Below are 115343 nucleotides of genomic sequence, written 5' to 3'. Positions count from 1 at the left end.
ATCCAGGAACAGCAGGCAGAAATCGAGCAACTGAAAGCGGCCCTCTCCGTTTCCAAAGCCGATAATGCCGCATTGAAAGCGGATGTTTCCAAAATCTCCGCGCTTGCGGAAAGAATGCAGCGTCTCGAAGCATCGCTGAACACTTCGACTGCCGATAACACAGCCGTATCCAAATAGTCATTCATACTGATTGTTCACCTTTAAAAACAAATGGTATGAAAAAAAGACTGATAGCCCTGGCATTGCCCTTGTGGGTAATGCAGGCACACGGACAAACATTTACCACCTACGGCCCACCCGATCCGGTGAGCATTAACGCGGGCTATTTAAGCGACTACTCACCCAACGGTACCGTCGTACAAGCGGGCGGGAGCGTAACACTGGCCAACGCGTCTACCTACGAGCACGGTAACCTGAGCTTTCAGAATAATGGTACCTGGCTCGGACAGACGAACAGCCTCGACCTGTTCAACGCGGCGGGTGCATTGACGATCAGCGGATCATCAGCGCCCGGTTTCCACAGCCTGCAATTTCAAAACGGCGGAACGGTCGCAATCACGAATACAGCCGGCGCCAACGTGGCCGGAACGCTGTCTTTCGGCACGAGCGGGATCATAAGTACTACACGCAATACGCACACTATCAGTTCGCTTCGCTTAGCCGACGGAGCGGGCTATGCCGGCGGAAATACGGATGCGCAGCACGTAAACGGTTATGTAACCAAGTCAGGTGATGATGCATTTGTATTTCCCGTGGGCAGCGGTACCGACCTGCGTACGGTGTCCATTTCAGCCCCCGCCGCCGCCGCGACCATCAGCACCGCCTGGTTCGTGGGCAGCCCGGCCACGGTTACCGACCCGTCCGACGGCGCTACGCACAGCCTGACGGCCCTGGCCGCGCCCATTGAAGCGATAAGCCCCGTCGGCTTTTGGGACTGGATCAATCCGGCCGGAAGCGACGACAATGTGGCGGTTACGGTTTCTATTCCCGACGTGACGGGCTTTGCCCTGCCGGCCGATCTTCGCCTGGTAGGCTGGAACGGCACCCAGTGGGTAGCGCTAGGCACAACCGGTGCCAGTGCAGCGGCCGAAAACAATGCGTTGAGCGGCACCATCCCGGCCGGAACGTCCATTACCGCGCTCGCCATCGGCAGCGTTGAGCCTCCCCTGCCTGTCACATTAGTCAGTTTCACGGGTAAGGCCGTCGAAAATACCGTTGCGCTCAATTGGGCAACGACCGAGGAGATCAATGCGTCGCATTTTGAGGTACAAAGAAGCAGCGACGCCAGAAACTTTGAGCCGATCGGTCAGGTGGACGCAAAGGGCGACAGTAAGGTTATTGTGAATTACGCGTTTGCCGATCAGATGCCTCTGGCCGAAACAAACTATTACCGGCTGAAACAGGTCGACCGCGACGGCACATTTGCCTTCTCCAAAACCATCTCAATCCGGTTTGAGGCAGCTATCGGCATCAAAGTTTATCCAAACCCGGTTACGGACATACTCCGCATCGAATCCGGTGCTGCGTTGCAATCGGTGGAGATATTCAGGGCCGACGGTTCGAAGGTAACGCGCATAGCCGCTCCGGTGGATCATGCGGCGGCCTCGCTCCAAAATCTCCGCGAGATTGATCTCCGAGGCCAGAAGCCTGGCATTTACATTGTCATTGTCAACGGCAAAAGTTTCAAAGTGCTGAAAGACTAGGTTAGTAAGTTCAGGTAAAAATCAATCAGCCCGCATTCGGAACCTGCTCCCAACAAGTTCTGAATGGGGCTGATTTTTTCTCTAAAACTCATGCGCATACTATTATAACCCTGATCGCGCTATTTCTACATTCATACCTAAACAAGTTTACTCGTTTTCAAGTCATTTTCGGGTGTTTTCCATTTTTGCATGACATTTTGAGGAGAAGTGCCGTATTGAGGAAAATTTAATTGAATTATACATATTTCATGATGTAAATTCCGGTAACTAGTTACTCAATTCCTTCTCTATCAAAATGTTATGAAAATTTTTTCTACATTCAGCCACGCGTCCAGGTCTTTTAAATTCTACCGGACCGCCCTAATTAGTTCTGGTCTACTTTTTGCCGCCTGGCAGCAGTCGGTTGCCCAGGGAAACAAGACCCCATTGACCATTCCGGACGAATATCTGTCCTCCGGCTTTGTCGGGACAGGTAATTTCAACGCGATCATTTTCGGGAATTTTCAGAGCAATTCCGGCGACGTGGAAGGGCGGCTGGCCGTAGCCGGTGATTTCACCCTTACCACGGCGGGGTACAGCGTGGGTATGGGCGTAATGGGTGTTAATGCACCGAACAATACGGATAACCTTGTCGTCAACGGGTCATTCAACAACATTGGTAACTGGGGCCTGCGGGGTAGCCTGGTTTACAATACCGCCCCCAACGGCACGGTGTTCCCCAGCCTGACCGCCCCGGCCGTGAGCAGTATTACAGGCGGAAAATTCGACCACATCAAGTTCTCGGACAATAAGCTTCTGGACTATTACCGCACGCTGAGCGGCACACTGAATGCATTGCCCAACACCGGTACCACGGCCTGGGACAACTATCATCAATATACGCTCACCGGTACCAGCCTGGGCTTAAACGTTTTCGACATCACACTGCCCCCGAACATGAGCAGCGATGAAATCAGGGTGGATATACCGGAGGGCGCCTCGGCGATCATCAATGTCCTCAATTCATCACTTTCGATCAATGGCGGCAGCATGAAAATGAACGGCGCCGACAAAGAGAATAACAAAGTACTGTTTAACTTCCCGAACGCCACTTCGATCTCGCTCGCGCATTTCAAATTTTTGGGTAGCTTCCTGGCACCGAAAGCCAGCCTGAACGGCAATGGAGGCTCCATTAACGGACAGTCGATCATCGGCGGGCATTTTGACCAGCAGGGCGGATTCGAATTTCACAACTTCTATTTCGAAGAAAATACGATCGTCCTGCCCGTGACGCTGGCGAAATTCTCCGCCACCGGTGAAAATGCGTCTGTCGCCCTCCGCTGGACCACCACTTCGGAAACAAACAGCGACCGTTTCGAAATCGAGCACAGCCTCAACGGGAAGTCATGGAACCGGATCGGAACGGTGCTATCCCACGGAGAAAGCGCTCAATCGGTCCATTACACCTTCACCGACCAGTCCCCCGCCAATGGTGAAAACCTTTACCGCCTCAAAATGATAGACCTGGATGAAACCTTTGCATATAGCAGCATTCAAAACGTGCGCATTGAAGCAGGTTCGTCCATTACCCTCTTCCCCAATCCGGCTTCTGACAAGATTTTAATCCGCAGCAACACGAATGTGGCATTGCTCACGATAACCGACTTGTCGGGACGCAAAGTATATCAGGCGCAAGAAATCCCCGCCGCAGGTATCGATTGCAAAAACCTGCCGTCAGGCATGTACGTCGTCACGATGACCCGGGTGAATGGCGCTGTTGAATCGGATAAGATTTTGATTCGCAGATAGTTGTTACAGCAAAGAGCCCGGTGTTTGCCGGGCCCTTTGCTGACCAGTAGAACCATAAGCGCCCACATTTTGTACTTTCGAAGACTTTTCAACTCGGAAGTAGCCCCATGGAGCCTGTTACCCTTACCAAAACGCAAGCAAGAAAGATCATCCTTAACGCTGCCGGGCTCGCGCGGAAATCGCAGTTCGGGACGGGGATCGAAGCTGTTTACCGCCTGATCGACCACCTGGGTTTTGTACAGCTGGATACCAACTACGTCGTCGAGCGTGCCCATCACCACGTCATGGCCGCCCGCATTCCCGGCTATCAAACCGAGTGGCTGGGCCAGCTTTGCGAGGACGGCAGTATTTTCGAATACTTTTCTTCGGATGCGGGTTACCTCCCCATGTACGATTTCCGGTTTTCGTTGCCTGTAAAAAATGCATTCAAAATGCAGCGCCCGCCGCTTACCCCGGCGGAAATTGGTTTAATGAAAGAGGTACTCGACCGGGCGGAGCGGGAAGAATCGCTCATGGTGGGCGATTTTGACAACGACCGCGTGGAAGCGAGCACCGGTTGGTGGGACTGGCGACCGGCCAAAGTAGCGCTCGAAAGGCTTTACCTGGATGGCGCGCTGATGATCACCCGCACGAAAGGCTTTCAGAAAGTTTATGTACTGCCGCTGAACACCGTGCCGCCGGAAACGGACCTTACTATGCCCACTGACGAGGAATATGCCCGTTTCGTGATCCGGCGGACATTGGGCGCGCTCGGGATTGCATATGCGAAAGAAATCGCCTGGCGCGCCCGCCACGTGAAAGGTAATCTGGTCAAAAAGGAGTTGGAGAAAATGGCGCGGACCGGCGAAGTAAAAACGGTGGTCGTAGAAGAGCTGAAAGGTCCGCTTTACATGCTTCCCGATCAGGAAATTAACCCCGAAATATCCGGCGACGTCTTCATCCTTTCTCCGTTCGACATATTGAATGTCTTCCGCCACCGGTTGAAAGACTTCTTCCATTTCGACTACCAGATCGAATGCTTCGTACCCGCCCCAAAACGGCAATATGGCTATTTTTCACTGCCGGTACTTGCAGGCGAGACATTTATTGCAAGGATGGACGCCAAAGCAGACCGCAAACGAAAAGTACTGATCGTCCATAACCTGCATTTTGAACCCGTCGATCTGGATAACATTACGATTGAAAGATTCATCAAAACGCTTCAAGGCTTCGTCAAATTCAACCAATGCAGGGATATTGTTTTCAAAAAGTCTAACAATGAAACTTATCTCGAAACGATTCTCGAGGGGATTAATGTAGATTCTCTTTGACAAATTCTTCCACGTATCCCTTAATCTGCTCACGAACAGCCCGGAATTCATTCATTACCTCAGCCTCCGTGCCGGTAGCCTTCGCCTTCGCCGGGTCGGGGAAATTGTAGTGGAATTTCCTGGCATTGGTTGGAAAGTAAGGGCAACGCTCCCTGGCATTATCGCAAACCGTAATGACGAAATCGAAGTCAATGTTGCCGTATTCATCTATGTTGTTCGATGTATGACGGGAAATATCGATTCCGTCTTCTGCCATAATGGTGATGGCCTTAGGGTTCACGCCATGTGTTTCGACCCCTGCACTATATACGACAGCGACATCTCCGGCAAAATGCCTCAGATACCCTTCCGCAATCTGGCTCCGGCAACTGTTACCGGTGCATAGTACCAGCACTTTTTTCATTTTGGTATAATTTGTGTCAATGAATGGTCAAGCGCAGCAGGATGATCCGGCCGACGGCGTTCCACAGCTCTGATTCCGTACCTGCGCCTTGCATTGCGTAAAGTCCGGAACCAGGTTCACGGTAAATGTTTCCCCTTCCGAAACAAAAGTGCCCGGGTACATCTGGCGCGTATCGAATTTCGAATTACCGAATTCGATTTTAACGACCGCTTTCGGGTTCAATGGCAGTGATTTTTCGACAAGATCGACGATTTTAAGCGCCTTGCCTACTTTCATCGACCGGTCGGCCTCTTTGATAGCAGGTTCCCACAATTGCACGATCACCTCCGTCCAGCTATTCATCTGCCCACCGCAATCTACCGAAACGATGGGGGCTTGTTTGATTTCGGTGATATGAAAAGAGCTATCCACAAACTTCCCCGATTCATATTCGAATTGCAGGTGCAGATCAGGATTTTGTTCGAGCGTACTTTTGAAGTCGCCCCAGGTAACGGGATTCAGTTGGTTCACCATAGCTTTATTGTTATATTGTAATATTACGATTAATTAACTCAAAAAAATACCCGCCTAGTTGCAGCAGGATACTTGATCAAAGGATTCCAGCAGCGAGCCGAATGCTTGCCGTGCTTCTTCCCAAACCGGCGGGTTAATGCAGTAGCAAACGCGCGGCGGGTTGATTTCCCCCTGGATAATGCCTATCCGTTTCAGCTCTTTCAAATGCTGCGAAACGGTCGCCTGGGCGAGTTCCAGCTCGCCTACCAGGTCACCGCAAACGCACGCCTTGCGGGCAATCAGCAATTGCAAAATGGCCACCCGCGCCGGGTGCGCAAATGCCTTTGCCAGGTCCGCGATCCGGTTCTGCTGCCCGGTGAATATTTCCGTTTTCGTTACTCCCATGCTTCAAACATAATATAAAAATTTTATATCGCAATATTACGATGAAATTTTATTAAGTTAACGGTATTGCCACTCGTCTCCGCAACCGTGCCGTCTGTCGCCGGAAGTTGCCCGGTCGCGGGCGAACCGGTAAACTTGCCGATATTTTTAAAAGGCACCTGCCGCGCATCCCGCTCGTTCGTAATTCAATCCAATTTTACCAGCCATGAAAACCGTGCACGAACGCGCGCTCACCGCCTTATTGTGGGCAATGCTTTTTTTCCTGACCGCTTGTTCCAAAGATAAATCGCCGGGTCCCGAACCGGAACCGGCTCCGGATGAAACGGCATCGAAACCCCGCCATCTGATCCGCGAGATCGATTGGGAAAGTTTCGAATACAAAGCCGCCGTCCATTACCGCCCCGACAGCAGCATCGATCACATCCGGTACTCGGGTTCCCGCGGCCAGACCGAGCTCAAAACGTATGAATACGAGGGCAAAACGCTTTCCGGAATTAATGTCGCGGGCTCGATTTCGAGAAAATTTTATGAGTTTGACGAGAAAGGCAGGCTTACGGCCATGCGGCTGGTCAAGAAAAATGCCGGGCCGTACGACAATGCGCAGAAGCTCGTGTTCCTGTACGACGATCATGGCATCGTACAGAAGCTGGAACGCTACCAGATCACACCCGCGGGCACGCGCATGGATATCGTGCACCATTACGAGTACGACAAAGCGGGCGAGCTCACCCGCGTGCGCACGGAACAATCCGATGGCTATCAGACCATTACAAGCCTCAAAGGCTTTTCCCCCGGGTTCGACCACGATCCCTGGCTCTTTATCGAAGATTTCGGTAACCCGGATTACGCCATTTACAATCTCCCCGTACTCCGCGCCATGAAGGGCCGGTTACCACTGCAAATCACTTATGAGATACCCGACAAAAATGGCGCATTCAAAACCGAACGCATAACCACGCAGCAATTTCAGGTGGAGGGCAAAAAGATACAAAAACTGAAAACCACCGTCCGCTATCCCGAGTTTCCCCAAGCGGGTGACGAGTCGGAGGTCAGTTTCAAATATTGAGCAGGACAGCCTCATTCAAACAACAATACCTGCCCGAAAACGATTATCCTGAGTTTTTCGAGTAGGTTTGTTGCGAAGCATTGTTATGTCTGTCAATGGATTATCAAATCTTTCCCCCGCACGCGGATCTCAGGTCGCTTGTCAAATGTTACTGGACATTGCAGGTTCCCGCCGACAGCAGCACGCCGAAGCAGCGGATACTGCCGGACGGGTGTATCGAGCTGTTTTTTATCCTTGGCGACGATGTAAAACGGTTCACGTCCGAAGAAGACTTCATTATCCAGCCCCGGGAAATGGTACTTGGCCAGATCACGGAACCTTACTTTATTCAGCCTACCGGCTATGTAAATTCCTTCGCGGTGCGCTTTTATCCCTATGGTTTTGCCCATTTTGTCGACGTCCCCATCGATAGTCTGGCCAACACCGAAACGCCCGTCGAAAACCTGTTCGGCGCAGAGGCGGCCAGCCACCTGAAAAGTAAAATAACCGGTGCCGGAGACACGGTGCAAAGAATACAGGTCATAGAAGGTTTTTTGCTGGAAAGAATGAAAAGCAAAGCCACCATCGATAAAATCGTGAAAGCCGCCGTTGAAACGCTCCTTGCCGCGAAAGGAAGCATTTCCATTCATTCGATCCTGAAAGACGATTTATCCAAAAGACGGCAATTGGAGCGGAAATTTTCCCGGCAGATCGGCGTGAGTCCCAAGCAACTCGGCAAGATCATCCGGTTGCAGGCGGTTTTAAAAATGCTCATCGGCCGGGACTCCCAGGGCCTGACGAACATCGCCTACGAAAGCGACTACCACGATCAGGCGCATTTTATCAAAGATTTCAGGGAGTTTACGGGCGCTAGCCCCAAACATTTTCTCAGGGACAGTTCCATGGCCCTTTCCGCGCTGCTGTATTCACGGGAGTAGTGTCGCAATTTTACAATTCTGGGCCGAAAGTCCTCGATAGTTTTGCATCGTACATGTAAAACAACGCGGCATGAAACAAGCTTCCATTATCGCGATAATCGCCGTCGCCCATTTATTTTCTGCTTGCTCGGACCGAAACGATTCGGGCTCAAAGGCGATGAAAGCTCAATCAATTCCCACCAAAACTTCCGGCAAAATGAAAAACCTGGTTTCAATCGTGGAAATCCCCACCGACTCATTTCAAAGGGCGACCCGATTTTATCAAGCCATTCTCGATGTTAGCATAGAAGAAATCGACATGCAGGGTACCCGGATGGGCCTGTTTCCCGGCGATGAAGGCGCTGTCAATGTAGCCATCATTCATGGAGCCGGTTACAAACCATCCAGTCAGGGCACGCTTGCCTATCTGAACGGAGGAAAAGATCTTCAAAATGTATTGAACAAAATTGAACCCAACGGCGGAAAAGTGATCGTCCCCAAAACCGGGATCTCGCCCGAAGCCGGCTTTTTTGCGATGTTTATGGACAGTGAAGGAAACAAAATCGGGCTGCATTCCTATCAATAGAACATTTCCCGTCCTCCCGGGCATCGGTCGCCTGCCCGCTCTATCCGGCCGATGCCCGTTTTTGGATTAAAAACCCATTTAAATGGAATTAAAAGGTGATTAACTCTCGCCCGACGCGCCTCGGCGTAATATTGGCGTAACATGCGCTGGTGATATTTACGGAAGTTTTGTTCCGTACAAATTAGCTAGCTACATGTTATGAAGCATTTTGTTTCTCTACTTTTTACATGCCTCCTCTTCGCTTCGGTGGCTTCCGCGCAGATCACCACCAGCGGGATCAGCGGGACTGTCACCGACACTAAAAATGAAGCCCTGATCGGTGCCACGGTGCAGGCCACTTACCTGCCTACCGGTACCAAATATGCGACCGTCACAGAATCCGATGGGCGCTACCGCATCAACAGCATGAATGCCGGAGGGCCTTACCAGATCGACGTCACTTATATTGGTTTTAAAACTACTACTCTCTCGGACATAGTCCTCCAACTCGGCGAAACGACCAATTTGAATGTGTCGATGAAAGACGAAAGCCAGACCCTTAGCGAGGTGACGGTGAAAGCCGAACGCGGCGGAGAGCGGGAAGGCGCGGGTTCCAATATCAATGCGGAAACCATCCGGCGTTTGCCGACCATTTCGAGGAGTATGACGGATATTACCCGCACTTCCCCGCAGGTTAACAACAACAACTCCTTTGCCGGTACCAACTTCCGGTACAATAATGTGACCGTCGACGGGGCCGTGAACAACGACGCCATTGGTTTCAGCCCGTCGCTTGGCGGTTCGACGGGTACCACCGGTCAGCCGGGATCCAGTACGCGTACCAACCCGATCAGCCTCGATGCGATCCAGGACATTCAGGTGGCTGTTGCGCCGTTCGATGTACGCCTGGGCAACTTTCTGGGCGGATCGGTGAATGCGGTGACCCGCAGCGGGACCAACAAAGTGACCGGTTCGGTGTACGGCTTCGGCCGGAATGCGGCGCTGGTGACCAAGTGGAACGGTGCTTCGGATGCCAAGGAAAAACTGCCCGGCACATTTTACGAGTACCAGACCGGTGCGCGCGTGGGATTGCCGCTGATCAAGGACAAGCTGTTTTTCTTTACCAATGAAGAAGTTACCCGCCGCCAGGACCCGGTTCAGTTCCAGGCCGGTACGGCGTCATCGCTGATCAACGACGCGTCGGTGGCGCAGAAGGTCAGTGATTTTGTCAAAACCAATTACGGCCTCGATGCCGGTTCGTTTGGTAACTATTCCATTTATTCCAAAAGCACCAAGTTTTTCAACCGCATCGACTGGAATATCAATGCGAAACACCAGCTCTCGATCCGCAACAACACGGTATTCTCCGAAGCGACGAACCTGGAACGCGACTCGCAGAACTTTCGCTTCGGAAGCATTGATTTCAAGCAGCATAACAACCAGAGCAGCACGGTTGCCGAGCTCAAAAGCCAGTTTGGCGGACGTTCTTCCAACAGCCTGATCGTCGGGTATTCGGCCATTCACGATTACCGCAATACGCTGGCCAATGTGCGGACGTTCCCGCAGGTAGAGATCGGCTATAATGGCGGAACTATTTTCCTGGGCAACGACCGCGAGGCTTCCATTTTTAACCTGAAACAAAAAACTTTCGAGCTGACCGACAACTTTACTTTCTATGTCGGCAAGAACACCTTCACCGTCGGAACGCACAACGAGTTTTACACCATCGACTATGGCTTCGTGAACTCGCCGAACGGACGGATCTCGTACAGCAACCTCGACCAGTTTCTCGGCACCGGCACGCCCGACGGCAAGACATTACCCAACCGCGTGCGGGGCTCCTACCCTTTCGACGATCCGACCAACAACCTGGATAACCAGTTCAACAACCCGTACGCGCATTTCAACGTGAACCTGCTGAGCGCTTACATTCAGGATGATATCGAACTGACCGATCGTTTCAAAATTACGCCCGGCATCCGCCTCGATTATTCGGGATTGCCTAAAAAGCCCACTTTAAGCCCGTTGGTGAATGCCGCGGCCTCCGATCCGGGTTATGGAACTACCTACACCTATACACCACTCAATCAGATCAATAACAAATACCTGAACAATGTGCAGGTATCGCCGCGTCTGGGTTTCAAATATGATGTCAAGGGCGACAAGAGCATTATTGTCCGCGGCGGGACGGGGCTATTTACCGGACGCATTCCTTTCGCGTGGCTCGGTTATGCATTCTACAACAACGGCGTGGGATATGGTGCTTACGATTTCAACAACAATGCGACTGCCGCAACCAAGCTCGTAGGCGACCCGCTGGTACCGAACGGCGGCGTGCTGATCAACAACAATCCGGCCAACGGAGGCGTGAAACGTACCCAGGCCGATTTAATCGACAACAATTTCAAAATGCCGCAGATGTTCCGCAGCAACCTTGCAGTGGATTACACGGTGGATGGCTACAAGTTTACATTGGAAGGTTTGTATACCAAAGTAATCCAGGACCTGAAATTCCAGCAGGTGAACACGAAAGATGTTGTGCGCTATTACAGCTACGACACGCAGCATCAGCAACCCATTTATGTGGCCGCCAACGGCTCGGCGGGTGCCCAGCGCATCGATAACAACTTCGCGAATGCATATATGCTGTCGAATACAAACCAAGGTCACCGTTATAGCATTACCGCCCAGGTGCAGAAGACTTTCCCGATGGGTTTCGGCTTCTCGGCGGCCTATACCTACGGCAAGTCGTACGACATTACCAATGGTATCCGCAACTCGATGGAATCCAACTGGCAGCTGAACCAGTCGCTCAATCCGAACGACCCGAAACTGGCCTATTCCAACTTCGACATCCGCAACCGCATTGTGGGCAGCCTCAACTACCGGGCGCACTGGAACCCGAAAAATGCCACGACCGTGACGCTGTTCTACGCATTGCAATCGGGCACACCATACTCGTGGGGATATGTGAACACTACGATCGACGGTACCGGACAGGCCAACAGCCTTGCCTACATTCCGAAAGACCTTGCCGAAGCGCAGAAGCTGATCCCAACCGGTACGCAAGCCGCTGATTTTATGGCCTATGTGGATTCGGATTCGTATCTCAAAACCCGGAAAGGTACTTTTACCGAGCGTAACGGCGGCCGTACGCCGTGGAACAACACCGTCGACCTGCGCTTTATGCATGAGTTTAAGCTCAAAGGGGAGCAGTCGATCCAGATCACGTACGATATTCTCAACTTCCTGAACCTGGTCGACAAAAAACTGGGGTACGTATATTTTTCACCGAACACATTCAACTCCACGGCGTCCATCGGCCTGACCCGCGCCACCAACCCGACTGCCGGAGACCCGACATTCACCTGGACCAGACCAGGCAAACCGTATTCAATCGACCCGCTCGCTTCGCGCTGCCAGATGCAGATCGGCGCACGCTATACCTTCTGATGGACTGTTAAGAACTTTATAATTGGTGTCATATTTGAAAAGGCCGGAGGCATTTGCCACCGGCCTTTTTTGCTGTCCGCTTCGAATGGCAGCTACCTGTCCCGCATGTATACACTACCGTGCGCGTCGGCGCGTCCGCGAACCTTCTCGTAAAACCCGGTCGTATATCCTGTAAAAGGGCAATAGCTCGTTCCTGACAAGGTTTTGTAGTAAAAATTCAGACCGCACCGAAGGCGTTTGATGGCCCTGAATGATGTCCCCAGGAAGCGGGCGTTACACCCCTGAAATGGGTCGTTGTCACCCCAAAAAACAAAATAGACCGGACGGAAAGGGCTATACTTGCGAAGTAATACTAAGGATACTATTGAAATAAAAACCCCATCCGGAAGCTCTTTTCCGGACAGAACTACTTTGCATTTACAGTAACCAAACACCCTCATATCCGCTATGCGATTAGAATCTACCTTTGAACAGTCCACCCAACACTCCCCCAGACGAAGGTCCGGGTTGCGGAGTATTCTCATCCTCGCCATCGCCGTATTTTGCGGTTTAAGTTCTGCTTTCGGTGAAGGTTCCGGCGCCTGGGGCGTCACCGCCAACCGCCAGGCCAACCTGTATGTACCCACTACAAGCAACTCCGGTGGCGGCAATACGGGTTACAAGACCAGGGGCTTTATGATGCTCCCTTCCAACACCTCCTCGTACAATCCCGCACACCGTATGTACGTGTGGGTGAAAGCCAACGAAACAGTGTTTTACGGTTTCAGATCCAGCGCAAACTCCGAAATCAATGTGCACTGGTATTACGACAACTCTTCCACTGGCTTTTATCCAACGGCAACTTCCTCTCCCAACAGAATTCTGATAAAGTCTGATGACATTTCACAGGGATCGGGCGGAGCCACCGGTCGCCCGTCAAATGCCTCTGCCGCCGCCACGGGCCCAAACCAGGTAACCGGAAACGGATACACGGCCTATTCGTTTAAAAACACCACGGGTTCGGACAGAGCATTCTGGATCGAAATTGAACAAACCGGCGCGGAGTTCAATTTTTGGGATGTGACGGTCGCATCGGGTTCGTCGGGCAACTACACCCGGAAAAACGGTCGCTTGTACTGCAAATACTGGAGTATCGTGAACGACCTGCCTACTAACGCGGGTGTGGCTGGTGCTACTTCCTCCCCTTCCGACTTCGGCTTTTACATCCCGATCGACAATACCTATACGCCAGCCAACGATTTCTATGTAAAGTATGCCAATTTCGGCGGCAGCGGCTCGGGCTATGCTATATTCTTTGCCAACCTGGACGGACCATTGAGCGACCAGGGTTTCGCAAAAAACCGTCGTTCCATGACCGGTTCCTCCTCCAATGCACATTTTCCGCTTTTCCTGGGTAACCCCGATGCCTCCGTCTGGCCTTCCCCACCCCTTCCGATAGCGGATTTCCAGGCGGTATTTTCAAGAAGGCCGGGCTCCGTCCCTGCTGCGGGCCAGGCTTCGTTCACAGTCAACATCGATAACCCGTCTATCGTCGATATCCTGATCGACCTGAACGGCAACGGCTACTATGATGGAAAAGATGTGATCATTTCAAATGAATACAATGCGGCAGGCACGTACCAGATCTACTGGAACGGCAAGGACAATACCGGAACGGATGTGCCCACAGGTACCGCCATCCACTTTGTGTCTTCACTGCTATTCTACCCCGTGCATTTCCCGATTTACGACATGGAGCAAAGCCTGGGTGTTACCATCAAGCACGTAAGGCCGCTCAGGTCCGGTACCCAGCCGATCAACGACAAGCTTTACTGGGATGATACCGACATTGCGAGGGAGAATCTTAGCGGCGGCACATTAAGTCCCCGAAGCGTAAAAGTGAACGTAACAGGCGTGCTTGGTCCGGAACATATATGGTGGGCCAACGGCGACAATGGTTTCAGCCAAAACAACACCATCAATACCTGGACGGGTGCCTACAACGACGAGATCGTTCGCGAGCTGCTTTTCAACTATACTTCCGACGTAGACCTGGCCGTGACCAAATCGGTATCGCCGGACGTGGCCAAGGTTGGCGAGACGGTTACCTTTACGATTCAGGCTACCAATGTGCCGCTCCCGGCAAATGCCGGAAACCCGATTACCGCCACGGGCGTGATCGTGACCGATGAAATTCCGGATGGTTATGATGTCACCAATGTAGACGTTTCCAAAGGTTCGTGGAGCGCCGGAACCAATACCTGGCTAATCGGTACCCTGGCCGAGAACGAAGTCGTTACCATGACGGTAACCGCCAAAGTGAATGCAACGGGTCCCTATCTGAACACAGCCGTTGTGCAGGGCAACGAAAACGATGAAAATCAGACCAACAACACGGACGACGCAACCCCGACCGTGAAATTCCCGCAGCCGCCAGACTCGTACGACCGCACGACTTCCATCGCCAGGCCGACAGTCGATCAGGTAATTGCGCTCAATGGAATCGGTGACAATCCTCCTTTATTTGCAGGTATTGACGAGGAAGATGGCACGTACACGGGCAAAACAGGCTCCATTACCAACCCTCAGGGTGTGATCATCACTTCGCTTCCTACTAATGGAGAGCTTTATTATGGCGGATCGCTGGTAACTCAAAATGAAGTAGATACAAAACGGGTATTCCCCGACCCTGCCGAGTTCACAATCAAATTTACCGGCAGCGGCTATGTGAACACATCTTTTGAATACGCATACGTCGATTCCGAAGGCATGACCGATCCGAGCCCCGCGACCTACTTGCTCACATGGGAGGGCGCATTGCCCGTAACCCTGGCCGGTTTTGAGGCAGTTTTGGAGGAAAACCGCGTTCGCCTGTCGTGGAAAACGGCCGAAGAAACCAATGCTTCCCATTTCGACGTAGAGCGCAGTACTGACGCCAAAACCTGGAACAAAATCGCGGAAACCGCAGCCATCGGCGACAGCCGGGAGTTGAGCAGCTACACGGCAATCGACGGAACCCCGCTTTCAGGGATCAGTTATTATCGTCTCAAAACCGTCGACCGCGACGATACATTTGCCTACTCGCGCACGGTGAGCGTAAACCTGGGAAAAACCGGGGCCGGTATTCGGGTGTATCCCAATCCAGCCGCGCATGTACTCCATATCAATGGGGTCGATGCTAAATCGGTCAGCTATGTATCGCTGGTCAATATGAACGGGCAAATCGTTGCGCAATTCGGCTCCCTGCCTGAAAACGGCATCGATCTGAGCCGCTACGCCAACGGAATATACCTGATCAAAATCATCACAAAAGATGGTTTACAGACAGCCCGAAAAATCGCAATCAACAAGTAACCCTCCGCATCTATGCAGAACGCCGCCCTCCATGTCATGGAAGGGCGGCGTTTCTGTTTTTTGCGCCTTATTACTAAGACTTTTATTTGATAGAAACCGCCTTCACCGTATTGTGGAAGAAGGTAGGGATATACAACACTTTGGCTTTCGGATTATAGGCCAGATCCGCCGAGTTTATTTTTTGCGGCGAAGTGTCGCTTTTGAGTTCCGTGGTTCCGTCGGCTTTAACATGCCACACTTTTCCGGCCCATTCTGTCACTACATAAGTCTTTTTGCCCAGGCCAACGATCCCGTCGATACCACCCGACACCTTGGCGATGGTGGTGAGCTTCTTCGTCGCTGGGTCCAGGCTTAGCAACGTGCCGTCGCCATTGCCGATCAGCAGTTGGTTGTTTTCAAACAAAAGGCCGTTGGTACCTTTCAGCGGATCGCCTTCCAGGAGGAGACCTATCTTCCCGCCGTTAAGCGCCCATACTTTACCATGGCCGGAATCCGTGATGTAAACGGTCTGCTTTTTGCTATCGACGGCAATATCGTTAAGGAACTTGGCGCCCTCCACGGGATAGCGGTTAAGGATCTTGCCCGAGGCCAAATCGATCTCCGCTACGTTCGTCATTTCGGTAACATACAATTTGCCGCCCAGCACACCCATGCCTTTGGTCGAATTGAGATTTTCCGCAAACTTCAATTTAATCACCTTGCCGTCCAGGCCCACTTTGGCAATGAAGCTGTTTTTGTTTTCCAGGCTCGGACCACCATTGATACAAGCGACATACAGGACATTCTGGCCGGGTTCATACAAAACACTTTCCGGTGTACGCAATGTCGTATCGCTTTCCCAAACCGGGGCTAATTCGATTGTTTGAGCCTGACTAGCGGATAATGTGCCAGCAACCAGCCCGGCAAGCATGAACAGTAAGGATTTTGACATGAGTTTTAAATTAAGAGTTAACGATCGTTACGCCGGTTGATCTGATAATAAGCCAAACGGGCACATCGCAAATGTAGGCAGTTTCTACCAAACCGGTAACGTCGAAGCATTTATTCCGGCTTTTTATAGGGAATGTTACCGGCTGTCCACTACCGCTTTTAAATTGATAACAAAAGAAAAATTTTACCGTTTTATTCTAAATTCAAACCCATCTGCCTGTGCAATCCAAATCTACGGTGTTTCTTTTCTGTCAGTCGCAACTAATTCCCTGCATTTTCGCGGCGCTCTTTCTTTTGATGGTGGCTTGCGAAAAGTCCGGCGAACGACCTGACAACCCTCCCTATTTCCCTGTAACGGCTGGTTCTTACCGCATTTACGCAGTCGAAGAAGCAATTTATTCGTCAGGCACAAAAGAGCCGAAATCTGCCAAATGGTTTGAAAAAGAAGAAATAATACGCACAAAAACGGATTCAGGCGGTGTAACGGAATGCCTTATTGCTTACTCGGTCCGGGACAAACCAACGGATTACTGGCAAAAAACAAAAGAATACAAAGCCTTTGTTTATGCAGACAAAATAGTATTGAACCGCGATAATGGGCCCATTACTTCGCTGGTATTTCCGTACAGTCCCGTTGTTAAATGGGATGGATTTCGATATTTCGAATTGGATGACGATGATCCCCGCTACGGTCATTTATTTCATTATGAAGATCTTGATAAACCCTTACAAATCGATTCTCTGCATTTCCCTACGACATTAAAAGTCACCGAACGCAGTGATACAGCGGGTAAGGTGCTTTATCGTTTGGGATACAAATGCTACGCTGCCGGAACAGGACTGGTCATGGATGTGCAAACCGATTACGACTACCTTCAAATCAACGGAGACCTGATCGGCTACCGCGTGATAGACAAAGGCGTCCGCAGGGTCCGGAAGATCATCGGCTACGGTGAGCGGTGATACCTTTAACTAAAAGCCGGAACCCGACGCCCCGTTAACTAAGTTCCGGCTCGGATCGCTTATTTAACGGTTGTTCCTGCCCCCAAAATGCGATACTTTTAACCCTCGTTTCTCGCATTGTACCCATCACGTGTAGGTTTGCCCCTGATATGCCAGGCTTTACTACCCGACTTATGAAAAAAGTGGCCTTGCTTTTCGCACTGGCATCGAGCCTGAATGCAATGGCCCAAAAACCGGATTCGCCGCTCGCAAAGATCTGGCAGCAGAGCCTTCCGTTCATTACCAACTATTCCACCAACGAATACAAAGCCGCTTTTCAGAACTGGGCACTGGTGCAGGGAGATAACGGCATTATGTATGCGGCCAACAACTCGGGCGTGCTTGAACACGACGGCATATCGTGGCAGCTCATCCCTACCACCGAGGGCAACCCCGTGCGGTCGCTGGCGAAGGATTCGAAAGGGCGCATTTATGTCGGCGGATCGGGCGAAGTGGGTTATCTGGCGGCTAACAGCCAGAATAAAATGGTTTTCCATTCCCTGAAAAACAAGCTCAGCCGCAGCGACTGGAACTTCGGAAATATCTGGTTCACGTTTGCCGACAAGGGCTCCGTCTATTTCGTTTGCGATCTGCACATCCTCGAATTCGTCAACGGAAAGTTTAAAGTTTGGAAAAGTGACATCGGCGCACTCGGTTTCGCGTGGTTGATCAACGGCACCCTGTACGTGAGCGTGAGCGACAGGGGTTTGTATAAGAAAGGGCCTAACTCGCTGGAACTCGTGAAAGGCGGCGAGGCGTTCAAAGGCATGGGACTCACCACCTTGCTGCCCTTCGACGGAGGGAAACTACTAGCGGCGGGCCTTAGCAAGGAATTTTATATTTACGACGGTGCTACACTGGCACCGTTTATGAACGGTGGTCAAAGAGTGCAGATCAGGGACGCCGTGTACCACAGCGCGCAGCTCGGCAATGGCAATTATGCCCTGGCTACCACCGGTTCGGGCTTCTATTTAATGGACCGCACAGGCAACATTCGAAACAATATCCGCCGCAAGGACGGGCTGTCGAGCGATGCGGTGTACGCGGTTTTTGAAGATGCCGAAAAGGATTTATGGCTCGCTACCGACAACGGGATAAGCCGCCTGGAAATCAGCTCGCCGCTCCGGGTATTGAATGAAAATCACGGCCTCGACGAAAATCCGATGGATATCGAGGTATTCAACAACAAGCTGTACACTACCAACAGTAAAGGGCTTTTTGAACTGAACACCCTCTCTTCACAAGGAATACCCCAACCCTATTTCAAAAAAATCGAAGGCATCGATAACCTGACAATGCATTGCCAGACATTTGGAAATGAACTGATTGTATCGAATTACGACGGTGTTTTCATATTGGACCAAAACGGTCGGCGATCGCAGATAGCCAAGGAAAATGTGGTGCGTGTGGAAGAAATGCGTTCCGCGCAGCTGCCGCAGCATTTGCTGGTAGGGCTCGAAGGGAATGGGCTCACGGAGCTGCTCCTGAAAGACGGCAAATGGGTGCAGGGCGGTCGGCGTGAGGACATGAAGTTCTATTCCGAAAGCTTCACCCGCGCGGCCGACGGCACCATTTTTCTCAACAGCCGGCGAAACGGTATCTACGAAATCGCCTGGCAAACGCCGGGATCCATGCATACACTGGCCGACCCGTTCAAACTCATTCACCATGGGCCTGAGAACGGGCTGTCGTCCAACAAAATCCGCTGGGTCGAAAAGGTCGGCAACACGGTGTACGCTTCTACCGACGAGGCTATGCACCGGTTCAACCCCGAAAAACGGGCTTTTGAAGTCGATACAATGCTTACCGCGGGCGTAGCGCCTTACAGGGGCGGGTGGATCAACGAAATCGTCGCGGGGCGGGATGGCACCATGTGGTTTACGCTCTACCACAATTACCAGAGCCAGGTTTTCGAATATACCCAAAACCGCTTGCGCCGGTTACCGGTTTCGGGAAGGCTCTCCGATGCGCTCATTTCCAAAGTGCACGACAATGGCGACGGGTTCATGGTTTTCGGCTCGAACAAATGGCTGGTACTTTTTGACAGAAACCTCCAAACCGCTGCCGGCAAGCCGTTTAAAACACTGATCCGCCAGATTTCGGTCGATCAGGACTCGCTGGTCAGCTTCCGGGACGCGGAATCGCCGGACATTGCCTATGGTCACCGGCTGCGGTTCCAGTTTACATTGCCGAGCTACGACCTTTCCACCAAAAATCAATTCCAATACTTCCTCGAAGGCTTTCATGACCAGTGGTCTGCCTGGTCGGGTGAGTCATTCGTCGATTTTACCAATTTGCCGGAAGGGAATTACGTGTTCCGCGTGCGCGGGAAGAACGTATATGGCGACACGGGAGGAGAAGCCACGCTGGCATTGACCATTCTCCCGCCGTGGTACCGCACCTGGTGGGCATTTGCCATTTATGCGTTGCTCCTGGGCGGGATGGCGGTAATGCTGGTGCGCTTCCGGGAAAGAAAGCTGCAAAGCGAAAAGCTGGTGCTGGAAAACACCGTCCGCGAACGCACCGAGAAAATCATGCTGCAAACCGAGGAACTGAAAGAAATGGACCGCATGAAATCGCGGTTTTTTGCCAATATCTCCCACGAATTCCGGACACCGCTGACATTGATCCTCGCCCCGCTCGAAGAAGAGCTGAGTAAAAAGCCGCCTGCGGAACAGGATAAGCTACTCATTATGAAGCGCTACGCCAACCGCCTGCTCGAACTCGTGAACCAGTTGCTGAACCTCTCGAAGCTCGAAGCCGGTAAAATGGAACTGCAAGTGCGAAAAGGTGAGCTACGCCATTTTCTGAGCGTGCTTTCGTCTTCCTTCGATTCGCTCGCGCAGCATAAGGGCATTTCGTTTGAAAAAACGGTCGAAATACCGGACGGGCCATTCTGGTTCGATCCTGACAAACTCGAAAAGGTAGTTATCAACCTGCTTTCCAATGCATTCAAATTCACGCCATCGGGCGGCTCCGTGGCATTTGCGGCGCATATCGAAAAGCCGGCAGACGGGCCGATGCTACGTGTCGCTGTCTCGGACACGGGCCGTGGCATCGCGCCGGAAGAGCAAAAGCAGGTATTCGAATCGTTTTACCAGGCCAGGCAAACGGTTGAAAACCAGGACGGCGGCACAGGCCTGGGGCTGGCATTCGCCAAAGAACTCGTGAAGCTGCATAAAGGGAATATTGCGCTTCAAAGCGAGGTAGGTAAAGGTTCGGTTTTCACTGTTGAAATTCCTCTGGATAAGGAAGCTTACGAAGCGATACAAATCGTTGAAAATGATTTCAGTGAATATAAATTATCGACTGAGCAACCGGTAACCGGGCTGCCGGACAGATCGGTATCTACTAAAAAGCGGGGTGCGGCGTCCGGGTCGCCGACCGCCGCAAATCAGGAAACGGTACTGATCGTGGAAGACAACGCCGAACTCCGCGAGTACATGGCGTCGCTGCTGGAAGGCCAGTATACCATTTTCAAAGCACCCGACGGCTCGGAAGCGCTCGCATGCGCACGCAAAGTGCTGCCCAGCCTGATCATCAGCGACCTCATGATGCCCCGCATGGACGGTATCGAGCTCACGGCCCATATTAAATCCGATGAACGGACGAGCCACATTCCGGTGATATTGCTTACGGCCAAAAGCGGACAGGAATCGCGGATCGATGGTTTGAAAACCGGTGCGGACGATTACCTGACCAAACCTTTTTCCGTGGAGGAACTTTCCGTGCGGGTTGCGAACCTGATCGAACTCCGGAAAAAGCTAGCGGAACGGTACCGCGAACGCATTCGCGTACACGTCACGTCATCGGACGAAATGTCGCTCGACGACAAATTTTTAATGAAAGCCAAAGAAATCGTTGAGGCGAACATGGAAGATGTGTTGTTCTCGGTGGAGAAAATGGCGGAGGAAATGAGCCTGAGCCGTACCCAGTTGCTACGGAAGCTGAAAGCCCTCACCGGCCTCGCGCCGAACGACTTTATCCGCGACCTGAGGCTTCAAAAAGCGGCGGAAATGATCCGTCAAAAGGCCGATACGATCACCCAGATCGGCTATGCGGTCGGTTTTAATGATCAATCGTATTTCAGCAAGAGCTTTAAAAAGGAATTTGGGGAAACCCCCACGGAATATGCCGCGAGAGTTTCCCCAAAAGGAGAAGGCTAATCAAAGAATGCGCTTCACAAACCGGTAAACTGCCGTATAGGGCACATCGGCCGTGGCGGCGAGGTCTGCCGGAGGGGTTACCGGCGCCCTCCCACCCGTCGTTGCGATCCGGAAAATGTAGCCTACCCCCTGGAAAATACCCGTCGGCTCCTGCCCTGCTTTGTTACGCAGCAAGAGCCAGTCGATGTTGTTCGGGTCTTTGGAAAACGTCTTGGCGGGACTGAATGCCTGTCCCATAATCGTATGACCGGTACCGGTAAGTTTCCACGTAGGGCCGACGAAATGGGTACCGATCCTGGCATTCGACGCATCGTACAAATCCGCCTCCGGCGCCACAAATACCCATTCGTACTGCCCCGGGTTCGAACCGGCCTTCACCTGCGCCTTGTATTTCTGCACGCCCACGGCAAAGTAGGTGGCCACGCGCTCGTAACCCTTGGGATCGGACGGAAGCGCGAACGCGTCGGGCATCGTCAGGTTTTCGCTTAACTGAATGTGGTCGGCCGGCGTGAGGACGGGTGTCGGATTGTCGTGGTCGGTGCAGGCATTAAAGAAACCCAAAAGCATTACGATTGCGAGGATGCGAATGCTGCGACGGCGACCGTACCGGCGGCCGGCGTGCCGGGAAATGTTACTGTTTTTCATAGCTAATTTTTGTTGTAATGATTTGTGAATAAGACCGGTTTGAATTAACCGGCGGCAAAAGTACACGGCGCCGCCCGGCCCGGATTGTAATCAGGATGCAAATCCAGGTAGTTATGAGCGGCCGGTTTTCCCGAGCTTTCAAGTGGCGCATAATTACCTGGATATGCGTCGTCATTACAAGTTTTGCCCCCTCGTCGCAGTGCAACTTTGCAGCCTCAATAATCTATTATCACATGAAAAATTTAACATTATTAAAACGCGTCAGACAATCGGCGATCGGATTGTTTGCCTGCACAATGCTTACGGTCTCGTGCACGGATCACGACGGGCCCCAGGTTCCCTCCGAACCGGTGACTTCTCCGGAGGTAGTCACATCGTGGCTCACCATGCAATTGAAAATCGCACAGGTTATGCCCGCATCGCCGCCCGTTACCGCACGCCGCTGGGCTTACAGCGGTGTGGCATTGTGGGAGTCTTTGCAACCGGGTTTGCCGGGTTACCGGTCGATCGCACCGCAGTTGAACGGCTTGCCCGCATTGCCCCAGCCATCGGGTTCGTTGAAGTATTATTTCCCGGCCAGTGCCAATGCGGCGCTCGCGGCGATCAACCGGGTGATCCATCCGGGTATCTCGCCCGCCACGTTGGCCCGCATCGATTCGCTGGAAGCGGCCAACCTGGCGAAGTACCAGGCGCACCAGCAGCCCGACGTGCTCGCCAACTCGATCGATTTCGGAAAGAAAATGGCAGCCGCTGTTTTCGAATGGTCCAAAACCGATGGCTACGACAATGCAACGCCCTACACGCCGCTGAGCGGGCCCGCGTACTGGAAACCGACGCCCCCCGCATTTGCGCCGGCGATTCTCTCCAACTGGGGTAAGGTGCGTACCATCGTCGCCAACAGCGACGCCGGGGCCGAACAGGGCACGCCGATACCTTATTCCGAAGACAAGACTTCTGAATATTACAAACAGGTGGAGGAGCTGTACAATATTTCGCAGTCGCTTACGCAGGAGCAAAAGACGATTGCAACCTATTGGCCCGACAATTCATGGCACAATATCCTGAGCCAGGTGCTGGCCATCGAAAAACCGGGACTGGCAGTTGCCGCCAAGGCATTCACGCAGCTCGGAATCGCGATGTCGGACGGCGCCATCAGTCTTTGCAAAGGGAAATACGTGTACCAGGGCGTGCGGCCGGTGACCTATATCCGAACGGTGCTGAACCACCCCGACTGGAACACCGTCATTCCGACGCCACCGCATCCGGAATATCCCTCGGGCCACTCGGTCATGTCGGCCGCGGCAGCGGAGGTAATGACGAGCATTTTCGGCCAGAACTACCATTACACCGACAAGCCGTACAACCTGCCGAACGTGCAGCCACGGCAATTCACCTCGTTCGAACACGCTGCTGCGGAGGCCGCGGTGTCGAGGGTGTATGCCGGTATCCACTACCGCAAAACCTGCGAGGTAAGCCTGCTACACGGAAAAATCGTCGGACAAAACGTAATCGGCAAGTTGAAGTTCAAACCGTAAAGTATTTCGGGGAAGCCCTACTTAAAACCAGCCATGAAAATTCTTAAATTAATGACAATTCTTCTAGCGCTTTTCCTCTCGCTAATGCATTATCAGGGAGTGGATTAGCCAAAATTTTAAACAGTATCTATTAACAATTAAATGAAAAATAAAATGAATGCAAACAAAGCACTTTGGGAAAAAGGTGATTTCACCCGTCTGGCAGAAACAATGCGCGAAAGCGGTACTGCACTGGTAGCAAAACTGGGAATTAAAGAAGGCATGGATGTGCTGGATCTGGGCTGCGGCGACGGTACCACCGCCATACCTGCCGCCCGACTCGGCGCGAATGTGCAAGGTGTAGATATCGCGAGAAACCTCGTCGAAGCCGGCAATGCAAGGGTAAAGGCCGAAGGTTTGACCAATATCACATTCCGCGAAGGCGACGCCATTAAGCTGGAAGGCATCGAGGATCAATCGTTCGACCAGGTGGTGAGCATTTTCGGTGCCATGTTCGCACCGCAGCCATTCGATGTGGCGAAAGAAATGTTCCGTGTGACGCGCCCCGGCGGTAAAATCGTGATGGGTAACTGGATTCCGGGCGATCCTACGCTCGTTGCCCAGATCCTGCGAGTAAGCTCCGCGTACACACCCGCGCCACCGGAAGGCTTCGTAAGCCCGATGCTTTGGGGCGTGGAAAGCAATGTTACCGAGCGTTTTGTGGCGGCCGGTGCAGCGAAAGAGGATATTTCATTCGAAAGGGAGACTTTCACATTCCAGACGCCGGTTTCCCCGGCCGAATTTCTCGAAACTTTCAGGAAATACTACGGTCCGACGATGAATGCGTTCGAGGCGGCCGAGAAAAACGGAAAGGAAGCCGATCTTCACCGCGAGCTGGAAGTTTTGTTTGAAAGCCAGAATCAGAGCGGGGACAAAAACAAGACGTCCATTCCCGCCACGTTCCTGAAAGTGACGGTCCGTCGCTAAGGTAACCTGCATAGTAAAGGCCTGTTCTCATTTTGCCAAAGCAATCTGATGAACAGGCCTTTTTCATGGCTATTTCAATTGCAGCCCTTGAACGACGCCGATCACACCGTCGGGATAAATACCCAGCCAGATCAGCGCGAAAGTGAGGATGGAAAGCACCACCATGCTTATCCCCAGGAAAACGGGGTACCTGGGCGGTGGCTCCGGCAGCAGATCGCGCGTGCCTGCGAACATCGTCGTGACTACGCGGAGGTAATAGTAGAGCCCTACCACGCTGCTCAGCACCAGCACGACCGCCAGTAACCAGAACCCTTGCCCGATGCCGGTCGTCAGCACATAGAATTTACCCGTAAAACCCGCCGTAAGCGGGATACCCGCCAGCGAAAACATCGCCACGCTCAGTATACCCGCCAATGCCGGATGCTTCCAGAACAATGCCTTGTAATGTACGAGCTCCTCCGCATCCTCCTCCGCGCGCGAAAGAATCGTAACAACCCCGAAAGCGGCAAATGTGGTCGCGAAGTAAGTAAGCAAATAAAAACTGACCGCCTGCGGTACCACTTCACTGCCCGGTATGAATGCGACCAGCAAATACCCCAGGTGGGCAATGGAAGAATACGCCAGCAGCCGCTTGATATTGATTTGCCGCAATGCGAGCAGGTTACCCGTAACCATGGAAGCCATGGCGATGACGATCAGCACCATTTGTAATTGTTCGGACCTGAAACCGTCGATCGTCACGAAGAAACGCAGCATGGCAGCCACTACCCCACCTTTGGACGCGGTAGCAATGAACGCGGTAACCGGCACGGGCGCACCCTGGTACACATCGGCCGTCCACATATGAAATGGCACAACCGCCAGCTTGAAACCAAGCCCGACCAGCATCAGGCCCAGGCCGGTGAGCAGCATAGGCGGCACGCTGGCTGTGGTAATGACATGGGCCATTCCCGCGAAAGACATGGTACCCGTCTGCAAATACACCAGGGCCATTCCGAAAAGCAGGAATGCGGACGAAAAAGCCGCCAGGACCAGGTATTTGACTCCGGCCTCGATGCCGTGGCTTCGGGTACGCAGGTAGGCAATGAGCGCGTACAAGCCTATGGTGAGGATTTCGAGCCCCAGAAAAACCGAGACGAAATGCTCGCTCACCGCCAGCACACACGCGCCCAGCGTACACAGGAAAAGCAGTACGTAATATTCCTTCGGCCCTTCTTCTTTTTCCTGGAAATAAATGTAGGAAAACACATTGACCACTAGTCCGGAAATGATGATCAGCCCGATCATGAAAGCGCCGAAGCTGTCGATCATGAACAGGGAACCAACCTGGTAAGGCAGCATTCCACGGATATTCAGCAGGGAGATGAATGCTATGACAAAGAGTAACAAGCTCACGAGCTGGATGATCCGGTGGCTCAACCGCGCGACGATCAGCAACATCACCAAAACCGATGCGCCTGCCAGCACCATAAGCGGCATGAGCGCGGAAAAATCGCTATTTGACATAAGACTGTTGGTGTGAAGCCGTACTGTGAACATCCATAAACCGGACCAGCTCCGTAATGGCGGGCTTTGCCGTATCGATCACCGGCTGCGGAAACAGCCCGAGCCAGATGACCGAAACCGTGAGTGCAGCCATAATGAGCATTTCCCTTACGGAAAAGTCGGGGACTGGTTCCCTCGTTTTCTGCGGGCCCAAAAATATCTTCCCGACAATGCGCAACGAGTACACGGCCGAAAATATCAGTCCGGTTGCCGCCGCGACGGTGATCCAGGCCTGCGCCTGGAATACGCCAAGCAGGATCAGGAACTCGGCTACGAAGTTTCCCAGCCCCGGTAACCCGAGCGACGCCATCGCAAATACGAGCCCGATGGTGCCCATTTGCGGCATGGGGCCCCATAGCCCTCCCATTTGCTCGATATTGCGCGTGTGCAGCCGCTCCTTGATCATCCCCGCCATTAAAAACAATGCACCGGTACTTAATGCGTGAGTAACGAGCTGCATTACGACGCCCTGCAACGCGAGTTCATTCAAAGCAAAAATTCCGGTGATCACAAATCCCATATGGCTCACGCTCGTAAATGCGACCAGCCGTTTCAGGTCCGTCTGCGAATAGGCCATTACGGCCCCATAAATGATCCCCGCCACGCCCAGCACCATCGCCGGCACTGCGACTGCCGTAACGACCTCGGGAAATAGCGGTACCACGAACCGCAGCATACCATATGCCCCCGTTTTAAGCAATAACCCCGCCAGAATGAGGCTTCCGGCAGTAGGCGCCTCCCCGTGCGCGTCGGGTAGCCAGGTGTGGAATGGAAAGACGGGCAGCTTGACGGCGAATGCAATCATGAATCCTGACATCAGCCAGAAGGCTGTTTTGAACGGGATCACCGTGTCGGCCAGTTCGAAATATCCGAATGTGTACACGCCCGTGTCGCGGCCGTGGATGAAATACAGACCCAGTATGGCCAGGAACATCAGCAGGCCGCTTGCTTGTGTGAAAATAAAGAATTTATAAGCTGCATATACCCTATTTTCACTTCCCCAGATACCGATCAGGAAATACATCGGGATGAGCATTACTTCCCAGAAAAAATAGAACAGGAACAGGTCCAGCGCCATAAATACCCCGGCCACACCGGCCAGGATCCAGAGCAGATTGAAATAGTAAAAACCGGTCCGCTCGCGGATTTCGTCCCAGGAACAAAGTACGGCGAGGACACCCAAAAAGAATGTCAATGCGAGCAAAAGCAAACTCAGCCCATCGATAGCCAGGTGAAATGTAATGCCAAAGGACGGAATCCACGCTTTACGGAAATCCATCAGCCATTGCCCATCGGTAACCGAATGCGGCGAAGTTTTTGCCCAAATAACCATCACGAGCAATAGTCCTATACTGCTGGCTATCAATGCAATCCAGCGAGGCGCGTTCCTGCTCCATTCCCCGGCCACGACCGCCGCGACGGCCCCGACCATTAAAACCGTGATCAAAAGAACCAGCATCATAGCATTATCTGAATACCGAGAATGAGAATTGCGCCAACGACCAGACCCATGATATACCACCGGAGCGACCCGGTTTGCGTTTTGGAAAGCAGCTTGTACATATCGTCCGTTACAGCGGCCAGCCCCGTGTAAAGCTTGTCGGTAATATCCGATTTGTTGATTTTTGAAATAAAAATGAAGGGCTTGACGAGCATTCGCTCATACAGCGCATCAAATCCCCAGCCCGAAAACCAGAAGCGGTGCAGGCTCGCCAGCATAGCGTTCTGTCGCAGGCTTACGATGCGTGCCGGTTGCTGGTAGTAATAATAGTATCCAAGAAAAACCCCGCCCAGGGTAGCCAACGCCGCCAGAAGCTGAAACAGCCATTCGGACGGGATATTTGCCTGCATGACCGTCTCCGGCAAAACGGGGCTCAGCAAATCCGAGAAAAGTGTCAAATGCCCGAAATTATGCGGTAGCTCGATAAACCCTGCGAAAACGGAGAACACGGCGAGCACTACCAGCGGCATCGTCATGCGGCTGCCCGGCAGATGGCCGACCGGCGTGTTCGATTCGCCCCAGAATGTCAGGATCATCATGCGCGTGGTGTACATGGCGGTGATCAACGCGCCGGAAAGGGCAACTGCCCACAGTACCGGGCTGCCGCCATGGGCAGTCCAGGAGTACCAGAGTATCTGATCCTTGCTGTAAAATCCTGCGCTGATAAGCGGTACCGCAGCCAGGGATATTGCGCCTGCCAGGAATGTCCAGAAAACGACGGGCATCTTATCCTTTAACCCACCCATTTTAAACATATTATGCTCGTGATGAAGGGATTCGATAATAGCACCGGCAGCCAGGAAGAGTAAAGCTTTAAAAAAGGCGTGGATCATAAAATGGAACACTGCGGCCGTCCACGCGCCCACGCCCAGCGCGAGAAACATATAGCCGATCTGACTGATCGTCGAATAGGCCAGCACGCGTTTGATATCGTATTGGGTCAATGCGGTCAGCCCGGCGAGCAGCAATGTGGCCGCGCCGATGACGGCGATCACCAGACGGGCGGTTTCTGAAAGCGCGAAGATCGCATGCATCCGCGCGACCAGGTACACGCCCGCGGTCACCATCGTAGCCGCGTGTATGAGCGCGCTCACGGGCGAAGGTCCGGCCATGGCATCGGGCAGCCAGGTTTGCAACGGCAGCTGCGCCGATTTGCCGAGCCCGCCGGCCAGGAGCAACAATGCCGTGACGGTAACCGTGGTGGTATTGGGCTGCCAGATCGTGGAAGCATTAGCGCCAATATCGGAAATGACCAGCGTGCCTGCCTGCTGAAAAATCATGAATAGCCCGATAGCCATCGCCGCGTCGCCGATCCTGGTGACGGTGAATGCTTTACGTGCTGCATTGCCGTTGGTCGGCTGCTCGTACCAGAAGCCGATCAGCAGGTAGCTACACAGCCCCACTCCTTCCCAGCCAAGGTACATCAGCAACAGATTATCGGCCAGCACCAGTACCAGCATCGAGAACACAAACAGGTTCATACTGGCAAAGAAACGGGCATAATCCCTGTCGGCCTCCATGAATGCCGTGGAATAGATGTGGATCAATGCGCCGATGAAAGTGATCACAAATACAAAAACCAGCGACATTACATCGAGCGAGAGGGTGATTTTGGCATTGAACGTGCCTACCTCGAACCACGTCCATAAAGTCTGTGTGTATACAGCGTTTGCGGGCAAATCGCCCAGAAATGCGCCGCCCACTACGAAGGTAACCAGGGCCGAAAGGCAAATGCTGCCTGCTCCTGCCATCGCCACGCCGCTGCGCGAAAGCTGTTTCCCTGCGAATGCGAGGATCAGGAAACCGCCGAGCGGCAGGGCGGGTATGAGCCATAGATACTTGTCCATGCGCTTTCAGTTTGCGGGTTGCTACCCATTCATTTCTTTCAGGTTATCTATATTCAGCGATTTATGCTGGTGATAGATTTGCAGGATCAGCGCCAGCCCGATGGATACCTCCGCGGCCGCCATCGCCAGAATGAATACGAACATGACCTGGCCGTCGGGCTGCCCCCACCGGGACCCCGCGGCTATAAATGCCAGCCCCGAAGCATTGAGCATGATCTCGACCGACAACAGCATGAAAATGATGTTCTTGCGAATGATTACCCCGACGATCCCCAATGCAAACAGCAGACCTGCCAGCAAAATCACCGCCTCGGCGGACACAGTTGTTTTCATAGCACCATTTCTTCGTGTTTCTCTTCTTCTTTCTCCACTTCTTCCTTCAAAAACCGGTGCAGTACCAGCCTTTTATGGCGACCGATATGTGCAGCGCCCACCACCGCGGCCATCAGCAGCATGGCGGCCAGCTCGACGCCGATGAGGTATTCCCGGAACAGGGAAATCGCCACCTCACGCGGGCTTACGACTGCCGGGCTGTAAGCTGCTTGCCCGGACGATAGTACGAGTGCCAGAAATTCGGCAAACAATATCGCGGACAATGCCGAAGGCCCTATCCATACTTTGGCTTTCAGCCACTTGCGTTCCTGCTCGGCGGTTTCCTTGCCGAGGTTCAGCAGCATTACCACAAAAATGAAAAGTACCATGATCGCCCCTGCGTAAATGATGATTTCCAATAACGCCGCGAACGACGCGCCGAGCAGGTAGAAAAGCATGGCGTGCGCCATCAGCGATACATTCAGGTACAGCAATGCATGAACGGGATTGTGCCGGGTAATGACCATCAACGTAGCCACTACGGCAACAGTACCGGCGATGTAAAAGGCGATTTCCATAGTTCAGGGAATTAAACTGCGTATATCCACGGGCGGCTCTTCGTTCGCTCCCTCGCCTTTTCCCTTCACCCCTGCGGCGAGCCCGGCCACTTTGTAGTAGTTGTAACCCGGGTATTTGCCCTGGCTGTCGATCAGCAGGTCTTCTTTTTCGTACACGAGATTCTGCCGGTTGTATTCACCCATTTCAAAATCGGGGGTGAGCTGAATGGCATAGGTTGGGCAAGCCTCTTCGCAGTAGCCGCAGAAAATGCATCTCGAAAAATTGATCCTGAAAAAAGCGGGATATCTTCTGCCATTCTCGTCCTCGGTAGCTTGCAGGGAAATGCAGTCGACCGGGCAGGCGGCCGCGCACAGGTAACAGCCTACGCAACGCTCGCCCCCATCGGGATCACGCGTGAGCACGATCCGCCCCCGCCAGCGTGGGTGCAGCACTACTTTTTCTTCGGGGTATTGGATAGTCTCGCGCTTCCTGAACATGTGCAGGAAAATGAGACCGATCGATCTGAGTAAGCTGATCATGACGCATTGGTTTAATGGTTAGGCTTTCAGCAAGGTAAATCCTCCCGTTACGAGCAGGTTGAGCAGGGCAATGGGCAGGATGATTTTCCAGCCATATTCCATCAACTGATCGTACCGGGGACGTGGCAGCGAAGCGCGGAGCAGAATAAAAAAAATGATGAAAACGAATGTTTTAAGCGTAAACCAGACGATCGGCGGCAAAAACGGACCCAACCAGCCGCCGAAGAAAATGGTGACCACCATCGCAGAAATCAATATAATTCCCAGGTATTCACCAATGAAGAACATGCCGAACTTCATACCCGAATATTCGGAGTGAAAGCCCGCCACAAGCTCGCTTTCCGCTTCCGGAATATCGAACGGCAACCGGTGCGTTTCGGCTATTCCGGCTGTCAGAAACAGTACAAATGCGACCGGCTGTGTTACGACAAACCAATAGTCTTTCTGCGCCATTACAATGTCCGTCAGCCGGAATGAACCCGAAAGCATCACCACACCCATCAGAGAAAGACCCATAAAAACTTCATAGCTGATCATCTGCGAAGCGCCGCGCAATGCTCCCAGCAACGAATATTTGTTATTGGAAGCCCAGCCGCCAAGCACAATGCTGTACACACCGAGGGACGACATGGCGAGGAAAAACAATAGCCCGACGTCCAGGTCGGCCACCAGGATATCCGGCGCAAAAGGCACCACCACAAAACTCAGCAGCACAGCCGCCGCTACAATGGCCGGGGCAAAAACGAAAACGGCCTTTTCCGCAAACGGCGGTATCCAGTCTTCTTTAAAAAACAGCTTGATCGTGTCTGCCGCGACGATGAATAAACCGAATGGTCCCGCGCGGTTGGGACCGTAACGGTCTTGCCAGAGGGCGAGCATCCGGCGTTCGAGCCAGATCAGCCAGGCCGCGATCGTCGTCAGCGTGAACAGCAGGATGACGATCATTAAGGTATATTTCAAAATCTCGTTCATAAACCGGTTTTGGTTAGGACGCCTTGCGCAGGCCATGCGATTCCAGACATCGACGGCAGATTGTACGGTAACCCTGCCAGACCTTCGGGTAATTCATTTTTCAGGATTAACGGAAGGTCAAAAACCTGCCCGGCTATCCGCATTTGCAAAATATCGCCTTCCACCGCTTGCAGACGTTCCGCATCCCGGCTACCCAATGCGATGTACGGACGGGGCGAACGGCCTTCCACCGATGGCGAATGCACGCTGAGCTCGTCGGAACCGAAAATGTGGGCCAATGGCACCAGGGCCATGGCTTGCTCCTGCCGTTTAAATGCAGCCGGAATATGACTTGGAGCACCATTCACGGAAAACAACCCTTCTCCCGCCAACCGCACGCCCGGGTCCCCACCGCGCAAAGGCCCTCCGGCTTCGCTCTGGTACTTATGCACCGACTGCCCCGAATTCCATCCCGGCGACCAGTAAAAAGGTGTCAACGGAGCGGGCGGCATGCCGCGGTAGCCTTCCATTGTGAAAGAAAGCGGCGAATCGGTGTCTTGCGGGGGCTTGGGCTCGCTCACGGCCACATTGGCGAGGATAGCGGTACGGCCGCTGAACCGGTGCGGCTCGCGGGGAATGCGTTGTCCGTTGATCCGGAAATCGGCGGAAGGTGCCGCGGACTCAACGCCTTTGAATTGCGGCATTGCACCAACGAGCTCTTCGACGAGGTTATCCAGCTCGCGTAAATCCCCGGGCATCGTACCAAGCCGGAATTGCCCGAACTCGTCGAGCCACCGCCAGCTTTCACGGATATGCTCGTTTTTAGGCATAAAAACCTGAAAAAACCGCTGCGCGCGTAGCTCATTGTTGACGAGCGTCCCTTCTCCTTCCGCAAAAGTGGCGGCAGGGATCAGGACGGTGGCTTTGCTTGTGGTATCGTTTTGGAGGTGATCCAGTACAATGATATTTTTAAATGCCCTGAAAAAATTGTCGACCTCAGCCCGTGCCGCCCTCCGGTACAAATCATTTTCCAGAATGACCGCCGTGGCGAATGTGCCGCCCTCCGCAGCCTTCATTGCCGCATGGAGCGAAGGCGCCTGCATCATCGCAAGCCCCGCGGAATTGCATTCGGGCATTACAAAAGACAATCCGGCTTTCTTCTCCCCTTTTTCCAGCGCCCGGCCAATCTGGTAGGCCGCCTGGATAATGTCTTCATTGAAAAGCGTCGTACCCGATACTATGAGCGGCCTTTCCGCCTTTTGCAACAAATCTGCGATATGTTTCGCCGATTCGAGCGCCTGTGCATCCATTGATTCAGGTACAGGCGCATTGCTATCGATGTAATGGGCGATGGCAAAACCGAAACGGGCGATATCTTCCGGCGCCGCGTGCAACGTGCCGTATGCCAGCTCGTCTAATTTGGTATGGACGGGATATGCCATGAAAAGCGCTCCTTTATCGTCCTGAATCAATTCCCGAACAGCCGCGTCGTGCCAGAGCGGGATGTTCGACCCGGCCATATCTTCGAGCGGTTTGGTACGCACGGCCTGCCGCAATGCCAATGCGAGCCGTGGGGCAGAATTGGTCGGGTCTTCGCCCAGTACCAGCACCACATCCGCGTATTCGGTTTCTTTCAATGGTGGTGTATAAACATGCCCGCTGAGCTGTATGGAAAGTATTTTGCTCATCAGCCGCGCCTCATTCTCGGGTATGCCCTGGTAAAAATGTTCTTCCCCGACCAGCCGCCGCAATGCAAAATTAGCCTCCAACGAAGCCCTTGGCGAGCCTATCCCGATCATTTTGCCTTCCGCCAGAATGCTGCTGATGCTTTCGAACAGGTTTCCTCCATCATTTTCAGCACGAACGGCGGGCTGCTTCACCCGATCAGGATCGTTGACGAATTCATAACCGTACCGGCCCCGGTCGCAAATGAAATAGCCATTCACCGCACCGTTGAACCGGTTGGTAATCTGGCGCAATGCCCCATAGCGTTCACCTGCGATAATGTTGCAACCCAGGCTGCAATGCTGGCAAATGGACGGGGCCATGGTCATGTCCCATTTCCGGGTATAATGCTCTCTCAGGGTTTTGTCGGTAAAAACACCTGTTGGACAAACCTCCGCCAGGTTACCGCTGAATTCGTTTTCAAGCACACCATCCTTTTCCCTGCCAAAATACACGTGGTTATGTGCCGCAAATACATCCAGGTCTTTCCCGCCTGCATAATCCTTGTAAAACCGCACGCAGCGGTAGCATTGAATGCAGCGGTTCATTTCGTGGTGCAGAAATGGGCCGAGGTACTGGTTTTGATAAGTTCTTTTGGGATACCTGTAACGCCGGTAAGCGTGGCCCGTCATAACGGTCATATCCTGTAAATGGCAGGAACCGCCTTCGTCGCATACCGCGCAGTCGTGCGGGTGGTTGCTCATGAGCCATTCGATATTCTGTGAACGGAAATCGTGCGCGGTGGGGTCATTTACAGACAAATACATATTGTCCCGTACGCCTTCCATGCATGCCATTACGAGGCGGCCGGTCCGGTCGTTTTCGTCCTTGAAAACCTTGACGGCGCATTGGCGGCACGCCCCTACCGATCCCATCGCCGGGTGCCAGCAGAAATACGGCAGGTCGAGCCCGAGCGTGAGGCAGGTTTCGAGCAGGTTTTTACCCGGCTTTACGTCATAAGGCTTCTGATCGATGTAAATGCGTACCATGATAATCTACCGCCAGGGGCATTTTTTTTGATCTATATGCTTTTCAAAATCTTCTCTGAAATATTTCAGCGCGCTTTGCAGCGGCTCCATGGCGCCCGGTGCGAGCGCGCAGAACGTATTACCCGGCCCTAAAAACCGCGTATGCATGTCGAGCAGGTCCAGGTCTTCCGGTTTGCCTTCTCCACGTTCAATGGAAAGCAGTATTTTCTCCGTCCACGGCAACCCCTCGCGGCAGGGCGTACACCATCCGCACGATTCCTGCGCGAAGAAATGTTCGAGGTTATGGACAAATCCCACGGGGCAGGTGTGGTCGTCGAGAATGATCATCGTCCCGGTGCCCAGCCTGCTTCCGGCCGCGGCGACGGATTTGTAATCCAGGTTAATATCCAAATGTTCTTTGACTAAAAAATCAGTCGAAGCACCGCCCGGCAATGCGCCCCGGAAACCGTACCCGTTAGCCATTCCGCCGGCACAGTCGTCGATCAATTCCCGCATGGAAACGCCCATCGGCAGCTCCCAGAGGCCCGGCCTTTTGACCCTTCCGCTGACACCGTAAATCTTCGTTCCGGCATCGTTGCCTTTCCCGAGGCTTTTGAACCAGTCGGGACCATTGTTGATAATGTGCGGGATATTGCAGAGCGTTTCGACATTGTTGACGATCGTCGGCTTGCCAAACAACCCGCTTACCTGCGGAAAAGGCGGTTTCGCCCGCGGCGTGGCCCGTTTTCCTTCCAATGCATTCAGCAAGGCCGTTTCTTCGCCACAGATGTAGCGACCGACACCGGTATGCAGGTACATTTCCAGATTGTAACCCGTTCCCAGGATGTTTTTCCCGAGATAACCCGCCGCATAGGCCTCGTCCATCGCATGTTTCAGCAGCCTGCCGGCCTTTTTATAGGCCCAACGCAGGAATATATACGAAATATTGGCCTGAATCGCGAATGCCGAGATAATCATACCCTCGATCAGCTGGTGCGGGTTGCCCTCCATCAGCATCCGGTCTTTGAATGTTCCCGGCTCCATTTCGTCGGCATTCGCAATCAGGTATTTCACCGGGTAATGGCCGTTCATCGGAACGAAGCTCCATTTCATACCCGTATTGAAACCCGCTCCTCCCCTGCCTTTCAGGTCCGACGCCTGCACGATATTCGTGATATTTTCGGGCGACAGCGAAAGTGCCTTCCGCAACGCCTGGTACCCTCCGTTCTTTTCATAATCACGGAGACTGTAACAGGGCCGGTCGAAGCTTATATGCTGGGTTAAGGGCGTTTCCATAGCGTCAGTGGTATCTGTCCAGTATTTCGTCCAGGTCGTTTTCCGTCACATTACGGAACAGCTCGTTATTGATCATGAGCGCGGGAGCGTGGTCGCACGTGCCCAGGCATGCGTTAGGCAGGAGCGTGAAGCGGCCGTCCGGGGTAGTTTGCCCGAAAGCAATGCCCAGCCGTTCGCGGATCTGCTCATATATTTTTTCATAACCCATTACATAACAACTAATGCTGTCGCAGAGAAGAATGACGTTTCTGCCAACCGGCCTTCTGAAAACCAGATTATAAAACGTAGACACGCTATCCAGCTCTTCCGGCGATATTTCGAGGTAGCCGGCAACTGCGTGAAGACTATCGTCGGAAACCCAGCCGCGGTGCTGCTGCACGATTTTCAGGGCCTCGATAGCCGCCGCCCGCCGAACCGGCACGAGCGCGATCTCGTGGTCGATCTCCGCCATTTCTTCGGGTGTAAGTGTCTCCTGGGCGATCATGACAAGGTATTTTTGTGGATTATCGGTCTATATCAGCCAAAACATAATCGATACTGCCGAGAATGGACAGCAGGTCGGCCACCGTGTAACCCTTACTGATATACGGCAGCATTTGCATGTGCGGAAACGACGGGGTCCGGATCCTCACCCGGTATGCCGACGTGCTTCCGTCGCTGGTCAGGTAATAACTGTTCGCGCCCTTCGTCGCCTCGATGCAGCTCATAGCTTCACCGGCAGGAATCACCGGGCCCCAGCTTACATTGAGGAAATGGGTAATGAGTGTTTCGATGTCTTCCATCGTGTTTTTCTTAATGGGCGGGGTCGTCAGCGGGTGATCCGATTTGTACGGTCCCTCCGGCATATTGTTCAGGCATTGCTCGATAATTCTCAGGCTCTGCCGCATTTCCTCCACCCGCACGAGCGCGCGGTCGAAACAATCGCCGTTTTGCATGACCGGAACTTCAAAATCGAAATTTTCGTAGCCCGAATAGGGTTGTTTTTTCCTGAAATCCCATTCAAAACCGCAGGCACGTAGTCCGGGGCCGGTTACTCCCCATTCAATCGCTTCTTCGAGTGTGTATATGCCGATACCAACCGTCCGCGCCTGGAAAATGCTGTTTTGGATCACCATCTGGTCGTATTCGCGAAGCCGTTTGGGAAAATAGTTCACAAAATCGCGCACCAGCTTATCCCAACCCGTGGGCAGGTCCTGGGCCACGCCACCGATACGGAACCAGTTGGGGTGCATTCTGGCACCGCAAATGGCTTCTATAATATCGAATATCTTTTCACGGTCGGTAAACATGTAGAATACCGGCGAGAGCTGCCCGAGATCCTGGGCAAATGTGCCGTACCAAACCAGATGGCTGGCAGTACGGAACAGCTCGCACAGCATCACACGTATCACCTCGACGCGCGCGGGTACCCGGATGCCCGCCAGCTTTTCCACAGCGAGCAGATAGGCCAGGTTGTTCATCACGCCACCCAGGTAATCCACCCGGTCGGTATAGGGTATGTAGGTGTGCCAGGACTGTCTTTCGCCCATTTTTTCGGCCCCGCGATGGTGGAAACCGATGTCGGGGACTGCGTCGACGATATCTTCGCCATCGAGCTGCAAAATAATGCGGAGCACGCCATGTGTGCCGGGGTGCTGCGGCCCGAGGTTGAGGAACATGAAATCGGCATCGTCGCTGTGCCTTTTCAGCCCCCATTCTTCGGGGTTGAACTGCAATGCTTCCTGCTCCCGGTCCTGCTTTTCATCCCAAAGCCGGAAGGGGCCCATTTCGGTCGCACGGGCAGGGTGCTCTTTTCTCAGCGGATGGCCATTCCAAGTTAACGGCATTAATATACGTCTCAGGTGCGGATGCCCTTCAAACCGGATTCCGAACATGTCGAAGACCTCGCGTTCGTACCAGTTCGCATTTTTCCAGAGGGAACAAATGGATGGTAAACCCGGGTACTCTCCGTGCAACGCTACTTTAATGCGGATAAACCGGTTGCGGCCGAACGACAGCAAATGGTAGATAACCGTAAAATCCGGCGGTACCGACCCGTTCAACGCCGCTTTCGCCCTGCTGCGCTCGTCGATGGCGCTGAGGTCGAAAAGCATTTCGTATGGACGGGCCACCTTCGTTTTCAGGTGCGCCAGCAATGCCACTACCTGCTCTTTTTTGACGAGCAGCGTAGTCATTCCATCTGTGTTAATTTGTATTTTAAAAGCCGTGTCGCCCAACGCGACCCTCAGCTCTTCTACGAGACCGGAATCGATTTCTTCCATGTCAAACAGTGTCAGGCGTACGAAAATCAACGATCTTCTTCCTCTCCTCTCTCTTTTCCATGCGCATTACAGGCTTTTCGGGCCTGATTACGCCCTGGGGACCAATAGCCCAGCTCAGCGGCCGCTGCTCCTTTCCTACCGATTCGGACAGGAGCATGAGCCCTTGCATAAACGCGTCCGGCCGCGGGGGGCAGCCCGGTACATATACGTCCACGGGAAGAAATTTATCTACGCCCTGTACCACGCTGTAGATATCGTACATCCCTCCCGAATTGGCGCAGGAACCCATGGAAATGACCCATTTAGGTTCCATCATCTGCTCGTGAAGCCTTTTGATGATCGGCGCCATTTTGACAAAAACGGTACCGGCGATCACCATCACGTCGGCCTCCCGGGGTGTTCCCCGGATCACCTCCGCGCCAAATCTGGCCACATCGAATTTGCTCGTGATACTGGTGGCCATTTCCACGAAACAGCATGAGAGGCCGAAATGGAACGGCCACATGGAGTTCCGCCGGCCCCATGCCAGCAGGTCCTGGACCGTCGTGAGCATGACGCTTTGCCCGACAGCCTCTTCGAATGATCCTGTTCCCTGCGTTGCGGCTGTGGGATCGGATGGATTACTTAGCCACCAGTTCATGGTATGCTTGCCCTTTGGGCAGTTTACGGTAAGCTTTGAGGATTTTCTTCCCGTCGGGCCCGAAGTCCAATGCGCCGATACTCCATTCGTAGATCAGCACGGCCACCAGCAGCCCTATAAAAACACAAATGCCGAGGTACCCTGGCCAGCCGAGTTCACGGAACGCCAGAGCCCACAGCACGATAAATACCACCTCGATATCGAATATGACAAACATCATCGCGATCAGATAAAACTGCGCTGAAAACCGCAGCCTCGCCGTGCCCGTTTCGAGGATTCCCGATTCGTAGGGCTGTTCGGACGCCGCTGTGCGGTGACGTTGACCGAGAAAGTAAGAAAGCGAAATTATCAGTGTCAATAATGCAAAAACCAGTAAAGTATATAGCCAAAAAGGCCATCCTGGCGTGCCAGACGCATTTAAACGATCCATAAGTAATCCAATTTAGAAAACGGTAACAGCAACAAAACTGTATTCTCTCAGATTGGCGTGATAAAATGGGTAAGATGTGGGAAGTGAAGAAATGCTCAGATGCCCGTAATGTAATGTTTCAGGTTATCTATGACGTATTCCTGATCCTCGATGATGTATTTGACTACGTCGCCAATGGAAACGATACCGGTAAGCTTTTCGTCGTCGATAACAGGTAGATGCCTGATAAATTTGTCGGTCATGCAAGCCATGCAGTCTTCAATAGATGTATCCGAGGATACCGTCAGGGGGTTACTTGTCATGATTTCCCCCACCAATAAATCTTTAGAGGCCTTACCTCTCAGGATAACTTTACGTGCGTAATCCCTTTCTGTGAAGATTCCAACGACTTGCTGTTGTTCCATTACCAGCAGCGCGCCGATGTTTTTTTCAGCCATCAGTTCCAGAGCTTCGAAAACAGTATTGTCCGGCCGAATGGACACTGGTCCTGTCTTCTTTGTTTCGAGAATATTTCTGACTTTCCCCATTATTAATTTCCGCCTCCGAACGGATTCAGCGATAAATTTTGGTTAACATAAATATATTTACCAATTCGGTAAAAAGCTAATATTCAAGCATTTTTTTATATTTTTTCTGGAAGCAAGAATTGATCCATGAGTAAAACGGAGAAGGAGTATTTTGATTTGTCCATTGCACAGTTGCAAGCGTTGGGTGCCTGGGCGGCAGATTGCGCCGAAAGGTCGCTAACCCTATACGAAAATATCGAACAGGACGACGCCCGCCCCCGACGGGCCATCGAAGGCATCAGGGCGTTCGTCGCAAGCGGGAAACGCACCAATGCACTGCGAAAGGCCAGTTTAGAGGCATTCAGGGCGTCGTCGGAAACAAAGGACCTGGCCGCGTCAGCAGCTGCCAAAGCCGCAAGCCTGGCCGCCGCAAGCGCCTTCACCCATCCGTTTAAAGACCTGCGTCAGGCGATGCACATTCTCGGCCCGGCATCCTACTCCGCGCTGGCCGTTGAACTGCGAAACACCGCAACCGGACAAGCCGAAATCGAATGGGCTGTGGCAAACGCTGACGAGTCAGTAGCCGATCTGCTGAAAAAGATGCCCGAGCAAAGCGGCAAGGGCAAAAGAATCGACCAGTTGCTGCAAATGCTCGACCAGGGCATACGGGAGAAATTCAAATAGCACTATTCGCTCCACACGGCCAGCACGTTGCCGTCCGGATCGGCGAAATGGAATCTTCTGCCGCCTGGGAAGGCGAAAATATCGATGGTAATGGTGCCGCCCGCCGCGATGACTTTGTCTCTGACACCTTCCAAATCTTTGGTGTACAATACCACCAGCGGGTTGCCGCCTGCTGCCTCCTGCGCATTCTGGTGAAAACCGCCGGATAATGCGCCGTCTTCGAAAGCGGCGTACTCGTCGCCGTAATCGGTGAAGGTCCAGCCGAATGCATTGCTGTAAAATGCTTTAATGACCGGAATGCGCTTGCAGTAAAATTCGATGTAATTGATGGATGTCTGGCTCATGGTTTTTGGGAATATTGGTGAAGTGATGTTTTTTACAAAAGTATCATTGTGATCCGCTTCTTCAAACAGATTGAGCCATGTTATTAACTTGCATTCAATTACATCACGATTGAGCATATAGAACTTTTAGTCAGACAATGAGATTAGCGACCCCGGAGGACAAAAACCTGGTAGTTGGCATCCTTACCGATGCATTTTTAGATAACAAGAGCGTAAACTACCTGATCCCCGCCGACCGGAGGCACAAAAGCAGGGTCCGGGCGCTGATGGAATACTCGTTCAACGTCTGTTTTGCTTCTGGAAAAGTCCTGATATCCGACGACGCGAGCGCAGTGGCGCTGATCAGTTTTCTATTATTTGTGGTTTCTGGCCGTGGATAAAAGCCGCCAAGGCCTGGGCATCGGCTCACGCTTCCTGGATGAGGTCAAAGCCGACGCGGCTGCCATGAACCGGGCTATCTATCTCGAAACTTCTACTCTTAGAAACCTGCCGTTTTACAAGCGCGCCGGGTTGTTCGAGTATGCGCAGCTGGATTTTGGCTACACATTGTATCTGATAGCGGGATAATTACCGGCGGCAATCGATATTTTTTGCGTCAACAGGGTATTCAGGATCATTTTTGGGCTCTTTAAGATATTCCTGAACACTGCAACCTTAAAACAATGACAAACAAACCCACCGAGCCCGCGCGCGCAGCCGCAGACTCGCCCCCACGCCTGAGCAGGCGCGAAATGCTCGGTATAACAGGCATGGCCGGTCTGACGGCCCTAACCGGTCTCTCAGCCTCGGCCGCTCCCGCTACCGCGCAGGCAAAGCCCCGCATCGCATGCATTGTCACCTACTGGGGCGCGACCCGCTCGCACGCCGACTGGATCATCGCCAAACTCATGGACGGCTACTGGTGGCAGGGTGCCCACACGCCTTCCGGCGTCGAAGTGGTATCGGTTTACATTCACCAGTTCGATACCAGCCTGCTGGGCCAGAAAGTTTGTAAATCAAAGAATATCCCGATTTTCAAGACTGTGGGTGAAGCTGTTACGCTCGGCGGACAGGAATTGGCGGTCGACGGCGTGGTGATTGTCGGCGAGCACGGCGATTACGCGACTACCCTCAAAGGGCAGTGGATGCTGCCGCGCTGGTGGCTTTACCAGCAGGTGATCCGGGTTTTCGAGCAGAGCAAGCGGTCGGTACCGGTTTTTAATGATAAACACCTGTCGTACAGCTGGGACGAAGCCAAATGGATGTTCGATAAATCGCGTGAGCTGAAATTTCCTTTGACCGGCGGCTCTTCCATTCCGGTGCATTACCGCAGGCCCGACATTGAAATCGATATCGATACGCCCATTAAAGCGTCGGTGATGCTGGGCGGCGCACCGGACGAGGGCGCGCTCTTCCACTGCGTCGACGTGTTGCAGGCATTTGTAGAGCGCCGGAAAGGCGGTGAGACCGGCGTAAAATCGGTACAATGCATCCGCGGGCCGGAAACCTGGAAATGGACCGAAAAGAATCCGTGGGCGGCTAAGCTTCTTGAATCCGTTCGGGTGAATATGAACCTTAAAACCGGGCATTTTCAGGAGATCGAAAAACCTAACGTCTGCATCGTCGAGTACAACGACGGCACAAAAGCGGCCATATACAATGCCAGGGAGGTAGGCTGGACCTATGCCGCCGAGATCGAAGGACGCAAAGAGCCGACGATCATTTCGATGCTCGAATGGCCCGGGCCGTTCTCCCAATACCACGCCTCCAACTCTCAGCCCCACTGGATCGTAGAAACGATGGTTACCAAAAAAGAGCCCTTCAACGCGGAGCGGCTGCTTTTATCGACGGGCATTACAGCATTCAACATGGAATCCAACTGGCAAAACGGGGTATATTCCGCCATCGGCCGCCGCATCGAAACGCCATTCATGAACATGACCTACCGCTCCACCCGCGGCGCTCAGTTCAACAAAGGCGAACGGCCACCGAATGTGGCGTATATGCGGGGCTTTGCGGAGTGAGGGGAAATTTACTCATTCAATCATTCAGTCATTCAAAATTCACTCATTCACTCATTCAATTAATGAACCGCCGAGACGTCCTCAAAAGCCTGACCATTTTGCCCGTAACCGGCAACATTTTATCCAAACGGCCCCTTCTGTCCACGCGATCTTTCGGAGACAAACCCATGCCCGACCTGCACCGCAATGCGTTCGTCATGGACGGGCATACGCATGTGATGAGCCGCGAGCTGGTGCTGAAAAGCGATATTGGTCGGCGTTATCCCGATGGTACGGTCGACCTGCCGAGGGCCAGGGAGGGCGGGCTGGATGCCATGTTTTTCTCGGTCTATACGCCTGAAAACTATTATCCGGGAAGGTTCGAGACCAAGAATACATTCCGGGTGGTGAACCTTGCATTGGATCAGATCAAAAAAAATAATGCCGTGATCGAGCTCGCGCTGACGGCTTCCGACATTGAGCGGATCAATAAAAAAGGCAAAATGGCCGCTTTCCTGGACCTGGAAGGCGGCTACGACCTCCATGGCGATCTGGATTTGCTGCGAGCCCTTTACAAACTGGGCCTGCGCTCGATGCAGCTCACCGCCCACAGCACGACAAACGCCTTTATCGATGCCTGCAACGATGTGTACACCTGGGGCGGCATTAACGACCATGGGAAAGCGGTGATTAAGGAAATGAACGACTTGGGCATGGTCATCAATGTGGCCCATGCTTCCAACGACGCCATACTGCAGTCGGTAGCGGCTAGCCGTCATCCGGTCATTTACAGTCACGGCGGTTTTTACAAAATAGTAGACCATCCCCGCTGTATCTCAGACGAAGCGGCCAAGGCTATTGCAGCCAAAGGCGGGGTGATCGGTGTGCATTTCGGAAGCCTTTTCAACAACCCGAAGTACTGGGCTTGGCAGAAACCGAACAACCCGATTAAAGTCCAGCCGAGCCCTCAGCCGAAAACGCCGCGGATACTCGCCTCGCAGGTCACCAATCAAAGCATTGAAGATGTGGACAAAGAGTTCGCGAAAGAACTTCCGTTTACCTACAATGGAACCATCCCCGACGAGTACTGGATGCATGTGGACCAGCTGGCCAAAGTGATCGACTATGGCGTTAATCTTGTGGGTGAAGATCACATTGCCCTGGGTTCGGATCTGGACGGCGGCCCCGAACTGCCACGCGAAATCAAGGACATCAGCGATTACCCCCAGATTACCATTGCCTTGCAAAAGCTGGGTTACAGCGACCAGCGCATTAAAAAGATCCTCGGCCTGAACTGGCTCCGGGTGATTCGTCGGGTGACAGAGGGGAAATAATGAGCAGACATCGACCCGGAGCGCAAATCAGGGGAATATTCTTACCTGACCAGTTTTCAAAACCTGTCAGGTAGGACAGAAAATATAACTCTGAAAACCTTAAAGATCAATTTGGCTAAGTGTGTGGTGTTTTCCAGAGCCATTTTTTTCTGTATATGATGGTAAAATCAATGTCCGGAAACAAAAATTCCTCCCGATTGGGAGGAATTTAAGCTAACTTTTATGGTATGATCGACTAGATCACGGTTACGTTAACCGCGTTCAGTCCTTTTCTTCCATTTTCAACTTCGTAAGATACACTGTCATTTTCACGAATGTCGTCTACAAGACCTGACACGTGTACGAAAATATCAGCTCCACCATCTTCAGGAGCAATGAAACCAAAACCTTTGGTGTCATTAAAAAACTTAACTGTTCCTTTATTCATAACATTTTTTTAAAAATATGCTCAAAATTAAACTAAAATTCTGACACTAAAAAACTTTATCAAAAAGTCCGGGATTTATTTTACAAATTAAATATTAATCCGCGGCAAATTCTGATTGATCAACCCACGTTACGCTTTGCTTTGTATCAGCCCTGACACGACATTGATCGTCAGCGCTACGAGCAGCGTATTGAATGCGAACGACAACAACGCATGCACCAGCGCGAGCCTTCTGAGTTCCTTCGAAGAAATAGTCACGTCCGAAACCTGGAATGTCATGCCTATCACAAAAGAGAAATAGGTAAAATCGAGGTAATCGGGTTCTGTTTCGCCGGGAAATTCCAGCCCCTGATGTTTTTGACGCTTACCGTCGCGGGTGTTTTCTTTCGGCCGGTAGTAAAGGTGGGCGTACCGCAGGGCAAACACCGTATGCACAAGAATCCACGAGCAGATAATGCAGGAGAATGAAAGGACCAAATGCAAAGTCAGGGCGGATGGCGAAGCGGCTCCCGCGCCTTGCAGCAGGAACAATATGGCAAAAAGGCTCACAAACGAAGCGGCGATTACAAAAAGGTAAATCATGGCCGGGTTCGAATCCTGGCCGCCGACTTCCCTCCGTACTTGGGCAGGATGCGAACTGAGTATCGTCACCCAGGCCAAACCAAGGTGCACGGCACTATATACAAGCCAGCCTATCATCCAATTAATGGGCTTTTCGGCAATGGAACCTGTCGAGGCAACCGCCAGCGACCCGAAAAGCAATGCGATACCAAACTTATGATGAGCGTCGAGTCGGTTGATAAATCTGATCATTTGCATAAATGGTCGGAAACACGTTTTCAATGCGGAAAGATAGCATTTTACCGATCCGGTAAGTCGCAAACCGTTTAATAACATTTCCGGAATAAGTAGAACTACTTTGGTATTCTTGCATACTTTATACATTTGTACCTGACCAAGCCCCAAATCCTTCCCGATCGATGCGACCTCCCGTTATACTTTGTGCATTTTCGAATTCTGGCGACGCCTACCTGTCGCAACTCGAAAAAGAAAAAGAAGCCATTTCGGACGCGCTTCGCGAAAGACAGGGAAAAGGCCATTTGTTACTCGATACCGATCCGCGTACGATCAAAAAACTGAGGGACCGCCTGCTTTTGTATCAGCCCCAGGTCGAAATCATTCACTACGCGGGGCACGCGAGCGGGAGCCAGCTGCTGATGGAGGACGCGACGGTTTACGGGGCGGGTTTGCTCGAATCGATCCGGTTGCAGAAGAACCTCCAACTCGTTTTTCTGAATGGCTGCTCCACTCAGGAACAGGTAAACCAGCTGCTCGACGCCGGCGTGCGCGCGGTAATAGCCACCAGTGTTGACATCGGCGATGATACCGCCACCCGGTTCGCCGAAGACTTTTACCAGAAGATGGCCAGCGGGCATTCCATCGACGAGGCCTTCAAGCTGGCCACCGAAATCGTTACCGCGAAAAACAATGCGACATTAAATACCTCCGATCACCAGGACCGCGGCATTGCCCGGCTCATCAAGGCGCCCAACACGGGGCCGGTATGGGGGCTTTACCTGCACAAAAACCACCAGGATGCGGCCAGCCACCGGCTGTCGGAAAAAAGCTTTTACGAGCTGCATATCAAAAGCCAGATCGACACCCAGTTCAATACTTCCGAAGACGCCATTCTCGCCGCGCTTTACAATGTGCTCATGACGTTCAGCGACGAGCTGCCGATGTTCGAAGACCTCGAAAAGAAGTATGGCGAGCAATGGGACCCGAAGCGGTTCGATGTGCGGGAAGTCAAAAATGCGATTATCAATAGCCTGCCCTCTCCTATTGCCGAACAGGTGCGAAAATTGCTGGTTACCGAAGACGAACCGCTGGCCAGCGAGCGCCTCCGGTTTCTGATCAACACCTACTCGGTGATGGCCGACCTGCTGCTATTCATCATGTTTTCCCAGCTTTGGGAAGCGCTCGTGCAGGGCAAGGTACCCGCATTGGAAGACCCCCTGAAAGAACAGATCGGTGCTTTCTTCCACCTCGACCACCAGGACAGGCAGGCATTCGACGTCATTCCGCTCGTCAGGCTTATCCACGACAAGCTGAAATCCCACGACGTGCCGCTGTTTGTGAACGAAATGTCGCACCTGGCCGACCTTATGGACGAGCGCGACAGCGAATTTTTCGGCGCTTACCTGAACATGACGCGGATCAAAAGCAAGTACAAGGACCTTTCCATTATGGACGATCTCGACGACCGCGAATGCCGGGAAGATTCGCAAAAAGCGGAAGCTAGCCTTTGCATTATGTTCAAGGAACTGGGCTTCTGCGCGCGGTACAAGTTTGCGACTATCAAGAACATTTACATTAATAAAAAGAAGAACCAGCCGGCTGTTTTTCAGCACAAAATGGTGAAGCTGGATTATGTGCTGGTAGGATTTACCGACAAGATGGAGGATTTCGAGAACTTCACGGACTCTAACTCGGTGGTGATCTACAAAATCGAGGACAAGAAACTTTCCGCATTCAATTTGTACCCGTTCGTGATCGATATGAATGCGTTGATCAGCGAAAAGCTTTCCAAGATTTATTTCTTCTATAATTATGATAAAAACGCTACTGCCGCTACCTGCACCTACAATTTCATCAAGAATATCAATGAAAAGAAAGACCGCTTGCAAATCCCCGCTTTGCCCAACTTTCTGAGGACAAAGACCGATCTGAAAATATCCCAGGAAGAACTGGAAACGATCGGGCCGGATATTCTCGAAAGCGTCGAAGGTTTCATTTCCTATTTCAAATCCTGACCCATCATGACACACTCACCGTTCAAACTGCTGGATTCATTCGAAAAAAACGAACGCAGCGCATTTTTTGAAAGAGAGGACGAGATCAGGATCATCTATAATTACATCCACGAGTCGAATATCGTGCTGGTAAACGGTCCTCTGGGTACCGGGAAATCCAGTATCATCAAATGCGGCCTCGCCAACTGCTTCGAAAAAACCGACTGGCTCGAAATATTTGTCAGGCGGTACGACGACATCAATATTTCACTGCGCAAGGAAATCAATCTGAAAAACAAAAAAGATTTCCCCCTCGATTCCGATATCCTGGATTGCCTCAGATCCCTGTATCTGGATTATTTCAAACCCATTTACCTGATTTTCGACCAGTTCGAGGAGATATTCATTTTAGGAGGTATTGAAGAGCAGGAAACGTTTTTCAACGACCTCCGGCGCATACTCGACGCGAAAGACATTCCGTGCAAGGTCATTTTCATCATGCGCGAGCGCTACATCGCGCAGTTGCAGAAGTACGAGAGCATTGTACCGGAGATCTTCGACAAACGCGTGCTGATCGAGCGGATGACCGACAACGATATTAAAAACGTCATTAAAAAATCCTGCGAATATTTTGAGATAGAAACCGACGACGCTACCGTCGATGCGATCGTCAGGAACCTGAAAATAGACGAGAACCTGATTGAGCTCCCGCATCTTCAAATCTACCTCGACCGCCTCTGGCATAAGGCTCCCGGTACCCGTAAAAGCTTCAAAATGAACTTACTGGCCGATGTGGGCAATATCCAGAATGTGCTTAAACAGTTCCTGGAAGAAAGGATCGAAAGCACGATCGCCGAAGTTTCGGCGGTGCATCCGGGCGTCAATTACAATACCGTGCGGGATGTGTTGTACTGCTTCGTGAGCGACGAAGGCACGAAACGCCCGCAGAAAATCGAGGAGGTAATTTCGCAAACCGCCCCGTTGGACGTTGCTACCGCGATTGTTAAATCATTGGCCACCAAGAACATCCTGCGGCTAGACAAATACGGCGGGAATGGAGCCGGCAGCATTTATGAAATCGCGCATGACAGTCTGGCCCAAATCATTTACGACAAATACAGTCTGGAAAATTCGCACATTGCCCGGACGATCAAGACCATCAAGAATGCTTATGTGAAGTACGAGCAGTCCAACAAAATATGGTTCCTGCGATCATACCTCGACCGGAACGACTTACGGGACATCAAGCGATCATCCAAAGACATTAAGGAGAATGTCGCGCTGAGCAAGCAGCCGACGAAGGAAGAATGGAAATTCGTAGCGGACAGCAAACGCAGGCTCACAACCATTTACGCGCTCAGCTATGCGGCGGGGGCCATTTTCCTTTTAACTATTCTGACTTTCATTACGATATGGAGCTCGGAAACCAGTACGCGGTACCGACTGCTCATTAACCTGGCCCGATCGAAAACCCAGCAGTATATCCTCTACAAGCAGTTCGAACAGAACAGTACGCTGTCGGGATTGTTCGGGGACGGCATGTTCGACGAGATTAAAAGGTATCCCGAGCACGAAAATCTGTATTTCGCCTCCATATTTAATGTAGAACCGATTACCGACATGGCTTTTGCGCACGTAGGAAGCGAAAGAAAGCTCCTGATTGTAGCAGGACCTAACACCGTAAGTTTGTATAACGAGCGTCTGGGAACGCTTGAAAACAGGTACAGCCTCATCAGGGACCGCTGGATCAGAGACCGCGCTAACCACGGGATTACGGTGGCTATCAACAGCCACGATACCACGCTGGTGCGGATATCCTACAACGATGGGAAAATGCTCCTGATGAAAAGGTCGCTCGACACCACCAATATCGGTGAATCGTTCAGGCTAACATCGGAAGGCATTTTGAGCGACAGTACGCAAACGCTCTATGATGTGGATAGTGAATTCAAATACAACTCGTTGAGAAGATTCCCGCACGATTCTGTGATAGCCATTTCGGACACCCGCATGGGCATTACCCGGCTGTTCTGGACCGGTAACAAAAGAGTCGAACCGAGTACCCGGCTTCTTCCCGAAACGAAGGTGCGCTTCCTGCTGCCACTGGATACCGAAGACCTGGAATACCTGAAAAGGAATTCGAGTATCGCGGCCAAAGAAGACCTTTGGACATACCTTGAAAACGAATACCTCACATCGATCGACAGACTGTCGAGCCATTTCTTTTCCTCGGAAAATTCCGGATCACTGGTTAACCTGAAAGGCGTGCTGAGCGCTTTGGTCAGACAGGTAGAGGGGCAGTACAACTATGGTCTCTGGGCGGCATTAACCCGGAAAATTGGCGCGGACGGTAACCGACGCCTGAACGAAGTTTTTTGGAACGTACGTACTGAACTGGAAACAAAAATCCAGAAAATGAGAGCGGACGAGCGTAACACGCTCTTTTCCTTCGTCCGCGCACAATCGAAACGCTACGCCAGCGACGACCACATTCTTTTCCTGGAAGATATGCAGGAGAAACTTCCCGGCGATACCTGCCTGAACCACTACCTGTCGATCGTCTATAACAATGCATCCTGGTACCGGCTGTTCGACCGGAATTTTAAAAAGTCGGTTGAATATGCTAAAAAGGGTCTGGCTGTGCCTATCACACCCAAGTCGCGCCTCGACTACATTTACGTAAATCTGGCGCACGCCTACCTCCTGTCCGGAAACGTGGCGGAGGCCAGAGGTTACTATCGGAAATATGCCCTGAGCAAAAATTTCAGCGAGAAAAACTGCACTTACGCGGAAAGCGCCGTCTACAACCGCGACGCGATGATCGCCGACCTGCAAGCATTTACCCGGAAGAAAATGGTCCCGGATTCGCTTAAAAACGATGTGGCGTCGATCATCCGGATGCTCGACGCCATTCAACCGCCCGGCGCCGGTTACAACAGTTTCGCCAGCGCAGCCACCGATTCGTCGACCACGAAATAGTTGAGGTGGTGGCAAGACACCTTTTGCGGCACGGCGGCCGTCTTCGCGTGGAAGATGCTGTCCGTGCTTACGGCAATGTCGTTGATGGTATTTTCGTAAACCCATGTCCCTATTTGCGTGACCACTTTTTCCATTAATGGCAGTCCGTTGCTGGCCAGCAAATAGGCGTCGAGGTCGCCGCCGACGATGAAGTAGGGAATCGGGGCGGTATTTCGCTGGTTCAATTTCTGGATAAAATCGCTCCCGCTGTCCATTTGTGCCAAAGTGTACAGCACCTGCTTATTACCTACTTTCAAAACCGTCGATAAAAATCCCGTGACCGCGCTCACCTGCGGCGGAAAGAGCTTGGTGCCCAACGCCAGGGCCACGGATGTCCAGCTCACGTAACCCGGGATCTCTCCAAACTTGCTGCCGCCATTCGGAGTACCGGCCATAATGAGTTTGTCGACCAGCTTATCGCCGCCCAGTTCCTCGATCATATACCGCGACACCAACCCGCCCATCGAATGCGCGACGATTGTCAGTTGCTTTCCGTCGTTTTCATGAAATCCAAGGTCCGTCAGTTTGCCTTTCAGGATCGCCGCGATTTCTTCGATCGGTGTATTGAGGTTTTCATAATCATAGGTCAACACAAGGTCATAACCGGCGTCGATCGCTATTTTGAATGTCTTCGCCATGTCCTCGGTATCCCCGATAATGCCGTGTACGAGCAGCAGCATTGATTTTGCCTGGCTTACTTTCTCTTCCAGCCCGGCACTTTCGCGGGATGCTTCGTAATCATAATCCACCCAACGCAGCTGGTTGGGATCGGTTTTAATGCCCAGTTTACCGGCGAATTTCAGGAATACCATGCGAAAAGCCCCACCGAGGCTCCGCGTTTTCTCCGTAGCTTCTTCGGGAATGGTATCCACGCTGATCTGCAACAAACCCGGCTCGGGAATGGCCACAATACCCATCGGCAAAAAGTCCTCGCCATCGAAGAAGAAAGGTAATACGAGCTCGTCTTCCTTTTCAGGCCGGATGTCGATGATCAATGGGTTCTCTTTCAAGGCGGCCGTGTTGCTGATCTCGACCACCTCGGCAATGCTGCGGTCTTCTCCCCGGGTACCTTCGTCGAAGTTCACGATTTCGAACCACGGATTACCTGCCGCATAGGCCTCGTTGATAACCGGCTTATCGACGCTCCGGGTTTTGGAAACGAGCGGCGCCCAGCCGAGCTTGCCGCGGAACGACGCGTGTGGCTGCACGGTAATGCCCTTCCCGATTTCTACCGACTGCGCTCCCAGTTCTTCCTCCGCTTTTTTAACAAGCCTGATACTGACCGCTTTCGTAATCCAGTCGGACTTGCCGCCGCCGATCCCTTTCTTGGACTGGCCGAGTCCGCGGCCGCCCGACGGCGCTACTGTTGCGCCCATTTGTAGCGGCTCCTGCACGAACAGGCTGCTGTCGATGGCTTCCGTTGAGACGATCAGTTTCAGGGTATCGATCTCCTCTTCACTGTTTAGTGTAAAAACGTCGCTTGTAAGCACGACCGAAGTGCCCGGACTCACCGGCTGGGAATCGTTGAAAATGACCGTCACGCCGAAATCCGGCGAAAGGTAGAGCAGGCACACGTTTAAAGTGCGGGCCGTCCCATTGGTGAAATTGACTTTGAATGGAATATCCTCGCCATCGTGATCGAGGGTGATCAGCTGATCGGAGAATATGCCCGTAGCCCCGCCCTGGGCAACTTCCACATTAAATGTAACTTGCTGAGGCAGAATGGCCGATTGCGCATTCTGCAAATCGAGCAGGGCTTGCCAGCGGGCGAGCGTTTGCAGGATAGTCAGTGTATGTGTCGCCGAGAATTTGTCCGTTCCAAGCACCGTTTGAATGCGTACGTCGCTCCCCGTGTGATATGCGGCGATATTGCCGTTTTCTATTTTCAGTTCAAACAATGCCGCGGCAGGAACGTCGGTCAGTATCACACCCGACTCCGAAGCATTCGCCAGCGTTTCCTGCATTACCTGCTTCACGGCGGCATCGCCATATACGAAAAACGGTCGAAGGCGAAGCGACTCCGGCTCTCCCCAATACACATTGTTTTCGTCGAGGGGTAATGCGCCCGTTTGCAGGGTACTTTCCGTCACGTTCAATACATCCAGCACCACAGTCCCGATGAGCAGCCCTTCCGCTACTGAATCGTATATTTTGATTTTGAAAGGCTCGCCTACCCGCTGCTCGATGCCCATGCCCGCACCCAGGTCGATCGTCCACTTGCCCGCCTTCATATATACGCGGTAGCGCGTGAGCCGTCCGCCGTCTACATTTCTGCCCAGAAACCCCTGGCTTACGTTGAAAACCCCAAGCGCTTCCATCTGCGGCGTCTGGTTTTTCAATGCATTCCGGATGAACGCCCGCACCTGAACGAACAAGTCCGCATAGGTAACCTGCCCGCCGCTTTTGCCCAGCATGGAAATCAGCGATTGCGTAAACTGCCCGTGCCCATTATACTCCCACGCCCGCTCGATCCGGTCGCAGGCGGCGAGCAGCAGATGGTCCGAAGCGGGGATATTGACATTGCCCCGTTGCAGGTAGGCGCCGTCCAGGTAGCTTTCAAGTGGTCTCACATCGGAGGTACCTTTTTCAAACCGCGGCTGCATTTGCAGGAACTGTTCGACCTCCCGCGTGACAGAACCGGAGTGGCAGGAGTCGGCAATGACCACGATCCGCGGGTTGCGCTCGCTCACTTCTTCGATCAAAAGGGCTATTTCTTTGTCAGCCAGGTCATATTTGCCCGGCTCCCGGCTGTCGTGCAAAACCCAGGTCTGCTCCTGGCGGTCGGAAGTCGCCGCCTGAAATTCCGGCGCCGTAATGCCGGTCGAACCATGTCCCGAGTAATATACCAACGCAATATCGTCGGGCCCGGCCTGGGCAAGATGTTTTCTGAATCCGTCGATCACATTCGTCCGCGACGCGTTCGCATCGGTAAGCACGAGAACTTGCCGTCCGTCGGGGATCAGGTCCCCGTAATTTTCCTCTAAAAATTTTCCAAAATCGGAGACGTCGTTCAAACAACCGTTCAGCGATCTGATTTGCGGGTTCGAGGACGGACTATACTCATTGATGCCAATCAGCAAGGCGAAGATTTTCATAGGATAAAAGGTTGGGTTTGAAAGAACGGCTATCTGCGACGAACGGGCTGCAACTGGGCAACATAAGGCGCATATTGCCTGAAATTACCTGCCCAATGCATTAAAATCAACACCCGGGATGCTTTGTTATCGAACGGATCAATGACGGACCGGGGGGCTGTCGCGGCCCGGGGAGTTCCGGTAAATAATTTGTTTTACTGCCCTCCCGAACACCCCGGAAAAATACCGTAATTAAAAGTTTAGTCATCGAAAATACCATCATGGGCATCGGGACAATTAACCCTCGGCAACATAAAACAAGACGGAACCGGCTGTTTTTCGTCGCCATAGATCAATACGACCACTGGACGCCGCTGCAATACCCGGTATCCGACTGCCAGCGATTTTTTGCCGTGCTCAAAGACTCTTACGGTTTTTCGGACGAAAACCTCATTATCCAGCCGCTTTTCGACAAAAATGCCAAAACCGACATCGTTTTCGATGAAATCTGCTACCTGGCCGACAAGGACGAAAACGGCGAGCTCCGCGTCAGGCCCGACGAGAACCTGATCATCTATTTTTCGGGGCACGGCCATTTTGATAAAAACAAAGAAGGTTATTGGGTACCATCGGATGCGCCGATACTTTCGGAAAGGCCTAGTGATTTGAAAAAACTCATTTCGGTGAGTGAGGTAATCCGCATTCTGTCGAATATCAAAGCGCATCACATTGTATTGATCGTCGACGCGTGTTTCTCGGAAGCATTTGCGACGATGGAGATCGATGTTACACAACAAGCCCAATCGGCCGATTCCGAGGAAGTTCCGTCGCGCTGGGTGCTCACCGCCGGGCGTAACGGCGTGGTACCGGACAAGAGCCCCTTCGCGGAAGCGCTCATCGATATACTTCATAAGAATGCCGACGATAGTGTGTCCATCAACTGGCTGGGCGCGCAAATCACGAAGCAGGTGCGCGACAATGGGTTCGACCTGGAACCGCTTTGCAAGAGCCTCGTCAACCAGAAATACAAGCTCGGCGAGTTCTTCTTCCATCGCGCTGTGAATGCTGCGCGGCCGACTGCTCCTTTCGACACGGCAAACCTGCAAGCCACATTGCGTGCCGGTTCCAAAGCGCAGTTCGAGCGGTTGCAAAAAGGGCGTTACAAATACCTGAACATCGAGAGTATCCTCGTTTCGGAGATTAATCTGGGTAAGTACCTCGATGTCCAGGTCAAAACGGATACCCAGGTTGCTTCGCTCGAACTGGCGGTGACGGTTCTATGGAAAAACAAAAAGTCGCAGGCGCTGCTTGTCGGGGATGGGGGAATGGGAAAGACAGTGTCGCTGCTGTTACTATGGCGCGACCTGCTCTTTGAAGAAAACGGCCCTGTTCCGGTATTCATTCCGCTGAACGAATACAACTCGGCTTCCGAGGCCGAGCGCAACGATTTTGTTGTCAGGTATATTTGTAAAAATCTCCTGAATATCCCCGAGCCGCCCGCTGAGACCGTGAATGCGCTCTGGAAGCTTTTCGAAACACCTATGGAAGGCAGCCCCTCGCTTATACTGCTACTGGATGGCCTCAATGAAGTGACCGTCCCGAAAGGTCGCCTGATGGCCACCGTGAACGACCTTGCAGCGAGGGCAGGCGGTACTCAAATGATCATTTCATCCAGAAACAGACAGATCGAAAAACTGGACCTCACCAGCGAGAGCGCCGCATTGATGCAGATCCTGCCCCTTACGCCGGAAACCGTCGTTGCTTACCTGAAAGAAAAAGGCCAGGAAATACCGACCAATAAGGATTTGCTCGGACTGTTTGCCAACCCGATGATGCTCACGCTCTATTCCGGGGCCAATAACATTGCATTGCGGTTCAAAGACGACGACCGCTTCCATTTCAAAAAAGTGACCACTTACGGCGAGTTGCTCTGGAATTTCAATGAAGCCCAACTCGCGCAGCTAACCGATGCCAACGACGAAGCCGATATCCTTTACCAGACTTTCCTGCTACGCGTACTCGTGCCCTACCTTGCCTACAAGATGGAAGACAAGGGAAAATATGCCATTACCATCCGCAAACTAGCCGACCCAACCTTCAATTTCAAGACTTTGCTGGACGAGGCATTCAAGGAACTGAATACCGAAGAGCTTACAGAAATATATCCCGAATTTGAAGGCAGGCGGAAAGAACTGGGCCTGGGTGTGCTCATTGAACTGGATGACAAGGAACAGCGATCGGGCAAAGTGAAACAGTTTCTCGTCGAGCGCCTGCGCGTGCTCGTGATGGAAGGCGACGATCTCCGGTTTTTGCACCAGAATTTCCGCGATTTCTTCGCGGTATGCCATATACGCAACATGGCGCAGATCGCGTTGGTGCGGCGCGCATTGCCGGATGTGTTTTTCAGGAATTATATCCCGGTATACCTGCGGCGCCTACTCGGTGAATTAGAAGGTGAGCATTATTCGGTACCCACCTGGAATGCAGCCAAAAATCGCCTCGAACTGGTGGAACGGGAAAACCTGCTGTCTCGGTTGATGGATATGTGCAGGAATGATTCGGGTATCGTTACAGAGGAAGCCGAGCGCGGGTTCGTGATCCGCAATGTGATGACGATCTGGCTCGATCTGCGCCAGAGCCTGGCCGGTGCGAATCTGACCAATCTGGATCTGCGCCAGATCTATTTTAACGGTCTCCCGCTGACCCGACACCAGGGCAACGCATATCTTCCGGCACGATTCGACGGAAGTATCCTGGATGGCCTGGGGTTTGTTTTCGGAGGGCATTACGGGCAGATCAACCAGGTGCATTACAGTCCCGACGGCAAGAAACTCCTCACCGCCTCGGACGACGGGACCATTAAAGAATGGCTTACCGCCACAGGAAAACTTTTACAGACATATTCTGGCCATACCAATAAAGTGGTTTCCGCCCGATATAGCGCTGACGCCCAAAAGATTGTATCGGCATCGCACGATACGTTTGTCAAAGAATGGTCGGTTGCCTCGGGAACTGAACTGACCAGCTACGACCATGAGGAGGCCAAGGTAAACAATGCGGTATATGCACCGGACGGTACCAAAATCCTTACCTGCACCGACGACAAGCTGATCAGGGAGTGGAGCATTGCGACCGGTAAATGCATTAAAACCTATTCCGGCCATAGCAAAAATGTATCGGCCGTTAGTTACAATCTGAAAGGTGACAGAATCCTTTCCCCGTCCGCTGATATGAGCGTGCGGGAATGGTCCGTCGAAACGGGTGAATGCCTCAGGGTCTTGAACGGGCATACGCAAAAGGTCAACAGCGTGTGTTACAGCCCCGACGAGGCGCATGTACTCTCCGCGTCCGACGACGGTACGATCATCGAATGGTCCGGGGAAAGTGAGGAACCGTTCAGGCTTTTCAAAGGGCATACCGACCAGGTGTACCACGCCATATACAGTGCCGATGGCGAAAAAATCCTCTCGACTTCCAAAGACAAAACCATACGCGAATGGTCGGTCAAAACCGGACTGGAAAGCCGTACCTATTCGGGACATACCGACAAGGTCAATTTTGCAAGCTACTCGCCCGACAAACCCAGGGCCGTTTCGGCTTCCGACGATAAATCAATCCGCGAATGGAGCCTCGAGACCGGCACGCAGCTCTTCGCGATCAGCGGGCAATCCGACTGGGTGGTGAACAAATGCGTGATCAGCCCCGATTCCAAAAAACTCCTTACCGTAAACTACGACCGCACTTTCAGCGAAATACACATTGCCTCCGGCATCGTTTTGCAGGCATTCCGCGGACATGAAAAATGGCTGCACCGGGCCAGGTACAGCCTCGACGGTACCAAAATCATATCCACATCCGACGACCTCACGATCCGGGAATGGCTGGTCGGAACCGGCGAATGCATCCGCATTTACAGGGGCCACACCTACGGCGTCGAGGATGCCACCTACAATGCCGACGGCACCCGGATTCTCTCGCGCGATTTCGGGCACAACTTCCGCATATGGTCGGTAGCGACGGGCGAATGCCTCGAAGTCGTAGACGACGAGGCGAAAAAAAAGCAGCTGCATTCAGAAATGCAACTGCTCATATCGGCGATGGCCAAGCCTTTCAATATCAAATGCAGGTATGCCGAAATCACCGTCAAAGATTCAGCTTCCAAACCGGTGCTTTCCTTCGTCAACGTCTCGGGCCTGCTCGTGCAAGGATGCGACTTCCGGAACGTCGATCCGGCCTCGAATTTCTCCGAGGCCGTCAGGAAAAACCTGAGAAGTTATGGTGCCATTTTCAGCGACGCGGACGAGGCGGCGTGGGAAAGTGCAAAGGCAGCTGGTTAGTTATCAACCAAACCGTCGATCACATTCAGGAAGCTTCCCGCAACGGCCTGAAAGCCATTCTTGTCAGGATGAATTTCGTCGTACCACTGATCGTCGGCCACGAGGCCACGCGCATTGATGTAATGCACATTCGGGAATTCGGACGATACTGCGCGCAGACGATCGTTGAACTCGTTCAGAATGTAGCTGATGACGCCCTTGCGATCCACCTGGCTCGTCATCCCCTTTTCGATCATGTAGCGCCCCAGCCAGCCCTTGTCGGTCTTTTCCAGCGGGGTAATGTAGTCGTAACCGTGGCAAAGCGCATGAATATCAGGCCGTAATGCAAACAATTCGTTGAACATTTTACGATAAATGGTTTGCAGGTTATCCAGCTCGGCGATCAGCGACGGTTCGAGGTAATCCTGCGGTGTGAGCCCCGTTTCGTGCGGCCCGGCTTTGATATGGTTCCGGAACTGCTCGCCCAGCACGTCGTTTCCTCCGCCGCTGATGAGGAAGAACCGGGGAGATTTGTCTTCGACCGCTTCCAGCCACTCCCCTTCCCGGTCATAGTTCGCCAGCGTATCACCTGCCGCAGCTACGCAGTAAATCGGGTATACTTTCGATAAATGATCGATCGTATCGACCACCAGCGGATGCTGGAACCACGAATCACCTTCGGATACGATTTTAGGTGCCCGTGGGAACCTCAGGCGCATAATGCGGTATTTGGAATTGCGGATCAGGCGTGCCGTTTTATTGGCAGCGTCCAACAAGCCGTCCCGGATAAACCCTTTTTCATCCAGGTGCGCGTCCCGGTTGCGCAGCTGCACATCCGGTTTCAGCTGATACTCGGGTTGTAAATCCAGCCTGGTGACTACTTCGAAATAATTCCCCAATGCATATTCGGCGAGGTTTTCGTCTTCCAGCATAGCGGCAAGGTCGTCTTCGGCCACGATGTTGTATTCCGGATTGACGTACTCCAACGAAAGCAACTGCGTCGACCAGCTAGCCGCCACGTTCTTATCCGTCTCGCCAATCCCCTTCCCGATACCGCGGGTAGATCCTTTTTTGCCTACGGTAAAAGGGGCCGGCAGGCTTTCAAGCGTGAGTTCCTCGATATTCGACAGGTCCTCGGCGCTTACGATAAATTGCAGGTATTCCGAGTTTTTAGGCCAATTATACAACTGCACATAATTATCCAGCGAAATCGGGATGGTCGTATCGCCATTGTAGCTCAATTCCTTGGAAGCGCCCGGGTCCAATGGGGTAACAATGGGGTCCAGCAAACCCAGCGACGCGCCGAAACCGGCATCCAGAAATATGCAGCAACAATACAGCTTACGCGTGCTGGTATTGGTTATTTTGATGCGGACACTTCCTTTCCATTCGCCGTCAACCTTCTGATAATTAAGCCTCACAACGTCGTTGACTGCCTGGATCGGCTGGCCGTCGGCATCGGTCACCTCGATCTTCAACAGCGTCCCTACCGCCGCGTCATTCCGCAGGTTTTTCAGGAAATGCCAGTTGGAAATGTGTTTGAGGTCTTTCACGAGTTCACCCGCAAATGCCTCCGAATCCAGCTCGATCTGCTCCACAACCGGACGAAAAGTATCAAAAGGTTTGGTTAGAACGGCGCGGCCATTCCGGAACGACAATGTGTAATCCGCGTCTGCTTCTTTCGCTTCCAGTCTGGCCTGGGACGGGATTTCGGTTATGAGTTTTTCGGCGAACAAAAGACTGTCCGTCAGAATATTATCCACATTATTGAGATGGATTTTCAATTGCTGGCTCATCAACCCCTCTACGTATCCCCCGTAAATTTTCGAGGTATCGAGTTCCGATTCCACGGCATTATCGAATGCGAGAATGGTGGTGTCGGCCCCCACCGATCGCACTTTGGCATCATATATCTTGTCGTCGTCGCGCACGGTAATGCCGCGGGTTGCGCGACCAATGCCGTGCACGGCGCCGCGTTGCAGTACCCAGTTGCCCGCACCGTCGCGGATTACGTCCGCGTAAGTGGTATTGCCCGGGCCGCCGGGTTTGTTGAATACGTTAGTCAATGCAAGCTCGCGGTGGTATGCGGGCGGAATGTACATGATGGGCGTCTGCTCGAAGGCATTGTTGAGCATTTGCTTCACGCGGCCATGCAACGCGGAATAGGACAGCTGCCCGCCCGATGCTTCGAGGGATTTGAGCAAATATTTGGTAAAAACCCCTTCCCCACTCACTTCCACCGCCGATTCGTCGGACTCGCACGCCGAAAGGCTCACGTGCTTCGCCGGAGGCAATACCGCATCGATGTGTTTACCTGCAAAATCATCGGGTGCGAGCTCCTGGCTGAAAATGAATTTCTCCCAGGTCCGCTGCGGGAAAACATACGGGATTCGCCGTTCGATCACCTCTTCGTAAGTCGATTTGATCAGCCCGGCATTGCGGGTATTGTCCCCCGAATGGCAGCAATCGGAGATCACGGTGATATGTGCCCCGTTTTTGGAAACGTCTTTAATCAGGTACCGCAATTCCTTGTCCGATATGAGGTATTCGTTGTCGTGGTCTTCGTCATAATAGCTCACAAGGCATTCCAGTTTGCCGTCCTGCTCGGAGGTCCAGACCGTCGTATCCGCCACTTCCTGCGTGCCGTGACCGGAATAGTAAAACACGATCACATCGTCTTTCCCGGCCTTTCCTAACTCCTTGAAAGCCTCAGTAATCGCCGTTTTGGTGGCTTGCTGGTCAGTTAGAAACCGGATGTACTTCTGATCGAACGATGTGTCGTTTTCCAGGTACCGTCGCACTTTTGTGGCATCGGCCACGCAACCCCGGAGTTTTGGGAAAGCCACTTTCTTGTTCAATACTACCTGGTCCTCGTAGGCGTCGATGCCGACCACCAATGCATGCAGGTTCGGCTTCACCGCGGCACCTTCTTCATCGTTGAAATGCGATTCGAAATCCTCCGGCGGGGCCACTTCCACACCTCTCGGCTCGGCCCACTGCGTTTCGAGCGAGGCTTCGTCGGTGATCAGTCCGTCTTCCACCACGAACGCCTCGCGTGTAGCGCTCGCGGGCTGGTATGCCTGTGCCTGTACACCCGAGATTACCTGCTGCCAGTCGAATGCCGGGCCAAGGTCCCATTTACCGCCCGTCCGGTAGTTGACGTGCGACACAATGCCTTTGAAACTCAGCACATCCTGCGTGCCCTGGTACCGCACCGACTCGTTGAGAAACTGGCGCGGGATATTGTATTTTTTGGTTAAAAACCGCAGCAGGACGATCAGGCTTTCGTACTGCTTTTGGGTATAGGATGCATAGTATTTCTGGTCGCGAAACGGCACGTTCAGCTTCTGATAGGCCTCGGTCTGCGTCAGCGGACAGTACAGGTCAATGCGGCCGGGATTATCCTTGGGTCGCGAATAAATCGTTTCAAGATTGGCACCGCGCTCGACGAGGTAACCATAGTTGATGATCTCGATCGCGACCGTCACCTTGTCCTGCGCATTGCCCGTGCCCGCATTGCCGATACCCGCGCCAATGTGTCCCGACCAGTCTTTCGACGGGAACAACTGGTAAATGGTACCGTCACGGGCAATGACAAACGGCACCGAAACCCGGAAATTCTGTGTGGTGAGCGTGTTGACACCTCCACTCAGATTGCCCGCCGTAAAGTGCAGGACGATCCGCTGCTTCGGATGCGGCGGTTCCGGCGTGTTGAAGTAGCCCGAACGTGTTTTGGGTTTGCAAAATATCCCGCGCAACGAAAGGTTCTCGCCCTCCACGGGCACCGTAAAGGGCGTAAACGTATAATCAGTCCGGTTTTTGAATGCCGCTTCGTCGGCGGCGAGTGTATCGTAACGCATGGGATAAGAGGAATTTGGTTGAGAAAAGCAGGGAACATCCGCCAGCGCAGCCGGGGCGTGCCGCAGAAGGGGACGATTTACCAAAATCGCGAGCCATTATGAAACAATTTCCTCATGATTTATTCAATGGTTTCGTAGAAATAATCCTATCTTTCCAACCATTCCCGAGGTCTGTAATACCGTAAACTTTTAACACTATCACAAAAATGGAATCCATCGATCCGAAGCAGTACATCAAAGGACTTTCACTTCAAAATTCCAGAGAATCATTCATCACCGACAGCGAGCGCGAAATCCTCTCGCGCGACCTTACCAGCGCCGAAATCGAGACCCAAACGGACGTAGAGCAATCTTTCATGAACGACAAAAGCCTTGTGTCGTTCGTATCGGAAGTATCGGACCAACGCCGGCAGGACGTGCTGCATTCAGTGCTTTTGGCGCAACTTGCCGCTAATAAGCAGTTCCCGGAAGAAGATCAGATCAAGGATTGGTATGATGCATTTATCAATGTACTAAGCAATATCGGCTGGGCATTTCAGTCCGCGAGTTTCACGCCGTTCACATCGGAAGGTACTACGATAGAGGTCGACAAAGCCATTATCGATCTCGTGGCAAGTGCAGTGGGCGGCTCGGCGCTCGTACCGTTGGTAACCAAAACCCTGGACGCCATCAAGGGCCTCAGCGATACCAGCGGCAAATTCATTGCATTTGAAAAAAACACCCATACTGCCACAAAAGGTGCATTCCAGATCGGGATTGCCAAAGAAGTAAACAATACCGTGGCGCTTCAACTAGGCACCTTTCTGATCACGTCATCCGATACCATCAAGCAGATCCTGTTCTTCAAATCATCCAAAAACAAAACAACCCTCGAATTCTGTTCGCGGGTCGGCACATTGGATGAAACCACCTACGCCACGGTGCGCGACGCGGTTCAGGCAAAGTTGGGATTGAAAGCGACTGATTTTATTGCCGGTATTGATATTAGTTAAATGCTATATGTCACGCTGAGCGAAGTCGAAGCGCCGGACGGTCGAAGCGCGGTACTGCGCCGCGCTTCGACTTCGCTCGTGACAGCTTAATCACATTTGACTATTTAACGGCTATTATTTTACAAACACGCGAGCATACTGCCTACCTCCGTTTCCTGCAACCACCACGGAATACATACCGGAAGGCAATGGTTCCGCAGGCTTTACCAGGACCACCCCGTCGCCCTCAGCGAATGTAAGAATGGGCATTTCCCGCCCGACGAGATTGTAAAGAATAATGCTTTCCGCTCCATTTGCCGCAACATTTACCCGAAATGCCTCGCCGGGGCGGGATGGATTGGGATATACCGCCAGTTTTCCGGAAGACAAGGGCTCGTTATGGATCGCGATGATCCGGGATGTTTCAGTTGTTCCATCCGCGTCGGTCTGCACGAGCCGGTAGTAGTTCGTACCCGGTTCCGGATCGGCATCGGTCCATTCATAACTTTGCCGAACAGCAGTGGTGCCTTTCGAAGCTACTTTTCCAATGGTAGTGAAGGTTTTAAGGTCTGCGCTGCGCTGGATGGCAAAATAGTCGGAGTTTTCTTCCCAGGCAGTTTCCCAATTGAGCTTAACGACGTTTTCCTGATAGCTTCCATTCCAGGAGATCAGATGTACGGGCAATGGGTTCTGTATGAAAGAAAATCCGCAGCCTGCATTTTTGGTCGGATCGGTAACATCCATTACCACTATCCCGTTACTGACACCAATGCCGAGAATGCCCTCACTGCCGGCAGGGCCATGGTCGTCGATAAATCCCTGTACAATCTGGCGCACACCCTCCCAGTCGTACCTTCCAAATTTCTGCAACAGGATAAGCGTCCTGCTAGCGCCAACAATATCCTGATATAACCAAGTAAAAATAGCCGCTTCCACATTGTATGCGGAGACCGGTCCGGAATACATGTTTTCAATAAGTCCCAGGCGCTGTATACAGCCGGTTTGAAATGCCGCATCTACCCTGTCGTATGGCCCTAATCCATTCCGGCCGATCGACAAAAATTTTTTGGTCGAATCGGTGTAAAACGCGTGGTCGTAGGCGGCATTACACAGGGTGGTCTCCAAGCCTTCCAGCAGCCGGCCCGACACAGGGCCGTTGCCGTAGTCCATGCCTGCTCTGGCTTGTCTTTCGGCGTTGATAATGTACAGCGCACGTTGCGCCTGCGTGAATGAATCGTAGCCGGCCGGCAGCGAAAAGATCCCCAGGGCATTCTGCGAAAATCCAAATTCGGTCTCTTCCGAACGCCGTCCCTTGTTGAATGCGGCTACGACCTGCGCACCCGAGACGAATAGCGCGAAGCCACTGTTGGCATTCGTTTCCTGCGGGCGCGAAAGCCTGACGGAAGTGGTCAACTTCGCGGGGGAATCGATCACAATCGACTGGGCCGACAAGGTAAATGGTAATAGGAGCAACAGGGCCGCCCCCAGGGCAGTTGCAACCTGCAAAAGTCGTATAGTAATTCGCATCGAATTCGCAGCAAAAGGGTGTTATTTTACATTCAAATCAAATGTAAAATAACCACAACTGCCCGAGCCGCACAATAGCAAATATTTGCCATTCTCGGAACCGTAGCATATGCCTCCTGGCGCATGATCCCTTTTGATTCGAAGAGCTTCAATTTCTTGATTTATTTCATATTTTTATTAAATAAATCAAACCCCGGTCTATCATGAACACAGCACCTGAAATTCATCAGATTACCCCGTCGCGCATTATGGAAACCGCGATGGCCTTTTTTGCTTCCAAAACCCTGCTGAGCGCCGTTAAGCTCGGCGTTTTCACTACGCTTTCGGGCAAAGCGCTATCCGGCGAGGAAATCCAGGCTGCATTAAAGCTGCATGATCGGGGTGTTTACGACTTTCTGGACGCACTGGTAGCCCTCGGATTTCTGAACCGGGAAGGTCTGCTCGAAACTGCACGGTATTCCAATGCACCCGACAGTGATGTGTTTCTCGACAAAAACAAGCCTTCCTATATCGGCGGGTTTGTGGAAATGGCCAACGACCGGCTGTACCCGTTTTGGGGTTCGCTCGAAGAAGCTTTGCTTACCGGCAAACCGCAGAACGAGATCAAGCACTCCGGCAAGTCGATGTTCGAAGCGCTTTATGCGACGCCCGAACGACTGAAACAGTTTATAGATGCGATGTCGGGCATTTCCATCGGCAATTTTACAGCCCTGGCCAGGAAATTCGATTTTTCACCTTATTCGACGCTCTGCGACATTGGCGGTGCGGCGGGGATATTGTCTGTCGAGGTAGCGAAGCAACATCCGAATATGTACTGTACTTCGGCGGACCTTCCGGCAGTAGAACCGATCGCAAAGGATTACATCGCATCCAAAGGCCTCAGCGGACGCGTGAATACGGTCAATATCGATTTCTTCACCGACGAGTTTCCCAAAGCGGATATCATTACAATGGGCATGATCCTGCACGACTGGGATTTACCCAACAAAAAGATGCTGATCCGGAAAGCCTACGATGCATTGCCGGAAGGCGGCGCGTTCATCGCGATCGAAGCGCTGATCGACGACGACCGCCGCAAAAACGCGTTCGGCCTGCTGATGTCCCTTAATATGCTCATCGAATTCGGGGTAGCATTCGATTTCACCGGTTCCGATTTCCAGGAATGGACCCGAGAGGCCGGTTTCCGCAGATTCGAGGTCATTCCGCTCGCCGGGCCGTCCAGTGCGGCCGTTGCTTACAAATAACCACAATCAAAAAATCCCGACCGCATGCGATCGGGATTTTAGGATATTCCTTAACGTCGGTTATCGTCCGCCTTCTCTTTGATTTTCTTACCTTCTTTTTTGGTGGCGTCGACGGCATTTTCGGCACCATCTTCAACCTTTTTGGCGCCTTTCTTAACACCTTTTTTCGTAGCCTTGTAAGCCTTTTCCGAGCCGTCCGCTACTTTTTCGGCGCCCTCTTCGGCCTTGTCGCCCACATGCTCAGCGCCTTTTTTGATCTCCTTCCCTGCTTTGCGACCTGCTTCTTTTGTCTCGGCTGCGGCCTTGTCTGCTTTTGATTTTGCATCGTCCTGTGCGTAAGCGAAGGATGATACGATAGCGAATGCCACTAAAAATGCTAATTTCTTCATGATTTCTAAGTTTATTGGTTTTCAGCCTGCTGGCTTCCCCGATTAAACAAAAACCATTCCCGGGGCCCATGGCGCGGCCGATCCCATCCACCCGGTCGCCACAAGCCCGACGTATGAAGTAACCGTTAACTAATTAAACACATACTATTTAGATTAACTTCTTCTACATTTTTGCTTAGACATTAAAATTAATTCGATATTCCAAAGATTAATCTCAGTGTCATCTTCAATTCCTAACCGCAAAAATGACTTTTAAAGAACGCCTCAGCAACCTTTCCGGCAAACCGGACATTCTGATCATCATCACCGACCAGGAAAGGGCCACGCAACATTTTCCCGAAAACTGGGAGCAGGATAATCTTAAAACGCTCACCTTCCTGAAAAAGAACGGTTTCAGCTTCGATAGGGCATTTTGCAACACCTGCATGTGTTCGCCAAGCCGCTCGACGCTGCTGACCGGCCTTTACCCCGCCCAACACCACGTCACGCAGACGCTCACCGAAGGGGGCAGATATTCCCCGGCTGAAATCGAGCTGGACAATACATTGCCCAACATCGCCCGTATGCTTTTCGATGAGGGCTATGACGTGCAGTACCGCGGAAAATGGCACGTGAGCAAAGGTTCGGAAGGCGGGAGCCCGGCAGCTTCCGATATTGCGATGTACGGTTTCCGGGGCTGGATCGCGCCGGATGCGGGCGAGGATACGGCGCCCGAGAATTTCGGCGGCGGTTTTGCCAATCACGATAAGGCATATGTGCAACAAGCCATCGCATACCTGCAAAATGTACGGGAAAGAAGGCAAAAAGGCGATAAGCAGCCCTATTGCCTCGTGGTGTCGCTCGTGAACCCTCACGACGTGCTTTGTTATCCCAAAGGCTTCAACTACGGCTACGGCAACGATTTCCTGAATGGCCCGATCCAACTCCCGGCGACGGTAAATGAAGACCTGGCCAACAATGGCAAACCTTCGGCGCAGGCGCAGGTGAAGGCGACGGGCGCATTGAGCCTCGGCCCGCTCCATTCGCCGGAGAAACAAACGAACTACATCAATTTTTACGGAAACCTGCTAAGGGTAGTCGATACCGAGATCGGTTTCCTGATCAAGGAACTTTACCAGGAAGTGGAAGGCGGCAAGCTGGCCGACCAGGCGCTGGTGATCCGCATCGCCGACCACGGCGAAATGGGCATGGCGCACGGCGGTATGCGTCAAAAGGCATTTGTAGCCTACGAAGAGGCCACGCGCATTCCGATGGTCATCTCGAACCCGGTGTTGTTTCCGGAAGATGCGGATCATAAATCCACCGAAAACCTGGCTTCGCTGATCGACATTCTGCCGACGATCGCTTCCATGGCCGGTGCTACGGCACCTCAGGGTATCAGGGGCACCAGCCTCGTGCCGCTGTTCCAGGAAGACAAACCGGTGCAGGAAGCGCTCCTTTTCACTTTCGACGATACCAAAGCGAGCGCTTCCAACAAACCCAGCGTCGTAAAAGCAGCGAACCGAATCCGCGCAGTACGCACCAAAGACTGGAAATACACGCATTACTTCGACGCCCTCGGCGGCTATCCCGATGAATACGAGCTATACGACCTGCGCCAGCCCGACGCCACGGAATATGAAAACCTCGCCCACAAACCCGAATTCGCCGACGTGCGAAAGAAAATGGCATTGCTGCTGGAAGAACAGGTGCGGCAAAAGCTGCTGCTGAATCCCGAGCCGTTCGACAAGGAGGAGTTTTTGGAATGGTATGATCGGCAGGGGGAATAAGGGGGCCGACCGCCGGCTGTCGTCGGCGGTCATTCCTATTTTCAAAACGTCCATTTACGAACATAACACCTTCAATAACTAACTAATAATCAGTTACTTAAATAACAGGAACGAATTTTGCACGGACCGCTCCGAAACCCAAATCCGGACGCCCGATGCTTAAAAACTACCTCAAACTGGCTTTTCGTAACCTGGTTAAAGACAAATTTTACAGCCTGATCAACATTCTCGGGCTTACTATTGGTGTTACCTGCGGCATGTTGCTGTTTTTGTACGTGGTCGACGAGTTGAGCTACGACCGTTACCATGAAAAAGCATCGCGGATTTACCGGATCGTTTCGTACATCCGGGAGCCCGACAAAATCAACAAATGGGTGAGTACGCAGCCGCCGCTGGTCAAAACGCTGAAACAGGATTACCCTTTTGTCGAGAACTACGTGCGGTTTTTCCCGAATGGCCGCATGGCATTCCGGCAAGGCGAGCGCCGATTTTATGAGGAAGACATTTACGCCGCCGATTCCACGGTGTTTGAAGTTTTTACCTACAAATTCATAGAAGGAAACGCCAAAGCATTGCACCAACCCGGTAGCGTGGTGCTGACCCGGCACGTTGCCGAACGCTTTTTCGGTAAATCTCCTGCCGTCGGCCAGATACTTCAAACCAATGACACCACTTCCTACAAAGTCACGGGCGTAATCGAGGACGTTCCCAAAAATTCGCATTTCACTTTCAATGCATTGATTTCCCTTAACCCGTTCCAGCGCAATGCCGACGGCTGGGGAGGGTTTTATATCAACAGCTATTTGTTGTTGTCCAAAAATGCAGACCTGAAAAAACTGGAAGCAGGCTTTCCGGGCCTTTACGAAAAGTATATGTCCGGCATTTTCAAGCGAATGGGCATTCACATCACCTACCAGATGCAGCCGCTCACAAGCATTCACCTGCATTCCAAGTTCGACGGCGAGTCGAACGGGGATATCGGCTATGTATACACGTTCAGCGCGGTGGCGTTTTTCATGCTCCTCATCGCGAGCATCAATTATATGAACCTCGCGACCGCGCAATCGGCCAGGCGCGCGAAAGAAGTAGGATTGCGGAAAGTAATGGGCTCGTTGAAAGGTGCGCTCATTCGCCAGTTCCTCACCGAATCCATCCTGATCACGCTCATTTCACTGGTGTTGAGCCTTATTCTGGTAGCATTGCTGCTGCCGTTCTTCAATAATGTTTCGGGAAAAGCGATCAGCTATATGCAGTTGCTGAGCCCGCAATTCATGCTCATTGGCTTGGCGGTCGTCGTATTCACCGGGCTGGTCAGCGGCAGTTACCCTGCATTCTACCTGTCGTCGTTCGAACCGGCCAATGTATTGAAAGGAACGTTCAAGGCGCGGGGTGGCGGCTTTTTCAGGAAAGCGCTGGTAGTCACACAATTCTCGATTTCGCTGATCATGCTCATTTGTACGTGGATCGTTTACCAGCAGCTCAACTATATGCGGAACAAAGACATGGGCTACGACCGCGAGCAGGTGCTGACGATCGATTATCAGGACAACCAGCCGAGGGACAAATACAATGCATTCCGCAAAGAACTGCTCGATAACCCCAATATCCAGAGCGTCGCTTCCGCATCGGCGCCGGTCAGCAACATTGGTGGCAGGATCATTTTTACGGTCGAATCCAATACGGGAATGAAGGAAATGGCTTTCAAACCGACTGCGATCGACCACGATTACCTTCAGACAATGGGTATGAAACTCATTGCCGGTCGCAACTTTTCCGACGAGCTGCCTGCGGATACCGCCAACAGCGTGCTGATCAACGAAGCTGCTGTGAAACGGATGAACTGGAAAGAGCCGATCGGCAAGAAGATCATGCTCGGTACCGTCCCGGCCGACGGCAAGAACCCGCCGCCTACAACCCAGGTTGCGGGCGTCGTGCGTGATTTTCACCAGCAGTCGCTCTACAACCCGATCGAGCCGATGATCATGGTTTACCGCCGGGCCAATGGCGTGATCCACGTCAAAATCAAGACTCAGAATACGGCCGAAACCCTGGCTTACATTGGCAAAAAATGGCAGGAAACGTATCCCGGCAAGTTATTTGAATACCGTTTCCTCGACCAGGATTTCGAAAATGCCTACCAGGCCGACGAACTGCGCGGCAAGATCTGCACAACATTCTCTGCCCTCACAATCCTGATCGCCTGCCTCGGGCTTTTCGGTCTTGCTACATTCACCACCGAGCAGCGGGTAAAAGAAATAGGAGTGCGAAAAGTATTGGGCGGCTCGGTTTCCAGCGTGGTATTGCTGCTGTCCAAAGATTTCACCCGCCTGGTACTGTTCTCCTTCCCGATTGCGATACCGGTTGCCTGGTATGCGATGAACCGTTGGTTGCAGAGCTTCCCTTACAAGGCCGACATGAGCGTGTGGATTTTCATCGCTTCGTGCGTGGCAACGTTGCTGATATGTTGGTTAACAGTTATTTACCAATCCCTGAAAGCGGCGCTCGCCAATCCGGTGAAGTCGCTGCGTTCCGAATAAGGCATTGAAAAACAGCTCATTGCATTTTCAGCCGTTCTTCTTCGAGGTCGATCAGGAATAGCTGTTCGCGGATGATTTCTTCGTCCATCGCAGGGTCCTTATTGGCCTCGACAATGTATTCACGCTGACTTTCGAGCATTTCGAGAAAGATCAGTTTGGTTTTATGGTTCATCCAGTCGTCATCCGAAGCTTTGAGCTTTTCTTCCCAATGCTGCAAAAGCTTGCGCATACCATCGTGGCGATCGAAATCCCGTTCGTACTTGCTGCGCAGGAATGTGTACGTATGCTCGCGCAAGCCTTGTTTGAGGCGCTTGCGCATGGTTTCGGGCGACTCGCCGGCTAAACGGTCGAATATGTTGGACCGTTCGATCATTAAGGGTAACGTAAGGCCCTGTACCAGCAATGTGAGGAGGATCACCACGAAAGTGATGAAAAGGATCAGGTTCCGGTAAGGGAATTCGGTGCCATTGTCCAGCACGACCGGTATCGATAGCGCCGCCGCCAGCGACACCACGCCTCTCATACCCGTCCAACCAAGGAAAACCGGGATGAGCCACTGCCTTCGCCGCGAGCTTGTGCGGGGCACGACGCCCGGCCGGAATAGCATCGTGGCGAGCATCGCGGCATAGGAACTGATCATTCTCGCGGCGACCAGTACCACGGTGACCAATATGCCATAACCGATCGCCGTCTGCAATGGTATACCCTTCAATCGCAGCCCTTCCACGATTTCGGGCAATTCCAGGCCGATCAGCAGGAATACAATGCCGTTCAGAATAAATACAAAGCTTTCCCAAACGCTATAACCCCTGATCCGGCTGGAACTGCTGAGAAATTGCAGGCGCCGGTTGGCCATAAACAGCCCGCCGGTCACGACAGCCAGTACGCCGGAGCTGTGTAGTTGTTCGGCTATCCAATAGAGAAAGTACGGTTCGATCAGGGTAAATGCGATATCCGACGGCGCATCCGTAGGCAAGCGCCGGTGCGCCTGCACAAAAAACCACCCCAGCAACAGCCCGATCCCCACACCGCCGATCACCATCCACAGGAAACTCAGCGTCGCGTCCTGCCACACGAATTGCCCCGAACCGACCGCCAGCAATGCAAAACGGAAGATAATCAGCGACGAAGCGTCGTTCAGCAGGCTTTCCCCTTCCAGAATGGCCGAAGTCGATGTCGGTATCTTCACAAACCGGGTAATAGCCCCGATACTGACCGCATCCGGCGGCGATACAATGCCACCCAGCAGAAAGCCCAATGCGAGCGTAAAACCCGGGATGAAATGGTTGGCCACTATCGCAACGGACAACGCAGTAAAGAAGACTACCAGAAAGGCGAAACTGCTGATAATCCGCCACCACTTCTTCATTTCCTTGAAAGAAATCGACCAGGTCGCTTCGAACAGCAGCGGCGGAAGCATGATGAAAAAGATCAGGTCCGGGTCGATTTTAACCACAGGCAGGCCCGGAACAAGGCTCGTCAGTAACCCCGCGATGACCAGTAATATCGGGTAAGCGACCCGCAACTTGTTGGCCAGCATGCCCAGCAGGACAACCGCGGCAACCATCGCCAGCAAAAACGGTAAAATACTATGCATGAAAAAACGGGGTTTCTTAATCATGCAAAATAGAAAAAACGCGCTGAATCAAACGGTCTTTCTAAACCTAATTCCCCGGTATTCTGTTGGTGACTATGAGGCACGCAGCATTGTAGTGCGCAAAAGCCGGGCCTTCCTATATCAGCAAATTGGAATGAAAACCTATAATTACAGCAATAATACCGGCAAAGCGGTGCCAGTGAAAGCGTGGTGGTTTTACGTGGCACTGGGTAGTTTCATGCTCTCCTGCAAAGTGAGCGTACCGGCAGAGCACGATGGCAAAGCGGCTTATAACGACCTTACCTCCCGCGGCGGCGACTCGGCGGCCGTGGCGCGGCGTTACATCGGGCTTGAAAACACCGTCAATTTCAGGGACCTCGGCGGGCTGAAAACCAAAGACGGCAGGACCGTCCGGAAAGGGCTCATTTACCGTTCCGACAACCTGTCGAAGCTGGAACAGGACGATTTCGGCGCATTCAATGCATTGCGCATTGGCACCGTGTACGACCTCCGTACCGACCATGAGATCGAAGGAAAGGAAGATCGTTTGCCCGCGAACGTGCGCTATATGCATACGCCTGTCGTGCAGGACAATGCGGGGGAAATCAAGGGATTGAAAAAGCGCGTGCTCAACGGGGAAATCACCGAACAACAGGCCCGCGACATGACCGCCAGGTTCTACGCCGACGCGGTTACCGTCAACATCGGCAGTGTTAAAAGTATTTTGAAACAGATAACCAGCTCCGACCAGCCGGTGCTTTACCATTGCTCGGCGGGAAAGGACCGGACCGGCATCATTTCCGCATTGATCCTCTCGATCGTAAATGTCGACCGGCAACTCATCGTGGACGACTTTATGGTTTCCAACTACTACCGCCGCGCCCGGGCCGAAAAGACGCTGGGTAAGGCGAAGCTCGGCCGCATTATCAAACCGAAACTGAATATGGATGCCATTGAAATCCTTTCGACCGTCGACGAAAGTTTCATCCATGCCACATTCAACGCCATCGACAGCACCTACGGCGGCATGGAGCCATTTATAGAAAAGGAACTGGGTATCGACAAAGTGGCGCGACGGATGCTGATTGAGAAATTCACCGAGTAATCATTTCCCTTTAAATCAGATGTAGGGAGTACGGGCGGGTATCGCGAATGCTTTTGTATATATTGGATACAAAACCGTTTGCACCCCTTTCATGACCGCTCCTCAACCCAAAATCCGTTTCATTGCCATCGACGACAATCCCCTTGACCTCCTCTTTCTGAGCGAGATGGTGAAAGCGTATCCTTTTCTGGAAAATTGCGGCACATTTACCAACCCGCTGGAAGGTTACGAGGCGCGGCAATACCTCAAACCCGACCTGGTTTTCCTCGACATCGAAATGCCCGCTTTCACCGGCATCGAGCTGCTGCGGAAGTTCAGGGACGAGGTGCCTATGGCCGTTTTCATCACTTCCCATCCCGATTTCGCCCTGGAAGGTTTCGAGCTCTCGGCACTGGATTATGTGCTCAAACCGATCATGGAAGAACGCTTTGCCGTAACCGTGGCGCGGATCAGGGAGTTTTGGGAAATGCGGCAGAAATCGCAGGCGTACGAGGTGCTTTTCGAGCGGGAGACGATGACGATCAAGGAAGGGCATAATGTGGTAAAGCTTTCGCAGCGCGATATTGTCTACCTGGAAGCCATGCAGGATTATACCAAAATCGTAACGCCCGCAAAGAACTACCTCACACTTTCTACGCTCTCCTGTTTCATGGAACAGCTGCCCTCCGACCGCTTCATGCGCGTACACAGGAGCTATGCGGTCGCGCTCGGGCAGGTACGCGAGCTCCGGCCCGCCGAACTCGTATGCGGCAGCGCCGTGATCCCGATCGGCAAGACGTATCGCCCAATCGTTTCAAAACTGAAAATGTAGGAGATGAGAAAGCATTTACTGACCATTATCGTCCTCCTATCGATCGGCACAGGAGCATTTGCCCAGCATATCCCGGATCTTTCGACCTATAAAACTCCGGACGCGAAGCTCAAAAGGCTGGTCGCGATCTGCGATTCGCTGACACTTCATGAAAAACATACGGCACTGCACACCGCCGCGCAATATGGCATCCGCATTACGCCGCCGACGGATCTGAAACACCTCGCCTATTTCCATTACCGGCTCGGGTATGCCCTGGAAACCACTTCCCAATCCGACAGCTGTTTCCTGATGCATGAAAAGTCGCTGGAATATGCCAAAAAGGCCCGCGACACGCGGCAAACTGTGCTGACACTCGACCGGCTGCTGTTTTTATACAACAATGTGGCAGGATATAAAGCGAAATCGGAAGCCGCGCTGAAAGAGGCGCTGGCGATGATCGATACGCTCGGCAACCCTGCGGACAAGATCGAGCTGTATTCTTCCGTGCAAAACTATTACAGCACCCGCGGCGAGTATGAAAAACAGATCCGCTACCTGCTCGAATCCATTGAATTCAAGAAAAAACTGATTGCCGAAGGGAAAGCCAAAGACCGGGAATATGTCGTTTCCGACCTCATGAACCTCGGCGAACTGTACATCGAATTGCAGCAAGGTGAAAACGGCATCCGGTACAGCCAGGAAGCGCGCAGCTATATGGTGAGCAATACCGACTATCGCAACCACTATTACAAAGATATGACCGACGCCTACCTCCTGCTCCGGCAGCCGGACATGGCGCGAAATTACTACGACAGCCTCTCGGCTATGCTCGAACCAGGCAATATCCAGCCGCGCCGCCGGGGCAACAAAATCGCCGCAGACCTCGGTTTTACAGATTATTATCTCAATATCAACAAACCCGACAGCGCCGAAATCTACATCAGGCGCGCAGCGGGCCTCGCGGAGAAATGGGCGCCCGAATACCTGTTCTCGCAGGTGCGCTACATGCAGGGGAGCGTGTATTACGCGCAGGGCCGGTACCGGGAAGCGTTGCCGATGTTGGTAGCCTCAGAGGATATGATCCGCGACTTCGGCCAGCAAATGTATGTGGCGCTGCTGCAATCCATTGCCCGTTGCTATGCCGCTACCGGCGAATGGAAGAAAGCCTATGCATATTACGACAAATATGCGCCCATGCGCGATTCGCTTTACCTGGAATCGTCCCGGAAAAGCATTGCCGACGCGGAAGCATTGTACCAAAACAAGGAAAAGCAGCGGGAGATACAGGTCAAAAACCTGCAAATCGACGAGGCACAAAAACAGCGGATCTGGCTGCTCTCCGGACTCGCATTTGTGACCCTTTCGCTCGTGCTGCTGGGCATTATTTACCGCAACAAACGCCGCACGGCCGCTTTGCTCGACAACAAGAACCGTGAGCTCGGCCGGTTGATTTACGAGCTCGAAGAAGCCAACCGCACCAAAGCGAAGCTCTTCGGCATCATCAGCCATGACCTCCGTTCGCCGATCAACCAGGTGTACCAGTTCCTGAAACTCCAACAGCTGAACCCCGATCTGCTTAACACTACCCAAAAACAACAGCTCAGCGAAAAGATACAAACCGCCACCGGCTCATTACTCGAAACGATGGAAGACTTGTTGCTCTGGTCGAAAACGCAAATGAACCAGTTCCAGCCAAGCATAGAGTCCGTGCACATTGCGCAGGTAACCGACCAGTGCCTCGGCCTGCTGCATTTGAATACCGACGCTAAACAATTGCAGGTCGAACGGGGCATTCCGGAGGAAGCAATGGCCGAAACCGATCCCTATTATCTGCAAACGATACTCCGGAATCTGCTCCAAAACGCCGTTAAAGCGGCGGACGAGCAAAGCATTGTGCGCCTGACCTGGAACGAAGCGGAACGGGAACTGCGCATTGAAAACTCCGGACCCGCTTTTACACAGGAGCAATATGAGCTCCTCCTCGACCAACCCGACCGGCAGAACGGCCTTTCGGGGCTCGGATTGAGGCTGGTGGATGAGCTTTCGGCCAAATCCGGGCTGGGCGTGCGGTTCGAAAATCCGGCGGAAGGCATTACACGAACGGTGATAAAATTCACCTGAGCGAAAAAATTGCTTACTATTGCGTATGAAAAGTACCGTACTATTGGCCTTTCTGGGCGCATTGCTGGCCGTATCCGGATGTATTAAACCGGAAGCGGAAAACATGGAGGCCGATATTCTGGTGATGACATTACCCGATTCCGTACTGATTTCCCCGCCTTCGATTACCAATACCAGCGTCTCGGCATTTGTCAATTTCGAGAAGCTCAACATTAAGGCAGTTTCGCCGCAGTTTACCCTCACGGAAGGGGCGAGCATCCAACCGGCATCGGGCACGCCCCAGGATTTTTCCAAACCTGTTACTTACACCGTTACATCCGAAGACGGCCACTGGAAGAAGGAATACCGGGTAAGCCTGCTGCAAAACGTAGCTCCGGACAATTTTATGTTCGAAAACTGGACGGTCAATCCCGATGGCAACTATTATATTCCCTATGAACTGGTAGAAACAGAACATCAGAATATCTGGGCGTCGGGCAACAGTGGTTTCTCGCTGATCGCCCCGGAAAAACGGCCGGAGGCCTACCCTACCCAGCGCAGTACCGATGCCAGCCAGGGAACATATGCCGCTTACCTCGAAACCAAATCCACCGGCGCATTGGGGGCGATCGTGGGCATGCCTATTGCGGCCGGAAACCTTTTCCTGGGCAGTTTCGACGGCGCCAAGGCATTGACTGCACCTTTGGAAGCGACCATTTTCGGCATTCCTTTCAATAAAAAACCATTGCGGCTGACCGGCTCGTACAAATATGTGTCGGGTGGCGCGGTCACCGACAAAACAGGCAAGCCCGTAACGCCCGAACGCCAGGATCTTTGCGACATTTATGCCGTCCTCTTCAAATCCTCCCCTGAAAAGCCATTCCTGAACGGTGCCAACGTGCTTACCGATCCCAGTGTGGTGGGCATTGCTCAGTTAGCATCCGGCGCTTCTACGGCAGGGAACGGCTATCAGCCATTCGACCTTACTTTTAATTACAAATCAGAAGTGAACCCGGATGACCTGGCCTCATTTGCCTATAAAATCGTAGTTGTATTTTCTTCCAGCAAGAATGCCGCCGTTTTTGAAGGCGCTGTGGGAAGCAAGCTGTATATCGACGACGTGAAGGTCGTTACGCAATAGTATTCCAAAATGAGCCCGATGAAACGTCTCCCCCTGTTGATCCTCTTGCTGGCATTTGCGCTCGAAACCACGGCCCAGAACGGAAAAAAGGTTTCGTTCAATGTCCGGGCGGGATTCTCGATCGGGGCGGCGGCGCCTGCTGGCATACCGGCGTCGATCCGGAAGATAGAATCCTACCATCCCGGGTTCCGGCCTTCTCTGGAAGCGAAATTAGGTTACCGGTTTTCCACCCATTTCGGCTTGGCTACCGGGCTGCGTTTTGAACAAAAAGGCATGACCACCGAAGCCCGCGTCAAGGCTTACTATACTACATTCAATGAAGAGGGCGCCAACGGCACGGAGTCGGTAACCGGCTATTTCACGGGTCGTGTTAAAACAAAGGTCAAAAACAGCTACCTCACGCTTCCTTTGCATTTGACCTATCACAACAATAGTGCATTCACTTTCAAAGCGGGCGGATTTGTATCGTTGCTGCTCGATAACAACTTCTCGGGCGACGCGCGTGACGGGTACATACGCAGCGAGACGCCCGTGGGCGAGCGCGAGGATATCGACGCCGCTACCTACGATTTTTCGGAAAACGTGCGGCGGATCAATGCCGGTGTCGAAATCGGTACCGACTACCGCATTAGTTCCGGCCTTTTCGCCTCCGCAAACCTGAACTACGCATTGACGCCATTGATGGAACCCGGCTTCCGGAGCATCGATTTCGGCATGCACAATATTTACCTTAACCTCGGAATCGGCTACCGGTTTCACTGAACGCTAGCAAATACATTATGAAATCACAATTTTTGTCAGGCCTGTTGCTTACCGCATTGCTGTACTCCTGCGCAGGCAGCAAACCCGGCCCGGCTGCGGGCTCCAAGGCCGTGGAAGTAGGAATAGACCTGGTCAACGTCGATGCCGACCGCGTGCGCGTGACTGTGAGGCCACCCGCGCAAACAGGCGACGTAGCCACCTATAATTTCCCGAAAATCATCCCCGGCACCTACGCCATCGCCGATTACGGCCGGTACGTGCAAGACATTCAGGCATTTGATAAAAAGGGCAAGGCATTGAAAGTCACCCGAACCGACTCGAATACCGTCACGATTTCACCCGCGAAAAAAATCGCCCGCATTTCCTACCTGGTAGGCGACACATTCGATACGGAGGTCGAAAGCGATCCTTTTTCCGAAAACAGCAAGACCATTTTCTCACCCGCGGGGACCAATATCGAGGCCGGGAAGCATTTCCTGCTCAATATGGCCGGGTTTGTAGGCTATTTTTCAGGACAAACCGAAACACCCTACCGCATTACCGTTTCGCATCCTGAAACCCTCTACGGCACCACGGCGCTCACGGATACCGACAACGATACCCGCAAAGACGTGTACCAGATCCCGCGCTACCCGGATGTGATCGACAATCCGGTAATGTATGCCGCGCCGGATACATTCTCTTTCAAGGTCGATGGAATGGAAGTGTTGCTGGGCATTTACTCCCAGCGCGGGAAAACGCACGCTTCCGCATTGAAGCCGGATCTGGAAAAGATGATGCGTGCGCAGAAGAAATTCTTAGGGAAAATCAATGATACGCCTAAGTACGCGGTGCTTACCTACATATCGTCGGGCGCCAATGACGACGCCAAGGGCATCGGTGCATTGGAGCATAATGCTTCCACCACGGCGGTTTTCAGGGAGCCTATGAAAAGTAAGGACTTGATCCACGTCATCAGCCACGAGTTTTTCCATACCATCGCCCCATTGAAAGTGCATTCGAAGGAAATTCATTATTTCGATTTCAATGCGCCCAAAATGAGCCAGCATTTGTGGTTCTACGAAGGTGTTACCGAATATTTTTCCAACCTTTTCCAGGTTAACCAGGGCTTGATCGGCGCGGATGCTTTCTATGATCTGATGGCTAAAAAGGTGGAGCAATCGCAGTCGTATTCCGACAGCCTTTCGTTTACAGAAATGAGTCGTAATATTCTCGATCCCAAGCTGAAACCTCAATACCCGAATGTGTATGAAAAAGGCGCACTCATTGCCATGTGCCTCGATATCGTGATCCGCGAAAAAAGCCAGGGACAACGGGGATTATTATGGCTGATGGGCGAACTATCCCAGAAATACGGCCCGCAAAAACCCTTCGACGACGCCGAGCTGATCCCCGTCATTACACAAATAGCAGGCCCGGAAGCGGGTGCGTTTCTCGACAAGCACGTAGTCATGGGCGAACCGATCCGCTATGAAGATTTTGTCGGCAAAGTAGGCCTTAAAAAGCAGACAATACCTTTCCCCGAACCCATTGTATTCCTGCGTAACGACGTCATTTACATCAAACCCGACGCCTCGCGTACCCACGTACTGGCGCACATTCCCGACGACCAAAACGAATTTTACAAAAGCCTGGGCATTCAGGACAACGACGTGTTCGTGGAATTCAACGGGATACCGGTAGACCCGAAAAACCTGATGGCGCTCGTATACCTCGGTTACGACCTCGACGAGGGCAGCCCGATCACCGTGAAAGTAAACCGAAACGGCCAGGATATGGAGCTAAAAGGCACTGTGAAACTCAATTACAAAGACGGCGACGGCTTCCGGTTCAGCGACGATTCGAAGAAAACACTGAATGAGGCCTGGCTGAAAAACTAGGCATTCGATTGCCTGTGTGCACGGGACGTCATAGAATCTCGATATACCCTTCCGTTCCGTGCACTCTTATTTGTTGACCGTCCGCGATCAGCCGGGTCGCATTATCTACTCCCACCACCGCCGGTAACCCGTATTCGCGGGCAATGACGGCTCCGTGGGTCATCAACCCTCCTACTTCGGTCACAAGGCCCTTGATGGCTACGAACAGCGGCGTCCAGCTCGGGTCTGTGAATGCGGTGACCAGAATATCGCCCGGTTCGAGGTCTGCGTCTTCCATTTTCAGCACCACTCGTGCACGTCCTTCGATCACGCCTGCGGAAACGCCCAGGCCCGCAATGGCGCCCTCAGGCAGGTTTTCATGGCTATGCTTACCCGTCACAACTTCACCGTCCGAGGTCATCACACGCGGCGGCGTCAGTTTTTCAAAATGCCTGAATGCCTCTTTTCGCTCGTTAATCAGCTCGTAATCTGCCTTCCTTGTCACGATCGCCTCGCGTATTTCTTCGAAACCGAGGTAGTAAATATCTTCCTTTTCGTCAAGTACATGAGCCTGCTCCAACCTCGCCGCCTCTTCCATCAACGCTTTTTTGTAAACAAAATACCTGCTTACAATGGCATATTTGGGGTACTCCCGGTAACCAGCCAGGCTCCGAAGCAAACCAATCATCCGCCGGGTTTCCTCCGCTTTCTGTTCGCCGTCGGGTAGCTGTCGCAAGCGGTCGAGCAATTCCGCTTCTTTCCGGGCGGCTTCCTCCCGGCCCTGTTCGAATTTCAACTTCCCGGCGCCGGGCGCCTGGTTTCGGATATTACTCAGGATCAATGGAATGAGAATAGCAGGCCGCTCGCTCCAACGGGTTCTCGTAATATCGATTTCCCCCGCGCAACGCATTCCATATTTATCCAGAAACCCGCTGATCGCCTCCAAAGCCGCCGTTCCGCCGGGCAGCGTGGCCAACCCTTCCGGAAATTGATCACCATCAACCTCCCGCAAATAGTTAATTACCTCCGGGTAAGGCCGGATCGCATCCGCCACATCCAGCAGCGACAGGCCCATTTCCGACGTGACATTGTGCGGTACCGATTGTGAAAGCGCGTCGGCGACGTTCTTTTCTCCCAACCATTCATTCATCTTTTCATTGATCCAGAAAGCCCCATTCATCGATGTCACGAGTACACCGAAACTTTGCGGATCGGCCTGACTCTTTCTTTGCTCGAAATCTTCCAGAATGAAATCGATCAGTTCGGTACCTGATTTTGCGCGGATATTCTCACTTAATGCGCTGATCGACGTTTCACTACGCGCGATCAGCTCATGGACTATGGAAGGATCGTAGGCATTGAGGGTGAAAAAATCATGCGGCGGGGGTCCCTGCGACGGTCGGGCGGTAGCTGCGTCTTCCGCGTTAATGGAAATAAAATCCCCGCGTTCCAGAATTTCCGTCACGGCTGTCTTCACTAGCGGATCGGACTTTCCGAGCACCTCCATGACCACCCTCCTGCTCGCGGGCGACGCCAGGTCCTGCGCCACGTCCACGAACATGCGCCCACCCGCCACATGCATACGGCGCGGGCCCGTAAGCTGCCACGCTTCCAACCCAAGCGGCTTCATCGCGTCGGTCATCATTTGCTGGTGACCTACCGAAACATACAAGTGATTTTCGCCGTCTTTGGCTATCGGAATCGGGAATAATGTCGTAATCGGCCGGCTTTGCACAATATACAGTTCGTTTTCCGCCAGGCACCACTCGATATCCTGCGGCCAGCCGAAATGCGCTTCGATTTTCCTGCCGATCCGTTCGAGTTGCAAAACCTGATCGTCCATCAGGGTTGGCAGGTTTTGTTCATCCGTGGCGATCTCCTGCTCATGCGTGCCGCCCTCGCGCAGCCCGTGGATAGCAAGTTTCTTAGACACGATCTTCTTTTCGACGACCGCTCCGCCTCGTACTTTGTAAACATCAGCATCCACCAAACCCGAAACCAGCGCCTCGCCAAGCCCGAAGCCGGCGTCGATAGAAGTGACTTTTCTGTGGCCGTTGACGGGGTCTGCGGTAAACAAAATCCCCGATGCCTGCGGAAAAACCATCCGTTGTACTACCACCGCCAAGCTCACCTTCGCATGATCGAAGCCGTTTTGTATGCGATATGTAATCGCCCGGTCGGTAAACAAAGACGCCCAGCATTTGCTGACATGCTTCAAAACCGCTTCGCTTCCCATTACATTCAAATAGGTATCCTGCTGACCCGCAAAAGAGGCGTTCGGCAAATCCTCCGCCGTCGCACTCGACCGGACTGCATAGGCATTGTCCCGCCCAAGCTTTGCAACATACCGGAAGATCTCCGTTCGGATCATCTCAGGCACCTCAGTTTTTTCAATCGCCCCGCGAATCGCTTTCCCTACGGCAGCAATTTCGCTCCTGTCCGCGACCGTCAAATGCGCCATCCGTTCCAGCAAATCGTCGATTCCGGCATCCTCCACAATCTGCCGGAAAGCTTCGGTGGTAATGCAAAAGCCATCCGGTACACGAATACCGGCGATCCCGGCAAGCTCTCCCAGGTTTGCGCCTTTCCCCCCGGCCGTTGCAATGGCCGACTTATCAATCTCCTGAAAACCAAGTACGTAGATGCTCATTTTACGAATTTTTAGGATTGAGTTTGCTAGTTGTTTCATTCATTACTTCAATCGCCTTCAAAAAATAGCTTTCGATTACTGCAAGTTCCGTCTCCGAAAAAGAGGCCATTACCTGCTCCGATTGGGCCCTGAACTCCTTATAAAGCGGTTCAAAAACGGCCATGACTTTTTCAGTATTCGGCTCTACGATGACCTTCCGTCTGTCGCCCTCGCCAAACCGCCGTTTGACAAAATCTTTCTGTTCAAACCGGTCGATCAGGCCCGTAACGGCGCCGGTAGTAAGGCCGGTGAGCGCAGAAAGCTCCCCGGCAGTCATTTGTCCCTTCTGGATAATGAATCCCAGATACTTGTGATCAGTACCCGAAAGCCCGGCCTGCCGCCCGATGGCTTCGTGCATCTGGATAGAGTCGAATGCATACTGCTGGCTGAGTTTCCGCAAGCGGTCGAGCGTTTCCTGGTCCATATTTATCTTTGTTTCTAAATATCTTAGTGACAAAGATATTTTATTTAAATGGAATGTCAAGCCTTTGGTGCTTTTTATTCAGCGAAACAAAAAATCCCCGCCAGGACCAGCTGGCAGGGATTATGGTTTATTTTTTGATGTAAAACCTTACTTCCGTATAATTTTAAATACCTTTTCGTGACCTTCCGAAGCCATTTTGAGCAGATAGATTCCCGGGGCAATGTCTGTTGACGAAAGGTTAATCTCCTTTTTCTGAACCGTTCCGTCGGCCAGCACGTGATCCGTAAAAACGACCCTTCCGGCCACATCCGAAATACTAAACTTCACCACGTTACCGGCCTTCCCACCAAATTCGACGAAGATTTTTTCCTTTGCCGGGTTCGGGAACACCTTCCATTCCGCTTCACCGTCGAAACTAACCGAACGAATGGTAGAATATTCGAAACCGGCGTCGCTACCGTCCGTCGCGCGGTCGATCATTTTCAAACGATAATAGCCTGGGCCGGTCGTCAAAGGGAAATAGTCCGTGAATGAATAGGCCGATGACCCGGAAGTACCTCCCTTGCCGGGCACCTCGCCGATTTTTAAGAACATTTTTTTCAACAGGCTTTCCTTATCCCTGGCCACCTCGATTTCGAAATGGCTGAAATCCTTCTCTTCCGCTGTTTGCCATTCGAGGAGCACGGATTTTTTGTTTTCTACGTCCACCCGGGGTTTGGCGGAGAAATTGGCTAGGGTGACGGGCATAGGATTGCCGAGTCCCAGGAAGTCTTTCGCCAGCCAGAATTCGGAGAAGCTTTTAGTTTGGAATTCAACGTAGTAGCCGTTCCGGTAAGGCACTATTTTGATGGCCGACTTTGGATAATAAGTCCATTTAGAAGTGGCATTGTTAAGTAAACTCCCGTCTTCATTGACTCCCGAGTATTGGCTCACCGTTAAATCATACGCCGAGCCTGGCTTTGAGACACCCGTTTTGTCCGGGGCTGCAAGCATGCTCTCTACCTCTTTGTCGGTGAAATAAATACGTACGCCGACGGGTTCCGGATAACTCATTTCTCCTGTGGCGACAGTATAACTTCTTGGCAGATAGAATTGACTATTTGTGGAAGGAATCTTGTCCTCCATGATAAATGACTTTAGGACAGCTCCTTCCAAGACTTGATTTTTGGGATTGAGCGACATATATACCCCTTCCAGGCTCCGAAAATAAGTCCACCAATCTCCATAGACCTGATTGATCGTAAGTGAATCGTTCGGCGGATCGGTTTTAGCGATACTATCGTAGAAGTCGGAATAGTAGACGTGAAAATCGTCGATCGCGACACCTTCCCGGGTGCCCGAGGACCCGGCTCGAAATCCGAATCTGAAACGTATCTTACCGCCGCCATAAAATGCCTGGTCAGTAGCCACATGCCACCGTGTGTAGTCCTGCGCATTCCAGGCCAACTGCGCACCATCAGGCGTATTGTACCAGTTAATGCTATTTTCATCTCCATTGACCCTGTACCAAACATCTCCCGTGCTATATTCTAAAAAGATCAGGTCACAAGAATTTTCATTGCATGGCTCCATGTCCATGGAGATGCTGAAACTGATCATCGGCCATCGGCCAAAAGTTTGCAGATCAAAGCAGGGAGAATATAGGTAAGAGATTCCCTCATTCCGATATGGTCCGGTGAGATTCGTTTTCCAGGCGTTCCGACCACTGGCAGCGCTTTTGACCTTGGTGGAAGCAGGATGCCCAAACTGCCAGGCCGAATTGGCCCCTACGGTAAACCACCCTCCCTGGCCATTCTCGAAATTTTCCAGATAAGGAAGTGTCTGTACCGGAGGGGGAATATTTATCAAGAGGCGGGCCGAGTCATTCTCTCTGTTGAAGTCGTAATCCCTGCTGATCATTGCTTTAACGACATGGTCGCCTGCTGAAAATAAATCTGACTCGAAAGTGAACGTGTAAAGGGTGTCCCTACCTGCTTTGACGACCGGGACATTGCCTCGATACACTTCGTTGCCATCGACAGTCATTTGCAAGAGAAGCTGAATAAAATCATCGGGTCCATTATTTTTTACCACTACACCAAACTCGTGAGGACCGCTGCTGCATATGGAGAGTGCCGGTGGAACTATCCGCGACACCTCCGCATCGTTCTGCACGGCGACTATTTGTATGTCGTCAATCGTGTAGCCACCTGCCGAAGCCTGTCTAATCACTCTCTGCCGCCACATAACCTGGACGGTTGCAGTCAAACTCTGGGAATTACGTTTCAGCAAATCGCTTACACCTATGGTTGCGCGTACAAAGCCCCTGTCGGTAACGGCATTCTCAGCGCTGTTATAGTCGAAGGCAAAGATCCACGGGTCAGTATCGTTTCCGCGTATAAAAACACCTTCCTCTGCACGTGCCCAGGTATCACCGCCCCGGCGAAACCGGAAAGAAAGCTGGATTTCATCTTTCCGAATGTCATATCCGGCGAGATTATAAGTGCCACGTGCTTCGGTCATGTACGCGGGCATATTTGTCCGGAGGCTATCCGTATCTATCGTAAGCGCCTTCACTCCGGAATATGAGAGGCCTGGCTTTACATAGGTCCTCAACCTGCCATAGTTATCCTGTGACGTAAAATCGTATTTATCCGCGTTGGCCAGACCACTGGTACCGATATGTACGGTCTGATCCGTGACAAACTCAAAATCTTCCGTGTAAGGCAATACCAGCGGAGGGTTGGCGAGCTGTTTGATGATGGTTGTCCTGGTGTTGTTAGTCGTAACAAGGTCGCCTTCCAGTTTTACGAAAAAGCTCACCGGATAAGTGCCCACGGCTTGAAAGTCGGCAGTTTTGTTGAAAGTGTATTGCAAATACTCCCCCGCCGACATACCCGAAGAGATAGTTTCCCAGTGAATTGCGGAACCCGCCCCACCGATCGAATAGCCGACCTCAAACGAGCGGGTAATAGGTTGATCATCAAGGTTCCGGACACCTATTATGACCTGCTGAGGATCGGACAGGCTGGTCGTTGTCAATGCTCTCCCGGATTTGACCGGTGAAATGATCGAGTCTATCGCGATGTCATTATCTGAAATTGCGCCCGCACAGGTACCGTTATCGGGTTTTCTGCGAACCGCAACAGCCCTTCTCCCCGGAACGCCGTTGATCCTCGGGCGAACCGAAATATATTGTAAGGAATCACGCGACAAATCACTGAACGTATATTTCAATGCGGATGTAGTTGCCACAGACTTCATTTCTGTTCCCTGCAATCGCATCACCTCATAGTCGGACGCGCCGCTTACAGGCGTCCACTGCACAGCCACATAACCCGGACATTGTACCGCTGCAAGGGAAATCACCGGAACCGGCATGATCGAGAATGTCCCGCTTTCCGTGACAAGGCCTGTTTCGTTCTGGATCAGTCTTATTTTAGCCGTTGCCGTAGTTGCGTCGGGCACAGTCCAGCTAAGTTGATTGCTTCCGGCCGGCACGGCTGCATCAATCATCGTCCAGGTACCCCCATTATTCAGCGAGTAGGCCACCGCAAATGTACTCGCAGGATTTCCGTAGCTATCCCAGGAAATATAAACGGCACCCCCCTTTGTAAAATGTTCATTACCAATCGGATAAGCAAGCTTCGTCGATTTTTCGATAATATCGTAAACGAGAAAAAATTCCTGCGGGCCCGATGGAATTTTTGTACCTTTCACCCTCAATGTGTAGGTACCGGCATCCGGATTTTCTATGACAATCTGCTCGACATTGTTGACAGAATCCACGCCGGCAACAGCTGGAATCGTCGGAGTTGAAGCATTGGGTATGAGGGGTAGTAATTTGGTTCCGTTCGGCCGCGATGCTTCCAGATCGAGGTTATTCACCAGCGATCGCCCCGCCAGTGGAGAAGCCGGCAGATCATTCCAATAGAGTATTGTCTTCACCAGCGCAGTACCCGGAGGAACGGTGAACTGAAATTCACTCGTTGCCTGGTGGGCTAGCGTCCCATTCCAATAATGCCCCTTATCGATCATGGTTACAGACCGAAACAGGTTCATCAACCCAAAACCATAGCTGAAATCTGGACCGGCCAGGCCCTTGTCGGATGCCCCGTTGCAAAGCAATGCTTTTATCAGGCCATTCCTTGGATTTTGCTGATTATGCAGTTGCCGGTATCGTTGGTAAAGCAATGCCGCCCCACCCGTCACAGCCGGCGCGGCCATACTGGTTCCCGACGCATCGTCGTACATATCGCCGGGCATAGTGGAAAAAACGGAAGTTCCCTGCGCAACGATATCGGGCTTAATCCTGCCGTCTTTTACAGGGCCCTTGCTAGACATTAGCGCGATTATTTGCGTGACGGCCGTCTCTCCGACGCTAATTATATTTTTCGCGGAAACATAATCGCCCAGGACATTGCCAAATCCTGCCGGAACCCCATTACAGGCAGGAGCCCTCCGCTATTTCCCGCCGCAAAAACATGCAGCAGGTAGGGTAGCTCATTTTCCTGCTTGTCGAGAAGACTGGAATAGCTGGAATATTCGCCGAAACCTGGACAAGAACCACCTGTTGAGGGAGAGCCATATGAGTGATTGGCCACTACCATCCCGAAATCGCGAAACAGTTCTTCAGCCTGATCTAAAATACTGCTTGAATACCGTGTGACGATCGATGCCTTGGGTGCATACCCCTTATACTTTTCATTCACAATACCGGCACCGGCCGCTGTGCCGGTTACATGGACGCCGTGCCAATAATTCCCGGATACGGTATTGCTTACGACTCGGCGGTTGATATCCGCGTGAATATTAGGATCACTAAAATCCCCAATACCAATCACCACTCCTTCACCATCCAGCTTAACCCCGGAAGGCAATCCTGCCGCCAGCATATTTGCCCGGGTACTAGCAGTGCTCTTATCGTTTAAAGGTTCACCGGGCGCAGCTACCGGCTCGATATATTGCAGCCATGGCAATGCAGCCAGGTATTCCAGGCTATCCTTTCCCAACCGTACATCGAGCATTTCGTACTGACTGAGGGAATCCGAAACGATTTGAAAATGAATACTTTGAAGCTCTTTCCGAACATCCGCCAATGCAACCGAACGCGGATAGCTGATGCGTACATCCAGCTTTCCGGGCATCTTCGTGACATGTGCCGGAAGATTGGGTCCTGTTAAAACCGGATGGATCTTCTGACCGGGCTCTAATTCGATCACCGACCTGGCATTCAAAGAATTTAATAATGCAACATCCGGCTCTCCGTGCAATACGGCCGTATACGCGTTCTCGGGAATGTATTCGAGCAGCTCTATCCCGGCATTTCTCAACCGGCTCACCACTTGTTCGCCGGGTATGCCGTAGAACTGAATGATCACCAGCCTCCCGATTTCAGGCGATGCATTTGCCCGAAGCCCCGCACGGCCCGCCTTACCCGACAAATTGGCCGGAGGATCGATCGTCCCGTTTTTTAAATACAGTTTAAAATCCTTATTCCCCTGTGCGAAAAGGGTGTTGCTAAACCAAAGCAGGACAATTGGCAGATGCCAACAGCAGAATTTGAACAAACGCATACGGAGAGAGGAGATTCGAATACTAATCTTCAAATCTAGAAAATCTTTTTGTCGACTCCTCGTTACATCGCGTTATTCTGCCCTCAATGATACCACCGGGTTGACCAACGCGGCTTTAATGCTCTGGAAACTGATGGTACACAGCGTAATAGCCATCGCACCAAAGCCCGTCGCGGCGAAGATCCACCAGGACGGCTCAATGCGGTAGGTGTATTTTTCCAGCCAATGTCCCAGTAAATAATAAGCTACCGGTGTGGCCAATGCGAAGGCGATTGTTACGAGCAGGATAAACTCGTTCGACAACAGCTTCCAGACGTTGAACACCGACGCGCCGAGCACTTTCCTGACGCCGATCTCGCGCGTGCGCTGCTCGGCGATGAAGGACGACAGGCCGAAAAGTCCCAGACAGGAAATCAGGATGGCCAGCACCGCGAAGAAGTAGGCCAGCTTCCCGACGCGCTCTTCGGCGGCGAATTTCAATGCATAATCCTCATCCGCGAATTTGTATTCGAAAGGCGCGAGCGGGATCAGTTTCTTGAATACGGCCTCGATGCGGGGCAGCGCTTCGCTCACGCTCATGTTAGGGTTAATGCGGATATGCATCCAGTTGGGGCCTCCGTGCGCTTTAATCATAAACACCGTCGGGTAAGTAGGCTCGTAGGGCGATTCCATGATTACGTCTTTGATCACGCCCAGGATACGGTAATGCATGACCGGCTGTTCCTGGAATTTCCAGGTTACCTCCTCGCCCACCGGGTCTTTGAGCCCCATATACTTCACCGCCGCCTCATTTACGACCATTCCCGACGAATCGGATGTCAGCGTCTCGGAAAAGTCCCGGCCTTGCACAAATTGCCAGCCTACCGTCCGCCCATATTCGGAACTGACCATCAGCGTGCCGAAGCTTTCATCGGCTGCCGGGCTTTTACCACGCCATTCGAACCCGCCGTTGCCGGACCATACTTCCGTTACTTTTCCCATGGATTCGGCGATGTCGGTTACCGCGCCGGTGCGCCGGAGTTCGTTTTTGAGCAATTCGTGTTTGCCGTAAAAATCCCCCGACTTCATTTCGACCATCAGCAGTCCCTCCCGCGTGTAGCCCGCAGGCCGGTTTTTGGCAAACTGGATCTGCCGGAATACGATAATGGTACCGATCACCAATGTTACCGATACGGTAAATTGCAGAACGACAAGCACTTTCCGGGGAACCGAGGCGAAACGTCCGGCCCGGAATGTGCCTTTCAATACTTTCACCGGCTGAAACGACGACAGATACAATGCCGGATAACCTCCCGCGAGCGTACCTGTGAGCGCGATAAATCCCAGGCTCGCGGCCCAGAACCCGCCATTCGTCCACGGGATCGACATTTGCTTCGCTGCCAGTTCATTAAACCACGGTAATGCGAGCGAAACGGCCCAAAGCGACAACAGGAATGCCATGATCACCACCAAAAACGATTCACTGAAAAACTGGTTCACCAGCTGCTTTCGCATCGAACCCATCGACTTGCGGATTCCTACCTCCTTCGCCCGTTTTTCCGAGTGTGCGGTGGAAAGGTTCATAAAATTAATGCAGGCCAGAAGCAGCACAAATGTGCCGATAATGCTGATCAGCCACACCATTTGCAGCGGGCCTTTATCGGGCTGGCCGCGTTTGAAATTATGCAGATGCCAGTCTCGCATCGGCAACAGGAATACCTCCGGTTTGTTTTTCGCAACTTCCGGAAACGCCGCCAGGTTTTTCATTTCGGCATTCTTGATATCCCCGGCGAGCTGCTCCGGATCGACGTCGGGACGAAGCTCGACGTAAATTTTCATGAAATGATTCTGCCAGTCCGTCATCGCCCGCTCCCTGATCCACGGATTATCGAGCTCCCATAGCGCGAATGGCGCCAGGAACCGCACCTGGTTGAACTGGGCATTCTGGGGCAAATCTTCATACACGCCCGTCACCTTCACATCCAGCTTGTTACTGATTTTCACGGCCCGGTTCACCGGATCGACGTTCCCGAACAATGCCAGCGCGGTCGATTTCGAAAGCATGACAGAATGCGGGTCGCGCAGGCCCGCCCGCGTACCGTACACCATGCGTAACGTGAGCATTTCCGGCGCCTCGGGGTCCATGAACAGTCCCGAGCGCGAAATCTTGCTTTCTCCTGCCGACAATACATAATCAACATCCCAGGAAGCGCTCACAATGTGTTTGAAATACTCCTTGTAATGGGTTTTAAGCTCCGTCATCAGCGGATATTGCACGGACGAATTAATCCCGACCCCGTGCTCACCGAACTCGCGCGAGCGTACCTGCGCAATGCGCCCGTAATTTTCATGATAGGTATTAAACGACAGCTCGTCGTAAACCCACAGCCCGATCAGCATGGCCACCGCCATACCCGCAGCGAGCCCGCCGATGTTGATAAATGAATATGCCCGGTTTCTGGCCAACTGGCGAAGCGCGATTTTCAGGTAATTGCGTAGCATGGGGTCCGTACAGGTTAGACGTGATCAAGAGGTTGTCAGGAAATAGTCAGGTGAGCTCAGGAATAGTCAGGTGTTGTTGGTTAACCAAAAAAGTAGACCTGATGTACAGAAGAGCGATTTCGACACCGATTGGGGCTTTTGGAACGAAATCCTGTCCATTTGCGAACACCGGGCGTGCGCTTGCGGACTGCTGGCGGTCAGCGGCCAAAAACCCCTGCCGCTCCTAAAAAGTGACAAAAAAAATAAAAATTTCACAAAACCACCGAGGGTAGCGCGGGTGTAAAATACTCTTATCAATAACCTACTCACCTAATTTGTATGAACCAGAAGTATTCTGCAGAAAATAAGCCTGGTACGAGCGAGCCTCAGGGCGCGGCACCCGGTTTCGGGGATGTCAGGAAACTGCCGGCAGACTTTGTCGATTCGGAATTGTTTATCAAACAGGCATTCGCAACCGATCCTGCGCGGGGATATGAACTGCTTTTCAAACGGTATTACAAGCAGCTGTGCAGCCATGCCGTGCGCTTCGTATATGCACGTGACATGGCCGAGGATATTGTCGTGGAGGTGTTCAGCCAGTTCTGGTCCAAGCAGCTGCACACGGCGGTCACTACCTCGTACCGCTCCTACCTGTTCACGACGGTGCGGCATGCGGCGTTTCATCATATGCGTAAAAACTTCGGAAAAGAAACGTTCACCGAAGAATTGGGCGACCTGCCGGTGGCAACTCCTGCAAGTTCGCCCCAGCAGGAGCTGCAATTCCAGGAGCTGGTCCTGAAAATCGAGCAGGTGATCCGGTCGTTATCGCCGCAAAACCAGAAGGTGTTCCTGATGAGCCGGTTTGAAGGCAAGCGCAATATCGCAATCGCCGAAGAATTGGGGATTTCGGTCAAAACCGTAGAGGGGCACATTACGAAGGGACTGTCGATCCTGCGGAAAGCATTACAGGACCACGGGCTGCTCTCACTGATCCAGATTTTACTCCTATTCGTCTGACGGCATAACGCTGCCGGATATATGTCATCCTGAATTCAACGAAGTATGAAGAAATCACTTCTCTCCAAACAGGTCATCCAGAACTTCTTCGAAGGGAAAACCACGCAGATGCAGAACATTCTGATACAGGAATGGCTGGAAAACCCTGCCAACCGCGAGCTGTATTTTCAATGGCTGGATGAATGGGAAATCGAAAACCCGCAGTTCACACCGGATGTGGAACAAGGTTACCAACGTTCACTGCATACCGTTCAAACTGACGCGGATTTCCAGGCAACCGACCCTTCGGCGTCCGATACGCCAACTGCCGGCCACGCCTCCCGGATGCACCGGGGCGCGGGGCGCGGACGGCTTTGGGTATTCAAATGGACCGCCGCGGCTTCTGTGGCATTGGTCATGGGCGCCTGGCTGCTCTCCGACTACTGGTTTTACAAACAATATGAAACCGGCTACGGCGAGGTCCGCACGGTGGTGTTGCCCGACAGCAGCCGGGTAACGCTCAATGCCAATTCCGTCCTCAGCATTCCCCGCTTTGGTTTCGGGGGCGGCACGAGGGAGGTGAAACTGAAAGGTGAAGCCGAATTTGCCGTGAAACACACGGTGGATCACAGCAAGTTCATCGTGCGTACGCCCGACAAGCTGGAAGTGAAGGTATTAGGAACCGAATTCATCGTGTACAGCCGCGAACGCGGCTCGAAAGTGGTACTCAGCCAGGGAAGCGTGCAATTGCGCTCACTCAACGAGCTGAATCCCAGACCAATGCTGATGAAACCCGGCGATGTGGCCACCATGTCGACGCAGGGCACACTGACCCTGAAACACAGCGAGAGACTCTCCGCGCACCAGGCCTGGAAACAGCGGTTGTTTATGTTTGAAAACACGCCGGTTTCGGAGATCGCCTACCAGATCAGCGAGCATTTCGGTGTGAATGTGGTCGTGGCGGACTCCACGCTTGCCCGCCGCACGATAGGCGGCACATTCAATGCCAGCGACCCCGCCAATGTGCTGAAAGTCCTTTCCGATGTCCTGAATGCCCGCGTTACACACACGCCCCCGGGCGACGACGGGGGCGAAACGTTCGTGCTGGACGCAAATCATTTGTAATTCCTTAATCATCCATAATCATGACGAAACTATTACACGTTAAAGTTCTGGTAACCTTAATGGTGGGATGCCTGTTGGATGGCGCCCCGATTAAAGCCCAGCTCATGGCCCAGAACCGCCCATCCAAAAGCAATGCGGTACCCACCATCATCCCCGGCAGCCGGATCGCGTTGCGGGATGCTTTAATGCAGGTTAAAAAACAATATAAAGTCGATATCCTTTTTGAAGAAAAACTGCTGGAAGGCCTTTTCGTGGCACCGGCGCAGGTACAGGCGGGCCAGACGATCGAGACGAAGCTCAACAATATCCTGCCGTCGGGGTTGCGCTACAAGAAGGTTAGCAAACAGACCTACCTCATTCTGACCACCGCAGAAGAAACCAAACCGGGCGCCCAGCAGATTGAACCGATCGCACCGGAAGAAACACCCGCCACGCAGCAAACCTACACCATGTCGATCCAGAACAATACTTCCATGCTGGAAATGGCCCGAAAAACAGTAGACAGGACCATATCCGGCATTGTGAAAGGCGACGGCGGCGAGCTGCTGCCGGGTGTGAGCGTGCTCATCAAAGGCAGCACGCGCGGAAGCACCACCGGCGTGGATGGCAAATACAGCATCGCCGTGAACGACGATCCCAAAGCGGACGTAACGCTGGTATTTTCCTACGTGGGCTACCAAAACCAGGAAGTCGCCGTCGGCAGCCGCTCCACCATCGACATTACCCTCGCACCCGACCTGAAAAGCCTCGAAGAAGTGGTAGTGGTGGGTTATGGAACCCAAAAACGCGAGCAGATCACCAGCGCCATTGTTAGCGTAAAATCCGAGGATTTCGTGAAAGGCCCGGTACAGGACGCCGCCCAGCTGATTCGCGGAAAAGTGGCCGGGCTGAGCGTCATCACACCCAGCGGCGACCCTACCGCTACGGCGCAGATCACATTGCGGGGTAATGCAACCATCAACGCCAGTTCGGACCCCCTCGTGCTCATCGACGGCGTGCCCGGCGGCCTGAACACCGTCGCGCCGGAGGATATCGAATCCATCGACGTCCTGAAAGACGGCTCCGCCGCGGCCATTTACGGCACGCGGGGTACCAACGGCGTTATCCTCATCACGACGCGGAAAGTGAAAGGCGAAACGCCGGCGACCCTGGAAGTGAATTCGTATTTTACTACCCAAAGACTCACCCGCAAACTGGATTTCATGGACGTGAACCAGTACCGCGCACTGGCCGCCCAGGGCAAGCCCGGCGCCATCGATTACGGCCACAGCACCGACTGGCTGAGCCAGGTAACCCAGAAACCATTGTCGCAGGTGCATAATATCAGCCTCCGCGGCGGTTCGCGCACGACCAACTACATCGTCAGCATGGAATACCGCCGGCTCAACGGGATTATGAAAAAATCGGATAATACGACCATTTTCCCGCGCATCGAAGTGAATCATTCGATGTTCAACGGACTATTGAAAATCAATGCGAACCTGAGCGGTTACCAGCAGAAGTATTTTTCCATCGACGGCGGTCCCTATTCCGGCCTCGTGTATCGCAATGCGCTCACATTCAACCCCACGGAGCCATTGAGGGACGAAAACGGCAAATGGACGGAGCGCACCGACAAAACCGATTACATGAACCCCGTAGCGCTGATCGAGGAATCCAACGGGTTGAACCGCAACAACAACCTCCGCACGTACGGTACCATCTCGCTCGCGCCGGTGGAAGGACTGGAAATCAAGGCGTTGTTCGCGCGCGACATGTTCAACAGCACGCGAGGTTATTACGAAACGAAAAACCATTATTCCACCAGCCGCAACGGCCGGAATGGCTTTGCCTCGCGCGGCACCACCCGCACGCAGGACGACCTGTTCGAATTCACCGCCAATTACAACAAGTCCATTCACGACCACAACTTCGTGATCCTCGCAGGTCATACCTGGCGGAAGTACAACAACGAACTCTACTGGATGCAGAACTGGGATTTCCCGACCGATAATTTTTCCTACAACAACATCAACGCGGGGCTCGCATTACGTCGCGGACAGGCGCCGGAGTTGTCGGAGCAGTCTGAAAACAAGCTGATCAGCTACTTTTTCCGGGTGAATTACAGTTTTATGAATAAATACCTGCTCATGGCAAGTATCCGCCATGAAGGCTCCTCACGCTTTGGCGCCAATCACAAATGGGGAAGCTTCCCGGCGTTTTCCGTGGGCTGGAATTTAAAAAGGGAAGCTTTTCTGGAAAATTCCAACACCGTTTCAAATCTTAAACTCCGGGCAGGTTACGGCGTAACAGGCACAGAACCAGGGAAGTCTTATCTTTCTTTAAATAAAATCAATTTCAATACCAATGTACTCATCAACGGCCAATGGGTGCAGGCGATCAACCCGGCGAACAACCCTAACCCGGACCTCCGCTGGGAGCGCAAGGAAGAGGTGAACGTGGGGATCGACTACGGCTTCCTGAATGAACGCCTCTCCGGCTCCATCGACCTCTACCGCCGCACGACCCGCGATCTGATCGCCGAGTTTCCGGTGCCTACCCCGCCCTATCTGTACAATACCATCACCGCCAATGCGGCTTCCATGGAAAACAAAGGGATAGAAATCCAGGTGAATGCGATCCCGCTGCAAACCGCAGCATTCAGGTGGAGCACTTCCGTCAATTTCTCGACCAATGCAAACAAAATCCTTACATTATCGAACGACAAGTTTGCATTAGCCAGCGGCTATTTTGACACCGGCAACACCGGTGAGCCTATCCAGCAAACCACGCACCGCATACAGGTAGGCCAGCCTATCGGCAATTTCTGGGGTTTCAAAACGATCGACATCGACGAAACCGGCCACTGGATCATCGAAGGCAAAAACGGCGAGCCCAAACCCATTGCCCAGCAGCAGGCCGACGACAAGCAGATCATCGGCAACGGCTTGCCGAAACGCTATCTGAACTGGAACAACACATTGACCTACAAAAACTTCGACCTGAACATTACCATGCGCGGCGCATTCGGTTTCCAGATTTTGAACATGACCGAAATGTTCTGGAGTGCGCCCGTCATGCTCACCCGCGGGAACCTGCGCTCGAACGCCTACGACCCGATCTACGGCAAACGTCCGCTGGCCGACGACCAGTCGCTGAATTACGTAAGCTACTACATCGAAAACGGCAACTACTGGAAGATCGACAACATTACCGTCGGCTATAATCTCCGGTTGAAAAACAAATACCTCCGGCACACGCGGGTTTACCTGGCGGTGGCGAACCTGTACACCATTACGGGCTACAAGGGCATCGATCCGGAAGTGGGCATCAGCGGGCTGTTCCCGGGCATCGACGATAAGAACCGCTACCCTGCTACCACCAGCTTCACTGCCGGCGTGTCTCTCACATTCTAGTTTTTAGTTCAATACCCAAAAGACTATCTCCCATGAAACCATTGAAATCGTATATCGGCACAGCGCTTTTGCTCACCATGGCTGCGAGCGGCTGCAACAACGACCTGACCGAGAAAATTTACTCCGAGGTGACCGAGGATACCTATAATTATTCCAATGCGTACCAGGCAATGAGCATCGGCTACGCGACCATGCGGCCGCTCATTTCGCACACGCACTGGTACATGGCGCAGGAATCCACCGCCGACGGTATTGTGATGCCCGCCAATGCTTCGGGCTGGGACGACGGCGGCATTTACAAGCGTATGCACCTGCACACTTGGAATTCCGAAAACCCGCAGATCAGCAGCATGTGGAATACATTCTATACCGGGGTAATCAATGCAAACCGTTTGATAGATCAGTTACAGAACAATAAAATCACCATACCCGCCGGTGTTACCAAAGAGGCGCTGATCTCCGAAATGCGGGCGGTAAGGGCATTTTTCTACTGGATGATCTGCGACAACTTCGGCGACGCGCCGCTGATCACCGACCGCTCCGAAGAGTTGCTAGAAAAAACCGGCCGGAAGGAAATATACCAGTTCATCGTGAAGGAATTGACCGAATCGATCCCGAACCTGAGCGAAGAAAAGAACACACTGCTCTACGCCCGGTTCAACAAATGGGCCGCCAAAACACTCCTGGCCAACGTTTACCTTAACGCTGGCATTTATGCGGGCGAGGCAAGGTGGGAAGAATGCCTTACGCAATGCAATGACGTGATAGCTTCGGGCAAATACCAGTTAGAAACCGGCCTCTCCGCGCCTTTTGTTACCGAAAACCAAAATTCGCCCGAGATCGTGTTTGCAATCCCTTTCGAAGAAAACCTGGCCGGCGGGTTCAGCGCGCATATGTTTTCGTGGCATGCTTCGCTGAAAAACAAGGTCAATATGCTGGCAACTCCCTGGGGTGCGGGCTCGGCGAAAGGCGTGCCGCAGTTTATCAATACCTACGACGCCGACGACCAGCGCCTGAAATCGACCTGGATGATCGGCCCGCAGTTCGCGGCCGACGGCGTCACCCCATTGAAAGGCTCCTACGACCAGGCCGGGAAGAATGTGGTGCTCAACAACGAACTCCCCGACGGCCTGTACACCGGCGAGGCCGAGGGTTACCGGATGAATAAATTTGAAGTAAAAACCCAGGCGCAGGGAAGCCTAGGCAACGATTTTCCCGTGTTCCGCTACGCGCAGGTGCTCATGATGAAAGCCGAATGCCTCCTGCGTACCGGCAAGGCCAACGATGCCGCCACTGTGGTGTCGCTGGTACGTACGCGTGCATTCGCGGCCAAACCCGCCAAAGCCACGGTAACCGGCGCCGATCTTCAAAAAGGGAGCAGTTACCAATATGGTTACGTCGAAAATTACAAAGTAGTGGACCCCGGCAATGCGGCCGCGGTGCAATATGGCAGGATGCTCGACGAGCTGGGCTGGGAATTTGCGTGGGAAGGCTTCCGCCGCCGCGATATGATCCGCTTCGGGGTTTATACGACCAAAAGCTGGCTGTCGCACAAGCCCACCGGTGCATTCAGGGCCGTGTTCCCGATCCCGCAGATCGCCATTAATTCAAACCCGAAACTGAAACAGAATCCGGATTACAACTGATATATGAAGCGAGTGCTGATTGGATGTGTATTGTTTTTTGCTGCGGGCTTTGGTTTAGCCGGCGAAGCGTTTGCCCAGTCGGTCGGCAGCGCGTCCGGCGGCCGGACCAAAGTGCCGCAACAGGTAATGCAGCAAATTTTTGAAGAAGTAAAAACCCCTTACAAATACGGCATTGTCATCCCCCAGCCCGACAGTGGCCGGATGGTCGACAGCCCGACGGTGTTCCGGAAAGGCGGCGTGTGGTACATGACTTACATTATTTTCGATGGAAAAGGATACGAAACCTGGCTTTCCAAAAGCGATAACCTGCTGCAATGGACGCATCTGGGCAAGATCATGTCGTTCACCGAAAACACCTGGGACGCTACGCAGAAAGCTGGTTATGTGGCATTGGTCGATACCGAGTGGGGAGGCGGTTACGAAGTCGAAAAGTATAAAAATAAGGATTGGCTCTCCTACCTCGGCGGCTCCGAAAAGGGCTACGAAGCAGGCCGCTTAGGCATCGGCATTGCCACCAGCATTGATTTGACCAAACCTCAAGAAGTAACCCGGCTTCCGCGGCCCGTACTTTCGGCTATTGATAAAGATGCGCGCTGGTACGACGATAAAACCATTTATAAAAGCCTGGTAATAAGCGACAAAGCCCGCAAAACCGGCCATCCGTTTGTGATGTATTACAATGCCAAAGGTGAGAAAGGCGACGGCAAGGGGAATGGTTTTGAAAGCATTGCCATGGCTGTTTCCGACGATATGGAACACTGGAAACGCGTCGGCGACAAGCCGTTGATCACCCGCAACACCGGTATTTGCGGCGACGCGCAGATCGCCAAAATCGGTGATGTGTATGTGATGTTCTATTTCGGGGCATTCTGGAAACCGGGCGCATTCGAGCGCTTCGCCTGCTCCTACGACCTCCAAAACTGGACCGACTGGACCGGCCCCGACCTCATTTCCTCCACCGAGCCCTACGACAAAATCTACGCCCACAAGCCCTGGGTCATCCAATGGAACGGCGTGGTATACCATTTTTACAACGCAGTAGGCGAAAATGGCCGTGTAATCGCCCTGGCCACTTCCAAAGATTTAAGCAACAAGGACAACCCATGACAAAACCTGACCATGGACCGCTGACCATGGACCGCCGGTTTCTTGATTCAACAAGCCTGACAATTCGTGTACCATTCGTGCCTTCGTGGCATCCTCAACTAAAACCGTAAATGAAAAAACTCCTGTTCTCCCTTTTGCTAACAGCTTCCCTACCGGCCACCGCCCAAAAGGAAGCTACCTACACCGCAGCCAAAGCCCCGCTAAGAAGCAATCCATACAGCGAACTACCCTTAGGCGCCATCAAACCCCAGGGATGGCTCAGAGAAATGCTCGTACGCCAGAAAAACGGCTCCACTGGCAAGCTCGACGAACTTTACCCGCTGGTGATGGGCAAACGCAACGGCTGGCTCGGCGGCGACGGCGACCAATGGGAACGCGGCCCCTACTGGATCGACGGCCTGCTCCCACTCGCCTACATTCTCGATGATAAAGAGCTGATTGCCAAAACCAAGCCCTGGGTAGAATGGGCCATTGCCAGCCAGCAACCCGACGGCTATTTCGGCCCGTCCAAAGATTACGGCCACGAACCAGGCGTGCAGCGTGACAACAGTCGGGACTGGTGGCCAAAAATGGTGATGCTCAAAATATTAAAGCAATATTACTCGGCCACAAGCGACCAGCGCGTGATCACGCTGATGACCAATTATTTCAAATACCAACTCAAAGAACTGCCTTCCAAACCCCTCGATAACTGGACATTCTGGGCCAGGTACCGCGGCGCAGACAACCTCGCGGTGGTATATTGGCTCTACAACATCACCGGCGACAAGTTCCTGCTCGACCTCGGCAATCTCATCCACCAGCAAACCTTCGATTATACGCGTGCATTCCTGGGTACCGACCTGCTTTCGACGCGCGGCAGCATTCACTGCGTCAACCTCGCGCAGGGGATCAAAGCGCCGGTAATCTACTACCAGCACCACCCTGAACGGATGTACCTCGATGCCACTAAAAAGGGTTTCGCCGACATCCGTAAGTTCAACGGCATGGCGCACGGGCTGTACGGTGGCGACGAAGCATTGCACGGAAACGATCCGACGCAAGGTTCCGAACTTTGCTCCGCCGTGGAAATGATGTTCTCGCTAGAAAGCATTCTCGAAATCACCGGCGACGTGGACTATGCCGATATGCTCGAAAAAGTGGCATTTAACGCATTGCCGACGCAGCATTCCGACGATTTCATGAGCCGCCAGTATTTCCAGCAGGCCAACCAGGTGATGATGACCCGCCACCAACGCAATTTCGACGTGAACCACGGTGGCACCGACGTATGTATGGGCCTGCTCACCGGTTACCCGTGCTGTACTTCCAACATGCACCAGGGCTGGCCGAAATTTGTACAAAATCTCTGGTACGCAACGGCCGACAAAGGCATTGCGGCCTTAACCTATTCGGCCAGCGAGGCGACCATCAAGCTGCCCGGCGGCGTGAATGTAGCTGTGAAAGAAGAAACCTCCTACCCTTTTGAAGAAACCATTAAATTCACGGTAAATCCTTCTGCCAAAGCGGTGTTTCCGTTCCATATGCGGATTCCCGCGTGGTGCAAAAAGGCTGGTATTAAAGTAAACGGCAAGCTCTGGCTCGAACCGGACGGCAACCAGGTAGTCAAACTGATCCGCGAGTGGGAAAAAGACGACGTAGTGGAACTGACGCTGCCCATGCATATTTTCAAAAATACGTGGGTTGAAAACTCTATTTCCGTTGAGCGCGGACCGCTTACCTATGCTTTGAAAGTGGGGGAAACGTCCAAACTGGTCAAAAATGATAAAGACCCGATCGATTACGGTACAAACTATACGGAGGTGAGGCCGACCACGCCCTGGAATTATGGATTGATTCTCACACCGGACAGCAAGCTGGAAGAGCAATACAAATGGGAAGCCGCGAAACCGGTTTCGAACTATCCCTGGAACCCCGAGAATGCCCCGTTGCAGATCAAAACCAAAGCGCGCCGCATCCCGTCGTGGGGATTGTACAACGAAATGGCCGGGCCGGTTCCGTACAGTATGACGTATCAACTCGAAACCGAGGATAAGGAAGAAGACATTGTGCTGATCCCGTACGGCTGTACCAATCTCCGGATTTCACAGTTTCCGGTTATCCACAAGAAGAAGTAGGATTTTTGATTTAAAACAAACCTTGAAATGCATTTAATCCCTAAAATATACGCAAGCGCCGCGCTCGTATGGTGCATGCAGACGCTCCCCGCGCACGCCCAGCAGCGCATCCGGCCCGTGCGGTTTTCGGAAGTGAACATCACCGACCAGTTCTGGAAACCCAAGCAGGAAAAAGTCGCCACGGCTACTTTGAATGCGTGTATCATCCAGACGGAGGAAAAATCGGGCCGCATTCGCAACTTTGAAAAGGTAGCCCGCAAGCAAGGCGAAAAGCACGAAGGCATTTACTACGACGACAGCGACGTGTACAAAGCCATCGAAGCCATCGCCTACTCGCTCAAAAACCGCCCCGATGCCGCATTGGAACGGAAAGCCGACGAATGGATCGATAAAATCGCCGCCGCCCAACTTCCCGACGGTTATTTGAATACCTACTACACATTAACCGACCTCAAACAGCGCTGGACCGACATGGAAAAGCACGAAGATTACTGTGCGGGGCATTTGTTTGAAGCTGCGGTGGCCTATTACAACACCACCGGCAAGCGCAAGCTGCTCGACGTAGCCATTCGCTTCGCCGACCATATCGATTCGACATTCCGCGTCGCGAACCGGCCGTGGGTATCGGGCCACCAGGAAATCGAACTGGCGCTGATGAAAATGTACCACCTCACCAAAGAAGACCGCTACCTGAAACTGGCCGACTGGTTCCTCGACCAGCGCGGCCATGGCTACGGCAAGGGCAAGATCTGGGACGAATGGAAAGATCCGAAATACTGCCAGGACGATGTGCCCGTGAAGCAGCAGAAGGAAATCACCGGCCACGCGGTACGCGCGATGTACCAGTACACGGGCGCGGCCGACGTGGCGTCCGTCACGCAGGACCCCGGATACATGAATGCCATGACCGCCGTTTGGGAAGACGTCGTTTACCGAAATATGTACCTGACCGGTGGAATAGGCTCCTCCGGCCATAACGAAGGCTTCACCGACGACTACGACCTTCCCAACGGCCAGGCGTACAGCGAAACCTGTGCCTCGGTGGGCATGGTGTTCTGGAACCAACGCATGAATGCGCTCACCGGCGACGCCAAGTATATCGACGTCCTCGAACGCAGCCTGTACAATGGCGCTTTGGACGGTCTGAGCCTCGCCGGAGACACATTTTTTTACGGAAACCCGCTTTCGTCGGTCGGTAACAATGCCCGTAGCGCCTGGTTCGGGACGGCTTGCTGCCCTTCCAACATTGCGCGGCTGGTGGCGTCCGTCGGGGATTATATTTATGGCAAATCGGAGGGTAAGATTTGGGTAAACCTTTTTGTGGGGAGCAATACCAGTTTCCAAATGGGTAAAACCCCTGTACCACTGCAAATGGATACCAATTATCCCTGGGATGGTAATGTGAAGATCAAAGTGTCGCCCGCACAGAAAGTAAAATATGCATTGAACATCCGAATACCCGGCTGGGCGGCTGAAACAGCCGTTCCCGGAGGATTGTACAACTTCGCAGCGGCTGGAAATACCAAAGTCGAAATACTGCTGAATGGCAAGGCTGTCAATTATCAAACGGAGAAAGGCTACGCGGTGATTGACCGTACCTGGCAGAATGGCGACGAGATCGAAGTAAAATTGCCGATGGACGTGCGGCAAATCAGGGCCCGCAACGAGGTGAAGGCCGATGCCGATCGCATTGCACTGCAACGGGGGCCACTTGTGTATTGCGTGGAAGGCGCCGACAATGCAGGCGAAGTATGGAACCTGATCGTGCCGGAAAACCCGTCATTCAATACCAAAATCAGCCAGATCCTGAACGAACCGGTCGTCGCCATCCAGGCGAACCTGCAAGTAGTAAAACCCACGTCCGACGGCCTGAATGTAAAACCGGAACCGCAAACTGTGACCGCGATTCCGTATTACACCTGGGCCAACCGCGGCCGCGGCCCGATGCAGGTTTGGCTGCCCGTGAAGATGAAAAATATCAGGATTGCGGAATAGCCGCATTTTTGTAGCGCCTCACGCGTAATGCGGCCTGCTCTTTGTGACCCATAAATCCTTCGATTTCACAAAGCCGCATGCCATATTCACCGATCACGACGCTCGCTTCGGCCGTACAGCGCTGATACGTACAATTTTTCAAAAATTTACCGACCCACAAGCCGCCGGTATACCGCGCCGCTCCGTGGGTCGGTAGCGTATGGTTGGTACCGATCACCTTGTCGCCGTACGCCACATTCGTTTCCGGGCCGAGGAAAAGTGCGCCGTAGTTGGTCATGTTTTCGAGGAAATAGTGGGGGTCGCGCGTGAGCACCTCCACGTGCTCGTACGCGAGCCTGTCCGCCTCCGCGAGGGCTTCCTGTTCGTCTGCGACGAGGATAATCGAGCCATTGTCGCGCCAGGCCACGCTTGCAATGTCGGCAGTGGGCAATGTTTCCAGCTGCCGGTCTATTTCGGCCAGGGTTTCGTAGGCCAGCTTTTCGGAAGTGGTGATCAGCGCACCGGGTGAGGTAGGCCCGTGTTCGGCTTGTCCCAGCAGGTCGCAGGCTACCATTTCGGCGTCTGCCGTTTCGTCGGCGATCACCAGTATTTCGGTAGGCCCTGCGAACAAGTCGATCCCTACTCGGCCATACAGCTGCCGTTTCGCCTCCGCCACATAAGCATTCCCCGGCCCGACGATCTTATCCACGGCGTCAATGGTTTCGGTACCCAAAGCCATAGCCACCATCGCTTGCATTCCTCCCAGAAGGTAAATTTCATCCGCCCCGGCCATATGCATGGCAGCAATGGTCGCCGCCGGCATTTGGCCCTTAATGGGCGGCGTGCAGCCGATCACCCGCTTTACACCGGCCACTTTGGCCGTGAGGATGCTCATATGCGCCGATGCCACCATCGGGTACCGGCCGCCGGGAATGTAGCAGCCCGCACTGTTCACCGGAATGTTCTTATGCCCCAGTATCACGCCCGGAAGCGTTTCCACCTCGATGTCACGGATCGATTCACGCTGTTTCTGCGCAAAAAAGCGGATCTGCTGCTGCGCAAAGGCAATGTCGTCGATCACCTGCTGCGGCACGCCGGCGATGATCTCGCGGATCTGATCTTCGGATAACCGGAACGATTCCGGTGACCATCGATCGAATTGTTCCGAATACTTCCGGACAGCCGCGTCGCCGTTTTTTTCAATGTCTTTAATGACTTCGCTCACGACCGCGCTCACTTTTTCGTCGGCCTCGTGTTGTTCGGCGGCGCTTTTTCCCGGTTTAATAATTGTTGCCATGGGTTTGGGACTGTTAATTTTTGGTATTTCAAAAATACAGTTACGCCAACCCGCCCGCTATTACTTTTATAGCGGTTTATGGTACAATCTTTCATTGCGGGCATACCGCTTTCAAACCACCTGTTTCAACCTGCTTTCCAGGTGCAATGCGGCCAGTTTGAAACCACTTTTGAAATACACTTTCTGGGCAGTATTGTTGGTAAAATCCGTATCGAGCACGAGCGCGTCACAGTCATTCAGCCTCGCCGTTTCCCGCACGTGGTCCAGCAAGCTGGTAGCCAGGCCTTTTCCACGGTATTCGTCGAGTGTGTAGAGGTCGTCGATGTAAATGATGTTGCCGGTATGCAGCGAGGTCATGAACCGGCAACCTGCAAATGCCACAAACCGGTCTTGATCGGCCATGGCGGTGATGAAATACTTTTCATTCTGCATCATTTCCGTCACCATCGAAACCCAATTTCCCTTTTTCAAATGCGGCCTCAGCAGCGAAGCCACTTCCCAGCATTGGGCGATTTCAGCTTCCGTTTTTACAATCCTTATTTCCAATAGCTCTTTCATATACTTTGTTTTTTAAGCAAAAGTATAGGGCTGTAAAAACGCATTCATGTACCAGCTTTGAGAAAAGTCATGGCCCAAAGACGGGGCCAGCCGTGTCGCATTCCGCATTAACTAAAATTGGACAAAACTGATTTCAGTATTTGCAACGCCTGCCGCATTTCTTGCTCGTTCAGGGAGGCAAAACCCATTCTCAATGCATTGGCCGAAAAGCTTTCGTTCTTGTAAAAATCCCCGTCATCGATATAAAGCCCTTTTTTCCGGGCCTCAACAGACATTTTATGCAGGTCGATAGCCGGCGAGAGGACTGTCCAGATCCCCAAACCACCCTCGGGCACATTGAATGTAATTTCATTCACGAAATCGGAAGCGAGTATTTCGCAGAACATATCGCGCCGGTCTTTATAAATTTTCAGGGATTTGCGAAAATGCCGATCCACCTCTCCATTATCGTAAAGCACGGAAAACGCCTCCTCCATCAATGTATCCCCCTGCCGGTCGATCAGCTCCCGCAGCGACGCGGCCGCTTTGATGAACTCGTGCGGGCCTACCATAAATCCTATCCGCAATGCGGGCGCGAAGGTCTTGGAAATGGAGCCAATGTAAATTACATTCTGGTTGTGATCAATGCTCGCCAGGGGCAGGTAGGGTTTGTTATCGTAATGAAAATCGAAGTCGTAATCGTCTTCGATGATGGCGAAATGGTGTATTTTGGCAAGATTCAGCAATTTCAGGCGGCGCTCGCTGCTAAGCGTGACAGTGGTCGGTAAATGATGGTGCGGAATGATGTAAACGGCCTTGATCTTTGTTTTTTCAAGACATTTTTCCAAAAAATCAATATCCATTCCCGAAGCATCTACCGGTATCCTGAGCATGTCCGCGCCCGCGTGCCGGAATGTCTCGTCGGCCAGGGCATAATTCGACATCCCGGCCGCAACAGTGTCGCCCGGCCCCAGCAGCAGCTGTGCCGCCAGGTAAATGCCCATCTGGCTGCCCTTGGTGATCAGCACGTCGTCCGGCGACGCATTTACCCCTCTCGTATGCGATAAATATCCGGCAATGGAAACGCGCAGCCGCTCCGACCCCGCCGAGCTGCCGTACCGTAAAAAGCTCTTGCCGTAATACCGGCGCGAAAGGCTCCGGTACTCGCGCATCAGTTCGTCGATCGGCGCCAGGCGCACGTCCGGGAAACCGTCGTCGATGGCCAGTCCCACCTTTTGAAGGTCTTTGCTCGGCATAGCGTTACGGAACCGGTTCGTCCATTCGAATGCTCCCCGCGCTCCCTCGTCCGTACGTGCGCCCGCGAGCGCGGATGTGGCGGGTACAGGTAGTTTTGCATTCACAAATATCCCCTTCCGCTCCACGGATTCGGCCCAGCCCTGGCTGACCAGCTCCTCATAGGCCAGCTTCACCGTATTGCGATTAACGCCGACGAGCCCGGCGAGCACCCGCGAACTGGGCAGCATGTCCGCCGGCTCCAATATCCCTTTGGTAATCAACGCAATGAATGCATTACACAGCTGTACGTACAGTGCCGCGCCCGCCTCGCGGTCCATGCGGATCAATGTTTTATATGGAAGCATCTGGGCCATCTGTTTTATCAAAACTGGGTCTCAAATATAGCCCAATCGTCGTATAATTTTGAAGAAAAAACAGAGAATGAAGCAATTATTAGTCATCGATTCAAGCGCCAGAGCCCTCCGTTCCCACAGCCGGGAGATGACGCGTGAATTTGTCAAACAATGGCAAGATCGTTACCCCGGTTCGACCATCATATCGAGAGATCTTACCCATGACAATGTGCCGCATATTACGGAAAAATGGGTTTCGGCGGCTTTTACACCCGAGGCGTCCAGGTCGGAGGAGGCAATGCAAATACTCGAAACAAGCGAGCAATTCGTGTCGGAACTGCACGCGGCAGACGTGATCGTGATCGGCGCCCCGATGTATAACTGGTCGATCCCCAGCCCGCTGAAAGCTTATATCGACCACGTCATGCGTGTCAACCGGACGTTCCGCGTCAACCGGGGCGACAAGCAGAATCCGTACATCGGCCTGCTTCAAAACAAAACGTTGGTCCTGCTGCTTTCGAGAGGCTCGGCGGGCTACGGGCCGGGCGAAGACAACCAGCATATGAATTTCCAGGACAATTACCTGAAAACAGTGTTCAATGTTATGGGTATCAGCGACATCCATACGATTACCATCGATGGAGCGTCCACGCAGTCCGATGAATTGGTCCGATCCATCGAATGCGCCGAAACGGACATCAGGACATTTATCCGGCACTATCATCAAACCGAAGATACTTACCCCACAATCAACCAATAACTATTTAAATACCAAGCAAATGCAAACGAGAATTCACATCGACAAAGCGGAACCCGCAGGATACAGGGCTGTACTCGGCCTCGAAAAATTCATTGAAAGCACCCCGCTTTCCCGCACGCACAAGGACCTGATCAAGATCCGCGCTTCGCAGATCAACGGCTGCGCATTCTGCATCGACATGCATACTAAGGAAGCCCGCAAAGCCGGTGAAACCGAGCAACGCATTTACGCGCTCAACGCCTGGCGCGACGCGCCTTTCTTTTCCGAAGAAGAACGGGCGATACTTGCACTGACCGAGGAAGTAACGCTGATCGGCAACCACGTGAAGGATGAGACTTACGCACGGGCGGAGCAATTTTTCGAGCCTGCCCGGCTCGCACAAATCATCCTGGCCATCATCACGATCAACGTCTGGAACAGGATCGGCATTACCACACAACTCGTCCCGGCATAGCAACCGAAAATGCATAACAACCTGACTGAAAAGTATTTATAATAATTTCATTGTAGTTTTGTAATGGCGGATTGAACCTTCGATCCGTCATTATTTTTTATAGGGGTACCAATCATTCCTTTTACAATGCTTATGACCAACAGCCCCGTCGTCGACAAATTCATTCAATACTTAACCGATAAAATCACGCTTTCCGCCGAAGAAATAGCGCAAATCGCGCAGGTTTGTATTCCAAAGAAAATCCGTAAACGGCAGCTGCTTTTGCAGGAAGGGGATGTATGGAAATACAATGCGTTTGTAAGTGACGGTTTTCTTCGGACCTATTCCGTTGATAATAAGGGCAATGAACATATTCTAAACTTCGCCCCGGAAAACTATTGGTCGGGCGACCGCGAGAGCCTGATGACTGGGAAACCATCCCGGTTTAATATCGAAGCGATCGAGGATACGGACGTCGTGCTGATTACGAAAGACAATTTCGATCAGCTTTGCCGCTCGATTCCGCACTTGAACGACCTGGTCAATGCGATTTTACATAAAAGTTTCGTCGTATCGCAGGACCGCATTCACGCGGGCATCAGCCTGTCGGCCGAAGAAAAGTACCAGAAGTTTCTCGATCAATACCCGCAGATCGCCAACCGCATTCCCCAGCATATGATCGCCGCCTACATCGGCATCACCCCCGAAACGCTCACGCGGATCAGGCGCAACAATACTGGCAAATAGCCGTTGTGGCCATTTCCATTGACATTTGTTTGTTATTTTTTCAAGCAAATGTCAATGGAGGACGGGGTGCGCGGGTTACAACTTTGCATCGTCAAACATTTAAAATTTACGACGATGAACAAGACAGTTTTTATTACCGGAACCAGTACCGGTTTTGGTAAACTCACAGCGATCACCTTGGCCAATGCAGGCCTTACCGTCATAGCCGGCATGCGTAATACCGGCGACAAAAATCGGGCAGCAGCCGAAGAACTGGGCGCTATTCCCAACATTGAAGTAGTGGAAATAGACCTGACCGACGATGCTTCCGTCGCCGGGGCGTTTGAACAGGTGCTGGCGAAACATGGCAAAATCGACGTGCTGGTGAACAATGCGGCGGTTAGCGGTTTCGGAGTATTCGAATCGTACAGCGTGGACCGTATCCGCGAAATGTTCGAGATCAACTTTTACGGGGTTATTCGCACTTACCAGGCGGTGCTACCTGCCATGCGTGCGGCGAAAAGCGGGTTGATCATCAACATCACCTCCGGCGCGAGCGGCCATACGCTGCCGTTCATGGTACCTTACCTCGCTTCCAAATTCGGCGTGGAAAGCATTACCGAGGGTTTGCAGGACGAGTTGAAGCAATTCGGGATCGATAACGTGTCGATCCAGCCCGGCGTGTATCCGACCGAAATGAATACCGGCGCGAAGGCGGGCATTCACGGGAACAAGCCTGAAATCGCGCAGGAATACGACCCTCTTGCGACGGAACAATTCAATGCATTGGGCCAGGGGCTTTTCGGAAAAATGGCGGCCTTCGAAATGAACCCGCAAACCATCGCCGACGGCGTGCTCAAATTGATCGGAATGCCGGCAGGCCAGCGGCCGTTGCGCTTCCCGCTCGACGCGATCGCACAGGGTACCGACGTGGAGTTCATCAACGCCCGCGCCGACATCAAGGCCAAATGGGTAGCCGCGTACATGAACTAGCCCGACGGCAGTACTACTTTTCTGCTCAATCCTGATACTATCTTTCACATAATGGCGGGTTTTGAAAAATTGTATTAGTTTACCAATGCAATCCAAAACCCACCATGATGAAAGCCGTTGAATTCCACTTGCCACAGGACGTCGACAAGTCCTTCATTGTTTTTCGCGAAACGGGTGATTTCTTTCCTGCACCCTGGCATTACCACGCTCACTACGAGTTTGTTATGGTAAACAAAAGTACGGGCCGGCGAATGGTGGGCGATCATATCGGTTACTTTGAAGAGGATGATCTGGTGTTTATGGGCTCGCTCCTTCCCCACGTGTGGGTCAACGACCCGATCTATCTCGAACGGCGCGCGCCGGAAAAAGCGGATGCGCTCGTGATCCATTTCACGGACGATTTCCTGGGAGAAGATTTTATGACTATTCCGGAAATAGACGATTTCAGAAAGGTGCTCAAACTCGCCGACCGCGGCATGGCATTGCGGGGGGAGACACGCGGGCGCATTAACGCGCTCATACGCGCAATGCCCGCGCAAAACGGGCTGCAAAGGCTCTCTTCATTGATGCTCATCTTCGATATCATGTCCCACACGACGGAATTCGACCTTTTAGCCAGCCCACGCTTCGTGCAAAATTTCCATTTCGATTCTTCCGACCGCTTCAAAAAGATCACGGGCTACATCATGCAAAATTTCGACAAGGACATCAGTCTAGCCGAAATCGCTTCGGTGGGTAATATGGGCGTCACGGCATTTTGTAATTTTTTCAAGGAGCAGTTCCGGGTGACGTTCGTGGAATACCTTACTACCGTACGCATCGGGCATGCCTGCAAGCTCCTTTCCGGGCACGACCGCAATGTGGTGGAAGTGGCCTATGAATGTGGATTCAATAACCTGGCGAATTTCAACCGGCAATTCAAAAAACTCAAAAATATGACACCCAGCGACTACCGGAAGACGCTGATCGTGCGGTAGTTCCGGATTTTCAACCGATCCTCCCTGTCGCAGACTTTCTGTGAAATATAGTATCAGGATTGCAATCCGCGGATCAATGCCAGCAGCTGTTCACGGATATATTCTTCGGCGCCCGGTGCCAGGCAACTGTACCGGCAGCGCCAGGTTTCGTACCCGCCACGATCCATTTCGTGCTTCGGCGGCACGTAACCCGCATTACCATTGGCCATCGAGATGGTGAAATAGTTTTCAATACCCGCCTGCGCTTTCAGGTACAGACCGGTTTCCGAGAAAAATTCGCCTGCCAGTCCCCCTATTACGCCATTTCCAATCCGGATCGCCTGTGCCGGGCATTCACGTGTGGCAGGCATTTCGTCGAGCAGTAATTGCTCGCGTGCGTAGATTTGCATTAAACCTTCATGATCAGGTTCGATCGTTTCAAAACGGGCCGTGGCGATCAATTTCGCCGCTTTTTCCAGTTCTTCAGGCGATGGCTTCACAACTTCGCAGGGTAACGGTTGAAAAACTGCTTCTAAAACAGGTTCCGCTTGCCATTCCAATGCGTTCAGCCTTTCGATCAGCCGATCAGCCAGGTCATGGCCAATGAATTCGCTCTTTTCGAAATGGCCTTTCGGGTAACGTTCACTGTCCAGAAAATCCCAGATATTGACGTCGCCGCTGGTACCGTTGCTCATCATTCCCACGAATTCGTCACCCGCATTCAACCGTTCGCGCAGCCGTTCGGAGAAATAACCGAAATAATCCGCAGAAATGGTACCATTCTCCCAGTCGCCCACATAATGCAGCGAATAGTTGCCCAAAATGCCGATCCAGCGGCCATCGATGCCTTGCACGGCCAGAAAGCTGAGTTCGGGGTCGGTAGGCGCTACGCCGTGATCAATGTAATCCTCGCCGCCAAATGGATTGGTTTTCACATCATCCATTCCACCGGTAACGGGGTTGAACGGCGTGTAACCGGGTTTCATCGCGTAACGTCTGCACAATACGTGCTCGGGCACCGCCACGCCCCCAAACGCAATGCGCGCCGGGCGAAGGTTTTGCAATGCGTCCTCCACGGCCTGTACAATACGGCCCGGAAGCATTTTTTCATACGCAGGATCGATGCTGCCCAGGTGCACGTCCGCCACCGAGCCCGCCGCGTGCGTATGCGTGCTCGCAATGAGCACGTGCGTATGCGCGAGGCCGGTACGGGCGGCAATGGCCGCTTTCACCCCGTCGACAAACTCCCTCGGCATGACGCAAATATCCACCATCACCAGCGCGACGGTTGTTTCACCGGCGCGGAGCACCAATGCTTTGGCAAACAGGTCGTCGTGAATGTAGGTGGCGTAATGCGTGATGAAGTCGCCGTTAATGCGCGTGCCAAGTGGCGGTGTGGTTTTGACGCGCGCGGCGCCGGCCAGGAATGTGGTCGTTGAAGTGGGCATTTACTTTAATGAAAATAATGTATCAAACTCATTTCCAGGCATTACGCAAAAACCGGAGCCAGTTCCCGCTGAATATGTTATCGATATCCTCTTCTTTATATCCGCGATCGGCCAGAATGCCTTCGAACTTTTGCAGATCGGCGATGGAGTTCAAATCCCACGGCGACTGCTCGGTTCCGAAAATACCGTCGAGGTCGCTGCCGATGGCAATGTGCCGGCTGTTACCGGCTATCTGACAAATATGGTCCCAATGATCGACCAAATTTGCCAGCCGAATATCCAGCTGCCACGGGTCCGACACCATATCGATAAAACGGATATCCATCGCCCAGCAATCGAGCATCCCGCCTATGACCGCACCCCGGTCGATCAGTCGTTTGATCTGTTCGTCAGTCAGTTGCCGCTGATTAGGTACTATTTTGCGCACGTTATGGTGGCTCGACCACACCGGCCCCTCATAAAAATCCATGACCTGATCGAAACCCTCGTCCGTCAAATGCGTCGTGTCGAGTATCATATTCAGCCGCGACATTTCGCGCATTAGTTCAAAACCCTGCGGCGTTACAGGCCCCTGCATTCTGGTCCCCGGCGCATACCGCCCCGGCCCGAAATGCGATAGCCCCACCGCTCTCAATCCGTAATCGTAAGCACGTTGCAAATACGACACATCCACCAGGGAATCAGCCCCTTCCAGGCTCAGAATGTAGCCTACCGGACGTTTTTCGCCTTCACCAAGAGGATTATTCCAAAGATTTAAATGCGCTTCAAGCCCGGCGAGACCGGTGATCTGCACCATTTCGCCCAGCGCCTCCATTTCCCGGTACCAGGCCAGCTGCGCCTGCGTCATGGCCCACGCCTGCTGGGGCGAATTCCAGCCCGGCAATGCGCTGCCCGGCGGGGTGTACCGCGCCAGCTGGGTCGCTACCACGATCCCGACGTTGCCTTTTCGAAGTTCAGGCAGGCAAACGGTACCTTTCCCCCGGTCGTTTTTGTCCTTCATATGCATCTCACGCTGCCGGATTTCGTCCAGCGGCCGCGTGAGGTCCCGGTTCCATTCCAGGGCATTCATAGCCAGGTCCAGGTGCGCGTCGAATATCAGCCTGCCCATATTCAGTTCGATCCGTTTTTAAGTGCAGCTTCTTCGGAATGATTGTACTGGCCGATCAGTTCGTGAATTTCCTGGCTGAATTTACCTAAAAGCTCACGCCACCTGGACGCTTCGCCGGGTTTGTAACGGTAAAAGCCTTCTAGTTCATCCATCCCCCAGTCGCCCCTTCCCACCATGTCGGTAAAGAAGCCCGGAAGCATTGTATCGGTCGCCAGTTCGCGATTCAGGTCTTTCATGACCATCCCGTAGGCATAAGTACCCATCAAATCCATATACCTCAAATTCCCCGCAAACGGGAGGTAATATCCGGCATCGTTCCGGCAGGCGCGGTCGATGTCTTCGGCATTGGCATACCCGTTTTGAACCAGGAAAAAAGCTTCGCGTATGAGCGCGCCAAGCAGGCGCATGCGTATGCCCGCGTTCCCGCGTATCACGTAAGGATCTTTATTCCAGGCTGTTCTGGCTATTTCTTCAAGGTGGGTTACTTCCGACGCGTTGGTCGTTTCATTGGCAATCATTTCCAGAAAATAGGTTTGGTCGGCCGGTTCCGTCCAGTTAAGGCCGATAATCCGCCCCGGGTGCAATGCATTTTCCTGCAAAATATCCAGTCCGATGCTCTCGGTATTGACGGCGATCAGCGTTCCGGCGGGCACTTTTTCTTCGATCCGTTTGATCCACGCCTGCTTAATGCCCTGATCTTCCGCAGTTACCAGAATCACCAGGTTAACCGCTGCCGGGTCTGCATTCAAATCCGTCAAAACGGAAAAACCACCCTGTTTCAGGCATTTTTCTATTCCGGCTGCGATACGATGGCCCCCAAGCAGGAGCGCCGCCTCATTGCTTTCTTTCATCGGCTGATAGGCCCCAAAGCCTCGTTTCAGATTTTTGCTAATACTTTTTCGGCGGTGGCAATGGCTGTTTCAATGTCTTCGTCGGTGTGTACAGCGCTGATATACCAAAGCCCGCGACCGATCACGCGAACGCCTTCCTCGTGCATGGCTGCAATGAACCGGCCGAGTTTCCCCTTGTCCGCCGGGAGCGTATCACGGTAGTCGCTGGTTTTTTCAATGGTGGTAAAACTGGTGGCAAACATCGGCCCGGGCCCTTCCACCAGCAATGCATGCCCGCTTTTGGCTGCCGCTTGCTGCAAGCTGGCCATCAGCTTCCTGCCCAGCCGGAACATCCGCTCGTGCGGCGCGTCCCTTTCCAATACCCCAATCGTCGCCAGCGCCGCCGCAACGGTAGGATTACCCGCATTCATCGTGCCGGCATGGATCACTTTGGCCTGTTCGATGAGCTGCATCCATTCGTATTTACCCACAATCGCGCTGATCGCGTAGCCGCTTGCAATGGCTTTGGCAAATATGGAAAGGTCGGGGGTAATGCCGAAATACTGCTGTGCCCCGCCGAGCGAAAGCCGGAAGCCGGTGATCACTTCGTCGAAGATCAGTGCAATGTTATGATTGGAACACAAATCCCTCAAACCCTGCAAGAAACCGGGTTTTGGTTCAATGCATCCGTTGTTACACATAACCGGCTCGGTAATGATCGCCGCGATTTCGTGGCCGCGTTCGGCGATCGTTTGCCTTACCAGCTCAATATCGTTCCAGGGCAATATAATAAACTCATTTTCAACACCATCCGGCAGACCCTGCGTCCACGGGAACACATTCGGTTGCTCGCGGCTACCCAGCGCCTCGGCCGATGGCGTGCTGATCCCCCAGCAAACATTGTCCATCCAGCCGTGGTAATGCCCCTCGAAACGCAGGAATTTACTTTTACCGGTCTTCGCACGTGCTACGCGGAACGCCGTCTGCACGGCTTCGGAGCCATCCAGGCAAAACCGCATCAACTCCGCGGACGGGATCAGCCGGTTCAGCGTTTCGGCAAGCTCGATCTCGCGAATGTGCTGACCGGCAAAAAGCTGCCCTTCCTGCGAGTATTCAGCCACGGCTTTCAAAACTTCCGGATGCGAATGCCCGAGAATAAGCGGCCCCTGACTGAGCGTAAAATCGAGATATTCGTTGCCGTCGACGTCGTAAATGCGGCTCCCGCGACCGTGCGTGTAGAAGAGCGCATGCGGGTGGTTGTATTTTCTGAATTCGGAAGAAACGCCGCTGGCGAGCACTTTTTTGGCCCTTTCGAGCAATTCGGCGGATTTCTGGTAGGTTTTCATTGCAGATAAGCTTTAACTTTTTCAGCTGAGTATTCGGCGGCGAGGAGGTGGATTTTCTGGTTGAAACGGGCGAATGCTTCATCCCACTGGGCGCCCTCGCCGGCTTCGTAGGGATAAATCCCCCGGTCGTTATGGACGCCGCGCGCACCTTCCCGCACCATTTGCTGCATGATTTCGGGCACTTCCGCGCTGTTACCGAGTTCGGAAAAAATGCGGGGGAGAATGGTCTGGAAGTCTTTCAGTCCCAGATAATCCATCCGCCTGAAAATCCCCATGAGCGTCATCCACGAGCCCGCATCGTAGCGGAAGGCCTTATCGACGTCCTCGCGCGAGGCATTCCCGCTTTCGATCTGATGGAATATCTCGCGGTATACGGCGTACATGAGCCGGTTGGTGATAAACCCGCGAATGTCCTTTTTCAGCAGAGTCGGTTCCTTGCCCCAGCGGTGCGCCATGCCGAACACGCGTTC

83 protein-coding genes (2 of these 83 cut by a window edge) are annotated in these 115343 nt (G+C 52.7%); 43 read left to right on the top strand and 40 right to left on the bottom strand.

Annotation, left to right across the window (positions count from 1 at the left end):
• The 4 genes from BMW93_RS26910 to BMW93_RS26895 form a co-directional block, all read left to right on the top strand.
• Window positions 1-177: the final stretch of a tail fiber domain-containing protein gene (locus BMW93_RS26910; protein WP_090383727.1), read on the top strand. It extends 1356 nt beyond the left edge of the window; 177 of the gene's 1533 nt are visible here — the last part of the coding sequence; the start codon falls outside the window, past its left edge; its stop codon occupies window positions 175-177.
• A gap of 38 nt (window positions 178-215) precedes the next feature.
• Window positions 216-1703, top strand: a complete 1488-nt coding sequence (locus BMW93_RS26905) for a T9SS type A sorting domain-containing protein (RefSeq protein ID WP_090383725.1) — start codon at window positions 216-218, stop codon at window positions 1701-1703.
• A 300-nt stretch (window positions 1704-2003) separates the two neighbouring features.
• On the top strand, window positions 2004-3491 hold the full coding sequence (locus BMW93_RS26900; RefSeq protein WP_090383723.1) for a choice-of-anchor A family protein: 1488 nt from the start codon (window positions 2004-2006) through the stop codon (window positions 3489-3491).
• A gap of 107 nt (window positions 3492-3598) precedes the next feature.
• Entirely contained in the window at window positions 3599-4801 is a 1203-nt protein-coding gene (locus BMW93_RS26895) for a winged helix-turn-helix domain-containing protein (RefSeq protein WP_090383720.1), read from the top strand.
• Here the strand turns inward: BMW93_RS26895 and BMW93_RS26890 are convergent.
• From BMW93_RS26890 to BMW93_RS26880, 3 genes are read right to left on the bottom strand one after another with little or no spacing between them, the layout of a single operon-like run.
• Window positions 4782-5204: an arsenate reductase ArsC gene (locus BMW93_RS26890; RefSeq protein WP_090383718.1), complete on the bottom strand. Its 423-nt coding sequence runs from the start codon at window positions 5202-5204 to the stop codon at window positions 4782-4784. The genes BMW93_RS26895 and BMW93_RS26890 overlap by 20 nt on opposite strands.
• A gap of 27 nt (window positions 5205-5231) precedes the next feature.
• Window positions 5232-5717 carry a DUF6428 family protein gene (locus BMW93_RS26885; RefSeq protein WP_229240850.1) on the bottom strand — a complete coding sequence of 162 codons (486 nt, stop codon included), beginning with the start codon at window positions 5715-5717 and terminating at the stop codon, window positions 5232-5234.
• Between the two features lie 54 nt (window positions 5718-5771).
• Window positions 5772-6101 (bottom strand): helix-turn-helix transcriptional regulator, encoded by a 330-nt coding sequence (locus BMW93_RS26880; protein WP_090383716.1) that lies wholly within the window; start codon window positions 6099-6101, stop codon window positions 5772-5774.
• A 205-nt stretch (window positions 6102-6306) separates the two neighbouring features.
• Between BMW93_RS26880 and BMW93_RS26875 the strand changes: the two genes are divergently transcribed.
• The 5 genes from BMW93_RS26875 to BMW93_RS26855 all read left to right on the top strand — a co-directional run bounded on the left by BMW93_RS26875 (window position 6307) and on the right by BMW93_RS26855 (window position 15414).
• On the top strand, window positions 6307-7167 hold the full coding sequence (locus tag BMW93_RS26875; protein WP_090383713.1) for a hypothetical protein: 861 nt from the start codon (window positions 6307-6309) through the stop codon (window positions 7165-7167).
• A gap of 95 nt (window positions 7168-7262) precedes the next feature.
• On the top strand, window positions 7263-8084 hold the full coding sequence (locus BMW93_RS26870) for a helix-turn-helix domain-containing protein (protein ID WP_090383711.1): 822 nt from the start codon (window positions 7263-7265) through the stop codon (window positions 8082-8084).
• Between the two features lie 196 nt (window positions 8085-8280).
• Complete coding sequence (locus tag BMW93_RS26865; RefSeq protein WP_090383859.1) at window positions 8281-8649, top strand: VOC family protein; 369 nt, start codon at window positions 8281-8283, stop codon at window positions 8647-8649.
• Window positions 8650-8847: 198 nt separating this feature from the next.
• Window positions 8848-12081 (top strand): TonB-dependent receptor, encoded by a 3234-nt coding sequence (locus BMW93_RS26860; RefSeq protein WP_090383709.1) that lies wholly within the window; start codon window positions 8848-8850, stop codon window positions 12079-12081.
• Window positions 12082-12528: 447 nt separating this feature from the next.
• Window positions 12529-15414, top strand: a complete 2886-nt coding sequence (locus BMW93_RS26855; protein WP_090383705.1) for a T9SS type A sorting domain-containing protein — start codon at window positions 12529-12531, stop codon at window positions 15412-15414.
• An 82-nt stretch (window positions 15415-15496) separates the two neighbouring features.
• On the opposite strand, the gene BMW93_RS26850 is transcribed toward BMW93_RS26855, so the two are convergent.
• Window positions 15497-16345: a hypothetical protein gene (locus BMW93_RS26850; protein WP_090383703.1), complete on the bottom strand. Its 849-nt coding sequence runs from the start codon at window positions 16343-16345 to the stop codon at window positions 15497-15499.
• A gap of 218 nt (window positions 16346-16563) precedes the next feature.
• Between BMW93_RS26850 and BMW93_RS26845 the strand changes: the two genes are divergently transcribed.
• Complete coding sequence (locus BMW93_RS26845) at window positions 16564-17307, top strand: hypothetical protein (RefSeq protein ID WP_090383700.1); 744 nt, start codon at window positions 16564-16566, stop codon at window positions 17305-17307.
• A gap of 173 nt (window positions 17308-17480) precedes the next feature.
• Window positions 17481-21512, top strand: coding sequence for an ATP-binding protein (locus BMW93_RS26840; RefSeq protein ID WP_090383698.1), 4032 nt, complete (start codon window positions 17481-17483; stop codon window positions 21510-21512).
• Here BMW93_RS26840 and BMW93_RS26835 read toward each other — a convergent pair whose 3' ends face one another.
• Entirely contained in the window at window positions 21513-22157 is a 645-nt protein-coding gene (locus BMW93_RS26835; RefSeq protein WP_090383696.1) for a DUF3455 domain-containing protein, read from the bottom strand.
• Between the two features lie 233 nt (window positions 22158-22390).
• Here BMW93_RS26835 and BMW93_RS26825 point away from each other — a divergent pair, with 233 nt between their 5' ends.
• The gene (locus BMW93_RS26825; protein WP_090383691.1) at window positions 22391-23692 is read left to right on the top strand and encodes a vanadium-dependent haloperoxidase; all 1302 of its coding nucleotides are present in this window, start codon (window positions 22391-22393) and stop codon (window positions 23690-23692) included.
• Between the two features lie 153 nt (window positions 23693-23845).
• A complete protein-coding gene (locus BMW93_RS26820) occupies window positions 23846-24658 on the top strand; it encodes a class I SAM-dependent methyltransferase (RefSeq protein ID WP_177194207.1) in 813 nt (270 codons plus the stop codon).
• Between the two features lie 69 nt (window positions 24659-24727).
• Here the strand turns inward: BMW93_RS26820 and BMW93_RS26815 are convergent, their stop codons facing one another.
• The 14 genes from BMW93_RS26815 to BMW93_RS26750 form a co-directional block, all read right to left on the bottom strand.
• Window positions 24728-26164: an NADH-quinone oxidoreductase subunit N gene (locus tag BMW93_RS26815; RefSeq protein ID WP_090383686.1), complete on the bottom strand. Its 1437-nt coding sequence runs from the start codon at window positions 26162-26164 to the stop codon at window positions 24728-24730.
• Window positions 26154-27665 (bottom strand): NuoM family protein, encoded by a 1512-nt coding sequence (locus tag BMW93_RS26810; protein ID WP_090383683.1) that lies wholly within the window; start codon window positions 27663-27665, stop codon window positions 26154-26156. Before BMW93_RS26810 ends, BMW93_RS26815 begins: the two co-directional genes overlap by 11 nt.
• On the bottom strand, window positions 27662-29551 hold the full coding sequence (gene nuoL / locus BMW93_RS26805; RefSeq protein ID WP_090383681.1) for an NADH-quinone oxidoreductase subunit L: 1890 nt from the start codon (window positions 29549-29551) through the stop codon (window positions 27662-27664). The genes BMW93_RS26810 and nuoL overlap by 4 nt, the downstream gene beginning before the upstream one ends.
• A 21-nt stretch (window positions 29552-29572) precedes the next feature.
• Entirely contained in the window at window positions 29573-29884 is a 312-nt protein-coding gene (nuoK, locus tag BMW93_RS26800; protein ID WP_090383679.1) for an NADH-quinone oxidoreductase subunit NuoK, read from the bottom strand.
• Complete coding sequence (gene nuoJ, locus BMW93_RS26795) at window positions 29881-30441, bottom strand: NADH-quinone oxidoreductase subunit J (RefSeq protein WP_090383676.1); 561 nt, start codon at window positions 30439-30441, stop codon at window positions 29881-29883. Before nuoJ ends, nuoK begins: the two co-directional genes overlap by 4 nt.
• Before the next feature lie 3 nt (window positions 30442-30444).
• Entirely contained in the window at window positions 30445-30960 is a 516-nt protein-coding gene (nuoI, locus tag BMW93_RS26790) for an NADH-quinone oxidoreductase subunit NuoI (protein ID WP_090383672.1), read from the bottom strand.
• 18 nt (window positions 30961-30978) lie between these two features.
• Window positions 30979-31932, bottom strand: a complete 954-nt coding sequence (nuoH, locus tag BMW93_RS26785) for an NADH-quinone oxidoreductase subunit NuoH (protein ID WP_090383670.1) — start codon at window positions 31930-31932, stop codon at window positions 30979-30981.
• Complete coding sequence (nuoG, locus tag BMW93_RS26780; RefSeq protein ID WP_090383667.1) at window positions 31929-34625, bottom strand: NADH-quinone oxidoreductase subunit NuoG; 2697 nt, start codon at window positions 34623-34625, stop codon at window positions 31929-31931. Before nuoG ends, nuoH begins: the two co-directional genes overlap by 4 nt.
• Window positions 34626-34631: 6 nt before the next feature.
• Window positions 34632-35900, bottom strand: a complete 1269-nt coding sequence (nuoF, locus tag BMW93_RS26775; protein ID WP_090383665.1) for an NADH-quinone oxidoreductase subunit NuoF — start codon at window positions 35898-35900, stop codon at window positions 34632-34634.
• Between the two features lie 4 nt (window positions 35901-35904).
• Window positions 35905-36384, bottom strand: a complete 480-nt coding sequence (nuoE, locus tag BMW93_RS26770) for an NADH-quinone oxidoreductase subunit NuoE (protein WP_090383662.1) — start codon at window positions 36382-36384, stop codon at window positions 35905-35907.
• Window positions 36385-36403: 19 nt separating this feature from the next.
• Window positions 36404-38161 carry an NADH-quinone oxidoreductase subunit C/D gene (nuoC, locus tag BMW93_RS26765; protein ID WP_090383857.1) on the bottom strand — a complete coding sequence of 586 codons (1758 nt, stop codon included), beginning with the start codon at window positions 38159-38161 and terminating at the stop codon, window positions 36404-36406.
• A 1-nt stretch (window position 38162) separates the two neighbouring features.
• A complete protein-coding gene (locus tag BMW93_RS26760) occupies window positions 38163-38801 on the bottom strand; it encodes an NADH-quinone oxidoreductase subunit B (protein ID WP_090383659.1) in 639 nt (212 codons plus the stop codon).
• Window positions 38782-39159: an NADH-quinone oxidoreductase subunit A gene (locus tag BMW93_RS26755; RefSeq protein WP_229240848.1), complete on the bottom strand. Its 378-nt coding sequence runs from the start codon at window positions 39157-39159 to the stop codon at window positions 38782-38784. The genes BMW93_RS26760 and BMW93_RS26755 overlap by 20 nt, the downstream gene beginning before the upstream one ends.
• A 167-nt stretch (window positions 39160-39326) precedes the next feature.
• Entirely contained in the window at window positions 39327-39758 is a 432-nt protein-coding gene (locus BMW93_RS26750) for a CBS domain-containing protein (RefSeq protein ID WP_090383655.1), read from the bottom strand.
• A 126-nt stretch (window positions 39759-39884) separates the two neighbouring features.
• On the opposite strand from BMW93_RS26750, the gene BMW93_RS26745 reads away from it, so the two are divergent.
• Complete coding sequence (locus tag BMW93_RS26745) at window positions 39885-40421, top strand: putative immunity protein (RefSeq protein ID WP_090383652.1); 537 nt, start codon at window positions 39885-39887, stop codon at window positions 40419-40421.
• Between the two features lie 2 nt (window positions 40422-40423).
• Here BMW93_RS26745 and BMW93_RS26740 read toward each other — a convergent pair whose 3' ends face one another.
• A complete protein-coding gene (locus BMW93_RS26740; RefSeq protein ID WP_090383852.1) occupies window positions 40424-40765 on the bottom strand; it encodes a VOC family protein in 342 nt (113 codons plus the stop codon).
• 137 nt (window positions 40766-40902) lie between these two features.
• Here BMW93_RS26740 and BMW93_RS26735 point away from each other — a divergent pair, with 137 nt between their 5' ends.
• From BMW93_RS26735 to BMW93_RS26720, 4 genes are all read left to right on the top strand, one after another.
• Window positions 40903-41145: a hypothetical protein gene (locus tag BMW93_RS26735; RefSeq protein WP_090383650.1), complete on the top strand. Its 243-nt coding sequence runs from the start codon at window positions 40903-40905 to the stop codon at window positions 41143-41145.
• Entirely contained in the window at window positions 41138-41332 is a 195-nt protein-coding gene (locus tag BMW93_RS26730; RefSeq protein ID WP_177194206.1) for a GNAT family N-acetyltransferase, read from the top strand. The genes BMW93_RS26735 and BMW93_RS26730 overlap by 8 nt, the downstream gene beginning before the upstream one ends.
• A gap of 95 nt (window positions 41333-41427) precedes the next feature.
• Complete coding sequence (locus BMW93_RS26725; RefSeq protein ID WP_218147741.1) at window positions 41428-42768, top strand: hypothetical protein; 1341 nt, start codon at window positions 41428-41430, stop codon at window positions 42766-42768.
• A gap of 62 nt (window positions 42769-42830) precedes the next feature.
• A complete protein-coding gene (locus BMW93_RS26720) occupies window positions 42831-44081 on the top strand; it encodes a dipeptidase (protein ID WP_090383643.1) in 1251 nt (416 codons plus the stop codon).
• 235 nt (window positions 44082-44316) lie between these two features.
• Here BMW93_RS26720 and BMW93_RS26715 read toward each other — a convergent pair whose 3' ends face one another.
• The gene (locus BMW93_RS26715; RefSeq protein ID WP_090383640.1) at window positions 44317-44508 is read right to left on the bottom strand and encodes a cold-shock protein; all 192 of its coding nucleotides are present in this window, start codon (window positions 44506-44508) and stop codon (window positions 44317-44319) included.
• 129 nt (window positions 44509-44637) lie between these two features.
• Complete coding sequence (locus BMW93_RS26710) at window positions 44638-45321, bottom strand: DUF1345 domain-containing protein (protein WP_090383847.1); 684 nt, start codon at window positions 45319-45321, stop codon at window positions 44638-44640.
• A 167-nt stretch (window positions 45322-45488) separates the two neighbouring features.
• Between BMW93_RS26710 and BMW93_RS26705 the strand changes: the two genes are divergently transcribed.
• A complete protein-coding gene (locus tag BMW93_RS26705; protein WP_090383637.1) occupies window positions 45489-47321 on the top strand; it encodes a CHAT domain-containing protein in 1833 nt (610 codons plus the stop codon).
• Between the two features lie 6 nt (window positions 47322-47327).
• Window positions 47328-50279, top strand: a complete 2952-nt coding sequence (locus BMW93_RS26700; RefSeq protein ID WP_090383636.1) for an ATP-binding protein — start codon at window positions 47328-47330, stop codon at window positions 50277-50279.
• Here the strand turns inward: BMW93_RS26700 and BMW93_RS26695 are convergent.
• Complete coding sequence (locus BMW93_RS26695; protein WP_090383633.1) at window positions 50231-53413, bottom strand: caspase family protein; 3183 nt, start codon at window positions 53411-53413, stop codon at window positions 50231-50233. The genes BMW93_RS26700 and BMW93_RS26695 overlap by 49 nt on opposite strands.
• Window positions 53414-53673: 260 nt before the next feature.
• Here BMW93_RS26695 and BMW93_RS26690 point away from each other — a divergent pair, with 260 nt between their 5' ends.
• Window positions 53674-57729, top strand: coding sequence for a caspase family protein (locus BMW93_RS26690; RefSeq protein WP_090383630.1), 4056 nt, complete (start codon window positions 53674-53676; stop codon window positions 57727-57729).
• Here BMW93_RS26690 and BMW93_RS26685 read toward each other — a convergent pair.
• A complete protein-coding gene (locus BMW93_RS26685) occupies window positions 57726-61568 on the bottom strand; it encodes a caspase family protein (protein ID WP_090383628.1) in 3843 nt (1280 codons plus the stop codon). The two genes, BMW93_RS26690 and BMW93_RS26685, sit on opposite strands and share 4 nt — an antisense overlap.
• 206 nt (window positions 61569-61774) lie before the next feature.
• On the opposite strand from BMW93_RS26685, the gene BMW93_RS26680 reads away from it, so the two are divergent.
• Entirely contained in the window at window positions 61775-62560 is a 786-nt protein-coding gene (locus BMW93_RS26680; protein ID WP_090383626.1) for a hypothetical protein, read from the top strand.
• Window positions 62561-62674: 114 nt separating this feature from the next.
• Here BMW93_RS26680 and BMW93_RS26675 read toward each other — a convergent pair whose 3' ends face one another.
• A complete protein-coding gene (locus BMW93_RS26675) occupies window positions 62675-64066 on the bottom strand; it encodes a T9SS type A sorting domain-containing protein (protein WP_090383623.1) in 1392 nt (463 codons plus the stop codon).
• Between the two features lie 203 nt (window positions 64067-64269).
• On the opposite strand from BMW93_RS26675, the gene BMW93_RS26670 reads away from it, so the two are divergent.
• Window positions 64270-65310 (top strand): methyltransferase, encoded by a 1041-nt coding sequence (locus BMW93_RS26670; protein ID WP_090383620.1) that lies wholly within the window; start codon window positions 64270-64272, stop codon window positions 65308-65310.
• A 50-nt stretch (window positions 65311-65360) separates the two neighbouring features.
• Here the strand turns inward: BMW93_RS26670 and BMW93_RS26665 are convergent, their stop codons facing one another.
• Window positions 65361-65699 (bottom strand): hypothetical protein, encoded by a 339-nt coding sequence (locus BMW93_RS26665; RefSeq protein WP_090383618.1) that lies wholly within the window; start codon window positions 65697-65699, stop codon window positions 65361-65363.
• Window positions 65700-65944: 245 nt separating this feature from the next.
• On the opposite strand from BMW93_RS26665, the gene BMW93_RS26660 reads away from it, so the two are divergent.
• Together BMW93_RS26660 and BMW93_RS26655 are read left to right on the top strand one after the other, a co-directional pair.
• Window positions 65945-67468: a sulfatase-like hydrolase/transferase gene (locus BMW93_RS26660; protein WP_090383616.1), complete on the top strand. Its 1524-nt coding sequence runs from the start codon at window positions 65945-65947 to the stop codon at window positions 67466-67468.
• A gap of 155 nt (window positions 67469-67623) precedes the next feature.
• The gene (locus BMW93_RS26655; RefSeq protein ID WP_090383613.1) at window positions 67624-70005 is read left to right on the top strand and encodes an ABC transporter permease; all 2382 of its coding nucleotides are present in this window, start codon (window positions 67624-67626) and stop codon (window positions 70003-70005) included.
• Window positions 70006-70021: 16 nt separating this feature from the next.
• Here the strand turns inward: BMW93_RS26655 and BMW93_RS26650 are convergent, their stop codons facing one another.
• Window positions 70022-71602, bottom strand: a complete 1581-nt coding sequence (locus BMW93_RS26650; RefSeq protein WP_090383610.1) for a Na+/H+ antiporter — start codon at window positions 71600-71602, stop codon at window positions 70022-70024.
• Window positions 71603-71756: 154 nt separating this feature from the next.
• Here BMW93_RS26650 and BMW93_RS26645 point away from each other — a divergent pair, with 154 nt between their 5' ends.
• From BMW93_RS26645 to BMW93_RS26620, 6 genes are all read left to right on the top strand, one after another.
• Complete coding sequence (locus tag BMW93_RS26645; RefSeq protein ID WP_090383845.1) at window positions 71757-72707, top strand: tyrosine-protein phosphatase; 951 nt, start codon at window positions 71757-71759, stop codon at window positions 72705-72707.
• 91 nt (window positions 72708-72798) lie between these two features.
• Window positions 72799-73518, top strand: coding sequence for a LytTR family DNA-binding domain-containing protein (locus BMW93_RS26640; protein WP_090383607.1), 720 nt, complete (start codon window positions 72799-72801; stop codon window positions 73516-73518).
• A 3-nt stretch (window positions 73519-73521) separates the two neighbouring features.
• The gene (locus BMW93_RS26635; RefSeq protein WP_090383604.1) at window positions 73522-75621 is read left to right on the top strand and encodes a HAMP domain-containing sensor histidine kinase; all 2100 of its coding nucleotides are present in this window, start codon (window positions 73522-73524) and stop codon (window positions 75619-75621) included.
• Window positions 75622-75646: 25 nt separating this feature from the next.
• Window positions 75647-76741, top strand: coding sequence for a PCMD domain-containing protein (locus BMW93_RS26630; RefSeq protein ID WP_090383601.1), 1095 nt, complete (start codon window positions 75647-75649; stop codon window positions 76739-76741).
• An 18-nt stretch (window positions 76742-76759) separates the two neighbouring features.
• On the top strand, window positions 76760-77503 hold the full coding sequence (locus BMW93_RS26625) for a porin family protein (protein ID WP_177194205.1): 744 nt from the start codon (window positions 76760-76762) through the stop codon (window positions 77501-77503).
• A 17-nt stretch (window positions 77504-77520) separates the two neighbouring features.
• Window positions 77521-79383: a hypothetical protein gene (locus BMW93_RS26620; protein ID WP_090383595.1), complete on the top strand. Its 1863-nt coding sequence runs from the start codon at window positions 77521-77523 to the stop codon at window positions 79381-79383.
• A gap of 28 nt (window positions 79384-79411) precedes the next feature.
• Here BMW93_RS26620 and rph read toward each other — a convergent pair whose 3' ends face one another.
• From rph to BMW93_RS26595, 5 genes are all read right to left on the bottom strand, one after another.
• Window positions 79412-82012 carry a rifamycin-inactivating phosphotransferase gene (gene rph / locus BMW93_RS26615; protein ID WP_090383592.1) on the bottom strand — a complete coding sequence of 867 codons (2601 nt, stop codon included), beginning with the start codon at window positions 82010-82012 and terminating at the stop codon, window positions 79412-79414.
• 1 nt (window position 82013) lies between these two features.
• Complete coding sequence (locus tag BMW93_RS26610) at window positions 82014-82475, bottom strand: MarR family winged helix-turn-helix transcriptional regulator (protein WP_090383589.1); 462 nt, start codon at window positions 82473-82475, stop codon at window positions 82014-82016.
• Window positions 82476-82622: 147 nt separating this feature from the next.
• Window positions 82623-86798: a S8/S53 family peptidase gene (locus tag BMW93_RS36095; RefSeq protein ID WP_090383586.1), complete on the bottom strand. Its 4176-nt coding sequence runs from the start codon at window positions 86796-86798 to the stop codon at window positions 82623-82625.
• 41 nt (window positions 86799-86839) lie between these two features.
• Window positions 86840-88030, bottom strand: a complete 1191-nt coding sequence (locus tag BMW93_RS36090; RefSeq protein ID WP_090383584.1) for a S8 family serine peptidase — start codon at window positions 88028-88030, stop codon at window positions 86840-86842.
• 72 nt (window positions 88031-88102) lie between these two features.
• Window positions 88103-90511 (bottom strand): ABC transporter permease, encoded by a 2409-nt coding sequence (locus BMW93_RS26595; protein WP_090383582.1) that lies wholly within the window; start codon window positions 90509-90511, stop codon window positions 88103-88105.
• 318 nt (window positions 90512-90829) lie between these two features.
• Between BMW93_RS26595 and BMW93_RS26585 the strand changes: the two genes are divergently transcribed.
• The 7 genes from BMW93_RS26585 to BMW93_RS26555 all read left to right on the top strand — a co-directional run bounded on the left by BMW93_RS26585 (window position 90830) and on the right by BMW93_RS26555 (window position 102871).
• Window positions 90830-91507, top strand: a complete 678-nt coding sequence (locus tag BMW93_RS26585; RefSeq protein ID WP_229240846.1) for an RNA polymerase sigma-70 factor — start codon at window positions 90830-90832, stop codon at window positions 91505-91507.
• Between the two features lie 45 nt (window positions 91508-91552).
• Complete coding sequence (locus BMW93_RS26580) at window positions 91553-92611, top strand: FecR family protein (protein WP_090383577.1); 1059 nt, start codon at window positions 91553-91555, stop codon at window positions 92609-92611.
• A gap of 20 nt (window positions 92612-92631) precedes the next feature.
• Window positions 92632-96006: a TonB-dependent receptor gene (locus tag BMW93_RS26575; RefSeq protein WP_090383576.1), complete on the top strand. Its 3375-nt coding sequence runs from the start codon at window positions 92632-92634 to the stop codon at window positions 96004-96006.
• Window positions 96007-96038: 32 nt separating this feature from the next.
• A complete protein-coding gene (locus tag BMW93_RS26570) occupies window positions 96039-97652 on the top strand; it encodes a RagB/SusD family nutrient uptake outer membrane protein (protein ID WP_090383572.1) in 1614 nt (537 codons plus the stop codon).
• A 3-nt stretch (window positions 97653-97655) separates the two neighbouring features.
• Window positions 97656-98759 carry a glycosylase gene (locus tag BMW93_RS26565; RefSeq protein WP_090383571.1) on the top strand — a complete coding sequence of 368 codons (1104 nt, stop codon included), beginning with the start codon at window positions 97656-97658 and terminating at the stop codon, window positions 98757-98759.
• Between the two features lie 110 nt (window positions 98760-98869).
• Window positions 98870-100876: a beta-L-arabinofuranosidase domain-containing protein gene (locus tag BMW93_RS26560; protein ID WP_090383569.1), complete on the top strand. Its 2007-nt coding sequence runs from the start codon at window positions 98870-98872 to the stop codon at window positions 100874-100876.
• A gap of 27 nt (window positions 100877-100903) precedes the next feature.
• Window positions 100904-102871, top strand: coding sequence for a glycoside hydrolase family 127 protein (locus BMW93_RS26555; protein ID WP_090383567.1), 1968 nt, complete (start codon window positions 100904-100906; stop codon window positions 102869-102871).
• Here BMW93_RS26555 and hisD read toward each other — a convergent pair.
• From hisD to BMW93_RS26540, 3 genes are all read right to left on the bottom strand, one after another.
• Window positions 102855-104147 carry a histidinol dehydrogenase gene (gene hisD, locus BMW93_RS26550; protein ID WP_090383564.1) on the bottom strand — a complete coding sequence of 431 codons (1293 nt, stop codon included), beginning with the start codon at window positions 104145-104147 and terminating at the stop codon, window positions 102855-102857. The two genes, BMW93_RS26555 and hisD, sit on opposite strands and share 17 nt — an antisense overlap.
• Window positions 104148-104258: 111 nt before the next feature.
• On the bottom strand, window positions 104259-104705 hold the full coding sequence (locus BMW93_RS26545; protein ID WP_090383562.1) for a GNAT family N-acetyltransferase: 447 nt from the start codon (window positions 104703-104705) through the stop codon (window positions 104259-104261).
• A gap of 107 nt (window positions 104706-104812) precedes the next feature.
• Complete coding sequence (locus tag BMW93_RS26540) at window positions 104813-106285, bottom strand: PLP-dependent aminotransferase family protein (protein WP_177194204.1); 1473 nt, start codon at window positions 106283-106285, stop codon at window positions 104813-104815.
• 76 nt (window positions 106286-106361) lie between these two features.
• Here BMW93_RS26540 and BMW93_RS26535 point away from each other — a divergent pair, with 76 nt between their 5' ends.
• From BMW93_RS26535 to BMW93_RS26515, 5 genes are all read left to right on the top strand, one after another.
• Window positions 106362-107033, top strand: a complete 672-nt coding sequence (locus BMW93_RS26535; protein ID WP_090383558.1) for an FMN-dependent NADH-azoreductase — start codon at window positions 106362-106364, stop codon at window positions 107031-107033.
• 19 nt (window positions 107034-107052) lie between these two features.
• Window positions 107053-107487, top strand: a complete 435-nt coding sequence (locus tag BMW93_RS26530) for a carboxymuconolactone decarboxylase family protein (RefSeq protein WP_090383555.1) — start codon at window positions 107053-107055, stop codon at window positions 107485-107487.
• 126 nt (window positions 107488-107613) lie between these two features.
• Entirely contained in the window at window positions 107614-108213 is a 600-nt protein-coding gene (locus BMW93_RS26525) for a Crp/Fnr family transcriptional regulator (protein WP_218147740.1), read from the top strand.
• Between the two features lie 114 nt (window positions 108214-108327).
• Window positions 108328-109185, top strand: coding sequence for an SDR family oxidoreductase (locus BMW93_RS26520; RefSeq protein ID WP_090383551.1), 858 nt, complete (start codon window positions 108328-108330; stop codon window positions 109183-109185).
• A gap of 104 nt (window positions 109186-109289) precedes the next feature.
• Window positions 109290-110162, top strand: coding sequence for an AraC family transcriptional regulator (locus tag BMW93_RS26515; protein WP_229240844.1), 873 nt, complete (start codon window positions 109290-109292; stop codon window positions 110160-110162).
• Between the two features lie 53 nt (window positions 110163-110215).
• Here the strand turns inward: BMW93_RS26515 and BMW93_RS26510 are convergent, their stop codons facing one another.
• The 5 genes in view from BMW93_RS26510 to BMW93_RS26490 are tightly spaced (at most 28 nt apart) and all read right to left on the bottom strand, a layout consistent with a single transcriptional unit that may run on beyond the window.
• Window positions 110216-111589, bottom strand: coding sequence for a hypothetical protein (locus tag BMW93_RS26510; RefSeq protein ID WP_090383547.1), 1374 nt, complete (start codon window positions 111587-111589; stop codon window positions 110216-110218).
• Between the two features lie 28 nt (window positions 111590-111617).
• The gene (locus BMW93_RS26505) at window positions 111618-112697 is read right to left on the bottom strand and encodes a dipeptidase (protein ID WP_090383544.1); all 1080 of its coding nucleotides are present in this window, start codon (window positions 112695-112697) and stop codon (window positions 111618-111620) included.
• Window positions 112698-112699: 2 nt separating this feature from the next.
• Window positions 112700-113548, bottom strand: coding sequence for a 3-hydroxyacyl-CoA dehydrogenase NAD-binding domain-containing protein (locus BMW93_RS26500; RefSeq protein ID WP_090383540.1), 849 nt, complete (start codon window positions 113546-113548; stop codon window positions 112700-112702).
• 26 nt (window positions 113549-113574) lie between these two features.
• Window positions 113575-114873: an aspartate aminotransferase family protein gene (locus BMW93_RS26495; RefSeq protein WP_090383537.1), complete on the bottom strand. Its 1299-nt coding sequence runs from the start codon at window positions 114871-114873 to the stop codon at window positions 113575-113577.
• Window positions 114870-115343 carry the end of a 3-hydroxyacyl-CoA dehydrogenase family protein gene (locus tag BMW93_RS26490; protein WP_090383531.1) on the bottom strand. Its footprint extends 498 nt past the window's final position, so 474 of the gene's 972 nt are visible here — the last part of the coding sequence; the start codon falls outside the window, past its right edge; its stop codon occupies window positions 114870-114872. The genes BMW93_RS26495 and BMW93_RS26490 overlap by 4 nt, the downstream gene beginning before the upstream one ends.

This window comes from Dyadobacter sp. SG02, assembly GCF_900109045.1.
In the GTDB taxonomy this organism is placed as follows: domain Bacteria; phylum Bacteroidota; class Bacteroidia; order Cytophagales; family Spirosomataceae; genus Dyadobacter.
The sequence above is the reverse complement of the archived record's forward strand: the minus strand, read 5'-3'. Positions and strand labels throughout refer to the sequence as shown.

Bases quoted from the DNA above. Each gene is read 5' to 3' on its own strand.
- BMW93_RS26555 (WP_090383567.1), top strand. From the start codon at position 100,904: ATGCATTTAATCCCTAAAATATACGCAAGCGCCGCGCTCGTATGGTGC.
- BMW93_RS26565 (WP_090383571.1), top strand. From the start codon at position 97,656: ATGAAGCGAGTGCTGATTGGATGTGTATTGTTTTTTGCTGCGGGCTTT.
- BMW93_RS26570 (WP_090383572.1), top strand. From the start codon at position 96,039: ATGAAACCATTGAAATCGTATATCGGCACAGCGCTTTTGCTCACCATG.
- BMW93_RS26870 (WP_090383711.1), top strand. From the start codon at position 7,263: ATGGATTATCAAATCTTTCCCCCGCACGCGGATCTCAGGTCGCTTGTC.
- BMW93_RS26640 (WP_090383607.1), top strand. From the start codon at position 72,799: ATGACCGCTCCTCAACCCAAAATCCGTTTCATTGCCATCGACGACAAT.
- BMW93_RS26750 (WP_090383655.1), bottom strand. From the start codon at position 39,758: ATGGGGAAAGTCAGAAATATTCTCGAAACAAAGAAGACAGGACCAGTG.
- BMW93_RS26810 (WP_090383683.1), bottom strand. From the start codon at position 27,665: ATGATGCTGGTTCTTTTGATCACGGTTTTAATGGTCGGGGCCGTCGCG.
- BMW93_RS26620 (WP_090383595.1), top strand. From the start codon at position 77,521: ATGAAATCACAATTTTTGTCAGGCCTGTTGCTTACCGCATTGCTGTAC.
- BMW93_RS26510 (WP_090383547.1), bottom strand. From the start codon at position 111,589: ATGCCCACTTCAACGACCACATTCCTGGCCGGCGCCGCGCGCGTCAAA.
- BMW93_RS26650 (WP_090383610.1), bottom strand. From the start codon at position 71,602: ATGCATAGTATTTTACCGTTTTTGCTGGCGATGGTTGCCGCGGTTGTC.
- BMW93_RS26645 (WP_090383845.1), top strand. From the start codon at position 71,757: ATGAAAACCTATAATTACAGCAATAATACCGGCAAAGCGGTGCCAGTG.
- BMW93_RS26815 (WP_090383686.1), bottom strand. From the start codon at position 26,164: ATGTCAAATAGCGATTTTTCCGCGCTCATGCCGCTTATGGTGCTGGCA.
- nuoI (WP_090383672.1), bottom strand. From the start codon at position 30,960: ATGATCAGCTTACTCAGATCGATCGGTCTCATTTTCCTGCACATGTTC.
- BMW93_RS26520 (WP_090383551.1), top strand. From the start codon at position 108,328: ATGAACAAGACAGTTTTTATTACCGGAACCAGTACCGGTTTTGGTAAA.
- BMW93_RS26585 (WP_229240846.1), top strand. From the start codon at position 90,830: ATGAACCAGAAGTATTCTGCAGAAAATAAGCCTGGTACGAGCGAGCCT.
- BMW93_RS26740 (WP_090383852.1), bottom strand. From the start codon at position 40,765: ATGAGCCAGACATCCATCAATTACATCGAATTTTACTGCAAGCGCATT.
- BMW93_RS26515 (WP_229240844.1), top strand. From the start codon at position 109,290: ATGATGAAAGCCGTTGAATTCCACTTGCCACAGGACGTCGACAAGTCC.
- BMW93_RS26855 (WP_090383705.1), top strand. From the start codon at position 12,529: ATGCGATTAGAATCTACCTTTGAACAGTCCACCCAACACTCCCCCAGA.
- BMW93_RS26900 (WP_090383723.1), top strand. From the start codon at position 2,004: ATGAAAATTTTTTCTACATTCAGCCACGCGTCCAGGTCTTTTAAATTC.
- BMW93_RS26760 (WP_090383659.1), bottom strand. From the start codon at position 38,801: ATGAACTGGTGGCTAAGTAATCCATCCGATCCCACAGCCGCAACGCAG.
- BMW93_RS36090 (WP_090383584.1), bottom strand. From the start codon at position 88,030: ATGCGTTTGTTCAAATTCTGCTGTTGGCATCTGCCAATTGTCCTGCTT.
- BMW93_RS26530 (WP_090383555.1), top strand. From the start codon at position 107,053: ATGCAAACGAGAATTCACATCGACAAAGCGGAACCCGCAGGATACAGG.
- BMW93_RS26735 (WP_090383650.1), top strand. From the start codon at position 40,903: ATGAGATTAGCGACCCCGGAGGACAAAAACCTGGTAGTTGGCATCCTT.
- BMW93_RS26820 (WP_177194207.1), top strand. From the start codon at position 23,846: ATGAATGCAAACAAAGCACTTTGGGAAAAAGGTGATTTCACCCGTCTG.
- BMW93_RS26665 (WP_090383618.1), bottom strand. From the start codon at position 65,699: ATGAAGAAATTAGCATTTTTAGTGGCATTCGCTATCGTATCATCCTTC.
- rph (WP_090383592.1), bottom strand. From the start codon at position 82,012: ATGAGCATCTACGTACTTGGTTTTCAGGAGATTGATAAGTCGGCCATT.
- BMW93_RS26865 (WP_090383859.1), top strand. From the start codon at position 8,281: ATGAAAAACCTGGTTTCAATCGTGGAAATCCCCACCGACTCATTTCAA.
- nuoC (WP_090383857.1), bottom strand. From the start codon at position 38,161: ATGGAAGAAATCGATTCCGGTCTCGTAGAAGAGCTGAGGGTCGCGTTG.
- nuoK (WP_090383679.1), bottom strand. From the start codon at position 29,884: ATGAAAACAACTGTGTCCGCCGAGGCGGTGATTTTGCTGGCAGGTCTG.
- BMW93_RS26890 (WP_090383718.1), bottom strand. From the start codon at position 5,204: ATGAAAAAAGTGCTGGTACTATGCACCGGTAACAGTTGCCGGAGCCAG.
- BMW93_RS26655 (WP_090383613.1), top strand. From the start codon at position 67,624: ATGCTTAAAAACTACCTCAAACTGGCTTTTCGTAACCTGGTTAAAGAC.
- BMW93_RS26875 (WP_090383713.1), top strand. From the start codon at position 6,307: ATGAAAACCGTGCACGAACGCGCGCTCACCGCCTTATTGTGGGCAATG.
- BMW93_RS26725 (WP_218147741.1), top strand. From the start codon at position 41,428: ATGACAAACAAACCCACCGAGCCCGCGCGCGCAGCCGCAGACTCGCCC.
- BMW93_RS26660 (WP_090383616.1), top strand. From the start codon at position 65,945: ATGACTTTTAAAGAACGCCTCAGCAACCTTTCCGGCAAACCGGACATT.
- BMW93_RS26540 (WP_177194204.1), bottom strand. From the start codon at position 106,285: ATGCTTCCATATAAAACATTGATCCGCATGGACCGCGAGGCGGGCGCG.
- BMW93_RS26670 (WP_090383620.1), top strand. From the start codon at position 64,270: ATGAACACAGCACCTGAAATTCATCAGATTACCCCGTCGCGCATTATG.
- BMW93_RS26495 (WP_090383537.1), bottom strand. From the start codon at position 114,873: ATGAAAACCTACCAGAAATCCGCCGAATTGCTCGAAAGGGCCAAAAAA.
- BMW93_RS26525 (WP_218147740.1), top strand. From the start codon at position 107,614: ATGCTTATGACCAACAGCCCCGTCGTCGACAAATTCATTCAATACTTA.
- BMW93_RS26500 (WP_090383540.1), bottom strand. From the start codon at position 113,548: ATGAAAGAAAGCAATGAGGCGGCGCTCCTGCTTGGGGGCCATCGTATC.
- BMW93_RS26545 (WP_090383562.1), bottom strand. From the start codon at position 104,705: ATGAAAGAGCTATTGGAAATAAGGATTGTAAAAACGGAAGCTGAAATC.
- hisD (WP_090383564.1), bottom strand. From the start codon at position 104,147: ATGGCAACAATTATTAAACCGGGAAAAAGCGCCGCCGAACAACACGAG.
- BMW93_RS26835 (WP_090383696.1), bottom strand. From the start codon at position 22,157: ATGAAAAACAGTAACATTTCCCGGCACGCCGGCCGCCGGTACGGTCGC.
- BMW93_RS26505 (WP_090383544.1), bottom strand. From the start codon at position 112,697: ATGGGCAGGCTGATATTCGACGCGCACCTGGACCTGGCTATGAATGCC.
- BMW93_RS26715 (WP_090383640.1), bottom strand. From the start codon at position 44,508: ATGAATAAAGGAACAGTTAAGTTTTTTAATGACACCAAAGGTTTTGGT.
- nuoH (WP_090383670.1), bottom strand. From the start codon at position 31,932: ATGAACGAGATTTTGAAATATACCTTAATGATCGTCATCCTGCTGTTC.
- BMW93_RS26690 (WP_090383630.1), top strand. From the start codon at position 53,674: ATGGGCATCGGGACAATTAACCCTCGGCAACATAAAACAAGACGGAAC.
- nuoL (WP_090383681.1), bottom strand. From the start codon at position 29,551: ATGGACAAGTATCTATGGCTCATACCCGCCCTGCCGCTCGGCGGTTTC.
- BMW93_RS26705 (WP_090383637.1), top strand. From the start codon at position 45,489: ATGCGACCTCCCGTTATACTTTGTGCATTTTCGAATTCTGGCGACGCC.
- BMW93_RS26595 (WP_090383582.1), bottom strand. From the start codon at position 90,511: ATGCTACGCAATTACCTGAAAATCGCGCTTCGCCAGTTGGCCAGAAAC.
- BMW93_RS26720 (WP_090383643.1), top strand. From the start codon at position 42,831: ATGAACCGCCGAGACGTCCTCAAAAGCCTGACCATTTTGCCCGTAACC.
- BMW93_RS26700 (WP_090383636.1), top strand. From the start codon at position 47,328: ATGACACACTCACCGTTCAAACTGCTGGATTCATTCGAAAAAAACGAA.
- BMW93_RS26680 (WP_090383626.1), top strand. From the start codon at position 61,775: ATGGAATCCATCGATCCGAAGCAGTACATCAAAGGACTTTCACTTCAA.
- BMW93_RS26580 (WP_090383577.1), top strand. From the start codon at position 91,553: ATGAAGAAATCACTTCTCTCCAAACAGGTCATCCAGAACTTCTTCGAA.
- BMW93_RS26675 (WP_090383623.1), bottom strand. From the start codon at position 64,066: ATGCGAATTACTATACGACTTTTGCAGGTTGCAACTGCCCTGGGGGCG.
- BMW93_RS26685 (WP_090383628.1), bottom strand. From the start codon at position 61,568: ATGCGTTACGATACACTCGCCGCCGACGAAGCGGCATTCAAAAACCGG.
- BMW93_RS26560 (WP_090383569.1), top strand. From the start codon at position 98,870: ATGAAAAAACTCCTGTTCTCCCTTTTGCTAACAGCTTCCCTACCGGCC.
- BMW93_RS26535 (WP_090383558.1), top strand. From the start codon at position 106,362: ATGAAGCAATTATTAGTCATCGATTCAAGCGCCAGAGCCCTCCGTTCC.
- BMW93_RS26850 (WP_090383703.1), bottom strand. From the start codon at position 16,345: ATGTCAAAATCCTTACTGTTCATGCTTGCCGGGCTGGTTGCTGGCACA.
- BMW93_RS26895 (WP_090383720.1), top strand. From the start codon at position 3,599: ATGGAGCCTGTTACCCTTACCAAAACGCAAGCAAGAAAGATCATCCTT.
- BMW93_RS36095 (WP_090383586.1), bottom strand. From the start codon at position 86,798: ATGTCTAGCAAGGGCCCTGTAAAAGACGGCAGGATTAAGCCCGATATC.
- BMW93_RS26860 (WP_090383709.1), top strand. From the start codon at position 8,848: ATGAAGCATTTTGTTTCTCTACTTTTTACATGCCTCCTCTTCGCTTCG.
- BMW93_RS26630 (WP_090383601.1), top strand. From the start codon at position 75,647: ATGAAAAGTACCGTACTATTGGCCTTTCTGGGCGCATTGCTGGCCGTA.
- BMW93_RS26880 (WP_090383716.1), bottom strand. From the start codon at position 6,101: ATGGGAGTAACGAAAACGGAAATATTCACCGGGCAGCAGAACCGGATC.
- BMW93_RS26695 (WP_090383633.1), bottom strand. From the start codon at position 53,413: ATGAAAATCTTCGCCTTGCTGATTGGCATCAATGAGTATAGTCCGTCC.
- BMW93_RS26885 (WP_229240850.1), bottom strand. From the start codon at position 5,717: ATGGTGAACCAACTGAATCCCGTTACCTGGGGCGACTTCAAAAGTACG.
- BMW93_RS26825 (WP_090383691.1), top strand. From the start codon at position 22,391: ATGAAAAATTTAACATTATTAAAACGCGTCAGACAATCGGCGATCGGA.
- BMW93_RS26745 (WP_090383652.1), top strand. From the start codon at position 39,885: ATGAGTAAAACGGAGAAGGAGTATTTTGATTTGTCCATTGCACAGTTG.
- BMW93_RS26610 (WP_090383589.1), bottom strand. From the start codon at position 82,475: ATGGACCAGGAAACGCTCGACCGCTTGCGGAAACTCAGCCAGCAGTAT.
- nuoF (WP_090383665.1), bottom strand. From the start codon at position 35,900: ATGGAAACGCCCTTAACCCAGCATATAAGCTTCGACCGGCCCTGTTAC.
- BMW93_RS26710 (WP_090383847.1), bottom strand. From the start codon at position 45,321: ATGATCAGATTTATCAACCGACTCGACGCTCATCATAAGTTTGGTATC.
- BMW93_RS26840 (WP_090383698.1), top strand. From the start codon at position 17,481: ATGAAAAAAGTGGCCTTGCTTTTCGCACTGGCATCGAGCCTGAATGCA.
- nuoJ (WP_090383676.1), bottom strand. From the start codon at position 30,441: ATGGAAATCGCCTTTTACATCGCCGGTACTGTTGCCGTAGTGGCTACG.
- BMW93_RS26905 (WP_090383725.1), top strand. From the start codon at position 216: ATGAAAAAAAGACTGATAGCCCTGGCATTGCCCTTGTGGGTAATGCAG.
- nuoE (WP_090383662.1), bottom strand. From the start codon at position 36,384: ATGATCGCCCAGGAGACACTTACACCCGAAGAAATGGCGGAGATCGAC.
- BMW93_RS26635 (WP_090383604.1), top strand. From the start codon at position 73,522: ATGAGAAAGCATTTACTGACCATTATCGTCCTCCTATCGATCGGCACA.
- BMW93_RS26575 (WP_090383576.1), top strand. From the start codon at position 92,632: ATGACGAAACTATTACACGTTAAAGTTCTGGTAACCTTAATGGTGGGA.
- BMW93_RS26625 (WP_177194205.1), top strand. From the start codon at position 76,760: ATGAAACGTCTCCCCCTGTTGATCCTCTTGCTGGCATTTGCGCTCGAA.
- nuoG (WP_090383667.1), bottom strand. From the start codon at position 34,625: ATGGTACGCATTTACATCGATCAGAAGCCTTATGACGTAAAGCCGGGT.